This is a genomic window from Rhodococcus sp. 1R11 (assembly GCF_004563845.1).
GTDB lineage: Bacteria > Actinomycetota > Actinomycetes > Mycobacteriales > Mycobacteriaceae > Rhodococcoides.
Map to the genome: position 1 here is coordinate 1 of NZ_SPNG01000002.1, position 115,343 is coordinate 115,343.

102 protein-coding genes, 1 tRNA gene, 3 pseudogenes and 1 riboswitch (1 of these 107 running past the window's edge) are annotated in these 115,343 nt (G+C 63.1%); of the genes and pseudogenes, 47 read left to right on the forward strand and 59 right to left on the reverse strand.

Annotated elements, in window-relative coordinates; translation table 11 throughout:
- Positions 1–416: 416 nt before the first annotated feature.
- The 17 genes from E4P29_RS03265 to E4P29_RS03345 all read right to left on the reverse strand — a co-directional run bounded on the left by E4P29_RS03265 (position 417) and on the right by E4P29_RS03345 (position 21,129).
- Complete coding sequence (locus E4P29_RS03265; RefSeq protein WP_135041941.1) at positions 417–1,955, reverse strand: pentapeptide repeat-containing protein; 1,539 nt, start codon at positions 1,953–1,955, stop codon at positions 417–419.
- Between the two features lie 64 nt (positions 1,956–2,019).
- The gene (locus E4P29_RS03270; protein WP_135041943.1) at positions 2,020–2,625 is read right to left on the reverse strand and encodes a hypothetical protein; all 606 of its coding nucleotides are present in this window, start codon (positions 2,623–2,625) and stop codon (positions 2,020–2,022) included.
- 4 nt (positions 2,626–2,629) lie between these two features.
- Entirely contained in the window at positions 2,630–4,402 is a 1,773-nt protein-coding gene (locus E4P29_RS03275) for a TraM recognition domain-containing protein (protein WP_135041945.1), read from the reverse strand.
- Positions 4,403–4,487: 85 nt separating this feature from the next.
- Complete coding sequence (locus E4P29_RS03280; protein WP_135041947.1) at positions 4,488–5,369, reverse strand: hypothetical protein; 882 nt, start codon at positions 5,367–5,369, stop codon at positions 4,488–4,490.
- On the reverse strand, positions 5,366–5,578 hold the full coding sequence (locus E4P29_RS03285) for a hypothetical protein (protein ID WP_135041949.1): 213 nt from the start codon (positions 5,576–5,578) through the stop codon (positions 5,366–5,368). Before E4P29_RS03285 ends, E4P29_RS03280 begins: the two co-directional genes overlap by 4 nt.
- On the reverse strand, positions 5,575–7,089 hold the full coding sequence (locus tag E4P29_RS03290; RefSeq protein WP_135041951.1) for an ATP/GTP-binding protein: 1,515 nt from the start codon (positions 7,087–7,089) through the stop codon (positions 5,575–5,577). The genes E4P29_RS03285 and E4P29_RS03290 overlap by 4 nt, the downstream gene beginning before the upstream one ends.
- Positions 7,090–7,132: 43 nt before the next feature.
- Positions 7,133–8,707, reverse strand: coding sequence for a hypothetical protein (locus tag E4P29_RS03295; RefSeq protein ID WP_135041953.1), 1,575 nt, complete (start codon positions 8,705–8,707; stop codon positions 7,133–7,135).
- 97 nt (positions 8,708–8,804) lie between these two features.
- Entirely contained in the window at positions 8,805–11,072 is a 2,268-nt protein-coding gene (locus tag E4P29_RS03300; RefSeq protein ID WP_135041955.1) for a hypothetical protein, read from the reverse strand.
- Between the two features lie 35 nt (positions 11,073–11,107).
- Positions 11,108–11,851 (reverse strand): hypothetical protein, encoded by a 744-nt coding sequence (locus E4P29_RS03305; RefSeq protein WP_094619218.1) that lies wholly within the window; start codon positions 11,849–11,851, stop codon positions 11,108–11,110.
- A 55-nt stretch (positions 11,852–11,906) separates the two neighbouring features.
- Positions 11,907–12,320 (reverse strand): hypothetical protein, encoded by a 414-nt coding sequence (locus E4P29_RS03310; protein WP_245154139.1) that lies wholly within the window; start codon positions 12,318–12,320, stop codon positions 11,907–11,909.
- Between the two features lie 68 nt (positions 12,321–12,388).
- Complete coding sequence (locus E4P29_RS03315; RefSeq protein ID WP_135041957.1) at positions 12,389–13,846, reverse strand: ParA family protein; 1,458 nt, start codon at positions 13,844–13,846, stop codon at positions 12,389–12,391.
- A gap of 53 nt (positions 13,847–13,899) precedes the next feature.
- The gene (locus E4P29_RS03320) at positions 13,900–14,514 is read right to left on the reverse strand and encodes a hypothetical protein (protein ID WP_135041959.1); all 615 of its coding nucleotides are present in this window, start codon (positions 14,512–14,514) and stop codon (positions 13,900–13,902) included.
- Positions 14,511–15,161: a hypothetical protein gene (locus E4P29_RS03325; RefSeq protein WP_135041961.1), complete on the reverse strand. Its 651-nt coding sequence runs from the start codon at positions 15,159–15,161 to the stop codon at positions 14,511–14,513. Before E4P29_RS03325 ends, E4P29_RS03320 begins: the two co-directional genes overlap by 4 nt.
- A gap of 55 nt (positions 15,162–15,216) precedes the next feature.
- Positions 15,217–16,848 carry a peptidoglycan DD-metalloendopeptidase family protein gene (locus E4P29_RS03330; RefSeq protein ID WP_167735365.1) on the reverse strand — a complete coding sequence of 544 codons (1,632 nt, stop codon included), beginning with the start codon at positions 16,846–16,848 and terminating at the stop codon, positions 15,217–15,219.
- A gap of 84 nt (positions 16,849–16,932) precedes the next feature.
- Complete coding sequence (locus E4P29_RS03335; protein ID WP_135041963.1) at positions 16,933–19,086, reverse strand: cutinase family protein; 2,154 nt, start codon at positions 19,084–19,086, stop codon at positions 16,933–16,935.
- 3 nt (positions 19,087–19,089) lie between these two features.
- A complete protein-coding gene (locus tag E4P29_RS03340; protein ID WP_245154140.1) occupies positions 19,090–19,758 on the reverse strand; it encodes a hypothetical protein in 669 nt (222 codons plus the stop codon).
- Positions 19,759–19,803: 45 nt separating this feature from the next.
- Positions 19,804–21,129: a hypothetical protein gene (locus tag E4P29_RS03345; protein WP_245154141.1), complete on the reverse strand. Its 1,326-nt coding sequence runs from the start codon at positions 21,127–21,129 to the stop codon at positions 19,804–19,806.
- A 1,169-nt stretch (positions 21,130–22,298) separates the two neighbouring features.
- Between E4P29_RS03345 and E4P29_RS03350 the strand changes: the two genes are divergently transcribed.
- On the forward strand, positions 22,299–22,751 hold the full coding sequence (locus E4P29_RS03350) for a helix-turn-helix transcriptional regulator (protein WP_094634011.1): 453 nt from the start codon (positions 22,299–22,301) through the stop codon (positions 22,749–22,751).
- Between the two features lie 94 nt (positions 22,752–22,845).
- On the opposite strand, the gene E4P29_RS03355 is transcribed toward E4P29_RS03350, so the two are convergent.
- Together E4P29_RS03355 and E4P29_RS03360 are read right to left on the reverse strand one after the other, a co-directional pair.
- A complete protein-coding gene (locus E4P29_RS03355) occupies positions 22,846–23,850 on the reverse strand; it encodes a GAF domain-containing protein (protein WP_135041965.1) in 1,005 nt (334 codons plus the stop codon).
- 52 nt (positions 23,851–23,902) lie between these two features.
- On the reverse strand, positions 23,903–24,718 hold the full coding sequence (locus E4P29_RS03360) for an SDR family NAD(P)-dependent oxidoreductase (RefSeq protein WP_135041967.1): 816 nt from the start codon (positions 24,716–24,718) through the stop codon (positions 23,903–23,905).
- 204 nt (positions 24,719–24,922) lie between these two features.
- Here E4P29_RS03360 and E4P29_RS03365 point away from each other — a divergent pair.
- From E4P29_RS03365 to E4P29_RS03400, 8 genes and pseudogenes are all read left to right on the forward strand, one after another.
- Positions 24,923–26,112 (forward strand): annotated as a pseudogene (locus E4P29_RS03365) (integrase).
- A 209-nt stretch (positions 26,113–26,321) separates the two neighbouring features.
- Positions 26,322–27,815: a hypothetical protein gene (locus E4P29_RS03370; RefSeq protein ID WP_135041969.1), complete on the forward strand. Its 1,494-nt coding sequence runs from the start codon at positions 26,322–26,324 to the stop codon at positions 27,813–27,815.
- Between the two features lie 56 nt (positions 27,816–27,871).
- Positions 27,872–28,519, forward strand: a complete 648-nt coding sequence (locus E4P29_RS03375) for a hypothetical protein (protein WP_135041971.1) — start codon at positions 27,872–27,874, stop codon at positions 28,517–28,519.
- 769 nt (positions 28,520–29,288) lie between these two features.
- Positions 29,289–29,522, forward strand: coding sequence for a DUF2188 domain-containing protein (locus tag E4P29_RS03380; RefSeq protein ID WP_135041973.1), 234 nt, complete (start codon positions 29,289–29,291; stop codon positions 29,520–29,522).
- A 377-nt stretch (positions 29,523–29,899) separates the two neighbouring features.
- The gene (locus E4P29_RS03385; protein ID WP_167735366.1) at positions 29,900–31,123 is read left to right on the forward strand and encodes an SAVED domain-containing protein; all 1,224 of its coding nucleotides are present in this window, start codon (positions 29,900–29,902) and stop codon (positions 31,121–31,123) included.
- A gap of 45 nt (positions 31,124–31,168) precedes the next feature.
- Positions 31,169–32,308, forward strand: a complete 1,140-nt coding sequence (locus E4P29_RS03390; RefSeq protein ID WP_135041977.1) for a nucleotidyltransferase — start codon at positions 31,169–31,171, stop codon at positions 32,306–32,308.
- Entirely contained in the window at positions 32,301–32,741 is a 441-nt protein-coding gene (locus E4P29_RS03395; RefSeq protein ID WP_135041979.1) for a hypothetical protein, read from the forward strand. Before E4P29_RS03390 ends, E4P29_RS03395 begins: the two co-directional genes overlap by 8 nt.
- Positions 32,742–32,973: 232 nt before the next feature.
- Entirely contained in the window at positions 32,974–33,999 is a 1,026-nt protein-coding gene (locus E4P29_RS03400; RefSeq protein WP_135041981.1) for a hypothetical protein, read from the forward strand.
- A 342-nt stretch (positions 34,000–34,341) separates the two neighbouring features.
- Here E4P29_RS03400 and E4P29_RS03405 read toward each other — a convergent pair whose 3' ends face one another.
- Positions 34,342–35,292 (reverse strand): SMI1/KNR4 family protein, encoded by a 951-nt coding sequence (locus tag E4P29_RS03405; RefSeq protein WP_167735367.1) that lies wholly within the window; start codon positions 35,290–35,292, stop codon positions 34,342–34,344.
- Between the two features lie 214 nt (positions 35,293–35,506).
- Between E4P29_RS03405 and E4P29_RS03410 the strand changes: the two genes are divergently transcribed.
- The 3 genes from E4P29_RS03410 (at position 35,507) to E4P29_RS03420 (ending at position 37,348) form a co-directional block, all read left to right on the forward strand.
- Entirely contained in the window at positions 35,507–36,121 is a 615-nt protein-coding gene (locus tag E4P29_RS03410; RefSeq protein ID WP_135041985.1) for a TetR/AcrR family transcriptional regulator, read from the forward strand.
- 80 nt (positions 36,122–36,201) lie between these two features.
- Positions 36,202–36,951, forward strand: coding sequence for an SDR family oxidoreductase (locus tag E4P29_RS03415; RefSeq protein WP_135041987.1), 750 nt, complete (start codon positions 36,202–36,204; stop codon positions 36,949–36,951).
- 166 nt (positions 36,952–37,117) lie between these two features.
- Positions 37,118–37,348, forward strand: coding sequence for a hypothetical protein (locus E4P29_RS03420; protein ID WP_135041989.1), 231 nt, complete (start codon positions 37,118–37,120; stop codon positions 37,346–37,348).
- Positions 37,349–37,794: 446 nt separating this feature from the next.
- Here the strand turns inward: E4P29_RS03420 and E4P29_RS03425 are convergent, their stop codons facing one another.
- Positions 37,795–38,364 carry a 3,4-dihydroxy-2-butanone-4-phosphate synthase gene (locus E4P29_RS03425; RefSeq protein ID WP_135041991.1) on the reverse strand — a complete coding sequence of 190 codons (570 nt, stop codon included), beginning with the start codon at positions 38,362–38,364 and terminating at the stop codon, positions 37,795–37,797.
- A gap of 59 nt (positions 38,365–38,423) precedes the next feature.
- Positions 38,424–39,305: an alpha/beta hydrolase gene (locus E4P29_RS03430; protein WP_135041993.1), complete on the reverse strand. Its 882-nt coding sequence runs from the start codon at positions 39,303–39,305 to the stop codon at positions 38,424–38,426.
- A gap of 314 nt (positions 39,306–39,619) precedes the next feature.
- Here E4P29_RS03430 and E4P29_RS26250 point away from each other — a divergent pair.
- A pseudogene (locus tag E4P29_RS26250) lies at positions 39,620–39,768 on the forward strand (IS110 family transposase); the annotation flags it as partial.
- A 140-nt stretch (positions 39,769–39,908) separates the two neighbouring features.
- Here E4P29_RS26250 and E4P29_RS03440 read toward each other — a convergent pair.
- Positions 39,909–40,166, reverse strand: a pseudogene (locus tag E4P29_RS03440) (short-chain fatty acyl-CoA regulator family protein); the annotation flags it as partial.
- 34 nt (positions 40,167–40,200) lie between these two features.
- Here E4P29_RS03440 and E4P29_RS03445 point away from each other — a divergent pair.
- From E4P29_RS03445 to E4P29_RS03465, 4 genes are all read left to right on the forward strand, one after another.
- A complete protein-coding gene (locus E4P29_RS03445) occupies positions 40,201–41,181 on the forward strand; it encodes an iron-siderophore ABC transporter substrate-binding protein (RefSeq protein WP_135041997.1) in 981 nt (326 codons plus the stop codon).
- A gap of 601 nt (positions 41,182–41,782) precedes the next feature.
- Complete coding sequence (locus E4P29_RS03455) at positions 41,783–42,028, forward strand: hypothetical protein (RefSeq protein ID WP_135041999.1); 246 nt, start codon at positions 41,783–41,785, stop codon at positions 42,026–42,028.
- A 5-nt stretch (positions 42,029–42,033) separates the two neighbouring features.
- Positions 42,034–42,276, forward strand: a complete 243-nt coding sequence (locus E4P29_RS03460) for a hypothetical protein (RefSeq protein ID WP_135042001.1) — start codon at positions 42,034–42,036, stop codon at positions 42,274–42,276.
- 396 nt (positions 42,277–42,672) lie between these two features.
- Positions 42,673–42,921 carry a hypothetical protein gene (locus E4P29_RS03465; protein WP_209205298.1) on the forward strand — a complete coding sequence of 83 codons (249 nt, stop codon included), beginning with the start codon at positions 42,673–42,675 and terminating at the stop codon, positions 42,919–42,921.
- Positions 42,922–43,126: 205 nt separating this feature from the next.
- Here the strand turns inward: E4P29_RS03465 and E4P29_RS03470 are convergent, their stop codons facing one another.
- Complete coding sequence (locus E4P29_RS03470) at positions 43,127–43,807, reverse strand: DUF6461 domain-containing protein (protein ID WP_135042003.1); 681 nt, start codon at positions 43,805–43,807, stop codon at positions 43,127–43,129.
- A gap of 339 nt (positions 43,808–44,146) precedes the next feature.
- Here E4P29_RS03470 and E4P29_RS03475 point away from each other — a divergent pair, with 339 nt between their 5' ends.
- The 8 genes from E4P29_RS03475 (at position 44,147) to E4P29_RS26265 (ending at position 50,399) form a co-directional block, all read left to right on the forward strand.
- Positions 44,147–44,911: an SDR family oxidoreductase gene (locus E4P29_RS03475; protein ID WP_135042005.1), complete on the forward strand. Its 765-nt coding sequence runs from the start codon at positions 44,147–44,149 to the stop codon at positions 44,909–44,911.
- Positions 44,912–45,126: 215 nt separating this feature from the next.
- The gene (locus E4P29_RS03480) at positions 45,127–46,170 is read left to right on the forward strand and encodes a ferritin-like protein (protein ID WP_135042007.1); all 1,044 of its coding nucleotides are present in this window, start codon (positions 45,127–45,129) and stop codon (positions 46,168–46,170) included.
- A gap of 105 nt (positions 46,171–46,275) precedes the next feature.
- Complete coding sequence (locus E4P29_RS03485) at positions 46,276–48,006, forward strand: FAD-dependent oxidoreductase (RefSeq protein ID WP_135042009.1); 1,731 nt, start codon at positions 46,276–46,278, stop codon at positions 48,004–48,006.
- 29 nt (positions 48,007–48,035) lie between these two features.
- On the forward strand, positions 48,036–48,398 hold the full coding sequence (locus E4P29_RS03490) for a hypothetical protein (protein ID WP_135042011.1): 363 nt from the start codon (positions 48,036–48,038) through the stop codon (positions 48,396–48,398).
- 76 nt (positions 48,399–48,474) lie between these two features.
- Complete coding sequence (locus tag E4P29_RS03495; RefSeq protein ID WP_135042013.1) at positions 48,475–49,413, forward strand: RNA polymerase sigma-70 factor; 939 nt, start codon at positions 48,475–48,477, stop codon at positions 49,411–49,413.
- A 32-nt stretch (positions 49,414–49,445) separates the two neighbouring features.
- Positions 49,446–49,634 carry a low temperature requirement protein A gene (locus tag E4P29_RS26255; RefSeq protein WP_245154175.1) on the forward strand — a complete coding sequence of 63 codons (189 nt, stop codon included), beginning with the start codon at positions 49,446–49,448 and terminating at the stop codon, positions 49,632–49,634.
- A gap of 130 nt (positions 49,635–49,764) precedes the next feature.
- Positions 49,765–49,881, forward strand: coding sequence for a low temperature requirement protein A (locus E4P29_RS26260; RefSeq protein ID WP_245154142.1), 117 nt, complete (start codon positions 49,765–49,767; stop codon positions 49,879–49,881).
- Between the two features lie 65 nt (positions 49,882–49,946).
- Positions 49,947–50,399: a low temperature requirement protein A gene (locus E4P29_RS26265; RefSeq protein WP_245154143.1), complete on the forward strand. Its 453-nt coding sequence runs from the start codon at positions 49,947–49,949 to the stop codon at positions 50,397–50,399.
- Here the strand turns inward: E4P29_RS26265 and E4P29_RS03505 are convergent.
- The gene (locus tag E4P29_RS03505; RefSeq protein ID WP_135042015.1) at positions 50,364–51,296 is read right to left on the reverse strand and encodes an SDR family NAD(P)-dependent oxidoreductase; all 933 of its coding nucleotides are present in this window, start codon (positions 51,294–51,296) and stop codon (positions 50,364–50,366) included. The genes E4P29_RS26265 and E4P29_RS03505 overlap by 36 nt on opposite strands.
- A gap of 81 nt (positions 51,297–51,377) precedes the next feature.
- Between E4P29_RS03505 and E4P29_RS03510 the strand changes: the two genes are divergently transcribed.
- Complete coding sequence (locus E4P29_RS03510; RefSeq protein WP_135042017.1) at positions 51,378–52,343, forward strand: AraC family transcriptional regulator; 966 nt, start codon at positions 51,378–51,380, stop codon at positions 52,341–52,343.
- Positions 52,344–53,078: 735 nt separating this feature from the next.
- On the opposite strand, the gene E4P29_RS03515 is transcribed toward E4P29_RS03510, so the two are convergent.
- Both E4P29_RS03515 and E4P29_RS03520 read right to left on the reverse strand, forming a co-directional pair.
- A complete protein-coding gene (locus E4P29_RS03515) occupies positions 53,079–53,705 on the reverse strand; it encodes a nuclear transport factor 2 family protein (protein ID WP_135042019.1) in 627 nt (208 codons plus the stop codon).
- 71 nt (positions 53,706–53,776) lie between these two features.
- A complete protein-coding gene (locus E4P29_RS03520; protein WP_135042021.1) occupies positions 53,777–54,829 on the reverse strand; it encodes an alpha/beta hydrolase in 1,053 nt (350 codons plus the stop codon).
- Between the two features lie 454 nt (positions 54,830–55,283).
- On the opposite strand from E4P29_RS03520, the gene E4P29_RS03525 reads away from it, so the two are divergent.
- From E4P29_RS03525 to E4P29_RS03535, 3 genes are all read left to right on the forward strand, one after another.
- Positions 55,284–56,516, forward strand: a complete 1,233-nt coding sequence (locus E4P29_RS03525) for a thiolase family protein (protein WP_135042023.1) — start codon at positions 55,284–55,286, stop codon at positions 56,514–56,516.
- Between the two features lie 5 nt (positions 56,517–56,521).
- Positions 56,522–58,075 (forward strand): AMP-binding protein, encoded by a 1,554-nt coding sequence (locus E4P29_RS03530; protein ID WP_135042025.1) that lies wholly within the window; start codon positions 56,522–56,524, stop codon positions 58,073–58,075.
- A 185-nt stretch (positions 58,076–58,260) separates the two neighbouring features.
- Positions 58,261–59,442, forward strand: coding sequence for a helix-turn-helix domain-containing protein (locus E4P29_RS03535; protein WP_135042027.1), 1,182 nt, complete (start codon positions 58,261–58,263; stop codon positions 59,440–59,442).
- A gap of 34 nt (positions 59,443–59,476) precedes the next feature.
- On the opposite strand, the gene E4P29_RS03540 is transcribed toward E4P29_RS03535, so the two are convergent.
- The 6 genes from E4P29_RS03540 to E4P29_RS03565 all read right to left on the reverse strand — a co-directional run bounded on the left by E4P29_RS03540 (position 59,477) and on the right by E4P29_RS03565 (position 66,821).
- Positions 59,477–60,289, reverse strand: coding sequence for an SDR family NAD(P)-dependent oxidoreductase (locus E4P29_RS03540; protein ID WP_135042029.1), 813 nt, complete (start codon positions 60,287–60,289; stop codon positions 59,477–59,479).
- Positions 60,290–60,304: 15 nt separating this feature from the next.
- Positions 60,305–61,858, reverse strand: a complete 1,554-nt coding sequence (locus E4P29_RS03545; protein WP_135042031.1) for an AMP-binding protein — start codon at positions 61,856–61,858, stop codon at positions 60,305–60,307.
- 3 nt (positions 61,859–61,861) lie between these two features.
- On the reverse strand, positions 61,862–63,094 hold the full coding sequence (locus E4P29_RS03550; RefSeq protein WP_135042033.1) for a thiolase family protein: 1,233 nt from the start codon (positions 63,092–63,094) through the stop codon (positions 61,862–61,864).
- Positions 63,095–63,151: 57 nt separating this feature from the next.
- A complete protein-coding gene (locus E4P29_RS03555) occupies positions 63,152–64,456 on the reverse strand; it encodes an MFS transporter (protein WP_245154145.1) in 1,305 nt (434 codons plus the stop codon).
- Positions 64,457–64,601: 145 nt separating this feature from the next.
- Positions 64,602–65,735 carry a helix-turn-helix domain-containing protein gene (locus E4P29_RS03560; RefSeq protein WP_135042035.1) on the reverse strand — a complete coding sequence of 378 codons (1,134 nt, stop codon included), beginning with the start codon at positions 65,733–65,735 and terminating at the stop codon, positions 64,602–64,604.
- 90 nt (positions 65,736–65,825) lie between these two features.
- Positions 65,826–66,821 carry a fumarylacetoacetate hydrolase family protein gene (locus E4P29_RS03565; RefSeq protein ID WP_135042037.1) on the reverse strand — a complete coding sequence of 332 codons (996 nt, stop codon included), beginning with the start codon at positions 66,819–66,821 and terminating at the stop codon, positions 65,826–65,828.
- A 576-nt stretch (positions 66,822–67,397) separates the two neighbouring features.
- On the opposite strand from E4P29_RS03565, the gene E4P29_RS03570 reads away from it, so the two are divergent.
- Both E4P29_RS03570 and E4P29_RS03575 read left to right on the forward strand, forming a co-directional pair.
- On the forward strand, positions 67,398–67,865 hold the full coding sequence (locus E4P29_RS03570) for a GNAT family N-acetyltransferase (RefSeq protein ID WP_135042039.1): 468 nt from the start codon (positions 67,398–67,400) through the stop codon (positions 67,863–67,865).
- Between the two features lie 586 nt (positions 67,866–68,451).
- Complete coding sequence (locus E4P29_RS03575; RefSeq protein ID WP_348539758.1) at positions 68,452–68,613, forward strand: hypothetical protein; 162 nt, start codon at positions 68,452–68,454, stop codon at positions 68,611–68,613.
- A gap of 515 nt (positions 68,614–69,128) precedes the next feature.
- Here E4P29_RS03575 and E4P29_RS03580 read toward each other — a convergent pair.
- On the reverse strand, positions 69,129–69,704 hold the full coding sequence (locus tag E4P29_RS03580) for a DUF6461 domain-containing protein (protein WP_135042044.1): 576 nt from the start codon (positions 69,702–69,704) through the stop codon (positions 69,129–69,131).
- A gap of 206 nt (positions 69,705–69,910) precedes the next feature.
- Between E4P29_RS03580 and E4P29_RS03585 the strand changes: the two genes are divergently transcribed.
- Both E4P29_RS03585 and E4P29_RS03590 read left to right on the forward strand, forming a co-directional pair.
- Entirely contained in the window at positions 69,911–70,270 is a 360-nt protein-coding gene (locus tag E4P29_RS03585) for a hypothetical protein (RefSeq protein ID WP_135042046.1), read from the forward strand.
- 145 nt (positions 70,271–70,415) lie between these two features.
- Complete coding sequence (locus E4P29_RS03590) at positions 70,416–70,886, forward strand: hypothetical protein (protein WP_032370176.1); 471 nt, start codon at positions 70,416–70,418, stop codon at positions 70,884–70,886.
- Positions 70,887–70,956: 70 nt separating this feature from the next.
- On the opposite strand, the gene E4P29_RS03595 is transcribed toward E4P29_RS03590, so the two are convergent.
- The 3 genes from E4P29_RS03595 to E4P29_RS03605 are packed head-to-tail and all read right to left on the reverse strand — an operon-like array spanning position 70,957 to position 73,783.
- A complete protein-coding gene (locus E4P29_RS03595) occupies positions 70,957–71,976 on the reverse strand; it encodes an ABC transporter substrate-binding protein (RefSeq protein WP_135042048.1) in 1,020 nt (339 codons plus the stop codon).
- Positions 71,973–72,746, reverse strand: coding sequence for an ABC transporter ATP-binding protein (locus E4P29_RS03600; RefSeq protein ID WP_135042050.1), 774 nt, complete (start codon positions 72,744–72,746; stop codon positions 71,973–71,975). The genes E4P29_RS03595 and E4P29_RS03600 overlap by 4 nt, the downstream gene beginning before the upstream one ends.
- Complete coding sequence (locus E4P29_RS03605) at positions 72,746–73,783, reverse strand: iron ABC transporter permease (protein WP_135042052.1); 1,038 nt, start codon at positions 73,781–73,783, stop codon at positions 72,746–72,748. The genes E4P29_RS03600 and E4P29_RS03605 overlap by 1 nt, the downstream gene beginning before the upstream one ends.
- A 125-nt stretch (positions 73,784–73,908) precedes the next feature.
- A riboswitch (cobalamin riboswitch) is annotated at positions 73,909–74,133 on the reverse strand.
- 176 nt (positions 74,134–74,309) lie between these two features.
- Between E4P29_RS03605 and E4P29_RS03610 the strand changes: the two genes are divergently transcribed.
- Positions 74,310–75,338, forward strand: a complete 1,029-nt coding sequence (locus E4P29_RS03610) for an LLM class flavin-dependent oxidoreductase (RefSeq protein WP_135042054.1) — start codon at positions 74,310–74,312, stop codon at positions 75,336–75,338.
- A 19-nt stretch (positions 75,339–75,357) separates the two neighbouring features.
- Here the strand turns inward: E4P29_RS03610 and E4P29_RS03615 are convergent, their stop codons facing one another.
- Positions 75,358–76,065 carry an enoyl-CoA hydratase-related protein gene (locus tag E4P29_RS03615; protein WP_135042056.1) on the reverse strand — a complete coding sequence of 236 codons (708 nt, stop codon included), beginning with the start codon at positions 76,063–76,065 and terminating at the stop codon, positions 75,358–75,360.
- 116 nt (positions 76,066–76,181) lie between these two features.
- Here E4P29_RS03615 and E4P29_RS03620 point away from each other — a divergent pair, with 116 nt between their 5' ends.
- Positions 76,182–76,451, forward strand: a complete 270-nt coding sequence (locus E4P29_RS03620; protein ID WP_027497643.1) for a Rho termination factor N-terminal domain-containing protein — start codon at positions 76,182–76,184, stop codon at positions 76,449–76,451.
- A gap of 2 nt (positions 76,452–76,453) precedes the next feature.
- Here E4P29_RS03620 and E4P29_RS03625 read toward each other — a convergent pair whose 3' ends face one another.
- Together E4P29_RS03625 and E4P29_RS03630 are read right to left on the reverse strand one after the other, a co-directional pair.
- Positions 76,454–76,942, reverse strand: a complete 489-nt coding sequence (locus E4P29_RS03625) for an SRPBCC domain-containing protein (RefSeq protein ID WP_135042058.1) — start codon at positions 76,940–76,942, stop codon at positions 76,454–76,456.
- A gap of 48 nt (positions 76,943–76,990) precedes the next feature.
- Positions 76,991–78,679: a nitroreductase family deazaflavin-dependent oxidoreductase gene (locus tag E4P29_RS03630; protein WP_135042060.1), complete on the reverse strand. Its 1,689-nt coding sequence runs from the start codon at positions 78,677–78,679 to the stop codon at positions 76,991–76,993.
- Positions 78,680–78,791: 112 nt separating this feature from the next.
- On the opposite strand from E4P29_RS03630, the gene E4P29_RS03635 reads away from it, so the two are divergent.
- Together E4P29_RS03635 and E4P29_RS03640 are read left to right on the forward strand one after the other, a co-directional pair.
- Positions 78,792–79,388 carry a TetR/AcrR family transcriptional regulator gene (locus E4P29_RS03635; protein WP_245154146.1) on the forward strand — a complete coding sequence of 199 codons (597 nt, stop codon included), beginning with the start codon at positions 78,792–78,794 and terminating at the stop codon, positions 79,386–79,388.
- 77 nt (positions 79,389–79,465) lie between these two features.
- Complete coding sequence (locus E4P29_RS03640) at positions 79,466–81,088, forward strand: MFS transporter (RefSeq protein WP_135042062.1); 1,623 nt, start codon at positions 79,466–79,468, stop codon at positions 81,086–81,088.
- Here E4P29_RS03640 and E4P29_RS03645 read toward each other — a convergent pair.
- The 3 genes from E4P29_RS03645 to E4P29_RS03655 form a co-directional block, all read right to left on the reverse strand.
- Positions 81,081–81,977: an SDR family oxidoreductase gene (locus E4P29_RS03645; protein WP_135042064.1), complete on the reverse strand. Its 897-nt coding sequence runs from the start codon at positions 81,975–81,977 to the stop codon at positions 81,081–81,083. The genes E4P29_RS03640 and E4P29_RS03645 overlap by 8 nt on opposite strands.
- Positions 81,978–82,121: 144 nt before the next feature.
- Positions 82,122–82,475, reverse strand: a complete 354-nt coding sequence (locus E4P29_RS03650; RefSeq protein ID WP_135042066.1) for an STAS domain-containing protein — start codon at positions 82,473–82,475, stop codon at positions 82,122–82,124.
- Between the two features lie 185 nt (positions 82,476–82,660).
- Positions 82,661–83,590, reverse strand: a complete 930-nt coding sequence (locus E4P29_RS03655) for an aldo/keto reductase (protein ID WP_135042068.1) — start codon at positions 83,588–83,590, stop codon at positions 82,661–82,663.
- A 153-nt stretch (positions 83,591–83,743) separates the two neighbouring features.
- Here E4P29_RS03655 and E4P29_RS03660 point away from each other — a divergent pair, with 153 nt between their 5' ends.
- The 6 genes from E4P29_RS03660 to E4P29_RS03685 are packed head-to-tail and all read left to right on the forward strand — an operon-like array spanning position 83,744 to position 91,001.
- Positions 83,744–84,760 (forward strand): LacI family DNA-binding transcriptional regulator, encoded by a 1,017-nt coding sequence (locus E4P29_RS03660; RefSeq protein WP_135042070.1) that lies wholly within the window; start codon positions 83,744–83,746, stop codon positions 84,758–84,760.
- The gene (locus E4P29_RS03665) at positions 84,757–85,764 is read left to right on the forward strand and encodes a 2-hydroxyacid dehydrogenase (RefSeq protein ID WP_135042072.1); all 1,008 of its coding nucleotides are present in this window, start codon (positions 84,757–84,759) and stop codon (positions 85,762–85,764) included. Before E4P29_RS03660 ends, E4P29_RS03665 begins: the two co-directional genes overlap by 4 nt.
- Complete coding sequence (gene manD / locus E4P29_RS03670; RefSeq protein ID WP_135042074.1) at positions 85,761–86,978, forward strand: D-mannonate dehydratase ManD; 1,218 nt, start codon at positions 85,761–85,763, stop codon at positions 86,976–86,978. Before E4P29_RS03665 ends, manD begins: the two co-directional genes overlap by 4 nt.
- A gap of 4 nt (positions 86,979–86,982) precedes the next feature.
- Complete coding sequence (locus E4P29_RS03675; protein WP_135042076.1) at positions 86,983–88,500, forward strand: mannitol dehydrogenase family protein; 1,518 nt, start codon at positions 86,983–86,985, stop codon at positions 88,498–88,500.
- A gap of 52 nt (positions 88,501–88,552) precedes the next feature.
- The gene (locus E4P29_RS03680; protein ID WP_135042078.1) at positions 88,553–89,917 is read left to right on the forward strand and encodes an MFS transporter; all 1,365 of its coding nucleotides are present in this window, start codon (positions 88,553–88,555) and stop codon (positions 89,915–89,917) included.
- Between the two features lie 31 nt (positions 89,918–89,948).
- Positions 89,949–91,001, forward strand: coding sequence for a zinc-binding dehydrogenase (locus E4P29_RS03685; protein ID WP_135042080.1), 1,053 nt, complete (start codon positions 89,949–89,951; stop codon positions 90,999–91,001).
- Positions 91,002–91,008: 7 nt separating this feature from the next.
- Here the strand turns inward: E4P29_RS03685 and E4P29_RS03690 are convergent, their stop codons facing one another.
- The 10 genes from E4P29_RS03690 to E4P29_RS03735 form a co-directional block, all read right to left on the reverse strand.
- Positions 91,009–91,593: a giguanylate cyclase gene (locus E4P29_RS03690; protein WP_135042082.1), complete on the reverse strand. Its 585-nt coding sequence runs from the start codon at positions 91,591–91,593 to the stop codon at positions 91,009–91,011.
- Between the two features lie 93 nt (positions 91,594–91,686).
- Complete coding sequence (locus tag E4P29_RS03695; RefSeq protein ID WP_135042084.1) at positions 91,687–92,772, reverse strand: glycosyltransferase family 4 protein; 1,086 nt, start codon at positions 92,770–92,772, stop codon at positions 91,687–91,689.
- A gap of 39 nt (positions 92,773–92,811) precedes the next feature.
- Complete coding sequence (locus E4P29_RS03700; RefSeq protein ID WP_245154147.1) at positions 92,812–94,077, reverse strand: hypothetical protein; 1,266 nt, start codon at positions 94,075–94,077, stop codon at positions 92,812–92,814.
- Entirely contained in the window at positions 94,064–95,173 is a 1,110-nt protein-coding gene (locus E4P29_RS03705) for a glycosyltransferase (RefSeq protein ID WP_135042086.1), read from the reverse strand. Before E4P29_RS03705 ends, E4P29_RS03700 begins: the two co-directional genes overlap by 14 nt.
- Positions 95,163–96,428, reverse strand: coding sequence for a hypothetical protein (locus E4P29_RS03710; protein ID WP_245154148.1), 1,266 nt, complete (start codon positions 96,426–96,428; stop codon positions 95,163–95,165). Before E4P29_RS03710 ends, E4P29_RS03705 begins: the two co-directional genes overlap by 11 nt.
- Before the next feature lie 243 nt (positions 96,429–96,671).
- Positions 96,672–98,198, reverse strand: a complete 1,527-nt coding sequence (locus E4P29_RS03715; RefSeq protein WP_135042088.1) for a flippase — start codon at positions 98,196–98,198, stop codon at positions 96,672–96,674.
- Positions 98,198–99,250, reverse strand: a complete 1,053-nt coding sequence (locus tag E4P29_RS03720) for a glycosyltransferase family 1 protein (protein ID WP_135042090.1) — start codon at positions 99,248–99,250, stop codon at positions 98,198–98,200. The genes E4P29_RS03715 and E4P29_RS03720 overlap by 1 nt, the downstream gene beginning before the upstream one ends.
- Positions 99,160–100,533, reverse strand: coding sequence for an O-antigen ligase family protein (locus E4P29_RS03725; protein WP_135042092.1), 1,374 nt, complete (start codon positions 100,531–100,533; stop codon positions 99,160–99,162). Before E4P29_RS03725 ends, E4P29_RS03720 begins: the two co-directional genes overlap by 91 nt.
- Positions 100,534–100,573: 40 nt before the next feature.
- Positions 100,574–102,052, reverse strand: a complete 1,479-nt coding sequence (locus E4P29_RS03730) for a sugar transferase (protein ID WP_245154149.1) — start codon at positions 102,050–102,052, stop codon at positions 100,574–100,576.
- Between the two features lie 154 nt (positions 102,053–102,206).
- Positions 102,207–102,914: a GAF domain-containing protein gene (locus tag E4P29_RS03735; RefSeq protein ID WP_135042094.1), complete on the reverse strand. Its 708-nt coding sequence runs from the start codon at positions 102,912–102,914 to the stop codon at positions 102,207–102,209.
- A gap of 149 nt (positions 102,915–103,063) precedes the next feature.
- On the opposite strand from E4P29_RS03735, the gene E4P29_RS03740 reads away from it, so the two are divergent.
- Both E4P29_RS03740 and E4P29_RS03745 read left to right on the forward strand, forming a co-directional pair.
- The gene (locus E4P29_RS03740) at positions 103,064–104,173 is read left to right on the forward strand and encodes a cellulase family glycosylhydrolase (RefSeq protein ID WP_245154150.1); all 1,110 of its coding nucleotides are present in this window, start codon (positions 103,064–103,066) and stop codon (positions 104,171–104,173) included.
- Positions 104,174–104,217: 44 nt separating this feature from the next.
- Entirely contained in the window at positions 104,218–105,150 is a 933-nt protein-coding gene (locus E4P29_RS03745; RefSeq protein ID WP_135042096.1) for an alpha/beta hydrolase, read from the forward strand.
- Here the strand turns inward: E4P29_RS03745 and E4P29_RS03750 are convergent.
- Positions 105,144–109,334: a bifunctional nitrate reductase/sulfite reductase flavoprotein subunit alpha gene (locus tag E4P29_RS03750; RefSeq protein WP_135042098.1), complete on the reverse strand. Its 4,191-nt coding sequence runs from the start codon at positions 109,332–109,334 to the stop codon at positions 105,144–105,146. The genes E4P29_RS03745 and E4P29_RS03750 overlap by 7 nt on opposite strands.
- A 223-nt stretch (positions 109,335–109,557) precedes the next feature.
- Here E4P29_RS03750 and E4P29_RS03755 point away from each other — a divergent pair, with 223 nt between their 5' ends.
- Positions 109,558–110,751 carry an Ig-like domain-containing protein gene (locus E4P29_RS03755; protein ID WP_135042100.1) on the forward strand — a complete coding sequence of 398 codons (1,194 nt, stop codon included), beginning with the start codon at positions 109,558–109,560 and terminating at the stop codon, positions 110,749–110,751.
- Positions 110,752–110,770: 19 nt separating this feature from the next.
- On the opposite strand, the gene E4P29_RS03760 is transcribed toward E4P29_RS03755, so the two are convergent.
- From E4P29_RS03760 to orn, 5 genes are all read right to left on the reverse strand, one after another.
- Positions 110,771–111,523, reverse strand: a complete 753-nt coding sequence (locus E4P29_RS03760) for a M23 family metallopeptidase (protein WP_135042102.1) — start codon at positions 111,521–111,523, stop codon at positions 110,771–110,773.
- A 432-nt stretch (positions 111,524–111,955) separates the two neighbouring features.
- A complete protein-coding gene (locus tag E4P29_RS03765) occupies positions 111,956–112,720 on the reverse strand; it encodes a hypothetical protein (protein WP_135042104.1) in 765 nt (254 codons plus the stop codon).
- Positions 112,721–112,848: 128 nt separating this feature from the next.
- Complete coding sequence (locus E4P29_RS03770) at positions 112,849–113,697, reverse strand: TIGR02391 family protein (protein WP_135042105.1); 849 nt, start codon at positions 113,695–113,697, stop codon at positions 112,849–112,851.
- A gap of 59 nt (positions 113,698–113,756) precedes the next feature.
- A tRNA-His gene (locus E4P29_RS03775) sits at positions 113,757–113,832 on the reverse strand.
- Positions 113,833–113,909: 77 nt separating this feature from the next.
- Positions 113,910–114,521, reverse strand: a complete 612-nt coding sequence (orn, locus tag E4P29_RS03780; RefSeq protein WP_135042107.1) for an oligoribonuclease — start codon at positions 114,519–114,521, stop codon at positions 113,910–113,912.
- A 95-nt stretch (positions 114,522–114,616) separates the two neighbouring features.
- Here orn and E4P29_RS03785 point away from each other — a divergent pair, with 95 nt between their 5' ends.
- Positions 114,617–115,343, forward strand: the start of a protein-coding gene (locus E4P29_RS03785; RefSeq protein WP_135042109.1) for a helicase HerA-like domain-containing protein. The gene runs 998 nt beyond the window's last position; only the first 727 of its 1,725 coding nucleotides appear in the window; it begins with the start codon at positions 114,617–114,619; the stop codon falls past the right edge of the window.

Sequence of the window (115,343 nt, forward strand, 5' to 3'; positions counted from 1 at the left end):
GTGCGTTCTACGCGGCCTTCCGACCAATCGGTGGTCGCCGCGACGTCAATCCGGGATTGAACAGTAGCCAATGTGTGGATCAGTGAGCCGGAGTCGAATTGTCTCAAGTACTCAGTCCGACGTGCGTGGTCCATTGCGATCAGTCCGGCGTGATCTGAGATCACTGGAAACATCGGGGCGGACGGTAGTTCGAGGGTCGGGGTACTGGACGGCGTGATGAGGGGTGTTTTCTTCGCAAGTCGTGCGTCTCGGCGTCGATCCTTGGTCGTCTTACCCGTGCGCGGCTTACCTCGATTTGTCACAAAGACCCCCATGCTGCGTGCCACACCCTCCGCGCGGCCCGTCTCTGCCCTTCAGTATCTCGGAACTGGCGACAGCGGGTGGAACAACGAACAAGCCGGTCTTTCGAGGTGAGCTCACCTGCCTGGTGGTCCCGCTTGTGGTGGCCACTGACGGGGCAGCACCGTGATTGGCTGCGTCTTATCAGTGTTTCTGGTCCAATCGAAGTCCACATTTGCGAACACTTGGGGGTTCTCAAACGTTGTTTGACTCTCGAATCGTGCATTTGCAAAGCCGATTTGCTTGCCAACAAACTCTGTTTGGTTGAATGACGTCTGATAGCTGCTGGCGAAAAGAGTATTATGAAAGCTCGTGAGCCCACGATCGAACAGAGCCTCGTTGAACGAGGTTTGTCCCGTCCTGAACTCTGCATTGGAAAAATAGGTGCGCTCCCCGGTAAAGTCGACGCCGTGAAACGAGACGTCCTCTCCGGTGAAGAAAGTGCCTTTAAAGCTTAACACCTTGCATTGAAATCTGGCCCTGGCGAAATCAGTGCTCTGACCCGAAAAAATTGATTTGTGGAACGAGGCATTCTCTTCGCCGTCGAATGTCGCCTCGGTGAACCAGGTGTTCTCGCTTGAAAATTCGATGTCCGTAAATTTTGTGAACTTAGTCCGGAATCGCGTGGATATGAACGTTGCAACGTTTCCAAGGAATTTGCAATATCCGAATTCGACGGAGGTGCCTGTGAAGGTTGTGTTATCAAAATTTGTTTCCACTCCGAGGAACTTTGTGCGCAAAAATTCAGTGCGAACGCTTCCCGAACCATCTCCGAAAATAGCTGATTCAAAGTTTGTTCGACCACTGTGAAATTCGGCGTCGCTGAAAACCGTGTTAGCATCGAATTTAGAATTTGAGAACCTGGTGGAGGATCCGTGGAAGTGTGCTCGCTCGAAGGTTACTGGTTTACGAAATATTGCACCTGAGAAGTCGCAGTCCAGAAAATATGCGCCGCTGAAATCGAAGTCAAGCTCACTCCAACTGCGGGGCAGTCGGTCATCGTCTTCGATCGGCTGCAAGTGAGCGGCGAGAACGCGAACGATGCTCTGCCGTACCGCGAGGTCGTCCTGTCTGTAGGAATATCGCTCTTCGACTACACGGTCTGAGAGTGTGAACCGCACGATTGTGCCGGTCTGATTGCCGGCACCTTGCTGCGGTACGTATGGCGTTCGGAGGTAGCTGCACAGCACATTGATGCACGCTTGCGCCTCGGTGACCGCAGGAGTTGGTCGGCGCAACCAGTCTTCGGCCAGAGCTTCCATCGCGTAGATTCCGGCGGTTCGGACGGCAGCAGACGGATCTGACAGTTGACTAGCGATCGTGGTGAACCGGTCTCTGAGGCCCCGTACGACTTCCAGCGCATAGGAGGTTTCGAAGTGCTCTCGCTCCTGCGTGCGGGTGTGCTTGCCGGTGCGATACACGAGGTAGCCGGACGCCAGAACGCCTGCTCCGGCAATGAGTGTTGCCAATGGCTGTGTGAGCCACCCCCCGGAAGACTGGTCGAGGAGGTCCTTCAGCTCGCTGACGGTGACTGTGATCGAAGAGTCAATGGGTGTAGTCGTTGTGTCCGAAGACAGAGCCGCCCAAAGTTGCGTAGAAATAGCGCTCAGGTGCATCGGACGATCTTGCCCTGCGCGCGGGGCCGCGTCTGCGCAGATTGTTCGTTTTCGCTCGGCGAAACTATCTGATGAGGCGGTAGGTCTCGGTGTGCTCGTCGTATTCCCACCGTGCGTCGTTGATGATGACGGCGGTGAAGTCGTCGGCGGGATCTTCTGCGACAGCACGGTCGGTGTCGATCAGGTCGATGACGTCCTCCATCGTTAGTTCCGATGGGGTAGCGGCGGCAGCATCGTCGTCCGAGGTCGGCTCGGTCGGTGCGTCGTCGCGCTCGTCGATGTCGGTGGCGATGAATTCGGAGAAGTCGTCGGCGACGGCCGGCGTCGGCGGGGTGAAGCCGCACGAGTGAGGGGTGCACTGCTCGAAGTCGGTGATCGACTTCATCCGGTGCACCATCGGCCAGAGAACTTGGTAGTGCCACGCTGAGGGCCCGCCGTGATAGGCGTTCTTGCCCTGTTGGTACGCCTCACGGCGCGCGAACATCGCTGCGGTCAGCTCTTCGACCACCGGGCCGTGCTTGAACCAGCACGGAGGAATGGTGCGGCCGAGCTCGTAGCGGTCGCGTAGCCATTCCACCCAGGTACCGAGCTCGACCCACAGTCGGGCGGCGCTGTCCTTGTCCAGGTACGGCCAGTCGATCGAGCCGGGGGTGTACGACGGGAGTGCCATGACGTCAGCTCTCCTCGTGCCCGGTAGCGCAGTACTCGTCGAACGCCTTCTGATTCGCCTTCACACGGGCGGCGAGCACGGGAACGTCCCAGACGGAGGGAACGTGCAGCTTGATCGGTTTGGCCTCCCGGTAGCGCAGCAATGCTTGATCGGCGGGCATCCGGGCGATGTCGCTGCCGGCCATCACCGGGACTGACCGGGGCCCGGCCATTCTGGACGCGCTCATGTATTCATCGCGCATCCCCAAGCCCTTCGAGATCGTCGCTAGTTCGTCGGCGTCGCCGAGACCGGTCAGATACAGGCGAGTTGGGGAGTCGTTGGACAGTTGCTGGCCGGCGAGGTGGCCCCATCGTTGTTCGTTCTGCAGCCGGGAGTGCACTCCTGCCCATATCTGGATTCCGCGGCCACCGGAGTCGGTGATGAGCGAGGGCATGTTCGGGATCGCTGCGACGTTGTTCATCTCGTCGAGCACCATGCGCAGCGGCGGGTCGATCTTGTCGTCGGGCTGAGTCAGGCCGTGGGTCTTCGCCACGTGATAGAGCTCGGCCGAGAGCACGGTGGTCATCGCGGCCGCCGACGCACTGCCACCCTCGGAGATGAGATAGATGGTGTTGCGGCCTTCGGTGATCAGGGAACGCAGATCCGCCGATTCGCTGAGCGGGACATTGAGTGAGCGCATCAGCTTCGGCGACGCCAACGGCTCGAGCAGGCGTGTGCAGGCACCGATCATGTCGTCAGAGGAATCGGCTTTCGATTCCAGCGCCTGACTCAGGTCTGCATCCCAGTCCGGCAGATCCCTCGACAGAACCTCGTGCACGGGCTTGACGTTGCGCGAGGCAGCCCATACCCGCAGTGTGACCAGATCCTTATCCAATACCGCTGCGGCATATAGGTAACCGCGCATGAGCATCGCGGCTTTGCCGTTCCAGTAGCTCGCATTCGAGGTGCCGTCCATCGGCATGGCCTGCACCAACGCCGCGGCGCGCCGCATGGCCACCTCGGGGTCGTCGCAGCCGTCGAGAATCGACCACTGCATCTTGTTCGGATACACCGTCAGTCCGTCCGGATCGAACACCTCGACCCTGCCCACAGTCGCGCGCTCGGCCCACGTCGCGCGCAGAAGGTCACCGCGGGTCGAGGTGGCCACCACCGGCCCGATCGCCTCGACGACCGCCTTGTAGAACATGCGCCAGGTCTTACCGGATCCGGTAGGGCCTTCGACCAGCACACCGTCCCGGTACTGCAGAAACACCCCTTGTTTCTTGTCGTCGTACAGCGTCCCGATGCGCGTGGTCTCCGCTGCTGCCTCGATCCGTCGGACCGGGACGTCGGAGAGTGAGAGCCGGGTGGCTTTGGCCTTCTTCACCGCGCTCTTCTCGTCGATCCCGACAGTTGCGAGCGCCGCTCGGTCGGCGAATCCGTTCGCACGCACCCGCCGAGATGCTTTGCGGGCCATGTTCTTCGCCGACACGACCGCTCCGAGCAGGATGCATGCGGCCGCGATGATGCCGATGCACAGCCAGGTCAGGATCGGGCCGCCCGGCTGTGAGTCGGCCGGCCACGCCGACGCGGGGTCGGATGGGTTGCTGAACAGGCCTACCACCACGGGGGTCACCCCGTAGATGCCGGCGGGCAGTGCGGGACCGGTGCCGGCGAGCAGCCCGGACAGGTAGCCGCCGCCGACCACGGAAGCGAGTGCACCGGCGACGAAACCGACGACGGGGCCGGTGCCGTAGGGCAGTACCGGGGGAGTGGGGCGAGCTTCTGGGGTGGTCATCGAATGTCCCGATCCTGTTTTGGGAGTGTGTGAATGGTGAAGTGCTGCGTTCGACGTCGGTGAGGTGCGATGTAGCCCCGGGCGGTCATCGGGGCCCGCGCTCGGTCGGGTCGGGCCGCGGAGCAGGCGCGGGCAGGTATCTGCGGACCACGTCGCTTCCGGCGACGGGAGTGGGGGAGGGTGTTGATCGTCGATGTAGTACGGCCGAGCAGAGGGTGTCGAGCTCGCCGTCGAGGCGCGTGATGGGCGCGATGTCTCGTCGCGGGTCCAGTGCGGCGATGTTGGCGCGCAGTTCGACAATGCGGGTGTAGCGGGCGACTGCGGCGCGGTCACTGTCGCTGATGTCGGCGCTGTGGTCGACCTGGATGCAGCCCCGTTCGGTCGTTGGTGCGATGTCGCCGCCGAACCGGTAGGCCAGGACCCCGGCCACCCGCTCCGCATCGTCGCTGCCGTAGAACCCTATCGATGTTCTGGTGTGCGGCAACGGTTCCGGCCGCATGCTGCACAGGCGAACCTCCACCGTCTCGGGGTCGTCGACCCGTGATGGATGCACAGGTGATGCGACGGCGTTGCTCAGCGTGGAGATCTCGGCTGTCAGAGCAGCGGGCAGCGGCAACCTCGCCCGTCTCACCCCAAGGCTGTATTCGTCGAGAATCGCCAGAGCGCAGGCTGTCTCGGCTACCGAGCCCGTCACGGACACTTCGTCCCACGCGCAGAACATGCCCTTCGATGCCGAATCGACCGACGCCGTATCGCACTCAAAGACGGTGAAGTCGAGTGAGACCAATGTGGCCCAGGACTGCGCGGCGTGCGTCAGAGCGAATGCCGTTGCTGCCGAACGAGAGCGGAACAAGCGGCCTACGGTGGTACTGCCCGCAGCGTCGAGGGTCGTCACGTCCAGACCTATCAGGGTCGAGTTGTTCGCCGTCGGGTGCGAGAGCGCCGCACGGTGTGAGTGGTCGGTCATCGAGACGTCCCCACCGGTGCCGCCTGTTCGTGGGCGGTCTCGAGGTCGGAACGCCCGCGCTGCTGTCTCGTGTGTGAGATCGTCGTCGCGATCTGGTCGAGGGTGACGACGGCCCACAAGATCGCGAGGGGTACGAGGAACGGGGCGAGCCCGTCCCACGTATACGCGAAGCCGCCGCTGTCGATGATGGCTTCGGGGTGTCCTCTCATGCTGCTGCTCCTTTGATCACTTCGTCGGTGTCGGTGAGTGCGATTTCCAGATCCGAGCGCACGTGTTCCATCAGGATCGGGTCGGCGTTGCCGTATTTGACCAGGCAGTGGCCCTTGGCGAGGGACATGATGATTTCGGTCGACCCCGGCGGCAGGTGGTACATGCGTGCGGTTTCTTCGGCGTCCTCGACCCGGTCCTGCCCGTAGAGGAAGACGATGCCGGCTTCTTTCATCAGCGCCCGCGCCGGCGAATCGACGGGCAGGTCGGAGATGTGGTGGAACGCCGAGACGGTCGACAGTCCCAGACCGCGCGAGAGCTTCATGTTCTCGCGGAAGACCTTTCCGGTGGAGCCGTCGGCGACGTGCCAGCCTTCCTCGACCAGCAACAGGGTCTGCATGTGCCGGGCGGACCGGGAGGCGAGCACGTTCGCCAACCAGGTGTTGATCACGGTCATGATCACCCGCAGGGCCGGACCCTTGTTCGGCAACGCCGACACATCGAAGTGCACGAACGGGTGATCGAGAGCCGCGCGGACCTCCGGTGAGGTCGCGCCGTCGACGAGGCCCTTGAGGTCACCCAGGCACAGCTCCCGCAGCGCCAGACCGGGATTGAGACCCCAACGCCGCGATTCCTGCGCCCACTGCTCACCGAACGCTGCACCGCTGCCGGCGGACGGGTCGAGAAGCTCGTCGGCGAGTTCCATCAGGATCGGTTCGCGGTTTTCCCGGGCGGCGCGGTCGTTGACCACTTGCAGGGCGAGCCCGAGCGCGGCTTTCTCTGTCTCGACCAGGGGCCGGCCCATCGTGTCCTCGATGACCGCCCCGACGAGCGCTTCCTGACCTGCGGGGGCGACTCCGTCGGTGCGTTCGACGCCGGTGGCGATCGCGGGGTCGAGCAGGTTGATGCGCATTCCTGTTGTGCCGGTGCGGAATCGGATCGAACCAGCGCTCACCGCATCTGCGATCCCGCTGTATTCGCCGCCCTTGTTGCCCTGGCGTTTCTTGTCGATCACCACGACCTGCCGGTTCGGGAGTGCGAGTTGGCGCAGGCACATCGCGGTCTTGATGAGCGAGGACTTGGCCTTGCCGATGTCTCCGATGACGGCGATGTTGATGTTCTCGATTTCCGACCCGTAGAGGGCGTAGGGGTCGGTGATCACTCCGGATTGGCTGATCTTGTTCAGCCCGGTCAGCAGGCCCTCGTGACGCACCGAGCGGCGCATCGTGGCCAGGTTCAGCGCTTCGCCCTGCCGGGTGGTCGTCCACGCGCCCTCGACGCGGATCTCGTACCAGCCCCACCGGTCGAGCCACTTCTTCCGCGTCGGCGGGTGCCGGCGGGTGGTGATCATGCCGGCGGACTGTGCCGCGGCGAGGGTGGCGGCCGTGTCGGCCTGCGCGGCCAGATCGGGGCCGGTGCGCTTGCTTCGCCGGGTCAGCGAGAAGCGGCGGGCGGTGCGCGGTTTGGCGGCGTGGCCACGGCGTCGGTCCTGCTTGTTGTCGGTACTGTTCATCGTCTCTCGCCTCGTTCTGTGGTCGGCAGACTCTGGGTTCGGTTCATCGGGAGCGGGTCCATTTGGTGGCCGCGAGTCCGCGGCCGAGGGGCAAGGTGACGAATGCGGCGACGTCGTGGCGGTTGTCCTGCCACTCGATCTCGCCGATACCGCAGTCGTCGGCGGCCTGTTCGACGCGTGTGCACGCCCGCAGGGCGTCGTCTTCGTCGTGGCCGGTGACCGAGACGGCGAGGGTGTAGATCATTCCGTGGTGCCCGGTGCCGGGCATGAGATCTTCACGGCGACGGGAGGATTCGCTGATCGCGACCTCCGATGCACCGTCGGTGATCTTTCCCTTGCGCTCTTCGGTGATCTGACGGGCCTTGTCCTGGGTGACGTCCTTCTTGGTCGCAGCGCGGGCCTTGGATGCCTCGACGAAGTCCATTCGCGCGGTCACCGTTCGGATGGTCGGTGCTGCGGGGATCTCGTCGTCGCCGGCGTCGGGTTCGACTCCGGTGAGCAGGGTTGCCAGCCACAGCGGGCCGACCTCGACCGGTTCGATGGCGCGGGTGGGGATGATGCCGACCCGGGTGTGCCATGTGCCGGCGACCTCGACCGATTCGTCCCGTCCGACGTAGGAGGGCCAGCAGTTGTCCCACCGGACGCCCCTGTGGGCGTCGAGGGGGTAGCTGGGGTCCTGGAATGCCCGCAGGACCGCGCAGGCGCGCTGTTCGCCGTAGACCTCCACTCGGCCCATTCCGGCGCGCTCGAGGGCGCTGACGGCGCGGGCGGTGTCATCGCGGATGACCTGGGCGATACCGCCGAACAGTGGGGCGTCCTTGCGTCGGGCGATGCGCGCGGCTTCGGCGAGGAACGAGGCCGACTTCGGGAAGATCAGCACCGCGTAGGAGCGGTGCTCTTCGGAGTACGGGCTCATCCGGTCGATCAGCTGTCCGTAGGACCGGATCGCCGGAACCACGGCCATGTCGGGGTCGCCGGCCGCTATCTGTTCGGCGACCCAGTTCTCGTGCGGGACCATGTCGGCGGGGACGCTGCGGTGCAGCAGTTCCAGGCCGCGGACGAACGAGGACCGTTTGGCGAACCCGGCGAGTACTCGCCCGAACGCCGCCGAGGTGACCGCCCACGCGTCGTCGCCGCGCAGGCCTTCGGCCAGGCCCTGTTTCGCGATGAGAACGGAGTAGTAGTCGTTGTCGCCCGGGGTGCGGTGTTCGAGGATGAACATGTCGTCGAGGCCCGTTCCGGCCAGGTCGACCGGTTCGGTGCGGTACAGCGGAACCGGGATCGTCCACCCCGGATCGAGGGCGGGGTCGCCGTAGTGCGGATCGGAAGGTGAGACCCAGACGTGCTCGCCTCTCTTGCGGCGCTGCCGGTTTCGGATCGCTTTGACCTTGCGGGCCGCGTAGGACTCGTGCAGGCCGAAATCGAGTGTCGCGCCGAGAACGCCGCCGATCAGGACGGCGTCGATCGCCAACGTCCACGTCGACTGCCCGACCATGAACAGCAGATACAGGGCGACCACCAGTGTGGCTGCCCATGCGGCGACGACCGGCTCGGGGAACGGGAGCACTCCCCGGCGCGCGGTCTGGCGGCCGAGAATCGCCGACCGTGGCCCGCTCACCGCCGCGCCCCCCGCCGCGCGGTCGGCGTTGCGTGCGGACCGAACCAGCCGATGTCAGCCGTGGCGGTCATGGTCTCTCCGTTCGTGTTGTGTGACATCAGTTATCGCTGTCGGGGTGTTCGGGTGCGCTCTGTGCGGCCGCTCCGGCTTTGTTCATCGCGGCCCCGGCCGAGGCGAGGGCGATCGGAGCGACGACGGTCGCGGCACCTGCGGCCATTCCTGCTGTCTTTCCGGCGGCGGCGAGCAGCCTCGATTCCGAGCCACCTGCTTTCGCGTCGCCGTGGCCACCGCCTTTGCCTGGTAGACCGCCGGACTTCGATGCGGTCTGGCCGCTCTGCTGACCGGCGTGGGTGCTCGATGCCGACGAGCCGCCACCCGGCCGGGAACCGCCGCCGCCACCACCGCCGCCGCCACCGACGCGGCCGGGTGCATCGGCGACACCGGCATTGCGCGAGGCCGCGCTCCCCCCGCCCCCGGTTCCTCCTCCGCCGCCGCCGGCGCGCATCTGATACATTCCGGCGCTCGATCCGATCATCTGACCCGTCGCCGACCCGCTACTGCCGAAGTCGGCGGAATCGGAGGCACTCGGCAGGATCGGAGACCACTTGAGCAGGGCGAACGGGGCCAGTCCGATCATCACCAGGCACACGGCAATCGAGCCGAGGTCCCCGAGGGATTCGAGCTCACCGTCGTCCGCGACCGCTCCGGACGCGGAGATGTTGATGGCCGCGAAGATCGCGGCGAGCAGGACGAATAGCAGAGGCTTGGACAACACGATGCCCAGGAACACCATCACCGGGCGAAGGGCCTTCTTGCGCCAGGTCGGATGCACCCACATGCCGAAGGCGATCGCCGAGACCACGCCCAGGATCGGCAGGGCGTTCGCGTGCATCAAGAACCCGAAGAACAGCGACAACGCGCCGAGGAACATCAGCCCGAACCCGACGATGGCACCGACGGCACCGCCGATCAGGGTGGTGTCGGTCAACGGGCCCAGGACCGAGGAGATGTTGTCGACCACTTCGTCGGTGGAGCTGCCGAGCAGTGAGACCAGACTGACCGAGAGCTCGTGTGCGAGCGAGATCAACAGCTGCGCGAACGAGGGCGCGAACAGCATCATCATCACCCCGGCCGGGGCGTAGGCGAACAGGTCTTTGGCCAGCTCCATAGCGGGTCTGCTGCCGTCGCAGGATTTGTAGATCGCCAGCAGCACCATCAGCGCCATGACGAAGATGCCCAGACCCGTCGACATCGCGTAGACCTTGAGAAATTCGGGGTCGGTGGGGTTGAACTCACCGACACCGGCGAGTCCATGCAGGACCGATGTGGTGGTGCCGACGGCGGCGCTCTTGAGCTTGTTGGCCCAGGAGTCGATGACGTCGGAAGGGTCTTTGACGAAGGCGACGATGTCGCCGACCGTGCCGACGGTGTTGTCCCATACCCAAGAGAACCCGTCGACGTACATCTTGCCGACCTTGTACTGCGGGGTCGCCTTGAACGCCGACTCGAGGGTCTCACTCAGACGGTCACTGAAGCTGGTGTTCTGATCGATCCAGTTCATGGTGCCGCCGAACAGTTTTCCGACCCTGGTGTTCCATTCTCGGCAGGTCACCTCGTCGTCGCGGTCGGTTGCCTTGCTGCAGTTGACGTACATCGCGTGCATGCACAGCGATCCGGGCACGCCGTCGGCGCACGCGTCGGTCCAGGCCTGCTCGGGAACCTGGTCGGCGTTGGGCTGCGCCTTCATCTCGGCGAGCGAGGCCGCATCGGGAGTCGAAGCCCACTCGAAGCCCCAGGTGCTCGAGGTCTTGGTCGTCCACCGAGCGAGATCCTGTGCGCAGGTCGGGGCCGGCGGTGCCATCGAGGCATCGCCGGCGGGATAGACCGGCGGGTAGAACGATTCGAGCACCGCATCGTCGGTGATGGACAGCGCGGCCTTGCGGTTCTGCTCGACCCCGAGATCGACACCGGTGGTCTGCGAGCCGACCGCGCCGGCATCGATGAGGACACCGATCAGGACCGGGTCCTTGCGCACGGACACCGCGGCGGTCCACCGGGCGATGCGGTCGTTCTCGGTGGCCGTCCAGTACAGCAGGCGGCCTTCGTTGCTCATCACCGATCCGACGTACTGGCCCATGTCGCCGCCCTTGTCCTTGCAGGGCCCGGTGAACCACGGTGCTGCTTTGAACTCGTCGGTACCTGCGATGTACTTGCGGAGATCCGCAGGAAAGGTCTCGGGCAGCTTCTTCGCCGTCGTGGTCGCGGTCGATCCGCCACCGGGAACCGGTGCCGGAACAGCCTCGGGCTGCGCGGCCGCGGGCCACGCGAACCCGACGGCCGCGATGACCGCCACCGCGATCGTCAACAGAATCCTTCGCCACATCGCAGGCCGACCCTTCATCAGTTGACGTAGAAGGCGTAGAAGCCGTCCGCGGCCTGCTTGGCGAGGGAGGACTCATCGGCGGGGAACTGTGCTTCCTCGAGGGTGGGGCCGGACTTGTAGCTCCAGTCCTTGGCCTTCCAGTCGTCGTTCTCCCACACCATCGTCACGGTGGTGGTGGAGTAGATGGCCAAGATGCCGACTTTGTCGCTGTCCTGGCTGACCCGGCTCTGGCTCACTCCCATGCCCCAGACCGACACCGTCGCCGAATCCTGCGAGAAGTTCTCCACTGTGACGATCATCGGCACGCCGTTGACCGTGCCGCGCCCGGTCTCCTGGCGCTCGGACGAGACGTCGAGGACCTCTGTCAACGCCGGTGTCGGTTCTGCGGCTACGGCAACGTCTTTGAGGCGCTGAGCATCGATGCGACCTGCGTAGGCTTGGCCGTTGGCTTGGGTGAAGTTCACCGCGGCGGTCTGGGCGCCCGCTTGATCGCGGGTGTAGCCGGCAGGGACGCCGTCGATGGTGGTGGTCGGGCCGTGCGCGGCGCGGATCGCGTCGGCTCCGTCATCGGTGGAGCTCTCGCTTCCCCCGGATGTCAACACGACCACGGCAATCACGACGACGAACGCCACGGCGGCGGCGATCATTGCCAGTACCCACTTGGGCAGCCCGAACAGGCCCGATCCGGGCGAGCCGGACGCCGATCCCGTCGCGCTGGTGGTCGAGCCGGTGCTGCCGACTGCGGAGAAATCTCGTGCCATGTCAGTTCTTCTTTCTCATCGAATAGGGCGGAGCAGGAATGGTTCTCGTACCGGGTCAGCCGGGATTGGCGACGAACATGATCGCGCCGACGATGACGCCGCCGATGGCCAGAGCGCCGACCGCGACCCCGGCGACTTTCGCCTCGCCCATCGAATCGCTCATCTCCGCGCCGTAACCGCCGGCTTTCGCGGCGCGCATCTTGTACAGCGCGACAAGCAGTTTCACCGACGCACCGGCGAGCAGAACACCCCAGATCGAGGCGGCGACCCGCGCCCACACGTTCTGGAAGGCAGGGCCGAGGAACTCGAACGACGGCTTGATGCCGTTGATCGGGTTGAAGTCCTGGGCGGAGGCGGGGCCGGCGAAGACGACCGCGAGGGTGAGTGCGGCGGCGGTCATCGCTGCGGCCTTCCCTGCGCGACGAGCGAGGGTGCGGCCCCGGATCGGTGTGGGAGTCGGTGTGGTCATCGGTGGCGTCCTTTCACTGCAAACAATCAGTGGGGCAACAGAATCGGGTAGGGCAACGGGTTCGGTGGTCATCGGAACGGGTCCTCTCGGGGTGGTTGGTCTCGGGGTGGGACGGCTCGCGGCCGCCACTGCCCGCGGGGCGGCGGCCGGTCGTAGTCCTCGCCGTCGTCGTAGCTCTGCGGAGCGGGCTGCGGTATCGAGTGCGGGGGTATCGAGTGCGGGGGTATCGAGTACGGGCGACGTGCCGGGCGGCGCTCGGCCTGCGAGGGACGCGTGAACTCCTGCGGGGCATACGCATCGGCGTACTCGGCGGTCCGCTCGTACGCGCGATCGGCGAGCCGGTCGGCGATCTCCGCGGCCACGTTGGTGTACGCCTCGACGGTGGCTCGGTTCAGCTCGTGATAGTGGATTCGCTCGCCGCTGGCGAACTTCGGCTCGTACGGCATCCGCATGATGCGTCCGACCCCGCCGATGGCCTCGAGCTCCTTCTCGAGCCAGCCCTCGAGCCGCAGTGCTGTATCGACGGAGTCCTTGTCGCCGGGCAGGACGACGGTCAGGATCAGTGCCGAGCGCACCAGGTGCTCGTAGCCGCGGGCGATGATGCCGTCGAGCATGTTCATCGTCAGGATTGCCATGTCGCGGCGCAGCGGAAGCGGGATGACCAGGATGTCGGAATGCTGCACTGCCCACTGCCAATTGCTGGCGGTGGCGTTGTTACCGGTGTCGACGATGATCAGGTCACGGTGACGGCGCAGCACAGCCATGAGCGCGGCGCATTCGTCCCACCCGATACCGCTCTGGCGGCTCGTCGAGCTGTCGGAGGCCAACACCTCGTCGTGGGTGGGTTGTAGGCGCAGGTAGTGCCCCAGGGTGCCCGAGACCGCGTCGGCGGAGGCCAGCGCGCGGGCATTCTCGAGGATGTCCCACGGTCCGAGTTCGGGGTCGGTGGTGCGGTCCGCGCGATGGCCGAGAGTTCCGGAGTTCTCGCACGCATCCCAGGCAACGACTCCCCGGCCGCGGTGAGTCCCGAAGGTGTTCGCCAGCGCCGTGGTGGTGGAAGTCTTGCCGGCGTCGCCCTTGAGGCCGATGACCGAGACGACCATGCATCCCGGGAGCGGCTGCTGGACCCGTCGCACCGACTGCCGGAACCGGGCTTCGGCGGAATCGGGTAGAGGTGGGCGGGTCAACCCCAACGCGGCGTTGACCCGGCCGCGTAGTCCCCAGAGGGCGGGGCGCTTGTCGAGATCGGCGGTCTCGGAGTCGAAGTCGCGGCCGCCGTACTCGGCAGGGACGTCGATAACAGGTTCTTCGTTGGCGGCTAACGCATCCTGACCCACTTGGTAGGGGTCGGCGAACACCTCGTCGCCCGTGAGCTCGGTGGCCTGCGGCTCGCCGTCATCGTCGGTGGGTTCGGGGGCAGCAGGCTCGGGGTCGCTCTGGCGGCGCAGGCGTTGCTTGCGGAGGTCGACGGCGGTTTCGGCTTCGTAGTTCTCGCGGTGCTCGCTGTACGGGTCAGGAATGCTCATCGGAGTTCCTTTCGGGGAGGGGGCGGATCCGGGGTGTGCTGCGCGGTCATCGGTCACAGTTGTTGCATCGCATCGACTTTCCAGCGGCCGTCGTCGCCGACGACGAGGACGGCGACCTGGACGGTGTCGACGCCGGCGACCGAGCCGTCGGCGGCGATCGCGGTCTGCTCGACCTGGTACATCCGGTGCACAGCGCTCGCGGTGTCGACCGCGCCCTGGTTGGGCACGTTGGACACCGTCGGCCAGACCTGGGCGTCGACCGCGGCCCATTCGAGCCACTGACCGCCCGGGCTCCCGGTGGGGGTGGTGGCGAGGATCTGCTCACGGAAGCGGTCGGTCAGAGCGGCCCCGGTACGGGCGGCGGCGTCGTTCGGGCCGTCGTCGACGGCGGTGTTCCAGGTGAACCATGTGGTGACCACCGCATCGGCGACCGCGACAGGATCGCTGTCGTCGACGCCGGCCAGGGTGTCCGGTACCTGGGCGGGGGTGGTGGCCGGCGGGCGGTTCTGGGTGGCGCTGGGGGCCGCGCCGGGGGTCCACTGCCGCGCCGGTGCACCTGCGGTGGTGGTGGGCGACGGTGCGGCGGTGTCGGTGGACGAGCAACCCGCGGCCAGGCCGACCGCGACCAGGAGGGCGGCGGCGATGGCGGCCTTGCGTGCGGCGGTCACGACGGGTCCTCGTCGACGAACAGGTCCGAGAGCCGGATCGCTTGCCAGGCCTGGAATCCGGTTTCCTCGCACCAGTCGATTGCGCGGTTGTCGTCGGTGATGTCGAGTTCGAGGGAGACCCCGTGGCTGGCTGCGACGCCCGCCAGTGCCGTTCCGTCGACGTGGGGGTTGCTGATGTGGAGCAGCAGGCGCACCGCGTCGACGCCGGCGTCTTCGCGGGCTTTGCCGGCGAGGAAGATCGCCTTGCCGGCCGCGGAGTCGTCCGCGGAGGTCTGGTTGCCTTTGCGGAACACCGAGTCGTTGCGGTGGAAGGTGCCGTACCAGGCGGCGTCGTCGACCGGTCCGAGAATGGCGAAGCTGCCGCGATCGTCGCCCGCGGCGAACAGCTCGATCAGCGGTGCATTCTCTGCGGCGGCGGCGATTTCGTTCTTGCGGGTGATCGCTTCACTCTCGCGGAGCTCGTCGTAGTCGATGTCGAGCTGTTTGACGAGTTCGCGTTTGATCTTCGGCCACATCGAGCGTGCGAACAGGTTGTTCTCCTTCGCCCACGCCCGCAGGTCCGCGCTGGTGTAGTCGCGCAGGGTGTCGGCGGCCGAGTGCACTGCGGCCGCTGCTTGCTCCCATTCGGTTGCTGCCGAAACGGTCATCTTGGGGTTCTGCCTTTCATCGGTGGACGGGTAGGGCGGGCATTCAAGCGTGTTGTCAGACAAAGCGTTTGGCTTTCAGTCCGGACGCGGGCGGGGTCCAGGGCGAGATCTTCACGACGTCTCCGGACTGGGGAGCTTCGACGACGGTGTTCGCGCCGATCCAGATGAAGATGTGTCCGGAGTGGGGTTGGATGATGTCGCCCGGTCGCAGGTCGGCGGGGTTGGCGATGGTCGTTCCGCGGGAGTCGGTGATCTGGGCCGAATCGAGGTGCGGGAGCACGATGCGGCCCGCGGTGGCCTGGGCGACGGCGTATTTGACCAGACCGGAGCAGTCGAAGCCGACTTTGGCGAAGTCTCCGTACATATCGGCGACCCCGCCGTCTCGGGTGCCGACGGTCGGTCCGTGCTCGTCGCCTCCGCCCCAGGCGTAGGGGGTGCCGAGCCACCGGGTTGCGGCGTCGACGACCGCCGATCCGGACGAGGGGCCGCCGGGAACGATCGCCGCGACCGGTGCGGTGAACTCCTCGATCGCGAACTTGCGGATGTTGGTGATGTAGCCCTGGGATTCACTGTTGGCGCAGGTGTGGCCCTGGGAGAGAGTGGCACCGGGGCCGCAGTTGTACATCGACAGCGCCAGATCGACGACGTCGCCGGTCAGTCGCCCGTCTGCGAGGCCCTTCTTCGACAGCTCGACCATCTTGCAGTCGTAGGAGGCCATCGACATCACCGCGTCCGCGACCGAGTTCATCTCCCGCTTGCCGTCGCCGTCTCCGTCGACGCCTTCCTGCTCCCAGGTGGCGGGCAGGAACTGTCCCGGCCCGGTGGCACCGGACCGGACGTTGTAGGCGGTGACGTCGAACTTGCTCTCTTGTTTGAACTGCCCGGCGATGAGCGGTGCGGTGATCTCCGGGCAGGTGGCCGCTGCTCGGTTGATCCAGGGCTCGAATTCGGGTGGGACACTGCCTGGTTTGAGGTCGGAGCCGCCGATCGCGGGGCGGGCGCATCCGGCCCCGCCGATCGGGCGGACCGAGGCGGCATTGACGATCGCCGGGGACGAGGCAGCCGCGGTGTCCGGGGTCGTAGGTGCGGCTGGTGTGGGTTCGGCGGCAGCGGCTAGCCAGGGTTGCGGGTCGGTCGGTGTTCCTGCGCCGTCGGGCAGTCGCCCGCCCTGCCAGACCTCGAAATGCAGGTGTGGGCCGGTCGATCCGCCTTCGTTGCCGATGCCGGCGATGTGTTGGCCGGCGGTGACCTGATCGCCCTTTTTCACGGTGATCGTGTCGGCGCTCATGTGGCCGTAGACGGTGGACAGTCGCTGGCTGTCGATGGTGGTGTCGATGATGACCCAGTTGCCGAACCCCGCTGCCGGACCGGCTTCGGCGACGGTTCCCGAGGTCGCCGCGTAGATCGGGGTACCCAAGGGCCCGGCGAAGTCGACGCCGCGGTGCATCGTGCCCCACCGAGGACCGAAACCGGAGGTGATCTCGTAGGTTCCGGCCAGCACGGGTTGGGTCTTGTTTCCCGGTCCCGGTGCCACCTGCCCGGACACCGGGGCCGTGGGCAGGCAGTCGTCGACCTTCTTGGGGTTGTCGCTGCCCAGCACCACGCCGCCGACCAGCGCGACCAGAGCCGCGATGACCGCGGCCCCGGCCTTCATGCCGGTCTTGGTGGAGCTGGACTGCGTGCCCATTGCCGAATGTCCTTCATCTGGTGGTGAAAATGCGGTGTGAATATGCGGTGTTGTGTTCTGGCAGAACAGGTGTCGGTGCCGGAGTCAGCCTCCGATTGCGTCGGTGTAGATCTCGACCATTTCCTGCAGGGCGGTGCGCTTGCCGTCGACGAGCCACTGGCCGTAGGACTCGTGCACCCGCGAGCCCAGGAAGCTCGCTGCGGTCACCCCGGCGTCGACGACCTGCCCCAGCGCTGCGGCGTCCGGGGACGTGACCGTCGCCAAGGCCGAATTTCCCAGTCCGACAAGGTCGCTGCTCTGGGCTTGTGTGCTCATCAGCGCGGTCATCGCATCCGTGGGTGCGTGCAGTTGGTCGGCGGACATCTTCTGGCTCGGCATCAGGACCCCGAGCGCGACGTTGGCGAGATCGATTCCGATGGGCAGCAATTGACCGAGAACGAGGAGGTTTCCGGTTTCGACGACCTGCCATGCGACCTCTTGGAGCTGGCCGACGTCGCGGGCGAGGCGGATGACGTCGACGTTCGCCAGCAGACCCGCCACCATCGATGTCGCGGCCGCGGTGCCGGACGGGTCCGGAATCAGGCTGATCAACCGTGCGATCGAGGACAGGTCGACACCGGCAGCCATCTTCACCAGCGGAGAGAGCTGATTGTTCAGCTCACCCGACACTCGGTGCGCTTCTTTGATGTTGCCCGAGAGCAAGAATCCGGGGAGGGCTTGCAGGTTCGCCGCGACGCCGTTGTAGTCGACCGACGTCACACCGGTCACCACGCCGAGAACCTGGTTGATGATCGTGACCGGCTTGATGGCGGACAGAACCGATGTCGCGGTCGCCAGCTGATCGGCCGGGGTGCTGGCCAGCGGAGACACGCTCGTGCTCAACGTCTGCGCGGGGCCGGACAAGGCCGCGTACGTGCTCGCAGCATCGGTGGGAGCCGCGACGGCCGCGGACGGGGCCGACCCGCTCAGAGCCGATGCCCCCGACAGGACGCTGCTCGCCAAGCTCACGACCTGGTCGGCGGCACCGACGATCTTCGGGATGTCGATCTGATCGAGCGCGTCGACGACTCCGCTGGTCGCTGCTTCCGGTGACCCTTCGGCCGCGGTGCGCAGGCCCTCGCGTGCGGAGGGGTTCGCTGCCATCCACGACTGTGTCTGGGCGACCGGTGCGAACGTGCCGGACAGAAGCTTGGCCTGCTGGCCGATCGCGGCGATGTCGAGAGCCGACGAGGTCGAGGTCGGAGCGCCGGCGGTCTGCAGCTTGTCCACCGACGCTGCCAGCGAGGACGCGGCACCGGGTGCGGCGGAGAGGTCGGCGAATCCGTAGTCGGAGGTGACTGCGTCCAGGAACGACGACGCACCTGCACCTACACCTGCGCCGGTGGCTGTCGCGGCTCCGGGGGTCAACGACGTCGACGGAGTGGGGTTGGGGGTGCTTTCGGTGGCGCTGGTCGAGGTGGGCTGCGTCGATGTCGCGGTGGACTGGCCTGTTGCGGTGGCTGTGGGCGCGCCGGTGCCGGGTGTGACGGTGGCTCCGGCTGCTGTTTCGACGGTGCCGGGTGGGTTGGCGAGGATGCGACCGAGCGAGGCCAGGAAGGAGTTCGAGGACGTTTCGGTGTTGCAATACTTGTCGTCGGGGTGGCAGATGTCGAAGACCTTCCCCGACAGGGCACCGAATCCGCGGGCGTCGGGTCCTCCGATTCCCTGACCGGCGAGGGTGGGACCGACGACCTTCGCACCTGCGGTGCCGCGCTTGGGGTTGGCCAACAGTGCGACCGCCAGTACCGAGGCCGGCGGAGTGGGTCCGGACCCGGTCCCGATATCGACCGCGACGTCGTTGGCGATCTGAGCGCCCTGGGAGTAGCCGCCGATGACGAATTTCGAGCCGGGGCAGCGAGTGAGGGCGTCGACCGTGGCCCGATCGCCTTCGGTCTTGGAGGTCGCGTACGTCATGCCCGACTGGAGGAACGCCTGTGCCGGGTAGGAGGGGTAGACGACCTGGATCTGAGATCCGTAGCGGCGCTGCAACTCCTGGCCGACTTGTCCGAGCATCCCGGCCGGTTTGGTGGGGTCGGCATCGGCGCGGGTCTCGGTGGTTCCCGGTGCCAGGACCGCCACGTATCGCGCGCACGGCGACCCGGTTGCGGGTGCGGCGGAGGCGACCGGGACCACGAGGACGAGTCCGGTGGCCACGGTGGCGGTCAGGGCGGCGAGTCGGACGGAGACGGCACTGCGCATGGTCTATTCCCCTACTTCGGTGATCGATTCGATGAGATGACGCCCGTCGACCACGGAGGTGGTGACGCGCTGGGTTCGGTACTTCGGGCCGGGTGTCCCGTCGGGTTGAACGAGACTGACGGTGAGGGTGAACAGCCCTGGCAGAACCGGATCGAGGTCGAGGCAGTACGTCGAGCCGACCGGAGTCGCGGCGATACCTGCATCGAGGTTCGCCACGCTGGTGAACAGCGGGGCGGCCGGGGAGATGAGCTCGAACGCGGCAGCGCCGGACCGTTCGACGTACAGGCGGTGCTCGAATGCCCTGATGGCGTTCTCGCCGCTGTCCTGCCCGCCCGCGGGCATAGAGCAATCACCCTGCGCGGACTCGGCAGGAGCAGACGTCGGTGAGCTCTCGCTGGGAGCTGAGGTGTCGGTGGACGTCGACGGCGCGGAGGTGATCAGTGCATCGGCCGGTAGTGGGTCCTGCGCGGGCTCCGGGTCGTCACCGGTGGCCACGATGACGCCGGTGACGACCGCGGCGACCGTGACAGCAGCGCCGCCGAACAGCAGGGCTGCTCGACGACGACTGCGGCCACGGGATCCGGATGCGGCGCGCGGTGGTTGTGGACGTCTCGGTGACCGGCTCGGGCCGGTGGCGCTGACGATCGACGAACCGTGGTGCTCACGCGCCATGAGGGTGAATCCTTTGGGGGAGAGGTGAATCCGGGGAGAGAGCGGTCACGCAGGGGCGAAGGCGGCGTTCAATCCTGCGAGCGCGGCGTTGGCCTGGTCGATGATCGGTGCGGCTGCGGTGTTGACCGCCGCGACGGTGTCGGCGACGGCAGGCTGCTCGAGGGCCTTCGAGGTGAACCCCTGTGCTGCTTCGACGGCCGGTGCGGTCCACACCGACGCGTCGCTGACGGCCTTGTCGACGAGCGGTGCCGCGTTCTGGACTGCGGTGTCGGCGGCCGCGAGAACCTGGCGGCCGTTCGGGTCAGCGGCGAGAGTGTCGCGAACCTGCCCGGGTAGATCGACCGTCGCGGCCGGCGGGATCTCTGGAACGCTGTCGGCGGCAGGGGGAACCACCGCGGGTGCGGGGGCCGGCTCTTCGATGATCTGTTGTTCGCCGCCGAGAACGGTGGCACCGAGGACACCGCCGATGGCAGCGCCAGCACCGGTCAGACCCAACACGATCGGTGCCGACAGGGCAGCGCCGACGCCGGCACCGGCGAGTGCGGCCGCACCGGGAACGAAGATGTACCCCACCGGTCCGGCCCAGATGACCGCGGGTGTGGCTGCGGTCGTTGCCGCAAGTCCGAGCGCGCCACCGATAGCGGCACCGGTGCCGGTGATCACTGCGGCCGGGGCCACCGATGCAGCCAGGCCGACAGCGCCACCGGTGATGACACCGGTTGCGGTACCGGCCGCGATGCGGTCGGCACGAGGTGCATCGGCGAAACCGTTGTCCACGAGCCAGTTACCACCGTCGGCTTGGATTGCCTGGGTGGTGTTGTTGAACTGCTCGACAAAATTGCGGTCCACGATGTTCGGGTCGTACGGAACGAGTTCACCGCCGACGAGGAAATAACCGTCAGGTGCGTCGATCGGGGCGATGACCTTGCGCTGCACCGTCGGGACCGGCGGCGGGGGCGGCGGAGTCGCCTGCAATGCCGGGGGTGCTTCACTCGGGGCGGCCTGCGGAGCAGGAGCTTCGTAGTAGGTGTTCTGGTAGTACGAGGACTGCTGGTTACCGGCCAGGTAGTCGTCGTAGCTACGCGACGGGGTCTGCCGGACCTGTGGTGAGGGCTGGTAGCCGGGTAGGTACTGGCGTTCTGCCGGTGCGGCCGGCGGCGGGGTGGCCGGAGCCGTTTGCGGTGTGCCGGTGACGCCCGGCTGCGATTCCTGCGGGGCAATAACGCCCGGCTGCGAGGGTGCGGCCTGCGCGGGAGCGGCCTGCATGGTCAGGCCGGCGATCGTCACCGCGGCCATGGCGGGCAGCGATTTGATCACCCGCCCTCGCGTGTTGGATGAGCGGTGGTGTCCGGTGCCCGGTGTTGCTGGCATTGTGTGTCGATCCCTTCCTGGTGCGACCCGGTGTTGCTGGCATTGTGTGTCGATCCCTTCCTGGTGCGACCCGGCGATCGGGTCGTTCTGGTGAATGCGATTGCGGAGCAACCGTTCTGGCGACAATTGGTTCTAGATCAAGTGAGTAGAGACAGTGGATGGGTGCGTGCGATCCATAGGTTGTGGGCCAGTCGCACGCACCCATCACGTGCTAGAGGCTCAGAGCCAGCCGAAGACCACCGACCAGAACCAAGGCTGCTGAAAAAGCCACATCGGGTATCGGAATCCTTTCTGTGAGAACGGGTGTGAGTTCGAGGGGCGATGTCCCGGCGGGGCCGCGCAGCGCTGAACATGATGAAATGCGCTCACTGCGCGACCCTCGCGCCGGTCCACCGTTCGAGCTACAGGACGTCGGGGGAGCTCCTGTAGCTCACGAGCGGGACTATCAGCAGAAGCCCACTCGGGTCGGGTTGCAGTCCGAACTGCGAGGTCTACGGCTCACTAAAAGGAATGGACCGATCAGTGCACAACGTGGATGGACCCCACTCGGCTAGCAGGGCTCCGTCGTCACCGATGTACTGGTGGCGACCGGAATGCCCGTGGTCGAGCGAGCATGCAATCAAGTCGCCATGTGTCCGATTCACGACGATTGACGCGCAAAACTGTCTCTGTGCGAGGAAATTTGACTTCATCGCATCCCGTGCGGCACTCACCGTGGTCCACCCCCACACCCTCGGCGAAAGTGGCAATGTCGGTCGAATGCACTTGTCGTCGCGCCCCGTCCGTGTTGGCCCAACACTGAACTTCGAAGCTGCCCAATTCTGGGCTTAGCGGTCGACGGCAATGGTGGAGCGGAAAGGGTGAGCGACATGAACATGTGGAACTCCCGACAGGAATAATCGGACGGAATCTGTGAGCAAACCGTCCTGATGTCCCGCGCTACAAGCGGTGCCGAGAGCGACAAGCACCGAGGAATCCCTTTTGGGCGCGCAACAGGACTGTAGAACAGGTTTGGTGCACCGCGCAATTGGTTGAAGGTTGTGGAACTCGGAACGGGCAAGCGCATAGAAGCAACGTTAGCGCGCAACTATAAAACTAACAAGACGTCGAGGATGACGTGGATCAAGGAAGATGAAGCTGTCATGGAAGGTCGATAGAGAGTGGGGACAGTGCCGCGAAGCGGGGTTCGTGGATTTCGGGCCGATCGGTTGCGCGAGCTTCGGGTACGCGCTGGGTTCAGTGCTGACGACCTTGCGGCGACTGTGGGCGCGACTAGGCAAGCGGTATCCACCTGGGAAACGGGGCGTTCAACGCCGCCGCCAGCGACGCTTGGTCGAATCGCGAATGCCCTGCACACGTCGGTCGCAGCCCTAGTTCCGATCCCGGAGTCTCAGCTTAAATTGTCAGACTTGAGGGTGCATGCGGCGCTTTCCCAGGGCGACGCGGCGCGGATGTTGGGGATGTCGGCCACTGTTCTCGCCGACATCGAGCGGGGGCGGAAGCCTGAGACGGAGGAGCGCATCGAGTCGCTTGCGGAAGCGTATGGGGTATCCACCCGAACGGTGGCAGCTGCATGGAGTCGAACTCGCGATGCGCGCACGACACGCGCGCAGTCCTTATAAAAAACGCAACTATTAAACGTAGGTTCGGTGCAGGCGCTGCGATCGACCTGGGTCCGCAATAGTCTCCGTGGATCCGCATGGATCCGCGAGATCTTTACTCTTCACGCAATTCGGTCAGAGTGACAAGTCCGGCCGTGGTGTGCTGATCAAGCGAGACCAAAACCGCGTTGACTTTCATTGGCTTCCAATGTCCGTCGAGAGTTCTGAATCGAAGCACGCCGTTAGTGCGTTCGCGTGCGAGTGCATTCGACATTTGCTTCGCAATTGGTACGTCGTCCGGATGAATGGCCGGTACCGGTTCGTCGGGAAGGTTTTCCCAGCAAATATTCGGTGCAGGTTCAGAGTTGTACCAGCGCAACAAGTTCAGAGTCCTGAGGTTGACCAGTGCGCGGTACTCGCCCTCCTTGGTTGACGCCTCCAGGACGCGATGCTCGAGTATCGTGGGTGGGGGAGCGATATTGATTTCCCCTGCGGGGCCGATGTCATGCGTGATGCCCCTCAGGATTATTTCGGTGCCCGCAGCCTGGTCTTCGGCGATCATCCGGCACGAGAAGTGCGCGGCCCGAAGTTCGCCGTCGTCCCGCCTCACTGTCCAAACTGCTTGATGGGTAGTGCCGGGTGCTGACTGCACGATCTTGGCCATAGCTTCGCTCTCGTCACGGTTGGTGACAAGTCGGGTGAACGCTCCCGCGAGTGCACGCTGGGTCTCGCGCTCATCTTGTGGAACGCGGTACAAATCGAGTAAATCGTCGCTACCGCTCGCTGTGCTCCTCGTGAGGTTGAACTGCCACGCCCCGGCGGCGTCTCGTGCAGGTGGAGTCTCATCGCGCCGGCCGAGCCACACCCATGCCCCGTGCGTACGGCCCGCAAACGTTCGCAGTGGTTCGGCCAGTACTCGCCTGCAACGGTCCTTGGACAGTCGATCCACCATGGTTCCTGTGGAAAGCATGTCCGCCACCGCGACTACCGCTTCTTCGTGGCTGGCGGAGCTACGGAGAACTTTACGAGGTGGAACAAAGGATTTGGGCGAAGACCCAACTCCGATCACGGACGGCTCCGTGTTTCCGAACGTCTCGATCAGGATCCAGTTATCCGACATTATTGACCGACCCCCGCAGGTCTGGTGAGTGGTTTCTGTTGATGACGACTTGTTAGGTCCGCCGCAGTGCTTGGAGCGAAGGCAGCAGTCGTTGGTAATGAGGGCCAAGCACGCGCGTGGTCGCGGCGACGAGACGGGCGTCATTACCTATTGTCACTTGCGATTTTCCCTTCCACGCAGCCGCAATGATCCTTTGGGCGGCCACTTCAGGAGTGGTTCGGGCTATGCGGCTGTCGAAGAAATCGGCAGTCCGCGCTTGATCAACGCCCGGTGCCGCCCGTGCCGTCCGCGCGATCGACGTTTTGAGTCCACCAGGAATCACGCATGTCGCACGCGCGGTTCGTGACGCCAGCCGCAGTTCTTGATTGAGGGCCTCGGTGAAGCCTCGAACGGCAAATTTGGAAGAGTTGTACGCCGAGTACCCGGGTGCGGACATGAAGCCGAATGCGGACGACACGTTGACGATTCGGCCTCGACGTGACTTCAAGATGTCCGGCATGAAGATGCGAGAACTGTTCACGACGCTCTCAAAGTTGGTTGCCATCACGAGATCGAAGTCAGCTGGGGGAGTATCGATGACATCGCCGGTATAGAGGATGCCTGCGACGTTGAACACCGCATCGATACCGCCTAGTACTGAGCGTGAAGTCGCTGCCCATGAGTCCATTTCAGTTCGATCAGCTACATCTAGATGGGTCACATGTGCGACATCGGTGGTCGACGAACACTGTGACTGCACGTCTATGAGGGCATCAAAGTTTTTGTCCGCGAGGGAAAGGGACCAGTTCAAACGCGCCAGCTGCAGGGCGACCTCACGGCCCACTCCCGAACCCGCGCCGGTGACCACTGCTTTCCATTCCCCTGGCATCTGCCCTTCGCCTCCCACGCTTCCGTGCCATCGGTAACTAGGCACCGTAACGACTTCATGCCCCTTGCGCTAGCAACCAGCTGGTCTGTATTGGTGTTTGTTTTGCAGCCGTAAATTGCATTTTCCGCACCGTATAGGGCGAAACGCCAGCTCAGCACAGTTTTGCGCTGCAGGCGTGTCGGTGACCTGCGCTAGGCTGCCGATATGGACTTCCGACCAGGCCGAACACCTGCCGTGACCAACGTTGCGGGCACCGCCGACGCTGGCAGGTCGGTCGCGGTCGAGCCGGAGATCCCACCCGCCGTCGCCAAGCGGATCGCGAGTGCCGTGCACTCCTCCCGGTCCGAGGGAACCCGCAAGACCTACGCCGCGGCGTGGAGACGCTTCACCACCTGGTGCGAGACGAATGGTCACGTGACGCTACCGGCGCACCCGATCACCGTCGCCGCCTACCTCGTCGACGCCGCCGACACCCGAAACGAAACAGGGGAGCGGGCATATGCCGTCGCCACCTTCGGCACGTGGATAGCGGCGATCAATCATCAGCACCGCACAACAGGCCATCTGTCTCCGACTGCCCACGAACTCGTCGCCGCCACCCTGTCGGGAATCCGGGCGGGAGTATGCCCTGGCTGGGGACCGACCCCGCACCCCGCGAGCCCCGCTACTGGTCGAAGACATCAAACTCCTCGTCGGGACCTCCCGAGAACGGTGCCGCGGATGGGCGGACGAAGTCCTCGAGCGCCGTGATTCCGCCATCCTGTTGCTGGGGTTCGCCGGAGCGTACCGCCGGAGCGTACCGCCGTAGCGAGCTGTCGGAGATGGTCTGTGGAGACGTCGCTGTGCATCGACACGACGGTCTGCACATCCGACTGCGGAAGTCGAAGACCGACCAAGAGGGCAGGGGAGCGATGAAGGCACTGCCGTACACAGACTCTTGCGAGACCTGCCCACCCTGCGCGTACGTCCGATGGGTTCAGGTCGTCGCTGCGTTCGACCTCGGCGGCAGGCCATCAGTGATCCGGCTACTCCGCAATCGCGAACCGTTCGACGCGCACGTGTGCAGTGAGGGGTTACCTCGTACCGCCGCTCGCGCGCCGCTGTTTCGCGCAATCGCCAAAAACGGAAACCTCGGTGCCAAGCCGCTGTCCGGAGCAGCGATCCACCAGACCATCCGCCGGCGGGCGCACCACGCCGGCTTCGACCCAACCGCGCTCGCCAAGCTGGGCGGGCATTCCCTGCGCGCCGGCTTCGTCACCCAAGGCACCCGCAACGGAGCCGACGGATCCGCCATCGCCCGGCAGACAGGCCACGCCAGCCTCGACTCTGTCGAGGTCTATCGCCGCGAGCACGCGCCTCTCCTTGGCAACGCTGTCAACGAGATCGGGCTGTGACGGGTCAACTGAGCAGAGACGCGTTTGGATACGATTGTGCAACAACGGTTCTGAGTTAGACGTCGTTCGGACCGAATGCGCAGACTCCGTTACCTTAACGCCGTCTGCGGTTGACTTCGTCGACTGACCGTGGTTTCGATGAACGCGAGAACGGTGCCGATTTTCGGAAATGGGCTAGCATGTGGCAATGCTGACAACACCTAGAAAGTATGTCTCGGTCCGCTGACTCCAACGGCGGCCAACATCAGGTGCCGCCCGACCTGTTTGCCATGACCGCAGATATTGCGACGCGCTACGGCTCTGCGGTAGCAGTACATAGAGACCTCCTGGCACAAATTGCCTCGACACCTGATTCCACACATTCGGATCAGCGTTGGCCGGTAGACACCAACCCGCTCGAGGGTCCATCGCTGCTGGATGCCGAACTGAAAATCCACCTCCGCCACAGCTATCAAGACGCCGGGGACCTCGGATCCTTTCCTACAGAATCCAATCCGGTAGCAGTGCGCATTCACGTACAGGCCTTCGCGGCAACGTACCCCGACCGCGCATCTGCCCGCGCCGATCTACTCGACGCCGTCACCGAGGTCGAAAGCGAAGCATGGACTCGCGCGCTACTCGGCGACCGTTGGGCTGACCACGCCTACGAACTGGTGAGGGACGAGCATCCTTCTGAACGCGTGCGCGTTCGCATGTGGTTCAAGCAACGGATCTACGTGGTACTGCTCGGGCAAGACGGGGAACCCACGCTCGCTCCAGACAACTTCGCCTTCCCACGGCTATGGCATTGCATCTGCTCTGCCCGCAAGATCAGACCCCAATCCGCTTCACTGGCAGCGCACATCGAACGCGTCGGCCCCTTCTTCGACACCGACGAGATTCGGGATCCGAACACCGATGCCGATGGGGGCTGGCGGGTCGAAGTCACCGGAGTCGACCCCGCTGACCTCACGGCCTCAGCCGGGGACGCCGCACGACATCTGATGCGCCGTGTTCGTCTGCGCGGGGTGATCGACAGCAAATTTCGTGCCACGCGCGTCCATATCGAAAACGACACTGCCCGTGTGTATTTCCTCTGGGCCAAGAACCCGAACACGTTCGCGCTGTCATTGCGGCTACCTCAATCAGTCGACGACCTACCTGGACCGCCGGCCGATACACCCGGCTCCCTGGTCGCCGAGACTTTTGCGAACTGGCAGGAAAACTTGCGGACCGGATTGCTGTTCTGGGGCACACGTACGCGAATGAACGACGGGGCGTTGAATGTGTCGTGGCCCGAGGGTGGCCTTCAACATGATCGCGCGTACTACATCTCGAACGTGCCCCAGCACGACAAGTCCGGAGTCTGGCTTGCCGAAGCGGGGTTGAACATTGACAAAGCCGTTGCTGCACAGTCATCCGGTCATCTCGCCGCGTGGCTGCAGGCATACGTCAACAACGCGGCCGGGAGACCGTTCGTCGCCCACGCGGCAGCACGATGGGACGACGACACCACCGCGGTCGTCGATGTCGTCGATTCGGTACCGAACACACCAACGTCTGTGCTGACGAAACTGGTCCACGCAATCACCCATGCACTAGCCAATTCCGGCGCACGGACCATCGAATTGCATTATGTCGACGACGCTTTCGGGGCGTTCGGGTACATCGAACACCCCGATTCGGAAGGCACGATGCACCTCGACGTCACCACGATGCCATGACTTCGCACCACGATGACGACGCTGATGCAGACCTCGACAATTCACCGAGGAGGCGTATGAAGAACCGCTTCAGAGAGGACCGACGCCTCGGGCCGCTCATCACGGTCGTCACCACTCTCGTTCAAGCGATCGCTCGACGCGATCGATGGCAGATCGCCCGTAAGAGCACGGGACCTTTGCTTCGAGACCTGTTGGCCGGGCGGTACGACGACGTGTTCACTCTCGGCGTTCACGGCGAGCTGCCCTGGCTCGAAGACGTACCTATAGCTGTCGCCGACGACCGGGTTGCTCTGGTCGTCGGGTCTATCCCCGCGTCGAGTGAATCCGGACGGATTTCGATCGCAGCCGTCTTGGTCTCGCGCGATAGTCCACGGCGCTGGTTGGTCGCGGCGCTGAACTTCGATCTCATTGCAGACCGGGACTTCCAAAAACTGGTCCAGTTCGGGATGTTCGACGAGGGGGAGGATCTCGCGGCTATCGCAGCGCACGGACAACTCGACACCGAAGCAGCTGCCATCGACTGGGACGACCCCACGGTGGTCCTTCGGTCCGACGAGAAGGTCGTATGGACGGTCGCAGACGCAGTGGCCGAATTGAACGATTTCGTTCAGTCGGCGTGGAGTTGGCTGGCGGCTGATCGCATCACCTTCGGTGGCATCTACCTCCGAGCAAGGCATCCAGAACTGGTACGCGAGTATCCCTAGCCCGACTACTCAACCGCCAGCGGTTCCTTTGACGATGCCCTGCCGGTGCGAAGTTTGATCTTTTAGGCAGTCTAAAGACCGGGCTGGGGGCCGACCTTGGTCGTCTTGACTTTCATCTCTGAATACACTTCCGGCCTTTGTCGCGCGCTGCGCATTGCCGGAGCTGTGGATGGCGCACCGCGCACAAAGACGACTAACGCGATCCTGGTCCCGGCATTGTCTACACATCCCTATTCATGTCAACCCACAGGTTATCCACAGGTCTATACACAGGCAGTGTCGGACCCTTGTGATATACGGCCGTGACCAGCCGAAGCTTGCGCCTGCTACGGACGGTTGGCGTTTATTGCGCTTCTGCACGGATTGGGCACCCTTCCTTACTAAATCGCCTACCGGGTCGCCTTCAGGCGCTTCACGGGGCAGCGGGAGGGCAAATTGGGAACGCAGGGAAAATTGCAGGGGTGTAATTTAGTGACTAATATCACACAGGGCCGCTGAGATGCGGATATATAGAGAATGGGGACGAACCGACCGTTCCGGGCTCAAGAACCCCTTGCTACCCGACGAGGGTCAGGTAACACTGTCAACGCCAGCACTAGCTGGTATCGAAATGAGAAGAGGCCCAGCCAGTACGTGACCAGCTAGACCTCAAACCCAACAATTTGCCGTTGTACGGGGGAGGTTACATACAGGGCTCGCATCTACGCAAGCACTCTGTGGCTATTCATACTCTGGTGCGGCTCTTCTCTCGAATCCCGAGGGGAATCCTGTGAAGAAGAACGACCGAATCGTCACGACGAATCCGAACGGCGGCTGGGACGTCAAAGGTGGCGGAACGCGCTCCAGTGCACACGCACCGACTCAGAAAGAGGCCGTCGCCCGGGGACGCCAGATCGTCGGCAACCTCGGCGGTGGCGATCTCAGCATTCAGGACCGCGATGGGAAGATCCGGGCAAAGGACACGATTGCACCTGGAAACGACCCCCGCAGGTCAAAAGGCTAAGCGCCAACCGAAACCTCGGTAAGTCTGCGTCGTGCGATGACGCCCCCTTTGGGGCGACGTCGCACCTATCCAAGCCTCGCAGCTTACGGACGCTTACTTCAGACCATGGCTCGAAACGGTCGACAGCGACGACATTAGCTCCACGTCCCAGTTGCAGAAGCGACCCGACGGATCATCGCGTGTCTGCGTAGCCGGGCTATTCACGACGGCGCACGCAGACCCCGGTGTTCCATCGTCGCCGATCTGTCTATGTGGGATGCGCTCAAACGTGCGGGCTCTACATCAACTCGCCTTCAAGCTGACGTGTCTGATCTGCGAACGACAAGCCGATGGAACCATTAGATGTGCTCGAACTACAGGAATCAGAGCCGATACCGATGACCAAAACCGACCGCTCGCATGACAACTGCGACTCGACGGAGGAATCTCAACTAGTAAAGGCGATCGACCGCAACGGGAAACGCGTACGGGTCGACGATCTCGACGCACGAAGGGTGTGGGTCGCTGCCGGCGGCCGATGCACCTTCTGCAAAGAGTTCCTGGCCGACAACGAGAACACCGGCCAATCAGTGTTCACAGGACAGCTAGCCCACATCGTCGGCGCCACCGCAGAGCGGGGATCTCCACGAGGTGCGAGCCAAAAAACGCTTAAGCAACGGGCCCAACCTGAAAATTTGATGCTGCTGTGTCCGGGCGAGCACAAGGTAATCGACACCCGTGAGCACTGGGCCACTTACAGCGAGGAACAGCTTGCTGCATTCAAACACCAGCACGAGCGAGACGTCCGGGAACTCACCGGGCTTTTGCGCAGACCCAAGACCACCGTGATCCGTGTTGCAGGGGACATCCGGGGACGGGCCGTCGATTTCAGCAAGCAAGCTGTCATCCGAACACTGCTGCGCGAGCAGCGCTTTCCAGATTTCAGCCTTCACGACGACAGCCAAAATTGCGAGGTCGACCTGCGTCCCCGAGACGGTGAGGACGACAGCGACGCCAGTTACTGGCAATCGTCGATCCTCACGCTCGTCAAGCGCCTGAAACCGCTGAACAACCACCTCAAGATCAATGAAATCGACCATATTTCGGTGTTCGCGCTAGCGCGAATACCGATCCTCGTGCAGCTCGGTGTCCTGTTGGATGACGTCACCAACGTCACCGTGCATAACCGCCGACGCGGAACGGGAGAAGGGTGGGGCTGGTACGCCGAAGGAAGGAGTAAGGACCTCACGTTCGAGGTCTACGAGGTGGCAGGCGACGGCGATCCGGTCGTCACATTCAGCATCAGCGGACCAGTGGACCTGGATGCACTCCCGGCAGAGTTACAAGGTAGGCCCCGCTACGACATCTTCGCCAAGGGCGCGAACCTCAACCCAAAGATCTTGCAGAGCGTCGAAGACCTGGAAGCTCTCATCGATAAATGGCGGGAGTTACTCGCAACTCTCGAAGCGAATCACCGAAATCGCCCGATCAATCTGATCCTAGCGGTGTCCGCGGCCGCGGCGGTCGAGATCGGTCGTGCCCATATGGCGGGAGCACACGCCAAACTCAGAATTTTCGACCGAATCGACAACACCTACGTCCTAGCTCTCGAGACGGCGTGAAACCCCGCTCGTCCTCGTCGCCCACTCGACACGAAGGTATCGCACATGACCATCCTCGCTGACACCCGAGAAGCGCAGGTCTCGCAGCTCCTCGGAACAACAATCGAGCATCTCGACATCACTGACGCCGCATTCAAAGCGGCCGAAAGCTGCTATCTGCATCTCGGCGAGCACCTCGCCCAAGCGAACGCGCAGGTCTTCGTTCAGGGCAGTTTCATGCTAGGCACCGTCGTCCGCCCCCACAATCGCACCGGTGAGTACGACCTCGACCTAGTAACTCAACTGGACGTCGCAAAGACGTCGATCACGCAGAAGGATCTGAAGGAAAAGGTTGGCGCACTCCTCGCCGACTACCGCAAAGACCACGACAGTGACATCTGTGAGAGCCCTGCTGAGCTCTCCGAGGGTCGACGCTCGTGGTGCCTGCACTACGGCAAGTTCCACATGGACGTCCTTCCCGCCATTCCAGACGCCGATTCGCGGTCGGAGACCGCGATCGAACTGACGGACCGCAACTTGTGGAACTGGCAGAAGTCCGACCCACTCGGATACGTCTTATGGTTCCGTGAGCAATGCGCCAAACAGTTCGAGGAGCAACGCGCCATCCTTGCCAGCGCGTACGGGTCAGTCGACGCAGTGCCCAAACATCGGGTCCGAACGCCACTCCACCGCGTGGTTCAGATCCTTAAGCGACATCGAGATATGTACTTCGCAGACGACCTCGATCACCGGCCACCATCCAGCCTCATCACAACCCTCGCGGCCAAGGGATATGAGGGCGAAACGGACCTGACCGACGCGACAATCAAAGCAGTACAGCGCATGCCCAGACACATCGACGAGCGCAACGGTCGATACTGGGTGGAGAACCCCGCATGTGCTGGTGAAAACTTCGCCGACAAATGGAACGAGTACGAAGATCGCCGCATGAAGTTCCACGCCTGGCGCGCGGCTGTCGAGCGCGATCTGCGCGACCTCCTCCGCCTGACGGATGGCGCAGTCGCACTGCACCAACGGATGGCTAAATCCTTCGGCGACGCGCCAGTGCAAAATGCCCAAAAGACTATCGGCGAACGAACCAACAACGCACGCAAGAACGGGCAAGTTCACTTCGCAACCGGTGGGCTACTCACCACCACAACGACAACGACCCCCGTTCGCGAGCACAGGTTCTACGGTGGCTAAACCGCGCGGACGACAATTGACTGTTGCACATCAGGCCGGCCGTTTGAAGCAGCAGTTCCAGGATGAACCGGGACCGATCGTGAAGAAGGGGGAGCTTGTCTGGTCGGTAACCCTGCAGCCAACCCCGATCAGTGTCCACTACAAAGTAGGCGTTCGATATAGACATCGCCAACGCCCAACTGTGAAAGTGTTGCACCCGACGCTCGACACCCGCCCGAATGAACCACTGCCACACATTTTTCCGGGAAACGAGCTCTGCCTGTACTACAAAGACGAGTTCATTGGCACCGAGCACTTCATTGCCGACACCATCATCCCGTGGGCAAGTGAGTGGCTGTACTTTTACGAACAGTGGATGTCCACGGGTACATGGTTCGGTGCCGAAGCGCCACATCAGCCCGACACCCCAAAACGCGGTTCACGAACGGTGTGAATCAACCACACGGTCAAGACATCTTGACGGTGCGGTAACTGCCGCGAAACCCATGTTGATCGTGGCGCGCGCATGACTCGGTTAGCGTCGGGCGGTGATCATGTGCGAGACGTTGTCAACCTCCTTTGCGATAGTGCGTGTCCAACGTCGTGGGGTCGACTCCGTTACCAGCGTCGAGGGCGCATACCCGGGCCCAGCGATCATCCCGACGGAGGAAGGTGCGCAACTGATCGTGTCGGCCTTCGACATCTTCGACCGCAGCACCGTCTACGACGTCACCATGTGCGCAGAAGTGCTGTCCATGCCTCCAAGCAGCGACACTGCCGAATGGGACGTCGTCGAAGAAGCCGACCTCGTCGTCACCGAAGAACTCGAAATCTGTGACGCCGTAGGTCAACGACTTCCCTTGCTGTCCAACGAATTTGCGGAACTCCACGGTCTCGTCAGAATGCAGGTATCGGCGCGCGGCCGATCCGGACCGAACCCGGAAGTTCGCATTCGCGTCTGGGCGTCATCGTCCCCCGCGGAACGCGCGCTGCTCAAACATACCGACCGAGTCGACATGACCCAGTTCGCCAGCCCGCCGCCCGAACCACTGCCCATCGACGCCGACGAGCCGCTCTACGCGCATTCAGTCCCTGACGTGCCCGTGACGAGCGTCCTGAACCCCACGGTGCCCTCGGGCTCGGTGGTATCGCGATGGTCGATCCTGGCCCACACACTGACCGAACGTGGAGCTGTCGCCCTCGGGACCGCACTGTCGGCGGCGGTTCGGGAATCGGGACTTGAGCATGATTCGGCCGAGGGTGACGCTCAGTTGCCGGCGGAGATGGAACAATGGTTTCTGCTGGTGAACTCGCTCGGCGAACACGAACGACATACGTTGTTGCCGAACCTGAATCTCCTGTTGGCTGCGCAGTCCGACAGCTTTCGCGCCATGTTTGTGCAAGCGTGGGACTCTGCGTCCGACGGTGAAGCGGCATCGCGAACGGCCGCGGTTCCCGCGTACGGGTTCATCGACGACTTCGTACCACTCGCCGAACGAGACGCAGTCGCGCTCGTGGTCGATGTACGCCAGGGGGAGCTGAGCGGATGCGTGACGGTGTTCGATCCGGTCGATGCGGATACGAACGGGCCGGCGTTCCGATCGATCAGTGCACTGCTGGAGGTCTTGAACGACGTGCTGCTTCGGGATTCGCTGTTCGTGGGCGGGCGCCCTCGCTTCGAGCGAGGGGAGCTTTCATGGGATCTGCAATGAGCTCCGATCGCGTAACAGCAGCAACGACCCCGTGACCGCCGACCGGCGCAACCATCACCGCACCGGCCGAACGCCTCTACGGTTGCCGAACGAACCAGGTGCGAAAACTACATCCACCCCAGCCTGGGCGCTCTACGTTGGTTCTCAATCAACGCGCGCTACAAGGTAGCTATCCGTCGAGGGTGCAGCGGACAATGGTGTTACTTTTGCCCGAGCATATGTAGCGTGCGTTCGCATCGACAGCCGGCTAGGCCGTTAGTGCATTCACTGTCGAACGAGACATGCGGTGTTCCGCCAATCATGGAGGTAGCAAAGGGGATGGGATGCGCACGCACGTGTCAATCATTGCCCCGCGACTTCGAATTCGACTCGACCGGGTGGTAGTTCGACGACGATGATGTCGTTTCCGGTGCCGGTGGCGAACACGGTGTAAACGGTTTCGGTGCCATTCACCTGAACCCACCAGTTCATGTTGGCTCCGCGCTGGCGCGGTAGTCGGCGATACACCGCGCGGGCACCCTCGACCACCGACCCCGGATGCAGGGCACGGGCGGTGTCGATGACGGTGCGGTGAACGACGTCGAGATCGACCAGGTCGTCGCCGTCGTTGACCTGCGAGGGACGAAAGTCGGTGGGCGCGAACGGTAGGAAAATTACTGTGGCCGGTGGTTGCGGTGGCGCCTCGGGCATTTCGAACTCCCAGTTCAGGATTCCGTCCTCGACGGTGGGTCTGAGCTCCTGGAAGTCGGTGCCGTCTTTCATGCTGCGGCAGACGGAATCGATGTAGTCAGCCACGGAGGGGTGGTAGCGGGATCCTTCGTCTGCGGAGTCGGCGGCGAAGTGGCGCACGCATCCGCGATGGGTCCCGTCTCGGGTGTCGACGTACAGGGTGCTGCTGTCGGCACCTTCCTCGGCGAACGGGACGTACGAGCTGATGAACATCTCCGCGGTCTCACCGGCCTTTTGGGCGCGGATGATCGCCGGCCATTCGTCGCCGAGATCGTCGATCCGGTGTGGGTTTTCGAGCAGGCTCGTGTGCCTTTGCTGGACTTCGTCGAGAGAGAGCAGGATGAACCCCGGTAAGGCGGATCCGGCCCAGTTGCCCTGGTTCATGGCGTTCTGGCCGTCGTGCAATGCGTAGAACTCGCGTAGTTCCTCGGTCCACACGGTGGTGGCATCCTCGGCGGCCTCGCGCTCGGCGGCGGGTCGCGGCGGACGGATCGACGCTGCGGTGACCGGGGCAAGCTCTTGGAGCACCGCCATGAATGCGGACCAAGAATCTGTGACTGTCATAGAGTGCATTCAACCTGCCGGATCAGCGTCGGCCGTGCCGAATCCAGATTGGGTGCGGAAACTGCCGTTTGAGCGCCAACTTCTCCTCGCCCGCCATCACGTATTCAAGGCTTCTGTCAACATGTCACAACGGCCAGGCTTCTTGACGGAGCGATAACCGTAACGCCATATCAGCGTTATATTCCAGACAGTCCAAAACTGTTATCCTCAGGGCATGGCACGCCCTCGTAAGTTCATCGAAGCGGACGTCATCGCTTCTGCTGGAGAGCAGTTCATGATCGCAGGCTACGGCGGCACCACACTCGATGACCTTGTGAAGGCGACCGGGCTCGGTAAGCAGAGTCTGTACAACGCTTTCGGCGGTAAGCGCGAAGTGTTCCTGAAGGCGCTCACTGCGGAGGCGACGGAGGCCGTGGCAGCAGTCGACGATGCCCTTGCGAATGCGTCGTCGACCCCGGTCGAAAAGATTCGTGCCCAAATGCTCAAGCTGGCGATTGCCCTGAGCACTGGGCACTCGTTCGGTTCACTGTTCATCACAGCAACCATGGAAATGGCGCAACGTGACTCGGATGTAGCCAATACGGCCCTCTCCGCATACACGGCGCTGCGTGACACGTACCGCCGCTGCCTCGCCGACGCGCAAGCGATCGGTCAGATCGATTCGGATGTCGATGCTGGAACACTCGCCGCGTATTTCGTCGCAGTAACTCGCGGTATGGAGGTTCTGGGCAACGCGGGCGTCGACCGAGCGGAGCTGACCGGCATCGCTTTGGCCTCTCTACGCGCTCTCCCTATGACTGGTGACGGTGACTGCATGTCGACGCCGTAGTCTGCGACTGGAATTTTGACCGTTTGGACCATAACTGCTAGTTTTGGACAGAACGGTCAATAACCTAGTAGGAGGCAACCATGGGACAGATGGACTCGCGCACTGTATTGGTCACCGGAGGAACATCGGGCATCGGCCGTGCAGTCGTCACCAGGTTCATCGAGGAAGGCGCGCACGTCTTCGTCACCGGTCGTCGGCAGGCTGAAATCGATGCTCTGGTTGCAGAACTGGGGACCGGGGTCACCGGCATGCGGGGTGACGTCTCCGATCTCGAAGATCTCGATCGTGTGTATGCAGCAATCGCCGAACGAGGCCAAGGACTCGATGTTGTCGTGGCCAACGCAGGAGGAGGCGCATTCTCCGCGCTCGCCGACCTCGAGCCCGAAGACTTCGACCACACTTTCGGAATCAACGTCCGCGGAACCGTGTTCACCGTCCGGAAAGCGCTGCCGCTGCTGAACGCGAACGCATCGATCGTTGTCACCGGCTCGACATCTGCGTCACGCGCCATCGCATCGTTCGGCGTCTACTCAGCGAGCAAGGCTGCGATCCGGCAGTTCAGTCGAGTGTGGGCAATAGAGTTGGCAGACAAAGGAATCCGAGTCAACACCGTCACCCCCGGACCGACCGAAACGCCTGGTCTCGCCGGCCTGGCGGCTGACCCGGCACAAGCGCGTGCCTTGCTCGACGGCATGGCAGACGGTGTTCCGCTCGGACGCCTCGGGCAACCCTCTGAGATCGCCGATGCCGTCCTCTTCCTGTCGTCTCCGCACGCAAGTTTCATCACCGGGAGCGAACTGTTCGTCGACGGCGGCGAGTCTCAGGCGTAAACACCTCCACAAACCTCCGGCCAGATGGCCACACGTGTGATCGCCGGTGCAGCCGGCAGCGACAGATGAGATGCAACTGAATGCGACTATGGTCCCCGACTGGTTCCGATTGAGCGAGGTGCGCCGCGGAGGCGGGATTACCAGGTTGTATCCCGACCCGCCGACGGTGAGTGCAATCGAACTGATGTGGACTCCGAACTCCGCCCTCGACCACCGTCGTGCAGAACTTCAATTGGCGCAGGTCATGTCGCCGGCGGTCATCCTCATTCCCACTGCGTCCAGACTTGCGCGGACCGTTCGCGCTGCGAAGGCGTCCAACTGGACAATTTCCTCCACCTGTCGAACATCAGGTGTCTGGTTCGATCTCGATCGTCAGGATGTGTCGACGGTGCTCTAAATGTCGCTTGAGCGCCACAGCCCGGGGACGTCGGTCCACCACGTGTGTGGGTCCGTTTTGTCTGCGGCAGTGGTCATCGATCCAGTCGGCCGCCACTGGGTTGGGTGGAGTTCGCCGACTGTATTGTCCGTTGTCGCTTGGTTGTACACCCTCGGTTTGTCGTCAGAGGGTTGAGAAGCGTGCGATTGTTCCGTCGGGTGCGATGGTCAGAGCACGTGGAACCCCGGAGTCAATCGGGCAGCGGATTCGATTCCAGTGATTGGGCTATGGCACCGTGGGCCACCGCCCATGCCGAGACAGCGCAGAGGGGTTCTCGGTGAAACCCCTCCTCGTGGAGGTAGCGTGCGTAGGGTCCGAATCGCATTGCTCGCAGGAGGGCGTCCCACATGTGTTTGGCCTGTCGTCGATCTGTTGGGTTGTAGCGGTAGCGAAGTGCCGCAGCCGCTTTACGAATGAACTGCCAATCCGTGGCGTTCTGCGTACCAGTGGGCGTCGATGCTGTCGACCACGGACCCGTTGTCGTGAACGAGTCGGCAGATCAGTGCGACTGGTGCATGTCCGGCTGCGGTGATCACGTCGAGTGCACGTTCGTAGACGTTGGAGGTGGTCGCGGATGGCCGACTGCATCGAACGGGCATGACGTGACCTGGTCGCCGCAGGTCTTCGGGATTCGTGCCCGGATCTGCAAGTTTTCGGAGTGTGAAACTGCGATCGATTGCCGAGATTCCGGTGCCTACTCCCACTGCGTCCACGGCCACGGTAAAGCCTAGTTCGCTTCTCTCACTGTCGTATACGGGTTGGTCGGGAATGCGCAGGCGATCGAGTTCGTCGGAAAACATGGCAGCATGTATCAGCCCGGAGGAAAAGCGCACTGCTATGGCGACCTCGTCGGCGGTTACCGATTCAGCGGGACAGAACAGCATGGCACCTTCGTGGTCTGGCAGTACGGTCAATCCTGTCGTACGCCGGTTCCCAGTCCATTGCATGGTGTTTCGTTTCGACGTTGGTGCGCTCATATCGGTGGTCCTGTTCGACTGCGAGATTGGTTGCTGCTCAGTGGCGAGATGGGTTGCGGCTACGCCATGTCGAACAGTCGCACCACTTCGCGGGCCAGTAGGCCCTGTCCGTCGGCCAGGGTGTCGAGAATGTCGAAATGGTTGTTGTCCATACGGTGTAGGTCGACAGTGTGGCCGCGCTGGTCGAGCGCTGCTGCGTACTCGGCGGACTGGCGCTCGAATTCTGGGGTTTCGCGCGAGCCGTACGCAATTACCGTGGGAGGGGCCTGATCCGGAATGTGATCGTGCAGGCTCAGTTCAGCTGCAGAGGACGCGTCCAGTCGCAGGTCGGAGTTCAGGAACGTGTAGCGCAACGGTCGGAGGTCGACCACTGAGCTGACGGCCAGCGCGCCTGCGAAGGGGACGGCCGGGAGCGCGTAGTCGCCGGCCCAATCCGTGGTGAGTAGCGTCGCGACTGCATGCCCACCGGCAGAGTGTCCGCCGATGACGATGCGGTTGCTGTCGACTCCGTACGCCGAAAGATGGGTGTGGAAGTGCGCATATGCAGCGCGGTGTTGTCGCATGATCTCGGCGATGGTCACCGTGGGGCACAGGGCATAGTTCTCTATGGCGACAACGTATCCGCGCTCGGTCAAGCCTTTTGCGATATAACTCCACACCTTGCTGGTGGTTGCGCGCCAATAGCCCCCATGGACGAAGAAGAGTGCTGGTCGGGTGCCGTGTTGTTCTGAGCCTGAGGGTAGGAAGACGTCGTACGTCTCTTCCAAGGTGGGGCCAAATTGCACGTCGAGCATCGCCACCGCCTGCTCACGGTAGGCGGCGCTGCGTAGGACGAAATCCTGGGCGTATGCACCGAAATCGGGGACCGTCGCCTCGATGTCGTACATCTTCTCGACGTCGGCCACAGTTGCGAAATCTCGGTACAGAGGCGGAACAGCCATGAGCTTCCCTTCGGTTAGCGCGTATAGCTCCACTTAACACCGACTACTACGACTGTGCAACAGAGATGGACAGAAGATGGTCCATTCGATCGGCGCAGCAACGGCTGTCTACAACTGTTGCCGCTCTACGCAGGGAATGTGCCCGTGCGTGGATCCGAGATTCGAGATCGGCTCTCCGATGTTGAATTACCGAAACAGTGACGGGTGATCACCTGTGGCGAACACCGTCGTCGTCTGTGTCGACCGTCTTCCTGACGGTGGCCCGTTCCGGACGTAGTAAATTGGGTGTCCCAAGATTGGGAAGGATGTACGGTCCCAGTCGCGCCTGGTACTACCGCAAACGAGCCGAAAGCACGAAGCGCAACGCGGCCCCCATCTGCCTCGCTCGACGCCGGTGCGACTCCGTGTCGCCATGCTCGAGCACAAGACCCTCGACCAGCCGCCCACAGCTCGATCTGTTTGACGGAGGTGTAGGCGGCCGATCCGGCGTCTACCTGGGCCCGAGCAATGAGCCCTTCGAGCCATTCCTGATGAAAGTAGCCAGGCTGTTCCGCAACGTGGCGTTGAGCAGGGTCGGGACCGGTCCTGCTTGAAGTTCTTCGGTCACGATCCTGCAGCCACCGTCAGCGGTCGGGCGAAGGTCTCAGCGGTGGTACCCCGGTTGTCGGCGTAGACCAGTTTGTTCGCATAGGCGATGTCGAAGCCGAGGCCGATCGCGAATTTCTTCTGTGGTGATCGGTATCCGAGTCCGCCGCTGTCGGTGGTGCGCGCGATCCACGGGTAGGAGCGGTCGTCGGGCATGGTGGCGATCTGGGTGAGGATCCGCCCCGGTGCCGCGAATGCGTCGTGCTCGACCCATAGGGACACTTCCGCGGTTTATAGGTTAGCCTTCCCTATGTCTATTTCACGATCCTCAGTCCTGTCTGCGGCAGTTCTCGCCCTCGCGCTCACCCTGACCGCATGCAGCTCCGATGGCGACAGTGCCGAACCGGCCGAGTCCGGCGGCACCGTGGTGACCGACATGTTCGGTGACGTCGAAGTTCCAGCAAACCCGCAGCGCGTAGTCGCACTCGGCTGGTCCGACGCCGAGACCGCCCTCGCCCTCGGCGTGCAACCGGTCGGAGCGAGCGATTGGCTCGGTGTCGGTGGCAACGGACTCGGTCCTTGGGTCACCGAAAAGTACGACACCGACCCCACGATCCTGGGTACCTACGACGTCGACGTCGAGTCGGTGGCCGCCCTGGCACCGGACCTGATCCTCTGGACCAGGAGCACGAACGACCAGGCCCTGTACGAGCAGTTGTCCGACATCGCCCCCACCGTTGCGGCCCCACCGAGAATCGACATCGCCTACGGGACCACGTGGGAGGGACAGACCGAGATCGTCGCGGCGGCACTCGGAAAAGTCGACGAAGGCAAGAAGTTGATAGACGAGACCAAGGCCCAGTTCGCCGAGACCATCGCCGCCAACCCCGAGTTCGCCGGAAAATCGGTGGCCGTCGGCGCGGTGTACAGCGGACAGAGCGGGGGTTACGTGCGAGGTGATGCCCGCGTCGACTTCCTCGAAGCACTCGGAATGACGAACACCCCGGCCATTCAGGACCTCGCACAGCCCGGGAAATTCAGCGTCGATCTCTCGGAAGAGAACATCGCGAAACTCGACGCCGACCTGACGGTCATGATCCCCATCGGTAGCGGACCCGAGGTCATCACCGACAACCCAAGCATCCAAGGTCTGCCCTCCGCCCGCGACGGACATCTGGTCGTCCTCGGCGACCTGAACCTCTCGAGTGCATTCTCGGCCGGTTCTGTGGCCGGAACCCGGTACGCACTGAAGAACGCAGTGCCCTTGTTGGCAGCGGCGCTGAAGAGCTGACCGCGAACTCGGCAGACCCGATCACACCCTCCCCGGCGGGAAGCCACCCGCGGTGACGCGACCCCAGGCGTCGATCACGATTGGGTTCAACGACTTTCCCTCTTCGTACATCGCCGCATGGTATTCGTCCGCAATCGGGGTATCTGGTGGTGACCAAGCACGATCGGGACGTGTGGACCAACCCGGACCTTCACGCGCAGCTGCCGACGAGGGGGGGCACCGACATCGTGGTGATGGTTTTACTGGTCGTCGACCTGGCCGCCCGGTCAGCACTGCGGTGGAGGAAGGGGTGTCGGTGCAGGCCGTTGGATGCGCAGGTTCGACCCTTGACGCACACGTCGCTGCCCTGGATATAGTTGCGAATGCCGGTATCGACGTCGTGTGAGGTACGACGAACTCTCGACTTCGCTGGCGGCATTGCAGTTCGGACGACGCTCGGCCCGTGATTCGGGTTCTGACATCCAACTTGGGAACCTCCCAGCGATCTGCCCGTTACGTCGGAACTTTCGGTGTCACGCAGCGAATCTGTTTCCTGGCAACGGATTTCCTCGTAGTTCCCGTCCGCACCTCACGTGCTTCTGCCATCTGTTTCAATACCGTCATGACCGATACTCGACGTAACACAAAGTCCGGGCGTACCGTTGGTGAGAAGGTCCAAGTTCGACGCGACAACGGCGTGGTCGGTGGAACGATTGTCGAGGACTTCGCGGACTCGCTGATTCCCGGCGATCGACTGGGTCGGGATTGGGCGCAACCACATCGGTGGGCGATCGCCCTCGATACGGGTGTTCTGGTGTTCGTCGACGACAGCGACCTCGACGACAGTGACACTGCCGCGGCGCGGTGACAGCAATGGCCACGAAGAAGTCGGGGGATGCTCTGGTGGATTTTGCCGCGATGTGGGAGCCGTTCGGCGGCGCACCGTTCGAAGAGATATTCGTCAAATTCGGTGTGAACGTGGACGAATACAAGCGTCGACTGTTTACGCGATTGACCGATCCGGACCGCGCCGGGCTGATCGATCCTGCACTCCGCAGCCGCCTCATCGACTACTCCACGCACGCGACCGGCACCACACAGCGCCCTCATCGGTAGGTCACCTGCACTTGTCCGCAACCGGCTCGGCAAAGCCGACACTGCCCAGCGTTCAGTGTCAGGCCGTGCGGCTTGGCCAGATCGAACGCGGGGATCACCCAAGACACCAAGGGGGCCACGTTCAGCGAGGAGCCAACATGGCAATTGCACCCGCGTCAAGATGTCTTGACGGTGCGGTAATTGCCGCTGTCGCCCGCTGGTTCAGTGAATGCTGCGATCGAGAAGGGTGCGGTGCACCCTTCTTGCGGTGAGATGATCGGCTATAGCGTTGCCGGCATGGCATCTACTCCAGACTCGACAAGTCCGGTCGATCTCGACCCCGCTAAGGACCGCGCCCTCTAAGTCCGCGCACTCTACGAGATTCTCGAACAGCGCTTCAACGGCAAGGTGTGGTCGTTGCACGAACTGATGCTCGGATTCACCAACGACGTCGGCACCATCGGCCGGCTGATACTCGCACACGACGGCACCTGGGATATCGACGACGACGTCGACGACCAACTGCAACACAAACTCGCCGAGTGCCTGTGGTGGATCTTCGTCCTCTCCGACCGACTCGACATCGACATGACGCACGCCTTCGTGTCGACCATGGACCGCATCGATGCCGGGCTGCGGACAACGATCTCGGCTACTGCCGTCTGAATCTTCGAGATCTGTTCGTTCGCGCTTTTTGAATATGGTTCAAGATCGAGTGCGCCCGTGGTAGCTCTACCGCGGTCCGCACCCGGCGCAGTGTGCACGATTGGCCCTGAGGCCGTTGGTGTGTCAATGGGACAACTACGAGCCATCACCCCCGTCAGCTGTACGCACCCGTCGACTCGTAATGACGGCGCGGAAACTGGTGTCATCAGGGGTGGAGCGTCCGCGCATCCCAGCCTGCATCGCGCAGGCGTCTTGTGTATTCCCCGGCGGCCGGCGGCAGGATCGCCCGAACCGTAGCCAAGGTGAACTCCGAAGACGCGAGAACTTCCTGGCTCAGATGTGTACCGGTGATGTTCTCGGCGGCTGCGAAAAGCGCTTGAGGAAAGACCCACCCACTATCGACACCATCGTCAAGGTCGGCGGGGACGACCGCGTTCCATACGTCCTCGAAACGGCGAGGGTCCGCCCCGCTCCAGGCACTGTCGTACTCGAGATAGCTGACGTCCATATGGGCGACAAGAATTCCGTCTGTCCACCAGTCAATCCGACCGGAACCTTCGGCACCGTAGATGGACACGATGTCGTGCTTTTTTGCTGCAACAGGTCCTAGTACGTATTCCGAGATCCCCATGTGGCCGGCAGCGGTCTCGATGACGAGCGTCCAGCGGCCCGGCAGGTCCGCCACTCCAACGTAATGGTCCGACGTTGACGGCCAGGCCAGGTTCATCTCTTCGTATCCACGAACACGGTCGGGCCAAATCTCGGCGTCGACCAGTCGAAGGAACTCCTCGGCGGAGGTGTCGGCCACGAGGGTTACGCAGTAGCCGTTGAGGATCCAGCCCTCGAACGGTTCGCGGAGAAATTGGTAGTCGCTGAAATCGGCCATGTGTAGCAGTTCATCACAGACTTCGTGATCCGACATCTGTGCGTGTGCGGTCTGGGCGAGGCGATGCGTGTTTATTCGCCGGATGCATATGCAGGGGTTTACCGGTAACGCTGCATATCAGGACTTATCGTATTGCGCCTCGCCCGGGACGGTCGGCGTGGCATGTCCGTCACGAAATCTCGACGATGCACCTGGCATAGGACGCGCCACACCTTCAAGGACAGAGCGACCCGAGTATTCGTGACACCGTGGGCTGCTGTCACAAATCGGGCGGCTACCCGGTCGAAGGGTTGACCGGACAGCCAACCACGGCCGGCCGGCATACAGCGGGAGAGACTCATGAAAATCGTTGTCATCGGTGGTACAGGACTGATCGGATCGAAGCTGGTCGCCAAGCTCGGAGAACACGGCCACGACGCGGTCGCCGCGTCACCCAACTCGGGCGTCGACACGCTGACAGGGGAAGGCTTGGCCGACGTGCTCGCCGGAGCCGATGTCGTCGTCGACGTCTCCAATTCCCCGTCGTTCGAAGACGCGGCCGTCCTCGACTTTTTCACACGCGCAACCACGAACATCTTGGCGGCGGAATCTGTTGCCGGCGTCGGACATCACGTCGCACTGTCGGTCGTCGGAACCGAACGCCTCACCGACAGCGGCTACATGCGAGCCAAAGTAAAGCAAGAGGCCTTGATCAAGGAATCGAAGATTCCGTACTCCATCGTCCATGCAACGCAGTTCTTCGAATTCTTCAAGTCCATCGCTCGCGGGGCGACATCCGGTGATCAGGTGCGCCTGTCGTCAGCATCGATCCAACCGATCGCGGCGGACGAGGTGGCAAGCACAGTCGGACGCGTCAGCGTCGGAGCGCCGTTGAACGGAACCGTCGAAATCGGCGGTCCAGAGGTCTTCACGCTCGCGGACTTCGTTGCCCGCGGCCTCGAAGCACACGGCGACCCCCGCGAGGTCGTCGTCGATGACGACGCACCCTACTTCGGAGCCCATCTCGCTGATACCGAGCTCCTTCCGAGTGCCGATGCCCAGCACGCCGAAACCACGTTCGAGAAGTGGCTGGCAGTCGATGTCCTCAGCGGACTCAAGCCGTGATCGACCGCCACTGACTGTTGTGTTGCTCGGACGGAGTCGCGACATAGAAGCGGGAGTAACGGGTTTCAGACGGCCTTCCATTGGGGGTATGCGTCAATCAGAACGCGACTGGTCCCACCCGCCGCCGGGCAGCACGTTGTCGATCGAGCGCGTTTGAGCGCGAACATATTCCGTAATCCGCCGGCCCCGCCGAACTAGTGAAATCAGATTCAGCCATGACCACCAGCATTGTGACCATCGAGACGCTCGACGACCTCCGGACCCACCTGCAGTGGGCCATCGAGCTAGAACATTCCACCATTCCCCCCTATCTGTACGCGCTGTATTCACTGGACATCGACCGCAATCTCGAAGCATCACAGGTCATCAGTAGCGTCTTCGTCGAAGAGATGCTCCATCTGGCGCTCGCAGCGAACCTACTCAATGCAGTGGGCGGAACCCCCTCGCTCGACAAGCCCGAACTCCTGCCGCCATATCCGCACACGTTGCCGCACAGTGACAGCTCCATTCGAATCGACCTGGCACCGTTCGGTGCAGCGGCACTGGAAATGTTCCTAGTTATCGAGACACCGGCAACTGCTGAGGCACTACCGCAAGCCGACGGATACCACACCATTGGCCAGTTCTACGCAGCAATCGAAACAGGCTTGCGCACCCTGTGCGGCACCCTCGGAGAGGGTGCTGTGTTCTGCGGCGAACCAAAAAGACAGCTGCACGAGATTCACTTCAGCAGCACAGCGGGCAACATCATTCCCGTGACCGATCTCGCGTCCGCTCTCGACGCCCTTAAAGAAATAGTCGAACAAGGGGAGGGTGCCGCGCGGACCGACGCCTGGGACGGCAAAAAGGACGTCTTCCATCCTCAGCTCGACGAGGTGGCACATTACTACCGTTTCATCGAGCTCAAACAGAGACGACGATTTCGGACAGGCGATACGCCACAGACCGGTCCGACTGGTGAAGCAATTGCAGTGGACTTCGACGGCGTGCGGCCCATGCGGATCAATCCGAAGGTGGCGGACTTGCCCGCTGGGAGTGCTGTACGGATCGCCCAGGAGCAGTTCAACAACACTTACTGCCTCCTTCTCTATCTTCTGGAGGACGCCTTCAACGGCAACCCAACGGAAATGAACACCGCAATCGGTGCAATGTTTACGCTCAAAGCCCAAGCGCAGGCTTTGATGGCGATGCCGACCGGCGACGGTGTCACTACCGCGGGGCCCACATTCGAGTACGTGCCGCTCGACGACCGCAGCTGACGCAGCGTGTGAGCGGCCTCTCGGCTGCACCGCGTCACATACCGCGCCGCTGATCTGTCTATAGAGGTGTCAGCGTCACTTCGTCGGAAGAGAGAGCAGGGCATCATGAGTTCGACCGAACAGCGATTGACGACGTCGGTGCTTGTCATCGGATCCGGAGGCTCCGGGCTGCGCGCTGCCATCGAACTGGCCGAACACGGCACCGAGGTCCTCGTGGTCGGCAAACGCCCGAAGATGGACGCGCACACCTCCCTCGCCGCAGGAGGAATCAATGCTGCGCTGGGCGCGATGGATCCTGAGGATTCCTGGCAGCAGCATGCCGCAGACACCCTGAAAGAGAGTTACTTCCTCGCCAATCCGCACACCGTGCAGGTAGTGACAGAAGGTGCCGAGCGGGGAATTGCCGACCTTGTTCGCTATGGAATGCCGTTCGCGCGAGAAACAGACGGCCGCATCTCCCAGCGCTTCTTTGGCGCACATACCTTCCGGCGTACCGCCTTCGCCGGCGATTACACCGGCCTCGAGATCCAACGCACGCTCATAGCGCGCACCGAAGCCCTGAACATACGCACTGTCGACACGGTGTACATCACCAAGCTCCTGGTCCGTGAAAACACCGTGTTCGGGGCCTACGGCTTCGATCTGACGACTGGCAGTCGCTACGTCATCCACGCCGATGCCGTCATTCTTGCGGCCGGAGGGCACAATCGCATCTGGCGTCGGTCTTCCTCCCGACGTGACGAGAACACCGGTGATTCGTTCCGGCTCGCCGTCGACGCTGGTGGCCGAATCCGTGATCCCGAACTCGTCCAGTTCCACCCGTCGGGCCTCATCGAGCCCGAAAATGCAGCCGGCACATTGGTATCGGAGGCGGCGCGCGGGGAAGGTGGCGTCCTGCGCAACGCGGTGGGGGAGCGGTTCATGGCCCGATACGACGCGGAGCGAATGGAACTGTCGACTCGGGACCGAGTGGCCCTCGCTGCGTACACCGAAATCAAGGAAGGCCGCGGCACGGCACACGGCGGGGTGTGGCTCGACGTCTCACATCTCGACCGTGAAGTCATCATGCGCAGGCTCCCACGCGTCTACCAGACCTTGCTCGAACTTCAGATGCTGGACATCACGACGGACCCGATCGAAATAGCCCCGACCGCGCACTACTCGATGGGCGGGGTGTGGGTGCGCCCGGAAGATCACAGCACCGACGTGGCCGGGCTCTACGCGATCGGCGAAGCGTCGAGCGGGCTTCACGGAGCGAACCGACTCGGGGGCAATTCGCTCATCGAGCTGTTGGTGTTCGGACGTATCGTCGGGCAGGCCGCGGCCGCGTACTCCGTAGGTCTCGACGCGCAGTTGCGTTCGCGGGAGGCGATCGCAGAGGCCCGAGAAGAAGTGGACACACTGCTTTCGGCCGACGGCCGCGAAAACGTGCGTGCCCTGCAACGCGCCATTCGGAACATCATGACCGAGCACGCCGGCGTGGTACGCAACGAAACGGGACTCCGCGCGGGGCTCAGGGAACTCGACGTCATCGAACATCGCATGTCTGAGGTCGGGGTGCATCCTGACATCGCCGGATACGCCGACCTGGCCCACGCATTCGATCTGAAAGCATCGGCACTCGCAGCGCGCGCCACCATGGAAGCAGCCTTCGAACGCCGCGAGAGCCGGGGATGCCACAACAGGTCCGACTTCCCCGACATCGATAAGTCGTTGCGAGTCAACCTCGTCTGGTCCGGGCCGGGCAAGATCAGTAAGGAGTCGATCCCCCCGATACCGGCCGAGATACAGGCACTGATGCGCACAGTGGACACCACCGGAAAGCTCGTCGAATAGTGCTGACCTCGAACGCCCACGACGCAGCAGTGTTCGCCGTCGCGGCGGCATGCCGAACCGGTGACGCAGCGGCGATGCGAACACTGTTTGCAGCGAATGTCGTCGCGGTCGTCGACGGCGAAGGCGAACGAACTGGACCCGAGAGTGTCAGCCGACTCCTGGCGGAAACCGCGAACACCGATCAAAAGACCTCGGTAAGCGTTGAGTCGGTGAACGGGCAGTCTGGTCTGGCGTATAGGAAGGCCGGTCGTGTGGTCGGTATCGCTGCCCTGTCGATCGAGTACGGCGTGATCAACCGGGTATGGCTCGTCCTCGCACCAGACAAGCTTCGTCAATGGACGCGCGGCTCCTTCGACATCGAACCGCCGCAGACCAACATCTCAGACCGGTAGTCCCCGCACGGAGTTGTTGATCCGTTTCCGCTTTCAAGTCGACCGAACTGAACAAACCAGAGGAAGACTGACCGAGATGCCTCGTTATCCCTCCCGCTCCGAACTCGACAACGCCGCTGCCGAGTTCAACCTCGTGCGACCTCGCTTGTTCGGTATCGCGTACCGAATGTTGGGCAGCGCATCCGAGGCCGAGGACATCGTGCAGGACGTGTGGTTGCGGTGGCAGACCTACGACCGCTCAAAGGTCGAGAACACTGCAGCATTTCTTTCCACCACCACCACCCGCTTGGCGATCAACGCGGTGCAGTCCGCCCGAGCCCGGCATGAGACCTACATCGGGCCGTGGCTGCCCGAACCCGTCGATACCAGTGCCGATCCGGCCCTGGGAGCCGAACGCGGCGAAGCCCTCGGGTTCGCAGTGCTGTTGCTTCTCGAAAAGCTCTCGCCAACCGAACGGGCCGCATACGTCCTGCGGGAATCGTTCGACTATCCGTACCGCCAGATCGGCGAGATCATCGAGGTGACCGAGGCGAACGCACGTCAGCTCGTCACTCGAGCACGCAAACACATCGCAGCCGGCAGCAGGGCGACGGTGAGCACCTCGGACCACCGGCGCTTGCTCGCTGCATTCGTCGACGCCGCACAGACTGGCGACCTCGATGCACTCACCGCGTTGCTCGCCGCCGACGTCGTGAGCTCCTCCGACGGCGGCGGAGTGACGGGCGTTCTTGCCGCACGCATTCCGATCATGGGCGATGACCGAGTGGCAAAATTCGTCGCAGCGTTCTCCTCGCATTTCTGGATTGGCGCAGCCATCACCTGGGTGCAGGCGAACGGATCGCCAGCGGTGTTGCTGTCCCGCGACGACGTGCCATACACCCTCCTCACCGCCACTGCGACCCCATCGGGTATCGCGCAGCTGCATTGGGTCATGAACCCGACCAAACTGATCCGGTTCTCGGGACGCGGCGCTGGTGCCTTGCCTGGACATTCCGACACTCGGCACGCACGATGAGCCGACTCGCAGAACGCAGCGGGCTAGGGGTTATGCAGCCGCGCGATTTTCGCGAACCACACCGCAGTGCAACACCATTGGAGTTGTTCTTTGATCTAGTTTTCGTCGTTGCAGTATCTTTAGCATCGGCGAACATGGCGCACCTCCTCGAAGAGAGTCACATCGCTGGCGCAGTGGTCAGCTACGCGATGATTTTTTGGCGATCTGGTGGGCCTGGATGAATTTCACCTGGTTCGCATCATCGTTCGACACCGATCCTTCAGGCGTTCTGGGTCGCGTGTCTGTTCCTTCCTGAAACAGCAGGCCTAATCGCATTTTGTACTTCTTGTACTGTCCGAGGTCGTAGCGCCTGTGTGGGCAGAACGACATCGACGTCCACCCTGGCACCCCGAACACATCACCGAGAGATTCGGATTGTTTACTCTCATCGTTCTGGGGAGAGTCTGTTGGCTTCGGCCAATGCAATAATCGGGGCGATCGACGCGCGCGACCCGCTGCGGCCTTTGATCACCTTTGCGGTATCAGCTTTGAGCGTGACCGCAGCTATGTGGTGGCTGTACTTTTCGGTGGCGCAGCACAAGGCCTTGATATCGACGCGCAGTAGCTTTGCGTTCGGATACGCACACTATGTAATTTTTGCGTCAGCGGGCGCAATTTCAGTTGGGATCGAAGTGGCCGTGGCGCGCGTCGAAGACCGCAGCTCCGCACTCACAGACGGTCGCAGCGCTGCGATCTTCACACTTCCGATTGCAATATTCGTGCTGGCGTTCTGGGCCCTTGCACTGCGGCGATCGAAGCGAACCGTCATCGACATCGCAGTCCCGCTGTCAGCGGTTGTGATTGCAGTGTCTGCGTTGACCCCAGCCCCGTACATCATCTCCGCGGTAGGGGCCGTCGTCGTGGTCTTGATGACGAATCCGGTTCGACCGCATGCCCAGAACGTTTCTCCGTCAGAGATCAGTCACGTTCTCCGCCAACGCCCATAAGCGTTTCGCAGCAAGCGCATCTACCGCGTGAGGCGCAACCCCTCCGGGGCCCTGCACGGTAACCGGAGCTATTTGATTATCTTCGATGTAGCAGCCTGTCACCGTCGCAGTCAAGGGTGAGGCCGCAAGCAGAACGCTCGGCGCGGCACCCTCGGCGAGCGTCTTCGAATACGGCTGTTCGATGATTTCGCCGTTGTCGTCCATCGCACCCATTTGTCGCATCGTGGCATCATCGATGTGCCGCTGGAGGTCGGTCATCACCCACCCAGGATTTACCGCGTTTGCGGTGATACCATCTGTCGCCCAACGGCGACTCGCCTCGACCGCGAGCAAAATATCGGCAGTCTTCGACTGCGCGTACGCGTTCCAACGATCGTAGTCGCGACGCAAGAACTGCGGATCGTCGAAATTCATAGGCGCATCGCGGTGTGCACCGGACGACACCACCACAATGCGGCCGGCCGCAGACGCAAGCGACGCATGCAGACCGCGGATCAGCGAGAAGTGTCCGAGAAAGTTCACCGCAAGGTGCTGCTCCCATCCGGACGCGGCTCGTTCGAGTTCTGGTATGGCCATCACACCCGCGTTGGCGATAAGGGCGTCAAGGGTACCTGTCCACCGGTCCGAGAACCGGCGCACCGAGCGGAGATCGGCTAGATCCAGTGTCTCCACCCGCACACGATTACCCAGTTCCGCGGCCAGTCTTGCTGTCACGCTTTCCGGGCTGCGGACTCCAATGGTCACTTCGGCACCGGCGTCGAGCAAGGTTCGTGTGATCTCGGCACCGATGCCAGCGCCGCCACCGGTCACCACCATGCGGCGTCCAGTTAAATCGAGTCCTGCTAGAACATCAGCAGCGGTCGAATGTGCATGGAAGGGAATTTTCTTGGTAGGCATGGTTCAACCGTAGCGCCGCAAATCTGGATGAGTAATGGCTCGCAGTCGCGAATCTCTTCGAGATAGTCCAGAATAGGTGACGTGGACCCCTTATCGGAGTTGCTTCGACTTGCCGAAGTATCTGCGCACATCTCCGCTGGACTGATCGGCCGCGGACGGTGGTCGGTGGCCTTCGACGCACCAGTGGGAGTGAAGTTCAATGCAGTCCTGCGAGGCCATTGTGTACTACGAAGCGGCAACGACATTATCGAGCTGAAGGCAGGTGACTGCTTCTTGCTCTCGGCAAGTCGGCCCTTCGTCATTGCGACAGATCTCGATGCCCTTCCCAGGCCGGCGGGAGAGGTGTTCTCACTACTGGATACCGATGGCACGGCTCACATCGGCGGTGGCCGCGACAATTACGAGGACTGCGTGTCGCTTATCGGTGGGCGGTTCGACTTCGGAACCCGAGCTCGCGCACTATTGATCGACCAACTGCCTCCTGTGCTGCACATCAGTTCCGATCGACCGGAGGCCGCAACTATTCGATCCTCGGTTGCACTGATCAACACCGAGATGCGTTCGAGGGAAGCAGGAGCAGAGATCGTCGCGGAAAGTGTGGCACTGGCGATGCTGGTCGGTGTACTACGCATGCAGGTTGTGAGCGGACCCCGTGTAGCGCGGGGTCTACTCGGCGGATTGCACAATCCAATCGTTGCCGCCGCGATTGCGCTCATTCATGCGCAGCCTGCACACCGTTGGACGGTCGGAGAACTCGCCTCAGCGACCTCGGTATCTCGCTCGACTCTCGCCTCACACTTCATGAGCGCAGTCGGTGTCGGACCGCTCGGTTATCTCACCTCATGGCGAATGGAACTGGCTGCACACCGCCTACGTCAGGGCACCGACCCGATCTCTGCTATCGCCGATTCCGTTGGTTACAGCTCCGATAGTGCGTTCAGCGTCGCGTTCAAGCGCGTAATCGGAGAATCGCCCGACGCTTTCCGTCGACATGAGCAAACGCGGCACACCTCGATCCAGAAGGCTGCATGCGGAAGCCTGAACTGAAGCGGTAAGCGCCCCTGTCAGAGCTCGCTGATTCATATGGTGCAACATGCAGAGGTCTGCTGGTATCCCTGCATATCAGAACTGGTCGTATTGCTACGGCGAACACCCGCAGGTAGTCCCGGCGCAATGGCTTGAGGACTGTTCGTACGCATCCGCTCCATCGGAACCACCGACCATTCAGCGGAGTATACGAGCGAAATACGCTGTGGCACAGCGCATGCCACGGTTTATATGTAACCTTGCATATCGAAACCGGTCGTATTGCTCCGCATGGTCGCGCCAGTGACTTCAGATCGACGGTATGCACCTGGCTGTATCGTCGGATGAGCCTTGGCCATTCTGAGGCGGGGACCGGCCAGCAGTTCGGCAAGTGTCCCCTGTGGTTTGGTCCCTAGTCACTCGTTTGTCCGCTGCTTCACAACGTGATGTGTTGCGCGACCGGGTGGGTCACGTGGCGGACTGTCCGGGCGATAGCGGTAAAGAGGTTGGGGTGTTCGAGTCCACCAGGTCGTGTGTAGTGGTCCACGGCCGACTAGTCGTATCGCTCGGTCTGGATGACCCAGACTTTCGGCAGAGGCGGTAACCAGTCCGACTTCATCAACGTTGTCAGTTCGTCTGGAAAACCGGAACAGAAGGCTGCGATCGGGGTTACCGACGACTGTCGTACACGATGCAGTCCCCACGCTCTGTCGTGCGGAGCGTGGGGACTGGGTCCATGTGGAGCCTGTTGGATGTCTACTCGGCCGCGGCCGTATTTCGCTCGACGAAAGGAGCGAAGAAGTTCATCCGGATGTCCTCCGGCCGGAGCTTCTGCAGGTCGAATCCTGTATAGACCGGGTCACGCTTGTCTCGCTTGCCCACCGCCTCCTCCGGGAGTTGCACGGGGTAGACGGGGACCTCGAACTCGACGGTGTTGTCTGCGACCACGTGCCGATAGAAAATTTTCCAGACTCCGTCGCGCCGTTCGAAGATGTCGACGTAGCGGCACTCGACGAGCTGGTGGAGGTAGGGCTTGTCGGGATTCTGGCCGGGGACCGCCATCTCGTGAAGCACGTGGACGTGGCTCTCGAAGAACGCGCGGTCACCGTCGATCTCGATGAGTTCGTTCGTGATGGAGTGGACTGTGGTGTGCGCGTGAGGGAGCACCTCGGCGATGACCCAGTCCGAGAAGGACTGCGCCGGTCCGTTGCCGAACCAGTGAGTGTCGTAGGCGTCGTCGTGATAGCACGACTTCATGATTTCGGCGTCCAGGCGGTCGACGCCGCGGCAGTAGCGGTGCAGAATCTCTCGGATGGCTTCGCGACTGCGCAGGTCGTCGAGGTCGCGTTCGAGGGTCGCGAGTCTGGTTTCGATATCGGACATTGTGTTTGCTCCTTGTCGATTCACGAAGTGATAATCGTCGTGATGTGTTGTGGATCAGTGACTGTGGACAGTCAGCGTTGTTCGAGAAACGTGGTGAATGCGGTGAGCCACTCGTCCTTGGCTCCGATGATCGGGAGATGATGCGCCCCGTCGATCCAGTTGTGGACAACTGTGCCGCCGCGAGTTTCGTACTCGCCGAGCACAGTTCGGATCTGAGTGACCATCGGTTGCGCCGGGCAGACCTCCGGCCCGGGCCAATCCGCCACAAGACCGGCCGCGCCGAGCACCGCTGCATCCCACGTCGAGTTGTCCGAAACCACAGCGTCCAGTGCGCCGTGAGTCCACATGATCGGAGGCTTGTTCTCGAGCTCGACGATCTCGTCCCAGTGCAGATATTTGGGTGAGAGGGCGTTGAGGATTCCGCGAGTTCCGGGTGCATACCCCGGCCAGTTGTCCGAGGATTCGACGTCGCCGGGAAAGTTGTTCTCGTCGACCCAGGTCGTCATCGATTCCTCGAAGAGCGTGTCCGACTGTTCGGATGAGGCGAGTGGATCTCCGCCCCAGAACGTTGGTGCCATGACGTTGCGCGGCGAGAAGGGGCTGTCGGTCGACCGGTCTCCCGCGGCGAGATGTTCGAGAAAAGTCGGATTGACCATGCCGGCACCGCTGCCGGCGTAATCGTCGTACCACGGTGTCCCGTCGGGGTTCGCGCCGCCGAATCCGTAGGGGGCGACGGGGTCGATCAACGTCAGGGACGCAGCCGCCTTGCCTTCGATCACAAACCGCGCGATAGCCCCGCCACCGGTGGACCAGCCCACCAGATGGGGTGCGTGGTCGACGCCGAGAGCGTCGAGCAAGGCCACGAGATCGTCTGCCCAGTCGGACAGGCCCCGCGTCGCATCGAGCGGAGCGTGCTCGGTTCGGCCAAAGCCTCGCATGTCGGGTGCAATGACGCGGTAGCGCGAGGGCAGTTCGGTCATCACGTGCTCGTAGAACCGCCCGGTGGAAAGGTTGCCGTGGACGAGTACGACCAGTTCCCCATCCGAAGGCCCTGATTCTAAATAGTGCATGTGCAGCCGCGAGGTGGTTACTGTCGCCGACCGCACACCGGGGAGAAGATCCATGGCGCGAGGCGCTCCCTTCCGAAGTTCACGATGCCCGAGCTACGAACGGCACGGGGCTTGGGTGGCCGCTTCCACATCGACAGACCGTCGTGTGTGGGGCATGCGTAATACTCGTCGCCCCTGTGGCCCGTGTCACTGTGGCCGGGTACAACGCGATGCCCCTTTGAGTGGATCCTCGAACAACTGGTCCGTGAGTGATTCCCGAGCTCGAGCCTGCCGTGCGCTCCGCACTCGGCGGAGTGCGGTTTCATCAGCGGTTGTCGCCGAATACGAAACCACGTCGATTCTGTTGGTGCACAAGACGTAGCCAGCCACTGAGAGCTCGATCATCCTTTTCGATGAAGGTCATCTCTGGTCGGTAGACGGCCGTCTCGTGTCAGGACGCCTCCGTACTTCCGAGCCGAGCACAGCCTGGCGCAGCGATGTGCGGCATCGACGGAAAGTAGGTAACGGCGTGGCAAGACGTGTGTGGATCGTGGGCGTGGGCATGACCCCGTTCGGAATACATCGAGACAAGACCAATTACGAACTGGCCCGGTGGGCTGTACGCGACGCTTTGGCGGATGCCGGACCCGAGATAGGCCCACAGACCATCGACGTGGCCTTCTTCGCCTCCACCACCAACAGTATTCTGCACGACCAAGGCATGATCTCGGGTGAGATCGCCCTGCGCGAGATGGGCATTCAACGAATACCGATCCATAATGTCGAAAATGCCTGCGCGACAGGATCATCTGCGGTCAATCTCGCTGTGACTTTTATCCGCGCCGGCGACGCCGACGTCGCCTTGGCTGTGGGCACGGAAAAGATGCACATCGGCGACGCTCCGAGGACGATGGCGCTGTTCGACTCGGGATATGACAAGTCCAAACCTCACTTGCTCGACGAGACACTTCTGCAATTGGGCGGCGAGGTGGACGATTCCGACGTCGGAACCAGATCGATCTTCATGGATATCTACGCCGCGATGGCGCGGCAACACATGCGGCTGTACGGAACTACCGCAGCACAGATCGCTGCCGTGTCCGCGAAGAACCATGCGCATGCGATCGACAACGTGCGTGCCCACTACCGCAAGGCCATGTCGGTCGAGCAGGTCTTGGCAGCACGCAAGCTGTCCTACCCGTTGACGGTCCCGATGTGTGCACCGGTCACCGACGGCGCAGCGGCGGTCATCGTATGCAGCGACGAGGGTCTACGCAGACTGGGCAGCGAACGGCCGGTGGAGGTCCTTGCATCGGTGATCGGTACCGGCACCGACCGAGACACCACCACGTTCGACGGCCATATCAGCCAGGTGGTCTCGGCGGAAGCATACGAGCGGGCCGGACTCGCGCCGTCGGACATCGACGTCGCCGAAGTGCACGATGCCACCGCGTTCGCCGAAGTACTGCAAACGGAAATGTTGGGCCTCGTTCCCCCCGGTGAGGGTGGCGCGGCCGCCGAGCGCGGAGACACGACGTTGGGCGGCCGAATACCGGTCAACACCTCCGGCGGCCTCGAATCCAAGGGTCACCCGATCGGTGCCAGCGGACTCGGCCAAATATTCGAGCTGACCGAACAGCTCCGCGGCGAGTCCGGTAGCCGACAGGTCCCCGGTGCCCGAGTTGCGTTGGCCGAGAACGGCGGCGGCTTTCACCGAGGCGAAGAAGCCGTGACATCGATCATCATCCTGGGAGGGCGTTAGCAACAATGGCAGTGATCGATTTCTTCGACAAAGGCTGGGCGTCGGCACCGACCGCTGTTGCCTATCGCACCGCCGAGCAATCATGGACGTACGACGAAGCCGGTCGCATGTCGTGCCGCATCGCGCATGCGCTGCTCAGGGAGGGCATCTCGAAGGAGACCCCAGTTGCGGTGCTGTCGCCGAACGCACCGCTGGCGTGGATCTGTGTATTGGGCATCTGGCGCTCCGGGGCCGCGTGGGTACCGCTGAACCCCGGCAGCCCGGCAGCGGACAACGCTGCGCTGATCGAGCGCTTCGATGTGGAATTGATTCTCTACGACACCTCCCTTGTGCACGACGTCGCAGCGATCGAGGCTGTATGCCCTCGCGTCAGGGCGGTGCCGTTCGACACCTCGACCGACACAGCGCTGCTCGATAGCTGGATCGGCGATGTCCAGGACACCCCGGTCGAGGTCGAGTACGACCTGGACGACGTCGTTGCTCTGATGCCGACGGGTGGGACCACAGGCTTCCCCAAAGGAGTGATGAACACACATCGCAGCCTGTCGGTGATGGTGGTGCACCAAATGCTCGCACTGTCATACGACGCCGACGACGCTATCGTCAACCTCGTCGCGGCACCGATGACCCATACTGCCGGTTTGCTGACGCTGCAGACGACAGCACGCGGGGGAACAGTGGCAATGATTCAACGCGCGGCCCCCGATCTGGTGCTGGAGGCAATTTCCGACTTCGGTGTCACAGACCTGTTTCTCCCTCCCACGGTTGTCTACCGACTACTAGATGTCCTCGAACATCGCCAAGCCGACACCTCGTCTTTGAAGTACTTGCTCTACGGCGCCGCACCGATGTCCGTGGACAAGCTCCGTGCCGGAGTCGACCGGCTCGGCTCGGTGTTCGTCCAGGTGTACGGGCAGGTGGAGGCTCCCGCGGGAATCGCGTTCCTCCGCCCGTCCGAACACCTCGTAGAAGGTCAGCTTGCACCCGACGATCGGCTGTCGTCGTGCGGGCGGCCCTACCCGCTGGTCTCGCTGCGGGTGGTCGATCCGACAACCGATCTGCCAGTGCCGGGTGGAGAGACGGGGGAAATCTGTGTGCGCGGCGACCTCGTGATGAAGGGCTACTACAAGGACCCGACCAAGACCGCAGAAGCGATCAAGGATGGGTGGCTGCACACCGGAGACATGGGACACCTCGACGACGCCGGCTATCTCCACCTGACCGACCGCAAGAAGGATCTGATCATCACCGGAGGCTTCAACGTCTACCCCAACGAAGTCGAACAAGTCATCTGGACCCATCCCTCCGTCGAGGACTGCGCAGTGGTCGGTGCCCCCGACGACGACTGGGGCGAACGCGTCACCGCCGTCGTCGAACTGAAGCCGAATCACACTGCCGACGCCGAGGAATTGATTGCACTGTGCCGACAGAACCTCGGCGGCGTACGCACACCGAAGCAGGTGATTTTCGTCGACAGCCTCCCACGCAGCGTCAACGGCAAGGTCCTCAAAAAGGAGGTTAGGGCTCAGTTCTGGGCAAATTCAGGACGCACCATCTGACCACCGTTATGCAAACGCTGTTCGGCGGTCCGAACTGTTCATCCGATCGAGCGCCCATGGTCCCCGGATCCAATATTCTGTCAGGTATCGGCGGCGTACCTCGGATCGACCGGGCCGATCACCACGCCCTATTGTGCAGAGATACAAACTGAGCATGAAGGTCGGCCGACAGGTGGAGGATCAAATTGAACCAGCCAGGCGTTCAGGACAGCGAGTCGAAGTCGGCAGCTGTGCTTGCCCGCCTGGCTGCGGACGTGCCGGAGGTGATTCGCCGAACCGAGCGGCAGGTTCGCGAACTGAGCACCTACGACGCGCTGTCCTCACCCGAATTGGCCGAGGCCATCGGCAGGAACGTCACCGACGCCGTGGAGACCCTGCAGACGAACCAGCTGCCGTCACGGCACCGACTCACCGAACTCGCCGAGAAAGTCGTCCGGCACCGAATCGCACAGGGCATACCGGTCGAAGACATGATGCGGACCTACCGGGTAAGCCTGGCGGTGATCAGCGATCGCTTCATCGAACTGGCCATGGAAGCAGACATCGACGCCCAAGAAGCCTTACGGTCGTCGAGACTGTTGTGGTCACTGAGCGATGCATTCATGACCTGCGTTGCATTGGAGTATCAGCGGCTGTCGGTGGAATCGGCGCTACTCGACGACCAGGCCAAAGCCGATCTTTTACAGGGGCTGCTGTTCGGCACCGGCAACATGGCCGAGATGACGAGAGCGTGCGAAACACGGGGATTGGATCCGAGCGGATCCTTCTACGCTGTTCGCGCTCGCGCTACGGGTACCGGAAACCTGTCGGCGATCTGCCGAGACCTGCAGCATCGGGGTGCAGGATCGAGCGGTACCGCCGTCGTCTCCCCATTCCGCGGTGACGCCATCGGCCTTCTTTCCGCAGTGCCCAATGCAGTAGAGGGCGCGGTGGTGGCCGTCGGCGCGCCAATGCCGCTGTCACACATCGCTCAGTCGTTCGCCTCCGCAAGCAGGGTGTTGGATGCTGCGATTCGGTTGGGTCGAGCGGGGGTGCTCGAGATGCCGGACCTGAGTTGGCGAATCACCGCTCTGGGGGACCTCGAAATATCGGGACTCCTACACGAGCGGTATATCGCACCTCTCGAGGACCGCGGCGAGTTCGGGGAACAGCTGTTGCAGTCGGTCCGGCACTACCTGGCCTGCGACCGCAACATCCCAGCGGCGGCAGACGCCATGTTCGTGCACAAGAACACGCTGCGATACCGGCTCCGAAAATTCGAGGAACTCACCTCGGTCTCGTTGGAGTCCACGGACACTATCGTCGAGCTGGCGTGGGCCCTGGAAGTGAAAGCTGCAACGCCGACACCGTCCGCACCCGAACGTTGAACCCCTGAGGATTCGTGAGACCAATCGGTGGTGATCAACTCGCTCGGCCCATACCCAGTGAGATTCCGCCGTCGACGACCAATTCTGCACCGGTGATGTACTTGGCGCGGTCGCTGGCCAGAAAGAGCGCGGCATGCGCGACATCCCATGACTCGCCCATGCGTCCCATGGGCACCTGGGCATCACGCTTGCTCCACATCTGTTCGATGTCGGTGCTGCTGTACGCGTCGGTGATTCCCGCGACGCTTTCCACCATCGGCGTCTTGATCAATCCGGGCAAAACGGCATTGACCCGGACGCCACGGTCGGCGAATTCGGCTGCCGTGGTGCGTGATAGATGGTTCAATGCGGCTTTGCTGGCGTAATAGCCGGCATATGCGACACCGCTCCACCGGATGCTTGCCACCGACGAGATGTTGACGATGCTTCCGCCGCCGTTGGCAACCATGGCCGGGATGACATGGCGCATCGTGTTGAACGCGCCGTCGAGGTTGACCTTGAAAACGCGTTGCCAGTCCGCTGGATCGACGTCGGTGACACCACCGACAGCAGCGATTCCGACGTTGTTGTCGAGAACGTCGATGCGGCCGTGCTGGTGAAGAATAGTGCGGACGGCATCGGCGACATGGCTCTCGTCGGTGATGTCCAGGGTCAGGACGGACGCGTCGTTACCTTCGCCGCGAATCATTTCGGCTGTTGCCGTGGCTGATTCGGTGTCGATGTCGGCGCAGATGACAGTGGCACCTTCCCTGGCGAAGGTGATGGCTGTCGCGCGGCCGTTTCCCAATCCTGTTCCGATGCATCCGGCTCCGACAACGACGGCGATCTTGTTTTCCAACTCGTTCATGTTTTTCCTTCTCGTTCAGATCGCGCGATCGGCCTTGGTCCAAAATCTTTGTCGGACATCTTTTTTGAGTACCTTGCCATTGACGCTGCGTGGCAGGCGGTCGACGAATATCACCTGTTTGGGTGTGCGCACGCCCCCCAATGACGCCCGGCACAGGGCGATGATCTCGTCTTCGCCCGCGTCGAGGCCGGGTTTGAGTTCGACGACTGCAGTGACGCGTTCGCCCCAATCGTCGTCCGGGGCCCCGACCACAGCGCAGTCTTCGACCGCCGGATGGCCCCAAATCACCTGCTCGACCTGGCCGGGGTAGACGTTGAAGCCCCCGGTGATGATCATGTCCTTCTTGCGGTCGGTCAGGTGGAGATAACCCTCGCCGTCTATGCGGCCGAGATCCCCGGTGTGCAGCCACCCATCCTTGATCACGTCGGCAGTCTTCATCGGGTCTTTGTAGTAGCCCTTCATCACCAGGTCACCGCGCACGCAGATCTCGCCGGTCTCGTTGCTTGCAAGTCGCTGCCCGGTCTCGGGGTCCTTCACTACGACATCGACCAACGGATAGGGTCTTCCACACGAAGACAATCTGTCGTCGGACGCGATGTGGCCGTCGACGATGTGTTCCTCGGGTCGAAGAAAGCTGATGGCTGCAGGCGCTTCCATCTGGCCATAGCACTCGATGAAAACCGGCCCCAATTGCTCTATGCCCAAACGCAGCTTTTCGCTCGACATCGGAGCGGCTGCATACAGCAGATAACGCAGAGTCGAGGTGTCGACCGTGCGGTCGGACAGAACATCGAGCAATCGGTAGACAACAGTCGGCGGTAGGAAAATCTCCGTTACACCGTACGTCTCGATCGCGGTCAGTATGAGGTCCGGTGCAGCACGCTCTATGACGACGACCGTCCCGCCTCGAGCGGAAGTCTGCAGAGTCAGAACTCCGGCGGTATGGGTCATCGGGGCCGCCGCGAGGTTCACCACCGACTCGTGTGCGTCATAGCTCAGCGCGAGCATTTGGTGGATCACCATCACCGAGAAGCTTCGATGCGTATTCATCACACCTTTGGGTTCACCGGTGGTTCCTCCGGTCGGCGATACTGCGATGACATCGTCCATGCGGTAGTCGATGTCGGGTGGGGTCGACGGATGCTCAGCGATCCAATCAGCGAGATCGAGTGCTTCCTTGTCATCACCCAGCGCGATCAGGGTGAGGCTGGTGCCGAGCTGTCGCAGGTGATCCACCTGAGCGCGCAACGAAGGATCGTAGAACAAGACTTCGACATCGAAACGTTCCAGCAGGGTTGCTGTTTCGGCCACGGGATTCGCCGGATTGAGCGGAACCCACGCGCCGCCTGCTCGCCAGACGCCGAGCACACAGATCCATGCCAGTGGCGCGTTCGGCGAGAGCACCGCGACCGTGCTTTCGCATTGTAACCCCATGTCCAACAGGGCATTGGCGATACGACAGGACATCTCACCGGCGTCCTGGTACGTCCAGCTCTCCCTGTCGGTTCGGTAGGCGATGGATTGTGGTCCAGCACGCCATCCGCGGTCGAAGAAGTCGATGATGGCCATCGGTTATGTACCTTTCAAGATGATGACGGAGGTCACGGCTTCTTCGCCGCGGTGAAAACCGCCGCCGTTCTCGGCCAATGCGATTCGCGCACCGTCGACCTGTCGGCGACCTGCGCGGCCGCGAAGTTGATCGGTGAGCTCGAAGACCTGACCAAGCCCCGTGGCACCGAGGGGGTGGCCCTTGGATTCGAGGCCGCCGGAGGGATTGATCGGGATGCGGCCGCCGATGCTGGTGTCGCCGCGTTCGGCCGCCGCTCCGCCCTCGCCGGGTGGGACCAACCCGAGCATTTCGGATTGCAGCACCTCGGCGAACGCTGTCGCGTCGTGCACCTCCGCCACGTCGACCTGGTCAGGTCCGATGCCGGCCTTGTCGTATGCGCGTGTGGCGACATGCTGTGCCAGGTGCCCGTCGAACGTGGTGGTGTCTCTGTCCGTGCCCGTACCGACCACCGTGGCCAGAACCTCGATGGGATATTCGGTGTGTAGCCGCGCGAGTCCTGCATCGCTGCACACGATGACCGCTGCGCCGCCGTCGGTGACCGGTGCGCACATCGGGACAGTCAGAGGATGTGACAGCCGCCGTGCAGCGAGAACGTCCTCGACAGACAACGCACGGCGGTAGTGCGCCCGGGTGTTGTCGACGGCGTGCGCGTGGTTCTTGGCGCTCACTGCCGCGATCTGTTCCGGCGTCGAACCGTAGATGCGCATGTGGTTTCGGGCCATCGCGGCGTAGATGTCCATGAAGATCGACCGGTGCCCGAGGTCGGGTTCGTCGAGATCACCGCCGAGCTCCACCATGGTCCGTTCGAGGGAAGCGCGATCGGTGACATCGAAACCCGCATCGAACAGCGACATAGTCTTCTGTGGATCCCCGATGTGCATCTTCTCCGCGCCGACGGCCAAGGCCACGTCCGCCTCGCCCGCACGAACGTGTGTCACCGCCAGATTGAATGCGGATGCACCTGTTGCACAGGCATTTTCGACATTGTGCACGGGGATCGTGCCGATGCCCATTCCACGCAGAGCGATCTGTCCGGATATTGTCGCTTGGCCTTCGAGGAACCCGTGGGCGGCGGACGCATAGAACGCCACATCGATCATGCCGATGTTCGCGCTCACGCCGGCATCTCGGATCGCGTCACTGATTGCGAGCCGGGCCAGGTCGTGATTGGACCTGTTGGGGTGTATTCCGAAGGGCGTCATCCCCACTCCGGCGATCCATACTCGTGAATTCATGTACTTCCTTCGCGGTGAACTTCGATGCGACTGCGACTACGAATCGATCGAGATCACTTATTTGAGAGGGGCTTTGGCGGTTTCGGGAAGGAAAAGGTAGACGGCTGTACTCACTGCTGCGACCGACGCGATGTACCAGCCGAAGCGCTCGGCGTGCCCGATCTCGACGAGCCACGTCGCGAGATAGGGGCCGGTTCCGCCGAATACCGCCACAGCCAAGGCGTACGGGAAGCCGATGCCGGAGCTACGCAGCCGGGACGGAAAGAGTTCGCTGACGATCGCGGCGCTGATGCTTGCCCATGCCGCGATGAAAAGCAGGCCCGTGATCTGAACGAACAGCAAGCTCCCCATGGTGGGTTGCAGGGACGACAGCAGCGGAATCGTCGCGATGGTGAAGAACAGCCCGAAGGCGATGAGAAGGGGTTTGCGACCGACCCGGTCCGACAACGCACCGAACAACGGCAGTGCCAGCAGGAAGATCGTCAGGGAGATCACGCCGGTGATCAGGCCCTTCTTCACATCGAAGCCGACCGTGATGCTCGCGTAGGTCGGAAGGTAGGCGGTCCACACGTAGAAGACGAGAGCCGGTGCCGCGGTGAGGCCGAAGATCTGAAGAGCCGCTTTGGGGTGCTCGCGGAAGAAGTCGAACATGCCCACACGGGCGCTCTTGGGCTTGTCGATGACGTCCTCGTGCAGGGTCTCCTGGGCGTGCCGGCGTACCCACAGTCCGACCATGGCGGCAACAGATCCGAAGATGAACGGTATGCGCCACCCCCAGGAAGTCATGTCCTCGGATGAAAGCGTGGTAGCGAGGAGGGCGCTGAGGCCGATGGCAGTGAGGTTGGCCGTGGTCGCGCTGATGTACAGAACGCTCGAGAACAGACCGCGTCGGCCGGGTGGAGCCGACTCCACGACGAATGCCGAGCCGGCCGCATATTCGCCACCTGCGGACGCGCCCTGGATGATTCGGGCGATCAGCAGGATGATCGGTGCCGCGATTCCGATTTGTTCGTAGGTCGGTACAGCGCCGATCATCAGCGAGCCGATCCCCATGCCGACGATCGTTCCGCTCAGTGCACGTCGTCGGCCGAATCGATCGGCGAGAACACCGATGACCAGTCCACCCACGGGTCGAGCGAAGAAGCCGACCGCGAAGATCGCGAGCGTCGACAACAGCGGAACGAGGCTGTCTTCGCTCGTCTTGGGGAAGAACTGGCCCGCGAAGTAAATCGCGAGGATCGAGTAGATGTACCAGTCGAACCACTCGACAGCATTACCGACCGACACGGCCACGAGCTGACGGGCTCGGTTCGGTGGCTTCACGAGGACAGGTCTGGTGGAGCTGAGTTGTTCTTCGGTCACAGTTGTCTCCGGTACTCGATGGCAGCCTCGATGGCCGCTGGTGGCGTCGAGCGGCGGTGCTGCACGACGCACCAACTATGCGATCCAGATCACACCCAAAACTACGGACAGGGATCCAAGGTTCGGTAGTGCAGTTCGTAACTGGCTACGAAGTGGCGATGTCGACGGATCGAAGCGCCCACGACAGTTCGATGACCGTGTCGGTGTCCGACAGTGATCTGCCGGTGAGTTCCTCGAACCGCGCAAGGCGGTACCGCAGGGTGTTGACGTGCACGTGCATTGCATCTGCGGCACGGGGGATGCTGCGGTTGTGTTCGAGAAAGGCTTGTACCGCCGCGATGACGGGTGCGGCCGCGCCGCGCGTACTGTGCAACGGATCGAGGTACCGCCTGCGAAGAAACGCGGCGAGTTCGGAATCGATCGGTACCCCGAGTCGCCAACCGAGCTTGTCGAGGCTCGCTACCCCCACTTCGGTCGGAGCAGTCGCGTCGAGCACCCGCCGGGCAACGGCGAACGCGTGATGAAGATGAGCCGGCGTGGTCGCTGGGCCGATGGCGAGGACAACGTCGTCGATCGCGTCCGGTACTCGCGGCAGCAGCCCGAACAGCTGCTGGCCCGTGGGCACCACGATGCACACCTCACCTCGATAGCGCTCGGCGATGACTCGTTGAAGTGTCGTCGAACCCGCGGCATCTGTTCGGCGAGTGATGAATGGGACATACGATTCTTCGGGGTCGAGGCCGAGCACGGCCATCCCGCGGTCGAGGGCCTCGGCCGCCATCGGTCCGTCCAGCAGCGACAGCAGTGCTTCGTCCCTGAGACGTTGTTCGGCGAGGTCGCTCGCCACGCCGTACTGCCGGTAACTCGATGCTGCCTGGGCCGAGAAGACATCACCGAGCTTCCACAACACACGCGTCAGCCGAACCACTTCGGATCCCTCGATCTGCAGCTCTGCGGCGAGCTCCATGAGGCGGTCTTGAATGCAGGAAATCGACACCCGAAACCCGGCCATCACATCCTCGATCGGCACCCCGGCGCGCAGCCTCTCCTTGATGGAGGTGTCGGCTTCCCAGATGTCCGCCATTTCGGGCACTGTGCCGTTCCGGAGCGTGCGTACCGCCCGGCGTAGATTGCGTTCAGCTGATGCGGCGATCGCAGCGTCGGAAACCGCAGCGTAGGCCGCAATCTCCTCACGGACGCGCCGCACAGTGGGGCCGACTACGTGCTCGTCGACTTCCAGTGCTCTCAACAGCGTCGAAGTAGCACGAGGCAGCGTCATTTGTTCATGATCGCGGACGGCCCGGGAGGCGGGAAAACGTGTGCGCGTGATCGGTACACGCCGGTTCGCTGCTCAGCTGTAGCCGAACCCCTACGCCGATCCGAATCGTGGCGGGTACAGCTCATACGTTGGCAATCCGGCATCCGCCGGGACGATTTCTCGTTCACCGATTCGATTGCGTAGGACACCGATGCCCTGGGCTTCCAATTCGACGGTATCGCCCTGGTTGATCCAGCGGCCCAGTTCGAGACCGCAACCTCCCCCGACGGTGCCGGTAGCGATAAATTCGCCGGGAACGACATCCTCGCAATAGCTTGACCACGCCAGGACCTCCTCGAAGGAGTAGCTGGCCGCACCGGCGACCCCGGTGGCCCATACCTCGCCGTTGACTCTCGCGGTCACGTCGAGTTCGTCGACGTTCACTTCATCGTAAGTGAGGACGGCGGGTCCGATCACGTTGGCGAAGTTCTTGCCTTTCGCGGGCCCGATCTGAGCACCCATCTCGAAGACCTGAATATCACGAGCACTCACGTCGTTGAAGATCGAGATGCCGGCAATGTGCGACGCCGCGTTCTTGCTCGAAATGTTCCGTCCACCTCTGGAAACGAAGAATCCCAGTTCGAGCTCGAAATCGAGCTGATCACTGTAGGCGGGCCAGGGGATGGTGTCCTCGGGTCCATAGATGGCTTCGTGATTGCAGTTGTAGCTCAATGGAAACTGAAGCAGAGGTGGCGGTGCTTCCCGACCGAACGAGCCTGTGTAGTGGGCGATGTGGGTCAGGTAGTCGCGTACTCTGCGCGGTCGTGGCACGGGAGAGACCAGTTGTACATCAGCAAGCGTTCTGGTCACCGGTTGCCGCTGCCGCGTCGTCGTCTCGGCCCCCTCGGCCAAGGCTGATTCGACCAGCCGTTGTCCTGCCTCCAGGCCGCGGGGCCCGCTCTCGAAAAACGGCACCATGGAGCTGAATTCGGGCCGGACTGCGGTCGGCTCGAAGACTTCGTTTGCGCGAGCGAGATCTACGACGACCTCACCCGATACGGCTCCCAATCGAGCTTCGCGGCCTTCACGGTAGGACACCAGCAACATAGGTTTGATCCTTTCTTCGGAATGCGATGTAGCGGTCGAGGGTGCTCAGGGGCTTTGGTTGATCTTCGACAGCACGTCGTAGCTGTCCTCGATGAGAACGTCCGAGGTGCCGTCCGACCTTGTACCCATCAAATACCGCTTCGTGGAGAACATCACCTATCCATCCGTTCGTTGCAGATCACGTACCGAAATATCGACGTCACTCAGACCGGGTCTACAGCTGCGCAATCGAACCCAAACCCGACGCGAAGGCGCGAACTTCGATGCCGCGGACTCGTACTAATACGACACCGATATTTTCGCTGTGTCACTGTTCGCGGGCCCAACACAGAGCGACCCGGTTCGTTCCGCGGGACAGAGCGAGGCCTTGCAGGCTAACAATGCCTCGGCGAGAACGTTCAAAAGTGCACTTGGTCAGACAGCACGTAATAAGCGGCATCGTAGATGCGAAACACGCTGCCGCACAGCATATGCAAAGGTTTGCTGGTATGTCTGCATATCGGAACTGGTCGTATAGCGCAGCCGGGGCAATTCCCCTGTCGAGGGTCGGCGCGAGGCCGCTGTCAGACTGGCTGCATGTCGATCACACTCGTCCCGATCACTCTCCAACGGTTTCCATCATGGCTGAAACGGAGCCAGGGCGAGTACAAGACGGACCTGATCGCTACAGGTGAGACGCCACGCGCCGCTGAAGAGCACTCCAGTGATGCCCTCGAGCGTGCTTTCCCAGCGGGTGCTCCCACCCCGGGTAACACTGTGTTCGACCTCGTTGACGACACCGGCCAGATCGTCGGGTACCTCTGGATCGGCCGCGACAACTCGGACGACGCCAGCTCGTGGTGGGTGTGGGATGTCCTGGTCGAGCCAGAGCACCGAGGCCAGGGCTATGGGCGAGCAGCGATGCAGCTCGCCGAAGACCATGCACGGTCGGAGGGCGCACGGACGCTCGGACTGAGCGTGTTCGGTTTCAATGCGGTCGCGCGCGGGATGTACGAGTCAGCCGGATATGAAACCACAAGTGTAAAGATGCGCAAGCAGCTCTGACCCCCAACCCTTAGCTCCTGGGATGGTCGTGAGCCGGTGCAGGGCCGCTGCGAGGCAGAGACGGCGCGGCTGGTTACGAGCGGTCCTATCTGACCTCACAACGACGCCGCGCCATTTGCGGCCGTACCGACGGCAAGCCATGGAATAACAACGCAACGCGCTCACCCCGACGGCATCTGCGCCGCGTCAGGACCTCTCGCATTGATCCGACGTCGAGACCGAGGAAGACGAGAAATGTTGTGCTGCAACAATACGCAGACGTTTACCTGGCATTATCCGTCTTATCGGCAGTCCACCTCTACTCGGTGGCGCGGTACTCGCCTCCAGGACTTAGTGACGGTGCGGAAACTGCCGTTTCCGCACTACGTGATCAGTGGTTGATTCGACGAAGGCGTTCTGTTTAGCGATCACATGGACGATGTCGGGGCCCGGCACGTCCAGTGTGATAGTTGCCATGTTCGCTCACCCCCTCAGATTCGTGAGGTCGGCTCGCTTTTTCGCGTTCGGGTAGCGCCTCCGCTGGCCTATGGAGCAGTAGTCTGGGTTGGAGTTGAGGAGGTGTCGATTGTCGATAGGACGACCGTCTGTGGATCGTGTACTGGCTATCGATGCTGCTCGTATCAACAGGGCTCTCGAGGGTGCTTGCAGTACCGAGGCGACCCGCGCAGACCAGGATGCGTATGTTCGCGGCGAAGTTGATATCGCTGAGCTCGGGCATCGGGTGCGTAGCCGGTACGGCCTCTCCTGATTCGGGTCGCGTTCGAGTACAAGGGAGCTCATCACTTTCAATCGTGGTGGAGTCGAATGTCCACGGCGGTCCGTTTAGACGATGACGGACCATGCGGGACTCAGATGGACCGGGAGCGGTTCGACGGAGGTCATCGTTTACTCATCACTTTGGGGCGCACCCGGGTGGATTCACGCGGACACTGCTGGTCACTCGAATCGCCGAACACCCAGCTCAACGGGCCGATGATGGACGCGAGTGCATCCACCTGAATTGTTATCTCTCGTACAGCGGGTCCGGGGTTCGAATCCCTGGTGGCGCACAACGAAATGCCCGTTCACCAGAAGTTGGTGAACGGGCATTTTTGTTCGGTAGCCCGCGTCGTCAACCCACTCGACCGTCTCCGCCGGTGAGTGGTCGGTTCCAGTCGAGCGGCAGGGAGAAACCGTCAGCAACTCGGCCGGCCACCACACCCCTTTGAGTCGCCCATCCCTCGGCATCTCGCAACAGCCGGCTGTACTCGGCTGAGCCCTCCACTATTCGAGGGAGTCGCCGACCTGAAACTGTTCGCTGCGCAACAGTTCATGAGTAAGTTCGATCCCAGTGTGGTTGACGATCATCGCTACATAGACCTCCAGCGTGTGAAACAGGCCGTCGGGCATCGGACCCTCGCCCTCGGGGTCATCGCCAGCTTCACGCATGCGATCTCGCCAGGGGCTGTCAGGTTCATCGAAACCCGGCCCGTCCTTCAGGAGCGCATCGAACATTGCTGTTCGAGCACCGTCGACCCACTGGGCGACATTGCTGTGGCCGACCTGAGTGGCGAACGTGAGGGCTTCGCCACCGATCGACAGCGGCGCCATCAGCTCATCGGCCAACCCTGCCACCGACGGTGCGACCGCCAGAACCCAATCACCCACCTGTGCAACGCCGACGACCTTGACATCGGCATTGACACCTTCTAGGCCGATCACGGTGCCGGTCCTCGACGTGGTCAGCGCATCGAGTACCGCTTCTGCATCGTCGTGACGGACGACGGTGAAAGACACACCGTCCGGTGCCCACGGGTAATCGTCGGGGATCCACGTGAACTCTTCCCAGGTTGCAGACATGGCCCAATCCTCACACGGTCGACCCAGCGATTTGCGCCTTCGTAGACGGTCCTTCCAACGTGACGAAACGGATTTCCTGCAAAGCTGTGCCCATGGCGTTCACCATCAGGCTCACGACTTCGATCGCGGCGAACCCCGCTGACGTGTTCGATCTGGAGTCGGATGCAATCGTTCACGCCGAGTCTCAGGGAGCGTACGGAGAGAGCGTGCGAGTCGATTCGAAGCGGAGTGCTCTTCGTTTGGGCGATGAAATCCACATTCGTTCCAGGCATCTCGGTGTGTGGTTCACCTTGACCAGCCGCATCACCGAATACGAGCCCGCGAGATATTTCGTGGACGAGCAGGTCACCGGACCCTTTGCCTCGATGCGCCACGAGCATTTCTTTCTCGCACGCCGGGGTCACACGCAGATGGTCGACATCATGTCGGTCGAATTCCGCGGCGGACGACTCGGCGCTGCGATCCTGGATATTCCAGGCAAGCTGTATCTCCGGCGCGTCCTGTGCGTTCGGAATGCATACATCAAGAAGCGTGCCGAAGCGGTGCGAGAAACTCGCGACCCATAGCGGTCTGCAATCCGACACCGACACAACGGTTCTCGACCCTGTTTCTCGCCCCGTTCGGCTGCATTCGGTTCGAAAGATGCTGATCGGTATTTTTTGATGCAGACTGACAACCCGGACATAGTTCACGCGAACCAGGAGGATTGCCATGCGATCGACCAGTCGGATTCTGATCGGAGCGCTGCTCTGTGCGCCAGCACTAGCGGCGTTTCCAGCGACGGCATCAGCGGCGCAATCGACAGACGTGACGTATGCATTCGAGGTCGACGGATCGACGGTGACCAACACGATCACCAACAACTCCGGTAGCGACTTGGCCTGCGGCACATCGTTGGCTCCCGCACCGGGCGGAGTGCTGCCGCCGGTGTGGGAGGTCGTCGGTAACGGCCAGTCGCTGTATTCGACCGACGACGGGGGCCAGATCGGAATCAGCACCCAACACGTCACCGATATCCCGGCCGGCACCTATGTCGCGCTCGCATCGTGCGTAACCGAAGGCGTCGATCCGACAACAGCGTGGGTCTCCGATTACCCCGGGCTGCCCGACGTCCTTGCGACCCTGCCGTGGAACTCTTATACGGTGCAGCAGGCTTCTCCGATCGTGACGATCGAAGACTGAGCGCCTGCACTGGATTCGAGCCTCGGAAGCCGCAACCACCGAGGTGTCGCTGCCCCGTTCTTGCGGACGGTCAGCGGCCCTTGGATCGGAGGAAGTCCGCCACCGTGGTGACGGCGGCGGGGTTGCGTGGACCTTCGACGAGCGCTGCGTAGGGGAGGGCAATGATGTTGTTCTCACGTACGGCGGTGGTGCCGGACATCAGTGGCTGTGCACGTAGTTGCGCGATCTTGGCGTCCACCGAATTCGATGGTCCGGCACCGTAATCGACGATGACGATGAACTCGGGGTCGCGTTGGGCTGCGGCTTCCCAGGATGCGGTGGTCCAGGAATCGTCGAGGTCGTCGAAGATGTTGCTGCCACCGGCTTCTCGGATGATCTGCGACGGAGCAGCGGTGCGGCCGGAGGTGAAGGGCTCGGGGTCGGCGCTGTCGAACAGGAACACCCGTGCCGGGTCTCGGCCGTCCGGAGCCCCGGCGTTCGCGGCACCGATCTGGTTCTCGTAGTCGGTGACGAGTCGGTCGGCCCGGTCACGAACTCCGAAGAGGTCGCCGAGGTTTCGTAGGTCGGTGTAGAGCGCGTCGAGGGGTTCTATGACTCCGCGTGCAGTACTGCCGGGTTGCCGGCATGCTTCGGTGAGTTGGTAGGGCACTGCGCCTATGCTGCGGATCCAATCGGGGGTCACGCCGGTCGACTCCTTGTAGCCGTAATTCCAGCCGGCGAAGACGAAGTCCGGGTTCGCCGACTGAATCACCTCACGGGTGAAGGCGTCGGCCAGTTCCGGCGCCGTATCGAAGTTGCTCTTCCACGGCGAGGAGTCGATGTCTCGCTCCTTGCCTGGGTAGCTGGTGTACCCGACGAGGCGGTCGGCGAGACCGAGGGCGAACATCATCTCGGTGATGCCGGTGTCGTTGGTCAGTACCCGCTGTGGGGTACCGGTCACGGTCAGCGGCTCGCCGCAGTTGGTGACCGTCACCTGATCGCCACCCTGCTCGGTGGCTGTGTCGACCTGGGCTCCGCACGAACTGACAAGTGCTGCAACGGCGGTCGCGGCAATGGCGATCGTGCGAGGCCGGCGAAAGAGGTGGGTCATCGAGTGTCCTTGTCGTCGAAGAGAACCTGTGGAACTCCCAGGCGTGGGTGGGTGACGATGTGTCCGCCGATCCCGAACCAGGTCGAGAGCACCTTCTCGGTCACGACTTCGTCGGGTGAGCCCGTACAGACGATGCGGCCGGCGTGGAGTACGACCAAGCGGTCGCAGAATTGGGCGGCGATGTTGAGATCGTGAAGCGCGGCGATCACCGTGATTTGCAGGCTCGCAGCGGCGCTCAGCACTGCGTATTGGTGTCGTATGTCGAGGTGATTGGTGGGTTCGTCGAGCACGAGCACGTTCGGTTGTTGGGCGAAAGCCCGTGCGATCAGGACGCGTTGGCGTTCGCCTCCGGACAGGGACAGGAACGATCGGTCCAACAGATGCTCCACATCGGCGACGGTCGCGGCACGAGCGCACGCGGCGTCGTCGCGGGTGCGGTCGCGTCCGAAAGCGCCGTTGTGTGGAAGACGTCCGGTGGCGACCACCTCGCGTGCGGTGAAGTCGAAGTGCATCGAGGAGTCCTGGGTGAGTGCTGCAACCTGACGTGCGTTCTCTCGCATGGTGATTGCGGTGATGTCGCGGCCACCTACCTCGATACGTCCGGTCGAGGGCTCGGTCGCTCGATACAGACACCGCAACAGTGTCGACTTGCCGCTCCCGTTCGCGCCGACGATGCCGACGATGCTGCCGGCATCCAGGCTCATGGTGACGTCGTCGATGATGCGGGTGCCGCCGATATCGACTGCGACGTCGTCGTAGTCGACGCGCATCAACGGTCACCGATCATCGCGCCGCGGCGACGCATCAGCAGTACGAACGCCGGAACTCCCACTGCCGCGGTGATCGCCCCCAGGGGGAGCTCCTGCGGCGGTAGAACCGTTCGGGACACCAGGTCCGCGGTGACGAGGAAAGCCGCACCCAGGACCGGGGTGATCACGACAAGCCTGCTGTGGTCGGCCCCGACCAGTAACCGTGCTACGTGAGGGACGACCAGACCCACGAATCCCACTGCGCCACAGATCGACACGTAGCACCCTGTCATCGCCGCGGATGTCACGAAGAGAGTCAGCCGTAGCCGTGCTGCGTTCAAGCCCAGTGCCGCGCTGACTTCGTCTCCCATCGACAGCGCGTTCAGTCTGCGGGCCGTCAGAGCGGTCGCGGCGACTCCGGCCACGGTGACTGTGGCGGCCAGCGGGACGCCGGCCCAGGTAGCACCGGCGAGGCTGCCGAGCAACCAGAACATCACGCTGCGAGCGCCGTCGCCCTGAGGTGCCAGGAAGATCAGCACGGTCGTCATTGCAGAGAACCCGTAACCCAACGCGGTACCTGTCAGGACCAGGCGCAGGGGCACCAGCCCTACCGGGGAGCGTGCCATCACATACACCAGGGCGGTTGCCGCGAGTGCGCCTAGGAACGCTGCACTCGAGAGGGCGTAGATGCCGAGGGCGCCGAACGTGCCGAACAGGACCACCGACGTCGCGCCTACCGATGCACCCGACGAGATTCCGAGAACGTAGGGGTCTGCGAGCGCGTTGCGCACCATCGCCTGCACCACCAGTCCGACCACTGCGAGACCTGCTCCGATGAGCGTCGCCAGCAACACCCGCGGCAGCCGAGAATCGACGACGATGCGGTAGTCGGGAACGTCACCGACGGCGATCGTGCCGCCGGACAGCTGGGCCCACAGATAGCCCATGGCGTCGGTTGCCGGGATGTGCGCGGCCCCGAACATCAGTGCCGACAGGGCTGACACTGCCCAGATCGCGGCGGCGAGCACAGTGAGGGGCAGGACCGATCTGGACTGCATGCGCAACTTTCTCCGCTGATCCCTGACCTGGCGAACTGCGAAAAGCACGGTATCCGAGGCGAATCCGCGCAGCGCGAACGACGACCTCGTCGACCGTGTCCCTCGGGATCGACAGGCGACCACGCCGGCGGCGCAGCCGCGGTGGCAGGTCTTCGGACTCGCGGACACGCCGTCCGACGACGTTCTCGGACGACTCCTACTGGCGGTCGCTTCCCAGGACGAATCCCAGTGCTCGATGACCGCGGTCGTTTCCACTCACCGCTGCGGGGCAGTTCCGGGTTCTCACCGGATTCCCTCTTACGATCCGATGACCAGCACGGCCATCGAAAACCAACGCACACGCACGATAACAGCTCATGAGTGACGCGTTGTGTCGGTCCGCTTCGCTGCAAGTCAGCGGATGTACTTCGCGGCGGATGAGTCGAAGCGTTGGGGAGAGTAGTAGTTTTCTGCCCACCCTCCACTGGAATAATCGAACCTTCATCGACGCTGATGGGTTCGTCCATCCCGAATCGAGAGGTACCCAATGCACCTGGGCGTAGACAGCTTCGTCTCTTCCGTGACCGATCCGACCGACGGCCGCGTCATCGCGCCGGAGAAGAGGATGGGGCACCTACTCGAGGAGATCGCCCTCGCGGATCAGGTCGGTCTCTACTCCTTCGGCATCGGCGAGCATCACCGCAGCGAGTACTACGATTCGGCTCCGTCGATCATTCTGGCCGCGGCCGCTGCGCGTACCGAGAACATCCGGCTCGGCAGCGCGGTCAAGGTACTCAGTGCCGACGATCCGGTGCGAGTGTTCCAGGAGTTCGCCACTCTCGACCTGATCTCGAAGGGCCGGATCGATTTGGTGGTCGGACGAGGCTCGTTCACCGAGTCTTTCCCGCTGTTCGGACTCGACTTGGCCGATTACGATTCCTTGTTCGCCGAGAAGCTGGATCTCCTGCTGCAGATTCGCAACAACGAAGAGATCACGTGGTCCGGCCGGCACCGGCCGGCGCTGAACCGTCAGGGGATCTATCCTCGTCCGCTGCAGGATCCGCTACCCATCTGGGTCGGTGTCGGCGGAACCCCCGAATCATTCGCTCGTGCAGGGCTTTTGGGCCTACCCCTGATGATCGCCATCATCGGTGGAGAACCGCGCCAGTTCGCGCCGCTCGTCGACCTGTATCGGCGCGCCGGCGCGCAAGCGGGTCACTCGCCGGAGAAGCTGAAAGTCGGATTGCACGTGTTCGGATTCGTCGCCGACACCACCGAGGCGGCAGCCGACACCATCTACCCGGGCTGGAACGAGATGTTCACCAAGATCTCACGCGAGCGCGGGTTTGCTCGACCGAGCCGACAGCAGTTCGACGCCACGTCGGGACCCAACGGCGCGTTCTTCATGGGTGACCCGAAAACCGTGGCCGACAAGATCGTTCGAGTGAGCGAACAACTCGGCGGTGTGGATCGACTGTCGCTGCAGATGACCAATCCGCGTCTCGCCCACGGTGATCTGTTGCGCGGCATCGAGCTACTCGGTACCGAGGTCGCTCCGCTGGTCGCCGACGCGTAAGCGGCAGCGGCAGCGAGAATCAGTTCGCGGCCCATTCCATTTCGTCCACACCGGCGACCGGGGTGGACAGCGAACGTATCTCGCTCGCGTACATCGTGCGCTTGATTTCGCCGAGTACGGGGCCGCGGGTCCCGATCAAATCCGTTGCCCGAGAGAGTGCGTCGTCACGCAGCCGTTCCTCGGTGGCCACAGCGTCCACCAAGCCGAGGGCGGCTGCGTCCACTCCTCCGTAGCGTCGGCCCGTGGTCAGTGCTTCGTGGAACGTGTGCGGGGCGAGCTTGGCTCGGACCATGTCGACTGTTCCCGGGCTGTAGGTTGCGCCGATGTTGACGCCAGGAAAGCACAGGAAGCCGCGATCGGAGCGCATGACGCGGTAGTCGTGTGCCATGACAAAAAATGCGGCACCGCCGTAGGTGTGCCCCTGCATGGCCGCCACCGTCTGCATCGGGAGGGTCAAGAACCGCACCAGCAGTTCCTGCACCGTTCCGATGAACCGGTTGATCTGGTCCAGGTTCTCGGCACCCCAGGACAGGTCGACTCCGGTGGAGAAGTACTTGCCGGTGGCCGTCGTGACCAGTGCAGTCGGGCCACTACTGGCTTCTACCTCGTCGAGCAGAGCGTTGACCTCGGCCACCCAATCCGGCCCCATCCGGTTCTCGGTGTCCTCCACGTCGCGAGTGCCGAGATTCAATACGAACACGTCCGCGACACGATCCAGGTATGGCATGTCCCGAAGGTACCCAGCTTTCGTTGTTCTACCCCACAGCGACAGAAGGCAAGTGTGTTTGCCGGCAGGTACACCGGGTAGTTGTATCAGTACAAACGATCGAACGGAGGACCAGCATGCCCACCAACGATGACCAGCCCCAGCTCAAGGACCAGGATCTGTACGAGAAGCTCCGTGACGAAGGAAACTCGAAGGAGAAGTCGGCGCGCATCTCGAATGCCGCGGCCAACGAGGGCAGGAAGAACGTAGGCAAGAAGGGCGGCGAGTCCGGATCGTACGAGGACTGGACCGTCGACGAATTGACCGATCGAGCGAAGGAGATCGGCCTGGAGGGCTACTCCAAGCTGAACAAGAAAGAGCTGATCGAGGCGCTACGCAATCACTGACGTCATTCCGGCCGCAGAGACGCGTAGTACTCCTGCTGTGCGGGGTAGTAGTCGTCGAAGCTCGGCAGCGGTGCGGCGTCCCGGGATGCGATCAGCATGTCCAGGTAGTACTCCCAGCCCGGACCTATGTCGCCGATGCCGTCCGTGCTGTCGAGGCCGTGGGTCAACACGACGAGTGTGTCGCGGCCCTTCTCGGCGAGCCTGACCTCGAGCGGCCAGCCGCCCTCGTCTGTCATACGGACGGCCAGTCGTTGGGGCGGCTCGCAGGCGTCGATCGCCATGTCGGCGACGGGTTCGCCGTCCTCGAAGATCATGGTGACGCGGATGCTGTCGTCCGTCACCCGTTCCCAGGGCCCGAACCATAACGCGGTCCGAGAGGATTCGGTGAGGCTGGCCCACACATTCTCTCGTGACGCGGCGACGGTTCGGCTCAGCTCGAGGGCGTAGCCGGTCTCGGTCTCGCGCAGCGTGCCCGTGGGTATCGGTGCCATCGGGTCATTATGCGTCGTGCGACGATCAACCGTCGAGCACTCATCCTGTCAATCGGTGAAATCGATCCGCACAGATATCGGGTCGGTCTGGAGGGCGCGAAAACCTGCGCCGATGAGCCGCCCGAACAGTGGGTTCGCGGAAAAGGAACGCGCTCGCGCACTGACGTCATCCTCGGGCGCGAACCTAGCTGTGCCCGCTCGCCAGCGATCGCCGACGCGAATCTTGATACGCGGCTCGTCGCCGATGTTGGCTCCCCAACCGGACCTGGTTCCGTGCTGGGAGATCACCCACGCTCCCGCCCGGTCGAACGACGCGGAGACCGGTACCTGTCGGCGCAGACCGGATCGACGGCCCACGGTCTCGATATCGGTGACCAGCGATGTTCTGACTCCGACGGACGCCAGCCCGTTCACGAGCGGGTTGGCGACGTGCTTTCCGATCCACCGCTCCCGGCGGAACTTCGCAGCTGCGGCGGACGCTGTCGTGGTGCCCCCGGCGCGCCGACTACGAAACGCGTCCCAGCCGTTGCGCTGCACCATTGCTATCGCTGTTCGCCAGGCGGGGCGTCCCGAATCGGGTTGCCCTCCATCGCCGAGAAGCTGCAGTTGGTCGGTGTGCCACTGCAGGTCCAGAGCGCCGTTGATCTGTTTGAAAGCACCAGCTTTCGACGGAACTCGCAACGCGACGCGCGGAGTCTCCACCTTGTCCAGGGAGCCTTCGACCAGTGAACGGGCTACTGCCGGGGCAAGAGCAGTCGGGCGACCGAGACCGACGACGTCGCATTCTCCCGATCGCACGGCCGCACTCATCACCGAGCGGGTGCGGAAACCACCGGTCACTGCAAGCGGAACGCTCCCGGCTGCGTCGCGCACCGTGCGGGCGTATTCCAGGAAGTAGGCTTCGCGATCGCGAGTGCTGGAGGTGCCCATCATCGCGGGTGATTCGTAACTGCCACCGCTGATTTCGATCAGATCGATTGATTCCTCGACGAGATGTTCGACGGTGATACGAGATTCCTCCTCGCTGAACCCGCCGCGCTGGAAGTCTGCAGAATTCAGTTTGATCCCCACTGCGAAGCCGGGGGACACGGCCGCTCTGATGGCGCGCACGACGTGAAGAACGAATCGCATCCTGCCGTCGAGGTCTCCGCCCCACGCGTCCTCGCGTCGGTTCGACAGGGGTGAGAGAAACTGGGATACCAGGTATCCGTGGGCACCGTGGAGTTGCACTCCATCGAAGCCGGCCGCCTCCGCTACCGACGCGGCCCGGGCGAACCTGTCGATGATGTCTCGAATCTCGTTCTCGCTCAACGCACGCGGTGTCGGTAGCCCGGGAACGCCGGACGCGATGGCAGACGGCGCGACCGGTGTGGCACGGGTGACGATCGGATTGGCCTGCCTGCCAGGATGATTGAGCTGCACCCAGATGGGGACGCCACCGTCGGAGGTCGATTTCGCCCAGCGTGCCAGCGCATCGTGGTCGCGGTCGTCTTCGATGACGACGTTGCCGGGTTCGCCCAGGTGAGATCGGTCGACCATCACGTTGCCGGTCACCACCAGTCCGTAGCCACCCGCGCCCCAACGGCGGTACAGCGTTTCGAGCCGGTTATCGGGTGCGTGCTCGGCAGTTCCCAAGCCCTCGCTCAAGGCCGCTTTCATCACGCGGTTCGGAAGGGTGTGCCCGCAGGGGAGTGGGAGTGGGGTGCTCAGTTCGACGACGTCGGTCTCAGTGGGCATGGCGTGACTCCGGTTCGGGGATAGCGTGACGGGATATGATTGCCGTCATAGTCATTCGAGACTGTAGATGTAACTCGGTATCACGTCAATGACGTGATCGAAAGGGCGATGGATGGCGAATCGAAGCAGTGCCCGCGAGGACATGCTGCGCAGTGCGGCGCAGTTGTTTCGGCAGCGCGGAGTCGAAGCGACTTCGTTGGCCGACGTCATCGAGCATGCAGGTGCGCCGAGAGGGTCGATCTATCACCACTTTCCTCGGGGCAAGCCTCAACTGGTCGAGGAGGCCACGCGAACGGCCGGTGCGTCGATGGGAGCCATGATCTCCGAGGGGTTGGCCCAGGCCGGGCCGGCGGCCACAGTGCGCTCGATCATCGAGGGTTTTCGCAGTGAGCTGTCGAGCAGCGATTTCGTGTCCGGCTGCCCCATTGCTCCCGCCGCACTCGAGGGTGCGAATGCACCCGGTGCCGTCACCGCGGCCGGTGAGTCGTTCTCGTCGTGGGAAGACACGATTGCCGCATCGCTCTGGCAACGGGGGTTGACGAGAGAGCGGGCGCAGGCGCTCGCGACGTTCTCCATATCGGCGATCGAAGGTGCGCTGATCGTGGCGAAAGCGCAGCGATCGACTACCGCGCTGGATCGGACCGAGGGGGAGTTGTCGGCTCTGCTCGACACGGTTCTGGATGCAGCGGGCGGGCAGAGTTCCCGATAGCGACTATTGCTATAACGCCGAGTTACAGTTACTTTCCTTCAGGAACTATGTCACCCGTCATAGCCGGAGGGGATCTCATGCCGTCACTCACCACTTCTCGACACCGCGTAGAGGGTACGAAGCTTCGCGGTCGTTACCTGGCTCTACTCGTCATCTGCGCTGCGGAGCTGCTCGTCGTACTGGACAACACCGTCGTCAACGTCGCCCTGCCGTCGATGGGGCTGCAACTGCGCGCCGACATCAGCGGCCTGCAGTGGGTGGTCGACGCCTACACGCTGACGTTCGCGGGATTGCTGCTCGCTTTCGGCCACCTCGGAGACCGTTACGGGCGCAAGAAGGTGATGATCATCGGCCTGGCGGGCATTGCGGTGATGTCGGTCGGCGGCGCTGTCGCCGCCGACCTGGGGCAGGTCGTCGCCGCCCGCGCCGCGATGGGAGTCTGTGCGGCGGCGGTCTTCCCGGCCACGTTGGCTCTCATCATCAATGTCTTCACCGACGCCAAAGAACGAGCGCTGGCCATCGCAGCGTGGACGGCGATGGCAGGTTTCGCCATCGCCATCGGCCCGACAGCGGGCGGCTTTCTGCTCGAGCACTTCTCGTGGCATTCGGTGTTCTGGATCAATGTCCCGGTTGCTCTGCTCGTTCTGGTGGCCGCACTGGCCTGCGTCCCGGAGTCGAGAGCCGAACATGTGGGCAAGTACGACCCACTTGGAATCGTGCTGTCGTTGACGGGCATCACGGTCGTGGTGTGGGCGATCATCGAAGCGCCGCACAACGGTTGGTTGTCACCGGCGAGCATCGGAGGCTACATCGCCGGATGTGTCGCGCTTGCCGCGTTCGTATGGTGGGAGTTGCGAACACCGTCTCCGGTACTCGACCTGAACCTGTTCCGCGTCAGACGATTCTCACTGCCCGCCTTGGCCATTGCAGTGGCGTACTTCAGTATGTTCGGCTTCCTGTTCATGATCACCCAGTACTTTCAGGGTGTCATGGAGTTGACGCCGTTGCAGTTCGGCGTTCATTCACTGCCGTTCGCGGTCTCCATCGCAATCGGCGCACCCCTGGCCACGCTGATAGCGCAGCGCATCGGAACGACAGCCGTCATCGTCTTCGGACTCGTCGTGATGAGCATCGGCATGTTCATTGCGGGCCAGGTGGAGGTCGAGACCCCGTATCTGGGACCGGTCGTCGTCTCGATGATCTTGATGGGCCTCGGGTTGGCGATCGTGCAAGGCCCGGCCACCGAATCGATCATGTCGTCGGTGACGCTCGACGAAGCAGGTGCGGGCTCGGCGGTCAACGACACCACCCGCGAGGTGGGTGGAACTCTCGGCGTCGCGGTGCTGGGTTCGATCGTCGCATCGATCTACACCACAAATGTGGGCCCCAGGATCGACGCCATTCCCGACGCAATCATGGAGCCCTACCAGAAGGCCTTCGCCCGCGAGACCGTCGTCAGCGTCATCGAAATAGTCAAGGCGCCGACCAACCCGATCTTCGCGACGCAGAAGGCGGAGCTCGTATACGCGATGAAGGCCGCGTCTCTGGAGGGATTTCAGCTGGCGTCGTTCGTCACCGTCGGGGCCGCCATGGCATGTGCGATCTCTGTGGCGCTCTTTTTGCCATGGCGGCGACCCGAAGGAGACGGGGTGCTGCTGGCGTGGCGGGCGTCGAAGACCGTCGACACCGAGGTCAGTTGAACGGGGTGCCCCCGGTGACCGCAATGGTCTCGCCCGTGATGTAGCTGGACTCGTTCGAGGCCAAGAAGACGTAGGCCGGAGCCAACTCCGCGGGCTGGCCCGGGCGGCCCAACGGAACCGTCTCGCCGAACTCGCCGTACTTCTCGGCAGGCATGGTCGCAGGAATCAGGGGAGTCCAAATGGGTCCGGGCGCAACGGCATTGACTCGAATGCCACGGCCGGCGAGGTCGCCGGCCAGTCCCTTGGTGAATGCGACAATGCCCGCCTTGGTGGTGGCGTAGTCCAGCAACTCCGGCGACGGATTCGACGCCTGAATCGAGGTGGTGTTGATGATGGTAGAGCCCGCACTCATGACGGCAGCGGCGCGCTTCGATATCCAGAACAAGGCGTACAAGTTGGTCTTGAGCACACGGTCGAACTGGTCGGTGGTGATATCGGCGATGCCGCCCATCTGGGCCATCTGGAACGCGGCATTGTTGACGACGATGTCGAGGCCTCCGAGAACCTCCACGGCAGTGTCGACCAATGTGGTGCACTGCGTTTCGTCGGTGAGGTCGCAGGCGATCGCTCGGCCCGACCGTCCAGCGGCTTCGATCAGGTCGACGGTCGTTTGGGCATCGGGGCCCTCGGATTCGAGATGAGCAATGACGACATCGGCACCTTCTCGCGCGAATGCCAGCGCCACAGCTCGTCCGATCCCGGAATCACCACCGGTGATCAACGCTTTTCGGCCGTGCAACCGATCCGAACCCCGGTACGACTTCTCGCCGTGATCCGGTGCGGTGACCATATCGCGAGTCAATCCCGGGTGATCGAGTTCAGGCTGGTCGGCCCGATCGGGCAGGGAGAAAGCGGTGGTGGGGTCGCTCTTGGTGAACTGGTCGGACATTGTCGATCCTTGCCTCGTGTGAAGAGGACTCATTGCGGCAAAACGAAAGCCGCCCCAGTTCTCGAGACGATTCACGGTCGTTACCGACTGGAGTCGCTGTCCGTCCGAGGTTTGCCGGTTGTATCGGCACGCAAACCTCGCGACTCAGCGCGCGGAGGGATCTTCCCCGATGAAGCTCGCACCCACCGCATCGAGCACCCGGCGCGCCGGCCGGGTAGGAGCGAAGACCTCGACGCGTCCGTCGGAACGTTCGACAGCATCGACGATCACGCTCGCGGCACCCGAGTACATGAAGTCCACCGCCGACAAGTCCAGCAGCACAACCGCATTGCCCCGTAGAGCGCCGTCGAGAGCGGCCACCAAATCTGCTCGTGCACTCATGTCCAGCTCGCCGACGGCGCGAACTACGGTCAGATCGGGGGAGTAGGACTCGATCCCGATCGAGTGGCGTCGATCGGGGACGGTGGAGCGAACATCGGTGAAATCGGAAACAGTCACGGTGCGAACCTCTCAGTTCGGGTGGCCTATCGAACCGGCGTGCGGGGAGTGGAACCCGAGGGCTGCAGGTTCCGGTGCGCGCTGTCCCGTAATCCTGGCAGCGGAACATCACCGAACCGAGCCTGCAACATCACGGATTCGTCGCTACTTGGTAACGGCAAGGTAACGCAGCCTGATGCCCGGCATCATGGCAATGTGTGACCCGCTGCGCGGAACAAGCCGTACCATTCCGCCCTGGTCAGGCGGATATCCGACCCCGCAGCAGCTTCCGCGATCCGATCCGGTGTGGTGGTCCCCAGGACCACCTGGATGTCGGCCGGGTGGCGGGTGATCCACGCGACCGCTATCGCGGCCGGTGTCGTGTCGTATCGGCCGGCAATGTCGTCGAGCACATCGTTGAGGGCAGGGTAATTCTCGCGATCTCCGACGAACACACCCGACGAGGTCCCGCTCTGCAGGGGCGACCACGCTTGCACGGTGATGCCGCGTGCCCTCGCGTAGTCGAGCAACCCGTTGTCACGATCCACCGACTGGTCCAGCGCACCGATGTTGGCGGTCAGGCCCGCAGCGATCAGCGGCGAATGGACGACGCTCAACTGCACTTGATCGAACAGAAGTGGTTGTGTGACGGCTGTTTTCAGCAATTCGATCTGGCCGGGGGTGTGATTGGAGACGCCGAAACCGAGCACCTTGCCCGACGTGTGCAGTGTGTCGAATGCCGCCGCGACCTCGTCGGGCTCGACCAGGCTGTCCGGTCGATGCAGCAGCAGGGTGTCGAGATGGTCGACGCCGAGAGCCGAGAGCGATCCCTCGACGGTCGACACGATGTGGTCTTCGGAGAAGTCGAAATAACCGTCGCGAATGCCGACCTTGCTCTGAATGCTGACGCGCTCACGCTGCGACGGAGTGAGCGTCACCGCTTGTCCGAAACGCTCTTCGCACCCGTGGGGTCTGCCGCCGTAGATATCGGCGTGATCGAAGACGGTGACTCCCACGTCCAGGGCGGTGTCGACCAACCTGCGGATCCTGTCGTCGTCCAGGTCGAGGATGCGCATGAACCCGAGGACGATGCTCGACACCGTTGTGCCGGTCTGGGGGTGCGAAAAGGTGCGCAAGGTGAATCTCCCTCTTTATGGACGTGGTCGCAGTCGAGTGTGTCAAACCGCAGCCCCAGTACGCCCGAGCCTCTGTTGTGCAAACCATTGACAATATTGCGCAACCTCTGTCATCGTTGTGCCCGGCATCACAAAGAACCCAGGAGGTGAACCGTGGCACCTACGCTCACGCAGGTTGCACAACGAGCAGGTGTGTCGCTGTCGACGGCATCGCGCGCCTTCAGCAACCCCGATCGAATCGGGGCGGACACGTTGGCTCGGATCATCGCCGTCGCCGACCAGATCGGCTACGTCGCGGCCTCGGGGCGGTCCGCCGACACTCGGGTCTCGGCAACGACAGTCGCAGTGGTGGTACCCGACATCGGCCACACCGTCTTCGCCAGCTTCGTCAAGTCTGCGCAAGCGCAGGGCTGGCATCGCAGACAGACCATCGTCCTCACCGACACCGACGGAAGCGCAGACCGTGAGCGTGAAGTGATCGGTGACCTGCAGGGCCGAGTCGACGCTTTGATCGTCTGCGCTCCACGACTCCCGGCCGAGGACATCGTGCAGCTGGCGGGCGACACACCGCTGGTGCTCGTCAACCGATCCTCCAGCGAATGTGATTGCGTCGTTGCCGATTCCGAGGACGGGATTCGGCAGGCCGTCGACTACCTCGCTGCACTCGGTCACACGCATCTCGCATACGTCCAGGGATCACCGCAATCGTGGTCCAACGAGCGACGCGTCGACGCCGTCGAACAGTTCTGTGCGGCGCGAGGAATCGTGCTCGATGTACTGGGCTGGCAGCAGGAAACCTTGGCCGGCGGCCATGCTGCAGCTGCCAGCGTCGTCGCGACGGGTGCCACCGCCGTCATGACCCACAACGACCCCATGGCCATCGGCGTCATGAACGGGGTGCGGTCCATGGGCCTGGCAGTACCGGAGGACCTCAGCGTCATCGGCATCGACGATTCGCCCCTGGCCGAACTCGCGCATCCCGCTCTGACGAGTATCAACGTTCCGATGGGCCGTGCAGGCCTCGTGTCGTCCGACCTGGTGTTCCAACGGGCAGCCGAACCGGAGTCGTCGCCCAGAACTATCCACCTGCCTACCCAACTCGTGGTTCGCGGCTCATCGGGTCCCGCCCGGATTCGCACTCTCGCACCAGGAAAGGACGACTCGAAATGAAGGTCGTCATCGCAGATTCCAACCTCCTACCGCATCGTGGCCGCTTCGAGAGCCGCGTCGCCTCCGATGTCGAGCTGTCGTGGCACGAGACGTTCGACCTCGATGCACTCGTCACGGACATCGCCGATGCGACCGTGTACGTCGGCGGCAAGTTCCCGGCCGTACTGGCCGAGGCGGCACCCGACCTGCAGCTGGTTCACGTTGCGGGGGCAGGCACGGACGGCGTTTCCTTCGACGACCTGAGCGCTCGGACATTGGTGGCCAACACTTTTCACCACGAGCGCTCGATTGCCGAATACGTCGTAGCCACCGCAGTTGTGCTCCGGCGCGGATTTCTCGGCCAGGACCGCCTCATGCGGGAGGATCGGTGGGCGTCACCGGTGTACGACAGGACGCTTCGGCAGTCGACTTCGCTGGGTTCGGCAACGGTGGGATTCGTCGGCTTCGGTCATATCGGTGCACAGACGTGGCAGTTGCTGCGGGCCTTCGGGTGCCGGGGCATCGCGGTCACAGGAAGCGGATCGGTGAACGCTGCCGAGAACGGATTGGCCTGGGCCGCATCGACCGATCGTCTGTCCGACCTGATGACCGAAGCAGATGTCGTCGTGGTGTCCGCACCACTGAACGAGCGCACCACCGGCATGATCGGCGACACCGAACTCGCAGCTCTCGGACCGGACGGCGTGCTGATCAACGTCGGGCGCGGCCCCCTCGTGCAGCAGGATGCACTGTTCGACGCGCTGTCCGCCGGATCGCTCGGCAGTGCCGCCATCGACGTCTGGTACGACTACCCGTCGGCCGACGGCACCGGTGCCCCCTCTCGTCATCCGTTCCACACACTGCCCAACATCCTGATGACACCCCATTCGTCCGGCATCACACGCGAAACCTTCGAGGGTCGGGTCGACGACATCACGGCCAACATCGGTCGACTCGCCGCGGGCGAACCGTTGACCGATGTCGTTGCGGGAGAGAACTTCACGGAGAAAGCAGAGCGCTCGTGACCGACAAGATCGTCGCTGCGGACGTCATCGTCTGCAGCCCTACGCGCAACTACGTCACACTCAAAGTGACCACTGCAGACGGCGTCGTCGGCTACGGCGACGCGACCTTGAACGGCAGGGAACTCGCGGTGGCGTCGTACCTACGAGATCATGTTGCGCCACTTCTCATCGGCCGAGATCCCGCACGCATCGAGGACACCTGGCAATACCTCTACCGCGGTGTCTACTGGCGCCGTGGGCCGGTGACGATGGCCGCGATCGGTGCCGTCGACCTCGCCCTGTGGGACATCAAGGGTAAATCCCTCGGACAACCCGTCTACCAGCTGCTCGGTGGAGCCGTCCGCGACCGCATTCTCTCGTACACCCACGCCACCGGCTGGGACACGTCGGAACTGATCGATTCCGTCGATCGTCGTCGAGCACAGGGTTTTCGCGCCGTGCGGGCCCAATCGGGTGTTCCCGGCCTGGAGTCCGTGTACGGAGTACACCGAGGCGTGCAGGGATACGAACCCGCAGGTCGTGGTGCCTTTCCCGTCGAAGAAGTCTGGGATACCGATGCGTACCTCAATCACGTTCCCGGGGTACTCGCAGCGGTGCGTGAACACGTGGGATCCGAGCTCAAGTTGTTGCACGACGCGCACCACCGGCTGACACCGCAACAGGCTGCGCGACTGGGCAAGTCGCTCGAGGACGTCGATCTGTTCTGGCTCGAGGACGTCACCACCGCCGAGGACCAGAGCGCCCTGCGGCTGGTGCGTCACCACACCACGACCCCGCTCGCGATCGGTGAAGTGTTCAACACCATCTGGGACTGCCAGCAATTGATCTCCGAGAAGCTGATCGATTTCATTCGGGTGGCCATCGCCCATGCCGGCGGTATCAGTCATGTCCGAAAGATCTTCTCGCTGGCCGAGGTACACCAGGTTCGCTGCGGACCGCACGGGCCCTCGGACGTCTCGCCGATCACCCTCGCCGCGAGCGTGCACCTCGGAATGGCCACCCCGAATTTCGGCATTCAGGAATTCATGGGCTACGACCCACTGGTCGACGAGGTGTTCCCACACGCGTGGTCGTTCGCGGACGGCTACCTGACCCCCGGTGACGCCCCCGGCCTCGGCGTCGACATGGACGAGTCGTTGGCGGCGCGGTACCCGTACGAGCCCGCGTATCTCCCGGTCGCTCGTCGCCTCGACGGCTCGATGACGGACTGGTGACGAGATGAGCGAATCCAGACTGTCTCGTTCGGCGCTCGCTCGCTCGGGGGCCGCCCCAGCACGACCGACCGGCACCGGGATCGTCCATCTGGGGCTGGGAAACTTTCATCGCGCACACCAGGCCGTGTACACCGCTGCGGCATCGGCGCAGGACGGCGGCTCGTGGGGGATTCTGGGCGTAGCGAACAGATCTCGCACGATCGTCGATGCCATGCTCGCTCAGGAACTCCTCTACGGCGTCGTCGAGATCTCGCCGTCGGGTTCGAAGGTGAGCGTCCCCGCAGCACACACGGGAGCAATGGTTGCCGCTGACGACCCCGCCGCCGTCGTACGGGCCATCGCGGACGAGGACGTCCGAATCGTGACGATCACCGTCACCGAGCTGGGCTACACGCTGTCGTCCCGGACGGGCGCTCTCGACCTCGAATCGACTGCAGTGCAACAGGACTTGCAGCGGCCGGATACGCCGACGACCACGGTGGGGCAGCTCGCGAGGGCTCTGGCGATGCGGGCGCGAACGCACGGGGCTCCGATCACCGTGGCCAGCTGCGACAACCTGCTGGGGAACGGTGATCGCACCGCAGCACTCGTGCGTCAATTCTTGGACCGATGCGGTGCGGACGACGTGCTCGAGTGGCTGGCGGCGGCGGTGACGTTCCCCAACTCCATGGTCGATCGCATCGTTCCCTCCAGCAGTGCGTTCTACGACGCCGAGTCCACTGCCGAGCTGGGCGCTGTGGACACCATTGCAGTGCCGGCGGAGCCGTTCACCATGTGGGTGATGGAGGACAAGTTCGCCGCAGGACGTCCGAGCTGGGAGGCCGGCGGTGCCGTGTTCGCCGAGGACGTCGAACCGTACGAACTGATGAAGGTTCGACTGCTCAACGGAACTCATTCTCTCATTTCCTATCTCGGCGCACTCGACGGTCGCGCGACAATTCCGGACTCGATCGGTCGCCCGTTCGTGGAGGCCGCAGCTCGCGCAGTGTTGGTCGACGAATACCTCCCGACCGTGCCCGTTCCGGACGGGGTGGATATCGACGACTACATCGCCCAGCTGTTCGTGCGGTGGTCCAACTCCGCTCTGGGCCACAAGACCGCGCAGGTCGGTTCGGACGGATCGGCGAAGCTTGCGCAGAGGATCCCGGTCCCAGCGCTGCATCACCTGCGAAACGGCGTTGTACCGCAACACCTTTCCTTGACCGTGGCTGCGTATCTCTGCTGCGTGTGCCCGCCCGACGGTTTCGACCCGGGCCCGCATGCGCATGCGATGGCCGACCCTGCACGTGCGCGTTTGGCAGGACTTGCCGCTTCGGCAGCGTCCAGTGAGGATTTCGTCCGCTCGGTTCTCGAACGCGGCGACATACTCCCCATCGAGTTGGCGCAGTTTCCCGAATTCATCACACGCACTGCGGAATTGGTGGATACTGTTGTTCGTCACGGTCCGATGGCCGCAGCCGTCGAAGCGGCGAGTTCTTCGCTCCGCCCCGTCGTCACGGCATCCCGGACCACACTCGACTGACTCATTCTCCTTCCTTCGTTCGGCCGAGGCCGAAACTCACCCGAGGACAACCATGGACACGACTACAGAACCGGCCGATTCTCCCAGAATTGCTCCAGCCCAACATGATCCGTCCGCCGTACGACGCGCAGCGTGGGCCGGCCTCATCGGAACCACACTCGAGCAGTACGACTTCGTCATCTACGGCACCGCGTCCGCACTGATCTTCAACAAGTTGTTCTTTCCGAACATCTCGCCGGCGGCCGGCATCATCGCCAGCTTCAGCGCCTACGCCGTCGGCTTCCTCGCCCGGCCGCTCGGTGGACTGTTCTTCTCCCGCTACGGTGACCGGCTCGGCCGCAAATGGGTGCTGGTCGCCACGCTGATACTGATGGGCGGCGCGACCATGGCCATCGGTTTGCTGCCGACGTTCGAGCAGGTGGGGCTACTGGCCCCGGTGCTGCTGGTCCTGTGCCGATTTTTCCAAGGCTTCGGCGCTGGTGCCGAACAATCAGGTGGCGCAACGCTTCTGACGGAGACGGCCGCGATCGGAAAGCGCGGCAGATTGGCGGCCCTGGTCATGACCGGCGCGGCGCTCGGCACCGCCCTCGGAGCCATCGCCTGGATCCTCGCCCAGTTGCTCCCCGACGATCAGCTCATGTCCTGGGGCTGGAGGATGGTGTTTCTCAGCAGCATCCTGGTCACCGTGGCTGCGTTCATCATCAGGCGCAAGCTCAACGAGTCACCGGTGTTCCAGGAACTGAAGGCGGCCCAGGAGCGGCCCAAGGCCCCGGTGAAGGAAGTGTTCACCAACGGCAAGCGACCGCTGTTCATCGTCATGTTCATGACCGTCGGTATCAGCGCTCAGTCCTACACGTACCAGGTGTTCATGGCCTCGTACATGAAGAACGACATCGGCGTCGATCCCACTTTCATACCCAAGGTTCTGCTCATCGGCGCAATATGCGGCGGCATCGCGGCCTGGGGCTTCGGATGGCTGTCGGACAAGGTGGGTCGTAAGCCCGTGTACATCGGTATCGTCAGCCTTCTCGTGATTCTCCCGGTTCCCACGTTCATGGCTCTGAGCACCGGTTCGCACGTACTGATCACCCTGGTGATGATCATCGGATTCATCCTGGCGTGCCAGGGGGCCGTCGGTGTCACGATGAGCTACTTCCCGGAAATCTTCGGGGCTCGATACCGCTACGCCGGAGTCACTCTCGGCCGCGAGTTCGCGTCCGTCTTCGGCGGCGGAATCGCTCCTCTGCTGTGTGCGGCACTGATCACCGCGTTCTCCGGATCCTGGGTCCCGGTGGCGGTCTACATGATGATCATGGCCGTATCGGTGCTCGTCGCCGCATCCTTCGCGCCGGAAACTCGGGACCGCGATCTGACCGATCCGGCCAACGCAACCGATCCGGTGCTCGACCGGGTCTGACCTGCCCACCTCGAACGGAACGGACGACACGATGACCACCGAACCGAATGCGTTACCCGACAGAACAGTTGCCCTGATCGCTTACGGCACCGATGACATCCGCGTCGAATCAGTGGCAGTGCCCGAGCCCTCGTCGGACGAGGCCATCGTCGCAATTGCCTACGGCGGAATCTGCGGCTCCGATCTGCATTACTGGAAGCACGGGGCGGCAGGACAATCGGTGCTGAAGGCACCGATGCGATTGGGACACGAGGCGTCGGGCACCGTGATTCGCCGCGCAGGAGACGGAACCGGCCCCGGTGAAGGCACCCCGGTCACCGTCCATCCGGCGACTCCCGCCGCCACCGGCGCGAAGTATCCGGTCGATCGTCCGAACCTGTCTCCCGGATGCCGCTACATGGGAAGCGCCGCGCGGGTACCGCACGACGACGGTCTGTTCATCGGTCACGTCGCCGTCCCGACACGAATGCTCAGAGTGTTGCCGGACGGTCTGGATCTGAGAATTGCCGCGTTGGCCGAGCCGGCGAGCGTCGCGTGGCATGCCGTCGAGCGCGCTGGGGCGGTGTCCGACAAGACGGTTCTCGTAGTCGGGACCGGTCCGATCGGTGCCCTGATCGTGGCGGTCGCTCGCCGAGCCGGTGCAGCGCGGATCGTCGCGGTGGACCTCGAGGACTACGCCCTCGACGTGACGCGTCGACTCGGAGCGCATCGAACGATCGACGCCCGCGACGGCGCGGCAGTCGCGGCGGTCGAGGCCGATGTGACGTTCGAGTGTTCGGGCAATCACCGCGGTCTGGCGTCGGCAATCGACGGCACGGCTCGCGGTGGTCGGGTCGTCATGGTCGGGTTACCGGCGGCGGGGCTTCAGCCCGTGCCACTGTCGTTGGCGATCACCCGGGAGATCGACCTCATCGGCTCGTTCCGGTTCAACAGCGAGATGGACGACGTGATCCGAGCTCTGGCCGACGGTTCACTCGATGTGGCACCGGTCATCACCGCGGAGTATCCGGTGGCAGACGCCCTCGACGCGTTCGCACTCGCTGCCGATGCATCCCGGTCGAGCAAAGTCCTGTTGGCGTTCTGACGGGCTACTACTCGAACTCGGTTCGTATCGATTGCGTCGTGAGCTGCAGCATCAGCACGAAGCCGGTCAGCGTCACCACGATCGGGGCCCACAGCACCACCGCCACGAAGGTGTCCACATCGCGTTCCAACACTATGTACACCGCGACTATCGATGTTCCCAACAGGCACAGTGCGATGTGAGCAGCCAACCGCCATTTGTCGAAGAAGAACCCCGCCAACATTCCCATCGGGATCAAGAAGGTGCATTTGCCGAGAGTGACTTCAGGCGCGAAGTTCGCGGTGATGGTGGCTCCGAAGATCGACAAGTCGGCGATCACGACGAAGGCGAATGCTTGCCCGAGCGTCGGCCACGGACCGAACCACCAGAACGCCCCCATGATGTATGCGGCGATCATGCACGTCCACTGCACGATCGAGGGGATGGGAGTGGTCGCGCCGTATCCGAATGCCAGCTCGAGGGTGACCACGACGGCCATGGCCAGGGCAGCGGCAGAGACGATCCGCTTGACGAGGGTCGTGACAGCGAGCGACGTCATCACGCCCACACCCCATTGGTAATGCTCGTTGGACCTCGTCAGTGCGCGAGTCACAGTGCCCCCTCGTTCCAATCGGGACTCGATTGAAACACAGTCGCACCGGTCGACGTTCGGCTTCACCGACTTCTGGTCGACAGAGCGGCGCGATCAGCTGGTCAGTTGGTGCAGCAGCTCCGGCAGTGTCTCGCTGATGTCGTGCCTGCTGGCCACCCGATAGCGGGCAGCTTCTCCGAGCAGTCGCCGTCGATCTGTGTCGTCGACGACCGCAGATACGGCGGCGGCGAGAGCAGTGGAGTTGCCGGGCTCGACGAGAATCCCAGCACCGTCGGCGAGAAATTCGTGCGTGCCACCGTGATCGGTTCCGATCACCGGCAAACCGTGCGACATCGCTTCCAAGACCGACAACGGACCTGCCTCGGGAGAAGTACTGGCCGACACGACGACGTCCCACCGGCGGAGTGCGGACTCGGCGTCGGTGTGCCCGAGGAATTCGACACGTCCGGCAAGATCCGGTTCCGCGGCGCGTGCGCGGAGTTCGTCGACGTATTCGCGGTCTCCGGGAAAGCTTCCTCCCGCCAACTCGACTCGGACGTCGGGGAGCATGGCGACGGCGTCGAGCAGCACGCGGTGCCCCTTCCACGGCGTCAACAACGCCAGCATGCCGACCACCGGCGGAGAGTGCAGCGCACCGCCGAACCGTGGAACCGGCCACGGCACGCCGTTGTGTGACACCACCACGGGGAGGCCGGCCTTACGAAGAGGTTCTGCGGTGGCCTCGGACACCGACACCGCAACGCGAACGGCCGGCCGGGCGAACCGGACCACCACGCGCTGCTTCAGAGAGGTCATCGTGTCGTGTACGAGCCACGACGCCCCGTGAGCGGGCCGCGCAAACCGCGCCACCGGAAGCGCGAACAGCGAGTTCACGACCGTGGCGGTGCCCGGTGCGCGGGCTATCGCGCGCACCGCGCGGGCCGCCCCGACCCATCGCGCGACCATCCTGATTGCCGCGATACCGCGTGCGGCACCACGTTGCCCACCCAGTCCGAGCTCGTCGATACGGACGTGCCGTGTCGTGGCTGGGAGACGATCTGCCAATGGGCCTGCGGGACAGGCGATCACGGTGGCGTGACCGCGACGTGTGGCCTCGTCGATCAAATCCAGCAGCACCTTCTCGGCACCGGACACCTGGCCGGTGTGCGCGAGGAAGAGAACTGTCGATTCGTCGGTCATGTGTCGGCCCGTCTGTGCGGCAAAGCTGGTTCTGGCAGATCAGTACGCATCGCGGAGCAGTGCCACTGGGTCTTCACACATTCTCCGTAGCGCTGCATCGATGACGGCCACATCGACCATCTTGCTGCAGAAGGAGGCCGTGTAGGTACGCCCACCGGCGATCTCGGCGATGAGCATCGTGCACCCGTCCGGGCCGTCCGGTTCGAGCGACGCGGCCATTTGTGGGGGCCTGCCGTCGTCGGCCCAATCGAGGTGGTCGAACACCCGCACTTTCCCGAGGTCGCTCACGGCCAACCGCAAGGTCTCGGGAACCTCGACGACCGAGCTCTCGTCCTGCGGCTGTTCCGAACGTCGGATGCGTGACGCCACATCGCGAAGATGTGACATGCCCAGTACTGCTATGGGCCAACCGGATTCGATCACCTCACGCATTGTCGCGGTGATTCGGACGGGTGTCGTGTTCGCAGGAAGATGCAGGGGAATACCGACGGCAAAGTTCCCGTGCGCGCCTTGTTGGGCTGGATCGAGGTAGCGTCGGCTGTTGAACAGCACCATGATGTGATCGTCGACGTCGACGGATTCTGCTCGTAGCGCAGCACTCCACAGAGCAATCGAGATCGACGCAGCGGTCGCTCCGGGCAGGTTCTCGGCCGTCCATTTCTTGAGTTCGTCGACGTCGGCTTTGCTCATGTACCCGGCCCGGCTGACCTTTCCGGCCTCCCAGTTCTCGATTCGGCGACGGGGACCGGACCCGCCGTTCGGTGCCGGCCGGTGTCGAGCACGCAGTGACCAGAAGTCCGCCAGCGTTCTCGGGTGTCGCGAGTAGTGACGCCACAGAGCTTTCCACGTCGTGCTCGGCGGTAAGCCTGCGGCAAGTCCGGGAACCAGTGATCCGTCGGCATCGTCGCAGAATGCCGCCAACATCAGGACGCCGATCTGGCCGTCCCCGATTCCGTGCGAATAGTCGATGGCGAGGTGGTCGTCGAACACGACCACCTCGAGTGGACCGCGTGCACCCTGTCGCGACCGGATGTCGGTGAGCATCTGCCCCAGGTCTTCGGTGTCGCTGGTGCTCGAGGTGACATTGTCGCCGGCGATGTTGCTGCGGTATCGCCACCGTCGGGCATTGGAACGTGGTTCCAGCGCGATGTGCGGTGCCGCATCGACATGTTCGGCGGCAGTGAGCGTTCGACGCGTCCGCTCGATGTCGAGGCCGCGGACGGGACCGACCGCAGTGACTATGCGGGTGTCGGCGAAGACGCGATCCAGTGCGGTCGAGCGATAACTACGCTCAGCGGACGGCATCGACGACCTCCTGCATTCGGCTGCGGAAGTTGGCCCGCGAGAAGCCTTCCGCCCATCTACGAATGGCGGCGCGATCGTAGTCGGCTGGATCGAACGAGCGCATGGCCTCGGCGAACCCGGCGACGACGGCCTCGTCGGATCCCGGCTGAACATGCAGGCCGGTCTCACCGGGGATCACCGAGTCCACTGCACCGCCGTCTCCGAGTGCGATGACCGGTGTTCCGGTGGCCATGGACTCGACGGGGACAATGCCGAAATCTTCCACTCCGGGCATCAGCAGGGCACGCGTCGTTCGGTGCAGTTCGAGGAGCTTCTCATGCGAAACCCGTCCCAGGAAGGTCGTTTTGGGCCCGGCCAGTTCCCGGCAAGCGTTCATCGCGCGGCCGTCTCCCGCCACCACGAGAGGGACGTCGGCCTCGGCGGCAGCGCGCACCGCGATGTCCGGCCGCTTGTAGGGGACCAGTCGGCCGGCGAGCAGGAAGAAATTCTCACGCTCGATCGACGGATCCGGGGTGAAGCCGTCGGTATCGACCGGAGGGTGGACCACCACGGCGTCGTCTCGGCCCCACCAGTCTTCGATGCGCTGAGCTACTGCCGTCGAATTGGCTACCACGGTCGTCAGTTTCGGCGCGGCGGCGATCTCGCATCGACGGGCAACGGCGGACAGCGCCGTCAGTATCGCCGCTCCGGCTCTGCCGCCGCCTTCACCTGCGCGCAGTTCGGGGTCCCAGGCCCACCGTGCGGGGCTGTGCACGTAGGCGATCACCGGGGAGTCGGTGGCGAACACGGCCTGTGTGGCAAAGGCGTGGTGGCTCACCACGACGGCGTCGAATCCGTGCAGCGGCATGCGGCGAAAGGCCAACGGCATCAGCGGAAGGACGGGTGCGTACGACCGTTGGCCCAATGCGTTGTACACCCGATTGAGGGCGGACGTGTGCGGCGCGCGGCTGATTCCGGACGGAACCCCGGACGGGCGGGAAATGGGCGCGAACACTTCGGCTGCAGGCCAGTGCAAGGCCAGCTGTTCGATGACGTGTTCGGATCCGGCGATCTCGGTGAATCTTTCGTGTACGACGGCAATTCTGTCAGCTGGCATGGCGTTGGCCTTCCGGCGCGATCGTCTTCGCGGTCTGTTCTGCTCGTCGGGTCGAGTTCTTGTTCTGCAATACCAGGTGTACGGGAATGTCGAAGTCGTCGAGCCGTCGCAGCGCCGCAGTTGCCGCCTTCTTGTCCCGTCCCCGTTTCGATACCAGCATCACGACGGTCTCGACGTCACCCACGTCGGTGTACTGCCACCACTGTTCCGACAAGCCGAATTCAGCGGTGGCGCGATGGTGGCCGGTTGTCGGTCCCTGGCCGTGAGTCGACTCGAAGATTGCACCTTCGCCGACCAGGACGAGAATCACGCTGTCGCCCTTGGGCACAGCATGTCGCGCACTTCTGGTCGTAGGTCGGTCGCTGCGCTCGAGGGCGGCGATCCGGGACGCAACGACGGGCGGTACCGCGTCGCCGGTTGCCGGGTCGAAGTGTGCACCGTGTTTCCGGGACACCCGACGAGCCCAGGAGCGTGACGGCTTGCGCCCCAGCCTTCCTCGCAGCAACACGATCAGTTCGGCCGCGACGATGAGCGCAGCGAGCGCCGCGACGAGTGCCTCCGAGACCGGTTTCGGTGAGACCGGAGTGGTGCTCTGCTCGGGCTTCGACAACACGACCAGTCGATCTCCGCTCGCAGCTGCCTGGAGTTCGCTCTGCTGGGTGCGTAGTTCGGCCAGTTCGGACAGTGCAGCGGGCCGACTCGGATCGTCGGCGGGGAGTGCGTTCACCCGTGCCTGCTGCGCGTCGACGGCGGACTGGCCCTCGGCCGTTCGCCCCTGGGAGTCGCGGATCGCGTTGGCGGAGGAGGTACTTGCCATCGTCGAGACCATCGCGTCGGCCAGATCTGCTGCGAGTTCGGGAGTTCGGGCCGTCACCGTCACGGTCAGCAGTGCGGGTGAGGTGCCAGGAGAGAGTTGGACGCTGGAGGCAAGTTGCGACGCGTCCATATCGGCGTCGACCTGTTCGAGGACCTGATCGAGAACGTCGCGATCGGTGGCCAGTTCGATGAACGGTGCGCGCATCTGCTCGATGAATGCGTCACCGGGAACGAGGGTTTGGGCAGGCTCGATCTCGGCGACGATCGACGCGGCGTACTGCTTGTCGGTGAGTTCGCTTCTGAGGTAGAACACGCCTGCACCGACCAACACTGCGACGATCACGGCGGGCAGCAACGCCCGGCCGAGTTCGCGCATGTGTCCTGCGAGGTCGATCGGTGGGGGCACGTCGCCCCGGTGTACGGCATCGTGGACGGACATCAACCGCGTACCCTTCCGTCGTCGATGCGAGCGGATTTACCGCTTCGGTGATTCATGGAGCCGACGGGGTCGATGATAGCTGGGCGCGAGCACTGTTCGCGTAGCCGTGCCGGTCGTGAATGAAACTGCATCTCAACAACATTGGAATAGCAAGAACGTCGGTCGGAAAGGGTGGCGAAACCGAACCTCTGATCACAAAGTTGCCGCTGAAATCGGGCGATTCGTCTGTTGTGTGTGCGGTCTTCACTCCGAGTGTGCACGGTGTCGTCCTTTCTCGGCCGATCCCGGCAACGGTGACTCGACGAGTCCGACGGCGACGAACGCGGCCGATGAGGTCGCGACCAGTAATGCCGCCCCGACGGACACGAGCAGCCACAGGCCGGGGTAGTGCTGTACCAAGAACCAGCCGCCGACGGTGGCGGCCGCGGTGATCACGATGACAACCGAAAGTGACTGCAACGGAAGTAGTCTGGGGACGGGCATGCTCCGCGCAATCACGATCCACAGCAGGACGAGGGTGGTTCCGATCGTCGCGACCGTGGAGATGGCAGCTCCGTCGTACGACATCCGTGGGATCAGCACGAGGTTCAACCCGATGTTCAGGGCCAGGCCGACCAACGCAACTACGGGGTAGTGGCGCTGCATCCCGGCCGAGGCCAGCAGAAAGATTCCCAGCATCACCAACGACATCAACGCCGCGCCGATGACGAGCAGCCGCGCCGCGTGCGCTCCGTCGACGAACCTGTCGCCGTACAGCAGGCCTATCAACGGCTCGGCCGACGGTACGAACGCCGCCACGGCCATCGCACCGAAAACTGCGAACAGCAGTGCGGCCGAACGGGTGCGGGCTCGAAATGCCGCGGTGTCGTGGGGCCACGATGCCACGAGCAGGGTGCTGATCGGTGCCACGGCGGCCAGCACGAAAGTGTCGATCATGTCGGAGAATTTGTAGCCGATCGAGTACAGACCGACGGCCTCGAACGTGTCGAGGAGGCTGAGCATCAGCATGTCGATCTTGAGCATGGCAATGGTGAGGGCGAAGCCGATGGCGAGGGGTACGGCCTCTCGCAGGTAGGGACCCCAACGGCGCACCTCGATGTGCCTCGACGGTCGCAACCCCATGGAACGGTTGCCTATGCCGAACCCTTTGGTGATCAGTTTGAACACTTCGTTGACCACAGCCGGCAGTACGAAGATCAGCAGGGTGGGAGCCAGCACTGCCGCCAGCACGGTCAGGGCCAACTGTATTGCCTGACCGGCGCTTTCGGCGACGGCGACCAGAATCAGCCGGTGGCGACTCTGGAACAGGACGCTCAAAGCGTGGCCCGGTGTGGCGAACACGACCACCAGTCCGCCCAGCACCGTCGCGAGGACCACCTCACTCGGATACTGCAGCAGGAGTACGTATGCAACCGCCAACACGTAACCCACCAGACCGAGGGCAGTGCGCAGAGCCAGGAACGACGACGCCGTGCGACCGATTTCCTCGGGATCGTCGTCCATCAACTTCGCCAGCACGACGCGTCCGACTCCCAGGTCGGTGACGACGGACATCAGGCCGAGCAGTGCGAAGACGAAACTGAACTGGCCCCAGTCGTCCGCTCCGAGGGACCTCGCGACGACGACACTGCCGACCCAGCCCAGCGCCGCGATGATCACTCTGCTGATCAGAACGGCAATCGTCGCCTTGGCTGCGGCCTTCGGATCCGCTGCGATCGCGCGGTAGTCCGGGGGCTGCTCGGTGCCGTCGAGCGCGAGCTCGTCCGACATCAGACCACGCCCGCGGCTCGATACGCGTCGGCAGTGAGTTCAGCCGTTCGACGCCAACTGATCTCGCGGGAGGCTTCGGCCGCAGCATCGACAAGGGCTGCACGGACGTCCGCGTCGAAGGCGATGGGCTTCATCGCGTGCACCCAGTCGTCCACGTTCTCCGACCCGACGAGTACGGCACCGTCACCGACGACGTCGGGGAGGGCACCGACTGCACTGGCGACGACCGCGCCGCCAGAGGCCATGGCCTCGACGGGCGGGAGCCCGTAACCCTCGTAGCGAGAGGCGTATGCGGTGACGGTCGCAGCAGCATAGAGGGCAGGCAGATCCTCGACGTCGACATATCCGAGCCCCCGGGAATTGCGGGGAGCGTGGGGACCGGTCGAGCCGGCTCCGGCCAGCAGGCACGGGATACCCAGGCTCTCCGCTGCGTCGGCCACCAGCTGGACGTTCTTGCGAGGCTCCACGGTTCCGACCTGCATCACGAACCGGTCCGGAAGGTCGTACTTGGACCGAACAGCGTCCACTCGGCTGTCGGTGGGGACTTCGGCCCAGGCTGCGGGTGCCAGGCCGACCACGGTGGCGTCGCGGCCGCTGACGGCCTTGATTCGGTCGGCGGTGAACTGCGAGACCGCGATGAGCAGATCGGCACGGCGCAGAGCTCGCCGCACCAGTCTCTGCTCACCGAGCGCGCGAAACCTACTGGAGGCCGACGGCATGTCGATGACCGAAAGATCGTGCACCGTGGCAACTGTGAAGGCCCGGGTGAAAAACGGGAGGTCGACGTCCAGACCGTGTACGACATCGCACCGGCCGACGGGGAGTGCGCCGAGCACCGCCCGAGCCGCACCGTTGGTGACAGGCCGTTCCATCGCCCGAATCGAGGGCGGGAGCTCGCCGACGGCGTCGCGCTGCACCACCGCGGTGAGATCGGCGTCGGGCAGACGATGCGGTAGCTCGTTCAGGAGCTCGCGAATGTAGGTCTGTACTCCACTTCCGCCCGGCCTGAGGGCGAGCGCCCCGAAGACGATTCGTGTTGCGCTGCTGCGCATCCCACCACTCCTAACAAGAGCCAGAAATAGACATCGATCGGAAAGATCTCGAAATACGTGGAGACCAGACTGGCGAACATGGCGGCGACGATCGAAGCGCCGACGCCGAGGGCGAGCGCGCCGTCGTCGCCCCGTAGGGCACGGGACAGACGTGTGCACCACAGCAGCGAGGTGACCAACAGCGCCACCACCGCCCACAGGCCGATCGGCCCCAGTTCGAGCAGAGCCTTCACGTAGTAGTTGTCGGGTTGGTAATTGGTCGAGAGTCCGGATTGAGTGAACGCTCGGCCCTCGGCGGTGGAAATGCGGTCTGCTGCAGACCCACTCGATCCCAGACCCGTGCCGAACGGATGGATCAGGATGCTGGCGATGATGTTGGCCCAACCGTCACCGCGTTGACCCAAACTGCTGGACGAGAAGAAGACCGACGTGATCTTGGGTACGAAGGGGACCGCGACGACGACGGCCAGTGCGGCCAGCGCAAAAGGCGCGGCGAGGTACCGAAAACGCACAGCGATCAAGTAGACGACCCCGACCGCGAGCCCGAGAATCGCTCCACGCACGATCGAACTGGACATCGCGACCACCATTATCGGAGACGCGCACAGAAACAACAGGTTTCGACGACGACGCGGATCGGCCAGTGCGACCGCACCACCGACGAGCAACGCCAGCATCACATACAGCCCGAACGGAAACGGCAGGTTGAACGTGCTGAACGTGCGCAGAAGCCCGCCCGATGTTCGGACCTGCGTGCCGTATTCGTAACCCAGCGACACCAATGCGGCGGGCCCGGCCACCAGCTGAGCGATGCCGACCGCCGACGTGAAGACACCCATTCCCATCAGAACGGAGACGAGGTGGTCACGGTCTCTGGTGTCGAACGGCGCGAGCCACATGACGGCTACCAGCAGAACGTAGAAGAAGGTGACCTTGATGCCGAACAGACCGACGATCCCGAACGTGGCGAATGCAGACACGCTGCCGAACACGACGAACAATGCAGCCGCCGGCCACCACGGCATGAACACCCGAGCAGTCGAGCCGGGGACATGTCGTGGGCGGCGCAGCCACGCACACAGAACAGTGAAGACGACGAGGCCTTCCTTCCAGCCCGACACGACCCCGGGAAGGGGAACGAGAACCAGAAGTCCGTGCAGTGGAACCAGTCCCGCCAACAGCAACACTCCTCGCTGCGGGCGGCGGTAGACGGCCGATGCCACCGCGCAGCCGAGCGCGAAGACCACCGCTGCGCCGAAAGCAAGCGCAACGTACGTGATCACCGGGTGACCCGGACGTGGCGATGTTCGGCGTAGACCACGATCAGTCCTCGGCGCGTTTCAGAACGGCCAGCACGGTGAGAAACAGGATCTTGACATCGAGCCAGATGGACCAGTTCTCGATGTAGTAGTTGTCACACTCCGCGCGGTCGGCAATGGAGGTCTGGCCGCGAAGGCCGTGCACCTGAGCCCATCCCGTCACACCTGCCTTGACCCGGTGCCGTTCGCCGTACCGGCGGATCTGCATCTCGAACAGGTCCACGTATTCGGGCCGCTCCGGCCTGGGGCCGACCAAGCTCATATCGCCACGAAGGACGTTGAGCAGCTGGGGGAGCTCGTCCAACGAGGTCTGGCGCATGATCTTTCCGATACGGGTTCTCCGGTCGACACCCTCGACACCACCGGGTGCGTCCCCGGCCTTCCGCTCGAACGCGGCGTCGGATGCCCGAGGGGGCCGCATGGAACGGAACTTCAGGCAGCCGAACGGCAATCCGTCGCGGCCGATTCGTTCCTGCTGGAAGAAGATCGGGCCGGGGGAGCTCAGGCGTACGAGCAGCATCAGCGTCAGGAAGACGGGGGAGAGCAGCAGGAGTCCGAATGCCGTCAGGACTCGATCGAGTACACCCTTCAGGGCGAACTGCCACCCCTTGGGGTTCACGTGCGGCAGCACCATCAGCGGTAGGCCGCCGATGTGTTCGACACGAGTGTTGACGCCGACGGCGTCGTACAGCCTGGGCACCACCCACACCCGCATTCCGAGTCGGTGCGCCGTCCTGATCGCGCCGACCAACACTCGGTCCTCTGTCGGAGCGAACGCAACTATCAGCTCTTCCGCACCGGTCCTACGCGCAACTGCCTCGAAATCACTCGGGAGTCCGAGGTGCGGCAGATCGGGGAGCTCGCCTCCCGGCGAGACGTCGGCGATCGGGGCTTCGCCGACGTAGCCCACCGGAGTGAGGCCGTACTCGGGGAATTGTCTTGTCCGAGAGACGAGTTGGTGCGCAATCGGATCGTTGCCGAGCACGATGGTCGGGGCCGCGGAGCCGAACTTGGTGCGCAGCATGCGCTGGACGACGATGCGTATCAGGCGGGCGATCGCGATCGTGAACGCGCTCAACAGCCACAGTCGCAACACGACCGCGCTGGGCCGATAGTCGGTGTCGGCCAGAAACATCACTACCAACAGCGCGAGCGAAGCGAACGCAACCGCTGTTTCGGCCGGACCGATCTCGTCGAGAAAGTTGCGCCGAAGGCTGCGCCTGTACATCGACTTTCCGGCCATGATTCCGATGAGCAGCGGAAGGAAGAGCCATGGCAGCCAGCCCGTCTCGACGAGACTGCCCGAGTACCACAGCAGTGCTCCGGCCACCGCGACCGCGGCACCGAGCACGTCGACCGCGACGTTGATGGCGGTGTTCAGCGGATCGACCCGTAGCCGGTCCGCCAGTGTGCGACGCGCTACGACGATGTCGGGCTCGGCAGCCCGCGGGCGAGTGTGTGGTGATTCCAGTGTTTCGGACACAGCTTCTTCCGGTGGCTAGTTTCGAATGAGGTCGGTCCTGAATATCCCAATTAATGTATACCGCCGAGAAAGAGGACACCCGGTCGACTTCATGAAAAAAACTCGAAGTCGGTTGTGGGTCGATAATGCTAATGCCCGTCGGGGAAATCGCTCCTTATTCGAAAACTCGCTCGCGAATAATCCAGGCCAAATCCTGCAGAATCTGGATGTGTCCAGTCGTCCACTGCCGCGGCTGTCGATCCCACACGCAGAGAGTGCCCACGGAATGGCCGTCGTCGTCGACGAGCGGAACTCCGAGATATGAAACGAGCAGATTGCCCTGAACCGACGGATGGTCCTTGAGGACGTCGTTGAGACGCGCATCCTCCACCACCAGTGGTTGGCCGAGGTCGATCGCGTAGCGGCAGATGGATCCGTCGAGAGGAACCTCTTGCGCGCCACCGAGTTCCGACGGAAGCCCGAGGGCGCTCTTGAAGTACTGACGTCGGTCGTCGAGGAGAGAGAACGCGGCCGACGGCGCGCTCAAGGCATCGGCGACCATCGCAACGATCCGGTCGTAGCCGGCGTCGGACCCGGTGTCCATCAAACCCGTCCGCGCCACTGCGGCCAGTCGGTCGGGGTCATCGATAGGGGTGCCGAACGCCCGGGTCACCTCGGCCGGGCCGACGCCCTTCTCGGAACCGGCCTGTAAAGCCCGGAGCAAAGCGCCGACGTCGGAATCCTGATCGTCGGACAGTTCGCGAACGAGTCGATCGACTACGGCCCGCCGAATGAATTCATCGGTATCGAGGCCGGATTTCTCCGCCTGCCGGGTGAGTAGCTCGTTGAGACGCTCGTCGAAACCGGGAAATCCTGTTGTCATTGGGCTTATGGTAGTACAGGGAAAGTCGTAGTACCGATGACTGCGGCATCGAATTCTTTATGGATCGCGAATCCTCGCTGCAATGGTCTCAGACGCATGACAGGCCGTTCGGGTGAAGATCGGCCGCCGGTCTTGCTAGCATCCCGCAAATGAAAGCAAATGCTCCTCTGCGGGTGATGGCCGTTCTGACGGCTCTGATGTTGCCGTTCGCTGCGATGCCTGCGGCGGGTGCAGCTCCCGTCGAGCGGGCTCAGTCGAATCCGGTGACCTGCAGCGGACGAACCGACGCCATTCGCATCGGAGTCTCTCCCGGCGCGTCGATCGGCACACTCTCGGCGGCAGATCTGGATCGAGAGCTCACACTCGCTCGTGACGCAGGAGCGTTCGCGGTTCGTGTCGACATAGATTGGTCCGCAATCGAATCGACACGGGGTGCTTTCGATTGGAGCCGAACGGACCGAGTGATCGATGCCATCGTGGCCCACGGGATGTGCCCGCACGGCATCATCGCCTACACCCCCAGATGGGCGCGAGTAGCTGCCGCGGTCAACGATTCTCACTCCCGTCCTGCGAACCCTTCCACTTACGCGGCCTTCGCCAAGACGGTGGTTCAGCGGTACCAGAACCGCATCAAGATCTGGGAAGTATGGAACGAGCCGAACATCGTGACGTTCTTCAAGCCTGCTCCCGACGTGACGGCGTACTCGGCGCTGCTTCGCGCGGCCTACACGGCGATCAAGCAAGTGCAGCCCGGTTCGACCGTGCTCGTCGGTGGGATGGCACCGTCCGAGGACACGAACGGCAACATCGCAGGTACGTCGTTCCTGTCCCAGATGTACGCCCAGGGTTCCAACAGGTACTTCGATGCCTTCAACGTGCACCCCTACACGTGGCCGTATCTACCCAACGACCCCAGTACGGTGTCATGGAACACGGCCATGAAGATGTGGTCGATGCGAGACACCATGGTTGCCGGCGGTGACAGTGGCAAACAGATTTGGATCACCGAATTCGGCGCGCCGACCGGAACCAACCCCAACAGCGTGACCGAGCAGGGCCAGTCGGACAGCATCGGGATCGTCCTCGACGCCGTCCTCGGCAACGACTGGCTCGGACCGGCCTATGTCTACAGTCTCAGAGACGCCGGGTCGAACCCCGCCGACACCGAACAGAACTTCGGCTTGGTTCGCAGAGACTGGACCCCCAAGATCGCCTACGGTCGCGTCGACGCCTACGCCGCGGAGCATTCGGTACCGTAGATCCAACGATTCCGCTGCTGGTGATCCTGGGCTATGGTTCGCCCATGAATTCGCAGCCGGGGGGCGCGGTCCCTGATCGTAAGGACATCACGTTCGACTCGAACGGCGTCGACTGTGCGGCGTGGCTGTACCTGCCCGACAGCACCGAGCCGGCCCCGGTGATCGTCATGGCGCACGGTCTCGGGGGAACCCGGGGGATGCGACTCGACGCCTACGCAGAACGATTTCGCGCCGAGGGCTACGCGTGCCTGGTGTTCGACTATCGGTACTTCGGAGACAGTGGCGGGCGACCGCGACAATTGCTCGATATCGAGTCCCAATTGCAGGACTGGGCGGCAGCGATCGCGTGTGCCCGGGGTCGGCAGGACGTTGACGGTTCGCGAATCGTGTTGTGGGGCTCGTCGTTCGGAGGTGGCCACGTCATCGTCGCGGCAGCGCGGGATCAGCGTGTCGCCGCGGTAGTCGCGCAGTGTCCGTTCACCGACGGCATTGCCTCCGGGCTCGCATCGAACACGTGGACCTCGGTCAAACTGTCCGTGCGGGCCGTGCGCGATCTGCTGGGATCTGCGATCGGGCGGCCGCCGGTGATGGTCGCGACCGCCGGAAGACCGGGGACTACCGCATTGATGACATCACCGGACAGTTACGACGGTTACCTCGCGCTCGCTCCGGACTCCGACGAGTCGTTCCACAATCGGGTCGCCGCTCGCTTCGCGCTACAGATCGTGCGCCACCGGCCCGGGCGTCGCGCGAAGGACGTCCGCTGCCCGATACTCTTCGTCGTCTGCAACACCGATTCCGTCGCGCCGGCGAAGACTACGCTGCGATATGCCCGGACAGCACCGCTCGGAGAGATCGAAACCTACGACGCTGGGCATTTCGACATCTATCTCGGTGCTGCCTTCGAGCAGGTGGTCGCAGACCAAAGCGCCTTCCTGTTGCGCGCCGTCCCACCGGGGGTGGCTGCGGATCAGTAGACGTCGCGCACGTACCGTTTCTCCGCAGCGAGAGCCTTGACGTAGGCCTCGGCGCTGCTCGGGGCCAGTTTCCCGTGCTGTGCGACCACGCCCTTCAGTGCCGCGTCCACGTCTTTCGCCATTCTGGACGCGTCGCCGCAGACATAGAAGTGGGCACCTCGGTGAATCCAGTTCCACAGTTCAGCGCCGTGCTCGCGCATGCGATCCTGTACGTAGACCTTGTCTTTCTGATCCCGGGAAAAGGCGACGTCGAGACGGTCGAGCGACCCGTCGCTCAGCATCGCGGTGAGCTCGTCGCGGTAGTAGAAATCGGTGTCCGCGTGTTGTTCGCCGAAGAAGAGCCAGTTCGGTCCGGTGTGTCCGAGCGCGCGCCGCTCGTGCAGGAATGCCCGGAACGGTGCAACGCCGGTGCCGGGACCGACCATGATCATCGGCGTGGCGGGATCCTCGGGCGGTTTGAAATGGGTCGACTTCTGCACGAATATCCCGACGTCATGGTTGGCGGCATGGTCGGCCAGATACGTCGAGCACACCCCGCGGCGAGGAACACCGTGCACGTTGTATCGCACAGCCGAGACGGTCACCTGCACCTCCTCGGGATTCTCCTTCGGGCTCGACGAGATGGAATACAGACGCGGCTGCAACGGCTTGAGAACGCCGAGCCAATCGTCCACCGACGCGCGAACCGGATGTGCGGCAAGTACATCGATCGATTGCCGCCCCCACATCCAGTCGGCGAGCGTGTGTCTGTTGTCCGGATGCAACATGGCCTCGAGGTCGTCGTCCGCGGTACGCCGGTGTACGAACTTCAACAGATCCGGTGTGGCACGGGCGATCTCGAGGTGTCGACCCAGCGCCGTACGCAACGGCATCTCACCGTGGTCGGCCAGGTCGACGACGGCGTCGCCGTCGAGCCCGGTGGCACCGAGCCACTCCTGCACGTAATGGTCGCTGTTGCGAGGCCAGACCCCGAGCGCGTCACCCACCTCGTATTCGAGGGTGCCCGCAGGAAGGTGGAACCCGAGTTGACGGACGTCCTTGAGGGATCCGCGCGCGGTGAGCACTCGATTTCGGACGAGAGTGGTCACGAGGGGCGACTTCTTGTTGTAACGCGTACCGACCTCATCGGCCGCAGGCCGACGTGTGGGTGCCGCAGGCTCGGCCGGCGCGGTGGCGGGATCGGACGTCGGCGACTCACCTGCCAGCAGCGAGCTCACCGAGTCGAGCCACTCGGCGGCCTCGTTCTCGTAGTCGGGTTCGAGGTCGACCCTCTCGAGTAGGCGCTGTGCCCCCAGTTGCTCGAGGCGTTCGTCGATCTTGCGGCCGTGGCCGCAGAAGTCTGCGTAACTCGAGTCGCCGAACGCCAGCACGGCGTAACGGATTCCGTCCAGTGTGGGTACCGAATCGGTTGTCAGGCTCTCCCAGAAGGTTGCTCCGTTGTCGGGTGCTTCGCCGTCCCCGGTGGTACTGCTGACGATCAACACGTCGGCCTCGGCCGGCAATCGGTCGGCGGTGAACGAGTCCATGGAGTGTTCGGTGACGGCAGACCCAGCGGCTCGCAGGTGGGAAACACTGGACTGCGCGAACTCCTCGGCAGTTCCCGTCTGCGAGGCCCACAGCAAGAGCAGTGGTCTACCCGCCGCCGACGCGGTCTCCCCGGCAGTTACATCGGTGCCCGGCGAGGGAGTGCGCGAGAACAGTCCTGCAAGAACACCGTCGAGCCACGCGTGCGTCTCGGGAGCCAGGGGTGTCCGTTCGGGCAGCGTAGGGATTCCCGGCGCAGAGCGGCCTGCGTCGGTCCGAAGTCCCTCCAGCAGACCGGCCATGTAGCGCTGTTCGATGACGGTGAACGGTTCCGCGGGTCGGCTCGGGCGACCGACCAACACGGTGAGAGCGTCGACCGGATCGTGCACGTCCTCGGGCGCGTCGGGTGAATCCAGTCGAGCGGCAGACACTTTCGCCAGCGAGACCGCGCAGGCCTTGAACTCCGGTTGCTGCGAGTAAGGATCTACGGCGTCGTTGGTCACCGCGTTGATCGCCAGGGATTCGCCGAACTCGTCGCTCCAGTGGAACGGTGCGAAGCAGCCTCCGGGCAGCACTCGATCGGTGATCACGGCGGGCAGTACCGCACGGCCTCGACGCGACAACAGTTCGACGGTGTCGCCGTCGGACAGATCGAGCCGGTCCGCATCGGTCGGGTGGATTTCCACGAACGGGCCGGGGTCGAGTTTGTTCAGTTTCGCGACTTTGCCGGTCTTGGTCATGGTGTGCCACTGGTGGGGGAGTCGCCCCGTGTTGAGCACGAACGGGTAGTCGTCGTCCGGCATTTCGGCCGGCACCATGGCAGGCCGGGCGAAGAACTGCGCTCGACCGCTCGCGGTGGGGAACGAGAGGGCAGGAACCGATCCGTCTTTCGATACCCGCAGGGTTTGGCTCACTCCGTCGTTGAGGTACCGGATGGGGTGTCTGGTGGTAGTCGACTCGGGCGGGCACGGCCACTGAATCGAGCCCTCACGGAGGCCGTCGTAGGTGACGCCGCGAATGTCGTAACCGGTGTCGGGGTTCGAGAACTGCTTGATCTCCTCGAAGATCTCTTCGGCACTGGAGTAGGTGAACGACTCGGAATAGCCGAGGGCGCAGGCCATGTCGGCGATGATCTTCCAGTCGGGGAGTGCTCCGCCGGGTGCTTCGACAGCCGGCTGGAACAGCGTGAGGTTCCGCTCTGAGTTGACCATTACACCGTGGGCCTCGGTCCACAGGGCAGCCGGCAGCATGACATCGGCGTATCGGTTGGTCTCGGTGTCGGCGAATGCGTCTTGGGTGATCACCAGTTCGGCACGTTCGAGGCCGTCGATGACGGTTGTTCGATTGGCGACGGACGCAACAGGATTGGTGCAGATGATCCAGCAAGCTTTGATCTCGCCCGCAGCCAGTTTCGAGAACATCTCGATGGTTCCACCGCCGACGTCGGTGCGCAGTGTTCCGGGCGGTACTCCCCAGGCCTGTTCGACGAACGCGCGGTCGGAGTCGTTGTTGACCGCTCGTTGGCCCGGCAGTCCGGGGCCCATGTATCCCATTTCCCGGCCACCCATCGCGTTCGGCTGACCGGTCAGCGAGAAGGGGCCGCTGCCGGTCCGGCAGATGGCACCCGTTGCCAGGTGGAGATTGCACAGTGCGTTGGTATTCCAGGTGCCGTGGGTGGACTGATTGAGTCCCATCGTCCAACAGCTCATCCAGTTCTCGGCAGTCCCGATCATCTCCGCTGCGGCACGCAGATCTTCCTCGGCGAGACCGGTTGCAGCGCAGACCTTCTCGGGGGTGTAATCGCGAAGAAACTCCGGCATCGCGTCCCAGCCGTCGGTGAACTGGGCGATGAAGTCGGGGTCTGTGTTTCCGCTGTCGACGATCAGAGCCAACAGGCCGTTGAGCAGCGCCAGATCGGATCCCGGTTCGAGCTTGAGGTGCAGGTGCGCCTTGGCGGCGGTGGCGGTGCGCCGCGGATCGACGACGATCAGTTTCGCACCGGCCTTGACCCGGTCCATCATTCGCAGAAACAGGATGGGGTGACAGTCGGCCATGTTGGAGCCGATGACGAGGAACACGTCGGCGTTGTCGAAGTCTTCGTACGACCCCGGAGGACCGTCGGCTCCCAGTGACTGCTTGTAGCCGGTGCCCGCGCTGGCCATGCACAATCGTGAGTTGGATTCGATCTGATTGGTACCGATGAACCCTTTGGCCAGTTTGTTCGACAAGTACTGAGCCTCGATCGACATCTGCCCCGATACGTACAGCGCAACGGAGTCGGGTCCGTGTTCGTCGAGGATCGTGCGGAGCCTGCGGGCAGTATCGGTGATGGCCACCGAGGTGTCCGTGCTCTCCGGCCGGTCACCGCGCCGGTGGCGAATCCGAGCCTTGTCGAGGCGGCCCGGCGCGGCGAGCATGTCTGCGGTGGTGCTTCCCTTGGTGCACAGTCGGCCGAAGTTCGCCGGGTGGGTCTTGTCGCCGACCGACTTGGTGACCGCGGGCCCGATCGGCCGCGTCGACCGGGAGCTCGACTGGGATTTCGCCGAAGACGGCCCACCGACCTCGAGCACCATGCCGCATCCCACGCCGCAGTATGCACAGAGTGTCTTCACCGTGGTGACCATGGCATCCACAGTGCCCGGTGCAGTGTGCGCGGCCATTACACATCGGTTAGCCGGATATGACGTTGTCCTCACCGGGCGTCGAACGAGGCGGTGATGTGCGTTCGCGGCACCGCCCTGTTGGGCAGGGAGGTAACACCAACTTTCTGCAGTGCGATTGGTACTCGAACGTTATTCGTCGAACGGGCTGTCGAGTGGAATGTGTGGATTCTGCGCTGGCAGAATCGTCCGGGTCGGGCTCGAAGTGGGAAGTGGTGTGTTCATGAGGGTGTCTCGAGGATTCGTTCTCGCCGCGGTGGGAGTTGTCGCTTCGGTTGCAGTGCTGTCCGGCTGCAGCTCTCGGACGGACATCTCCGAACCCTCCGTTCCGATCGATTCCAATCCGATGACCGAACTGATGAAGCCGAAGCTGACCGCGAGCGTGCTGGACGGGGCGGTCGGATTCTCACCGGCGGACCCGGTGACCGTTTCGGTTGCCGACGGCAAGTTGTCCTCGGTCACCATGCTCAACCCCGACGGCGAGCCGGTGTCGGGAGCCATTGCTCCGGACGGGTTGTCGTGGACCAATACCGAACCCCTCGGTTACAACCGTGAGTATCGAGTGCAGGCCGATGCGTACGGACTCGGAGGATCGTCGAGCACGGTGTCGAGCTTTACCACCAGCCAGCCGGGCAACTTCACCAAGCCCTATGTTCTGCCCAACGCGGGCGACGTGGTGGGTATCGGGCAGCCTGTCGCTGTGCAGTTCGACGAGGCAATTACCGACAAGATTGCTGCCCAGAACGCCATCACGGTCACCACGACGCCGGCCGTGGAAGGCGCGTTCTACTGGGTGAACAACAAAGAGGTTCGCTGGCGACCGCAGAACTACTGGGCACCGGGCACCAAGGTCGACGTGGCGGTCGACGTGTACGGGCGTGATCTCGGTGACGACATCTACGGCCAGGAGAATGCGAAGACGTCGTTCACGATCGGCGACGCGGTCATTGCCACTGCGGACGACAACACCAAGCAGGTGACGTTCAACGTCAACGGCCAGGACGTCATCACGATGCCGACGTCGATGGGCAAGGACTCCACCCCGACGGACAACGGCGTCTACATCATCGGTGATCGATTCGAGCATCTCGTCATGGATTCGTCGACCTACGGTGTGCCGGTCAACTCGTCCACCGGGTACCGCACTCCGGTCGACTGGGCGACACGTATGTCGTACAGCGGCATCTTCTTCCATTCCGCACCTTGGTCGGTGGGGCAGCAGGGCTACTCCAACGCCTCGCACGGGTGTCTGAACCTCAGTCCGACCAACGCCAAGTGGGTCTACGACAACACCAAGCGCGGTGACATCGTCGTGGTCAAGAACACCGTCGGTGGAACGTTGTCGGGCACCGATGGTCTCGGCGACTGGAACATTCCGTGGGAAGAGTGGAAAGCGGGCAACGCCACCACGGTCTGATCGGTATCGATCGGGTGGATCAGCTTCGATCGCGGGTCTGGTAGAGCGAAGGATCTATCCCGAGTGTCTTCAGGTACGCGACCGGTTCGATGCTCGAGCCGTTGTTGCGGACCTCGAAGTGCAGATGCGGTCCCGTCGAATTGCCGGTGCTGCCGACCGCCCCGAGGACATCTCCCGGTGCCACCTCGTCACCGACGGACACAGCGAGGCTGGACTGATGGCCGTAGTAGGTCTCGGTGTTTCCGCTCTTGACCCGAACGAGCTTGCCGTAGCCGTCGCCCGCGTCTCCGGCCTGAACGACGGTTCCGCCGGTGACCGCGTGGATCGGGGTTCCGCTGTCGGCAGCCAGGTCCACGCCCTGGTGGTACTGAGCACCGTTCCCGGTCGGATTGTTGCGTCCGCCGTAACCCGAGGTGATGCGGTATTTGCCGGCGTCGATCGGGAGCACGGCACCGCCGAGCCCCACCGTGGGGGGTGCACTGGGAAGTTCGATCTCGGGTACATCCGCGGGAATTGCGGTATCCGGCACCGACAGCACGTCGCCGTCGAGAACGATCGCCGCGACCTGGTTGATGAGCACACCGGTGGCGTCGAGCACCGCGGCGAGTATTGCGGCCCGCTGCTGCGCATCGGGCTGGGGGATCGGGATCTGAGGTAATTCGATCGTGGGTTGAGCGGTGGCCACCGCTGGGCTGAGCAAGCCGGTTGTGCCGATGCACAGTGCTGCCGACAAGATCGAACCCGCTATGACTCTGTGCATTCTGCGACCCACGAAAAGCCTCCTCGTCTGCGTCCACCGGGCACCCGTCGGATGGGCGCCCGCAGGACGTAAGAACATGTTCGGTGACGCTTCGGGGCACGCTGAACTCACGTAGCAGAAAACACATGAATCACATTGGTACTTTTCTTCCCCAAAAGTGCCATTGGTAACCGTACGTCACATCAACCCCACAGGAAACCTGAAAGTTGAATTACAACAACGTAATTCGAGGTCAGGGTGGGTGCGTCGGCACCTCCGGCCGGTCTGAGACGTGTGGGGTGAGTGACGGGACTCGAACGCTTGTGCGTATGGGGCATCCAGTTGCGTGAGGAGGGAGCTATTGGCTCTTGAGCCGGGGTGCCGCCAATTGGGATCGGAATTGGACGGTATCCAGATACACGCTGATGCAACGTCGGAGTTGCATAGTTCGTTCCATTGGTTTGGTCAGTACTGAGGACGTATCTCGGGTGGGAGTGAGGCATCGAACTCGGTCTTCGGGCGGATGCGGAGCTGACGCATCGAGGGAGCTGTCCAGCCCGTGTTGCCCGGTTTCGGACCCCAGGAATCATCCCACCACTGCAACAGGCTCAATACCGAGTCGATGGAGCGGCCGTCTGGCCAGTGGGAAAATTCCATCCCAAATTTGCGGATGTAGAACAGACTTTTGTTGACGTACTTCAGATCTTCGAGGACCTCTCGGGCTTCGGCCTCGGTGATGGTGACGGCTCGCCGCTCGTGTCGCGCCCAACCACTATCGGTCGACATCTCGTCCGGCTCGCGGAAGGCCACGCGGAGGATGGTCGCAGTCTGGTCCGGCGTCACACCTGTGATCGACTTGATGTGCAGCATGTGGCCGAGGTTGTCACGCATCTCTTTTGCGCGCCGGCATTCTGCGGTCCACATCGCGTCGTCCGGCAGCGCCAGATTCAGCGTCTTGCAGATGCGCCGCATGTCCCGGGCTACGTTGTCGCCGTCGGGGTGGAAGAACGGCGCGGCAGTCGGCTGTGTCTCGGCGGTGGCGTATCGCAGGAAGCGAACTTCCTCAATGGCCGTTTCCCACGCGCCCGACACCTGCCAGAGCAGACGTTCGAACACAGGTGACGGGACGAAGAGTAGTTGCGCTGCTCGTTCATTGGCTTCGATCGTCCGCCGGACCTCGTTGGCAGTCTGCAACAGGTGCTCACTGTCACCGTTGTCGGGGGCACTCATCAGATGAGTCAAGCACGCCGACTGGTCAGTGATAGGGCAGGCGCACGGCGAACGATCCCGGTGCATCACCGCATCGGATCGCGGCGCGGACAACCCGATCGATTCTCGGCGGCGGTCAGCGGCTGAGGCTAGACCGACTGGCGGTTGCATTCGTCCACCCACCGGGCAAGCAGGCTCAGCGTTCCTAACCGCTCTAGGGCGTCCTGTTCAGACATCGTTTCGGTCGAATGAGTGGAGCTGTTCCGAACCGTCATATGCACACCCGGTGCGAACTGACGGAGTCCGCTGAGCATGCCTATGACTGCCTTGTCGGTCGGATCTCCCGGCCACCGCAGCCGAAACTTTCCGGGTTCGGGAGGACTCTCTGAGAATGCATTTTGCCAAATCGAGGCGTCGGCAACGTCGCGGCGGTTCGTCACCGTCTTCACGTGATCTATCAACGCCTCGGACGCGTTCGCTATCGCCTCTCGGTAGTGCCCGTTTTTCCAGACCGCACTAGCCGCGCCCCATACCAAAGGGTGCATTCCAGCGGGACCCACCGCGGCAGGCATCTCTGCTTCTGCCTCCCAGATCATGTCATCGAGCGCGCCGATTATTTGACCGCATGCGATGAGTACATTCTCGGGCTCCAGTATCGGTTTCGGCTGTGAGACTGACGACCAGGCTGCAATCGGGTCGACCGGGCCGTGGCCTTGGACTCCTATGAGAACTCCGGTCAACCTCGGTGCTTTGCGGGCCCGGCCGGCTGCCTCGGCCACAACCTGTGCCTGAGCCGTGATGTCCTTCAGGTCCACTGATTCGAGCGGATTCACGGCCGGTGCGATACCTCGGCCCGGCCCGCCGTATGTCTCCGAGTGGAGTGTTAAGAACCCCTTGAACGCTTCGCGAAACTCCTCGACTGCGGTCCGCACCAGTTTCAGGTAAGTGGGATTGTTGTGCGCGTCCATCGGCAACTGCCCCCTAGTTGCAAGGTTCATGGCATGACGCGAAAAAAACGCCCCTGATCAGGATTTACCTGGTCAGGGGCGCTTCTGTATGGGGTGAGCGACGGGACTCGAACCCGCGACATCCAGGATCACAACCTGGTGCTCTACCAGCTGAACTACGCCCACCATGCATGCGTCCGCAGAACCGTTTCGGGCTCTCCATCAGCAGCGTCGACAATACTAGCGGGTTGAATCCCGGGTTGCTAATCCGCCCCCTGCTGCGTGTCGAGATCCTGAACGACTGCCGCGATATCGCTGGTCGACGGCCCGGGGGGCGCGACGAAGGCGGTACGACGGTAGTACTGCAACTCCTTGATCGACTCCTTGATGTCGGCCAGAGCGCGGTGCGCCAAGCCCTTGGGAGGCTGTCCGTAGTAGATCCGCGGGTACCACCGTCGGGAAAGTTCCTTGATCGAGCTGACGTCGATCATTCGGTAGTGGAGGTAGGTGTCGAGCGCGGTCATGTCCCGGGAAATGAACCCGCGATCGGTCGCAATCGAATTCCCGGCCAGAGGGACCGTCCCGGACACCGGGACGTGCTCCTTGATATACGCGAGCACGCGCTGTTCGGCTTCCTCCAGGCTCACCGTCGACGCGCGCACCTCGTCGGTCAAGCCCGACTTGGCGTGCATGTCGGTGACGACGGCCGGCATGTTCGCCAACGCGTCGTCGTCGGCGTGGATGACGATGTCGACACCCTCCCCGAGGATGTTGAGCTCACTGTCGGTCACCAACGCCGCGATTTCGATCAGCTTGTCCTTGCTCAAATCCAAGCCGGTCATTTCACAGTCGATCCACACGAGTTTGTCCTGCACTCGCTCCACAGTAGTGCGCGCACCACAGCCACTAGGGTTTGCGGTGGCGATCGACCCCGTTCAGCGTCGACGCACGTTCACGAAAGGATGCGGACATGACAGGCGACCCGACGCAGCCGGCACCCACACTCAGTCCTGCCGAGAAGGCGAAGGCGGCCAAAGCGGCGGCCGTGGAAGCCGCACGGGTGGCTGCCGAAGCTCTGGCTGCAGCCGACGCTGCCGAGGCCGAGGCGCTTGCCGCGGAACAAGGGTCGGCACCGGCGGCGCACGGTAAGGCAGGCGAGATCGCCGCCGGATACGTATCGGCAGGTGCAGCATTGGAACTGGGAACCGTCGTTCTGGACGGTGTCACCGACCCCGCTGCCCGCATTCGAATCCCGTTGGCGACGTTGAACAGGCACGGTCTCGTTGCCGGGGCAACCGGAACCGGTAAGACGAAGACACTCCAGGGGATAGCCGAACAGCTCTCTGCCGCAGGAGTTCCCGTCGTCATGGCCGACGTCAAAGGTGACCTGTCGGGCTTGTCCGAACCGGGCGAGGAGAACGAGAAGATCCGCAGCCGCGCTGCGGACACCGGCCTCACGGACTGGGCTCCCGCCGGACACCCGGTGGATTTTCTCTCGCTCGGGACCGAGGGGATCGGGGTACCGGTCCGCGCCACCATCACCGCATTCGGACCGATTCTGCTCAGCAAGGTGTTGGGGCTGAACAACACTCAAGAATCGACCTTGGGACTGATCTTCCACTGGGCCGATTCCCAGGGCCTCGCCCTGCTCGACCTGAAAGACCTACGGTCGGTGATCATGCACCTGACCAGTGACG

Excerpts from the sequence above, each read along its gene's own strand:
- E4P29_RS03425 (WP_135041991.1), bottom strand. The coding sequence starts at position 38,364 with ATGAGCGCACCAACGTCGAAACGAAACACCATGCAATGGACTGGGAAC.
- E4P29_RS03620 (WP_027497643.1), top strand. The coding sequence starts at position 76,182 with ATGCCCACCAACGATGACCAGCCCCAGCTCAAGGACCAGGATCTGTAC.
- E4P29_RS03455 (WP_135041999.1), top strand. The coding sequence starts at position 41,783 with ATGACCGATACTCGACGTAACACAAAGTCCGGGCGTACCGTTGGTGAG.
- E4P29_RS03265 (WP_135041941.1), bottom strand. The coding sequence starts at position 1,955 with ATGCACCTGAGCGCTATTTCTACGCAACTTTGGGCGGCTCTGTCTTCG.
- E4P29_RS03375 (WP_135041971.1), top strand. The coding sequence starts at position 27,872 with ATGAAGAACCGCTTCAGAGAGGACCGACGCCTCGGGCCGCTCATCACG.
- E4P29_RS03630 (WP_135042060.1), bottom strand. The coding sequence starts at position 78,679 with ATGCCCACTGAGACCGACGTCGTCGAACTGAGCACCCCACTCCCACTC.
- E4P29_RS03360 (WP_135041967.1), bottom strand. The coding sequence starts at position 24,718 with ATGCCAGGGGAATGGAAAGCAGTGGTCACCGGCGCGGGTTCGGGAGTG.
- E4P29_RS03495 (WP_135042013.1), top strand. The coding sequence starts at position 48,475 with ATGCCTCGTTATCCCTCCCGCTCCGAACTCGACAACGCCGCTGCCGAG.
- E4P29_RS03270 (WP_135041943.1), bottom strand. The coding sequence starts at position 2,625 with ATGGCACTCCCGTCGTACACCCCCGGCTCGATCGACTGGCCGTACCTG.
- E4P29_RS03665 (WP_135042072.1), top strand. The coding sequence starts at position 84,757 with ATGAAGGTCGTCATCGCAGATTCCAACCTCCTACCGCATCGTGGCCGC.
- E4P29_RS03715 (WP_135042088.1), bottom strand. The coding sequence starts at position 98,198 with ATGTCGGACGAGCTCGCGCTCGACGGCACCGAGCAGCCCCCGGACTAC.
- E4P29_RS03610 (WP_135042054.1), top strand. The coding sequence starts at position 74,310 with ATGCACCTGGGCGTAGACAGCTTCGTCTCTTCCGTGACCGATCCGACC.
- E4P29_RS03285 (WP_135041949.1), bottom strand. The coding sequence starts at position 5,578 with ATGAGAGGACACCCCGAAGCCATCATCGACAGCGGCGGCTTCGCGTAT.
- E4P29_RS03290 (WP_135041951.1), bottom strand. The coding sequence starts at position 7,089 with ATGAACAGTACCGACAACAAGCAGGACCGACGCCGTGGCCACGCCGCC.
- E4P29_RS03680 (WP_135042078.1), top strand. The coding sequence starts at position 88,553 with ATGGACACGACTACAGAACCGGCCGATTCTCCCAGAATTGCTCCAGCC.
- E4P29_RS03275 (WP_135041945.1), bottom strand. The coding sequence starts at position 4,402 with ATGACCACCCCAGAAGCTCGCCCCACTCCCCCGGTACTGCCCTACGGC.
- E4P29_RS03580 (WP_135042044.1), bottom strand. The coding sequence starts at position 69,704 with ATGTCTGCAACCTGGGAAGAGTTCACGTGGATCCCCGACGATTACCCG.
- E4P29_RS03615 (WP_135042056.1), bottom strand. The coding sequence starts at position 76,065 with ATGCCATACCTGGATCGTGTCGCGGACGTGTTCGTATTGAATCTCGGC.
- E4P29_RS03330 (WP_167735365.1), bottom strand. The coding sequence starts at position 16,848 with ATGGGCACGCAGTCCAGCTCCACCAAGACCGGCATGAAGGCCGGGGCC.
- E4P29_RS03545 (WP_135042031.1), bottom strand. The coding sequence starts at position 61,858 with ATGGCCATCATCGACTTCTTCGACCGCGGATGGCGTGCTGGACCACAA.
- E4P29_RS03540 (WP_135042029.1), bottom strand. The coding sequence starts at position 60,289 with ATGAACGAGTTGGAAAACAAGATCGCCGTCGTTGTCGGAGCCGGATGC.
- E4P29_RS03735 (WP_135042094.1), bottom strand. The coding sequence starts at position 102,914 with ATGACAACAGGATTTCCCGGTTTCGACGAGCGTCTCAACGAGCTACTC.
- E4P29_RS03335 (WP_135041963.1), bottom strand. The coding sequence starts at position 19,086 with ATGCGCAGTGCCGTCTCCGTCCGACTCGCCGCCCTGACCGCCACCGTG.
- E4P29_RS03765 (WP_135042104.1), bottom strand. The coding sequence starts at position 112,720 with ATGAGTGCCCCCGACAACGGTGACAGTGAGCACCTGTTGCAGACTGCC.
- E4P29_RS03410 (WP_135041985.1), top strand. The coding sequence starts at position 35,507 with ATGGCACGCCCTCGTAAGTTCATCGAAGCGGACGTCATCGCTTCTGCT.
- E4P29_RS03625 (WP_135042058.1), bottom strand. The coding sequence starts at position 76,942 with ATGGCACCGATACCCACGGGCACGCTGCGCGAGACCGAGACCGGCTAC.
- E4P29_RS03605 (WP_135042052.1), bottom strand. The coding sequence starts at position 73,783 with ATGCAGTCCAGATCGGTCCTGCCCCTCACTGTGCTCGCCGCCGCGATC.
- E4P29_RS03750 (WP_135042098.1), bottom strand. The coding sequence starts at position 109,334 with ATGGCCGCGCACACTGCACCGGGCACTGTGGATGCCATGGTCACCACG.
- E4P29_RS03710 (WP_245154148.1), bottom strand. The coding sequence starts at position 96,428 with ATGTCCGTCCACGATGCCGTACACCGGGGCGACGTGCCCCCACCGATC.
- E4P29_RS03740 (WP_245154150.1), top strand. The coding sequence starts at position 103,064 with ATGAAAGCAAATGCTCCTCTGCGGGTGATGGCCGTTCTGACGGCTCTG.
- E4P29_RS03280 (WP_135041947.1), bottom strand. The coding sequence starts at position 5,369 with ATGACCGACCACTCACACCGTGCGGCGCTCTCGCACCCGACGGCGAAC.
- E4P29_RS03640 (WP_135042062.1), top strand. The coding sequence starts at position 79,466 with ATGCCGTCACTCACCACTTCTCGACACCGCGTAGAGGGTACGAAGCTT.
- E4P29_RS03560 (WP_135042035.1), bottom strand. The coding sequence starts at position 65,735 with ATGACGCTGCCTCGTGCTACTTCGACGCTGTTGAGAGCACTGGAAGTC.
- E4P29_RS03355 (WP_135041965.1), bottom strand. The coding sequence starts at position 23,850 with ATGTCGGATAACTGGATCCTGATCGAGACGTTCGGAAACACGGAGCCG.
- E4P29_RS03385 (WP_167735366.1), top strand. The coding sequence starts at position 29,900 with ATGACCAAAACCGACCGCTCGCATGACAACTGCGACTCGACGGAGGAA.
- E4P29_RS03325 (WP_135041961.1), bottom strand. The coding sequence starts at position 15,161 with ATGACCGTTTCGGCAGCAACCGAATGGGAGCAAGCAGCGGCCGCAGTG.
- E4P29_RS03685 (WP_135042080.1), top strand. The coding sequence starts at position 89,949 with ATGACCACCGAACCGAATGCGTTACCCGACAGAACAGTTGCCCTGATC.
- E4P29_RS03530 (WP_135042025.1), top strand. The coding sequence starts at position 56,522 with ATGGCAGTGATCGATTTCTTCGACAAAGGCTGGGCGTCGGCACCGACC.
- E4P29_RS03445 (WP_135041997.1), top strand. The coding sequence starts at position 40,201 with ATGTCTATTTCACGATCCTCAGTCCTGTCTGCGGCAGTTCTCGCCCTC.
- E4P29_RS03705 (WP_135042086.1), bottom strand. The coding sequence starts at position 95,173 with ATGCCAGCTGACAGAATTGCCGTCGTACACGAAAGATTCACCGAGATC.
- E4P29_RS03470 (WP_135042003.1), bottom strand. The coding sequence starts at position 43,807 with ATGGCCGATTTCAGCGACTACCAATTTCTCCGCGAACCGTTCGAGGGC.
- E4P29_RS03570 (WP_135042039.1), top strand. The coding sequence starts at position 67,398 with ATGTCGATCACACTCGTCCCGATCACTCTCCAACGGTTTCCATCATGG.
- E4P29_RS03460 (WP_135042001.1), top strand. The coding sequence starts at position 42,034 with ATGGCCACGAAGAAGTCGGGGGATGCTCTGGTGGATTTTGCCGCGATG.
- E4P29_RS03370 (WP_135041969.1), top strand. The coding sequence starts at position 26,322 with ATGTCTCGGTCCGCTGACTCCAACGGCGGCCAACATCAGGTGCCGCCC.
- E4P29_RS03485 (WP_135042009.1), top strand. The coding sequence starts at position 46,276 with ATGAGTTCGACCGAACAGCGATTGACGACGTCGGTGCTTGTCATCGGA.
- E4P29_RS03345 (WP_245154141.1), bottom strand. The coding sequence starts at position 21,129 with ATGCCAGCAACACCGGGCACCGGACACCACCGCTCATCCAACACGCGA.
- E4P29_RS03475 (WP_135042005.1), top strand. The coding sequence starts at position 44,147 with ATGAAAATCGTTGTCATCGGTGGTACAGGACTGATCGGATCGAAGCTG.
- E4P29_RS03430 (WP_135041993.1), bottom strand. The coding sequence starts at position 39,305 with ATGGCTGTTCCGCCTCTGTACCGAGATTTCGCAACTGTGGCCGACGTC.
- E4P29_RS03515 (WP_135042019.1), bottom strand. The coding sequence starts at position 53,705 with ATGTCCGATATCGAAACCAGACTCGCGACCCTCGAACGCGACCTCGAC.
- E4P29_RS03645 (WP_135042064.1), bottom strand. The coding sequence starts at position 81,977 with ATGTCCGACCAGTTCACCAAGAGCGACCCCACCACCGCTTTCTCCCTG.
- E4P29_RS03565 (WP_135042037.1), bottom strand. The coding sequence starts at position 66,821 with ATGTTGCTGGTGTCCTACCGTGAAGGCCGCGAAGCTCGATTGGGAGCC.
- E4P29_RS03340 (WP_245154140.1), bottom strand. The coding sequence starts at position 19,758 with ATGGCGCGTGAGCACCACGGTTCGTCGATCGTCAGCGCCACCGGCCCG.
- E4P29_RS03770 (WP_135042105.1), bottom strand. The coding sequence starts at position 113,697 with ATGAACCTTGCAACTAGGGGGCAGTTGCCGATGGACGCGCACAACAAT.
- E4P29_RS03480 (WP_135042007.1), top strand. The coding sequence starts at position 45,127 with ATGACCACCAGCATTGTGACCATCGAGACGCTCGACGACCTCCGGACC.
- E4P29_RS03390 (WP_135041977.1), top strand. The coding sequence starts at position 31,169 with ATGACCATCCTCGCTGACACCCGAGAAGCGCAGGTCTCGCAGCTCCTC.
- E4P29_RS03720 (WP_135042090.1), bottom strand. The coding sequence starts at position 99,250 with ATGCGCAGCAGCGCAACACGAATCGTCTTCGGGGCGCTCGCCCTCAGG.
- E4P29_RS03695 (WP_135042084.1), bottom strand. The coding sequence starts at position 92,772 with ATGACCGACGAATCGACAGTTCTCTTCCTCGCGCACACCGGCCAGGTG.
- E4P29_RS03550 (WP_135042033.1), bottom strand. The coding sequence starts at position 63,094 with ATGAATTCACGAGTATGGATCGCCGGAGTGGGGATGACGCCCTTCGGA.
- E4P29_RS03590 (WP_032370176.1), top strand. The coding sequence starts at position 70,416 with ATGCGATCGACCAGTCGGATTCTGATCGGAGCGCTGCTCTGTGCGCCA.
- E4P29_RS03635 (WP_245154146.1), top strand. The coding sequence starts at position 78,792 with ATGGCGAATCGAAGCAGTGCCCGCGAGGACATGCTGCGCAGTGCGGCG.
- E4P29_RS26255 (WP_245154175.1), top strand. The coding sequence starts at position 49,446 with ATGCAGCCGCGCGATTTTCGCGAACCACACCGCAGTGCAACACCATTG.
- E4P29_RS03305 (WP_094619218.1), bottom strand. The coding sequence starts at position 11,851 with ATGGCACGAGATTTCTCCGCAGTCGGCAGCACCGGCTCGACCACCAGC.
- E4P29_RS03675 (WP_135042076.1), top strand. The coding sequence starts at position 86,983 with ATGAGCGAATCCAGACTGTCTCGTTCGGCGCTCGCTCGCTCGGGGGCC.
- E4P29_RS03520 (WP_135042021.1), bottom strand. The coding sequence starts at position 54,829 with ATGGATCTTCTCCCCGGTGTGCGGTCGGCGACAGTAACCACCTCGCGG.
- E4P29_RS03595 (WP_135042048.1), bottom strand. The coding sequence starts at position 71,976 with ATGACCCACCTCTTTCGCCGGCCTCGCACGATCGCCATTGCCGCGACC.
- E4P29_RS03745 (WP_135042096.1), top strand. The coding sequence starts at position 104,218 with ATGAATTCGCAGCCGGGGGGCGCGGTCCCTGATCGTAAGGACATCACG.
- E4P29_RS03415 (WP_135041987.1), top strand. The coding sequence starts at position 36,202 with ATGGGACAGATGGACTCGCGCACTGTATTGGTCACCGGAGGAACATCG.
- E4P29_RS03315 (WP_135041957.1), bottom strand. The coding sequence starts at position 13,846 with ATGAGCATTCCTGACCCGTACAGCGAGCACCGCGAGAACTACGAAGCC.
- E4P29_RS03405 (WP_167735367.1), bottom strand. The coding sequence starts at position 35,292 with ATGACAGTCACAGATTCTTGGTCCGCATTCATGGCGGTGCTCCAAGAG.
- E4P29_RS03505 (WP_135042015.1), bottom strand. The coding sequence starts at position 51,296 with ATGCCTACCAAGAAAATTCCCTTCCATGCACATTCGACCGCTGCTGAT.
- E4P29_RS03755 (WP_135042100.1), top strand. The coding sequence starts at position 109,558 with ATGAGGGTGTCTCGAGGATTCGTTCTCGCCGCGGTGGGAGTTGTCGCT.
- E4P29_RS03600 (WP_135042050.1), bottom strand. The coding sequence starts at position 72,746 with ATGCGCGTCGACTACGACGACGTCGCAGTCGATATCGGCGGCACCCGC.
- E4P29_RS03700 (WP_245154147.1), bottom strand. The coding sequence starts at position 94,077 with ATGCCGTCCGCTGAGCGTAGTTATCGCTCGACCGCACTGGATCGCGTC.
- E4P29_RS03310 (WP_245154139.1), bottom strand. The coding sequence starts at position 12,320 with ATGACCACACCGACTCCCACACCGATCCGGGGCCGCACCCTCGCTCGT.